Below are 115085 nucleotides of genomic sequence, written 5' to 3'. Positions count from 1 at the left end.
TACTGGGATGAGCCTGCTGAAAATCAAAAATGGCGTCCAGTATTTGAATCATCGTATCCATATTATCGTAGTCATCGCGGCAAAGGATAAAAAGGAGCATATTCATGCGTTAATGCAGCTGATGAAGCTATCAAAATCCGAAGCTGATATGAAAGCTTTGATAAATGGTACCACCATACCAGAGATGAAGCGGATCATTCAACAATATTCTGACGACACAGTAAAGGAGAAGGAGTTCTATTATGGCTGATTTTTATCTGGATGAGAATTTAGTATTCCTGCAAGCAGCAGGTACGCGAGAAGAGATATTACGAGAAATGGCAGAAAACCTTGTTAAAGAGGAACTCGTCAAAACTAGCTTTGTAACTGGAGTAATTGAGAGGGAAAAGGAATATCCGACAGGACTGCCGACCTCATCATCACTATCAGTCGCTATTCCGCATACAGACATTGAACATGTAAAAAAGGATGCAATTAGCATAGCTCTATTAAAGGAACCTGTTGCCTTCCGAGTGATGGGGGAAGCTTCCATGGAGACATCTGTCAGTATCATTTTCATGCTGGCGATGCAGCAATCGCATGCACAGCTGACATTATTAAGAGATTTGATGGACTTTCTCCAAAATGAAACGACGCTGCAGGCGTTGTATGATTCCAAAACAAAAGAAGATGTAGTCAAGCTGATAGATAGGAAGCTTAGCTTGTCTGCCAGTAAAGGAGGTGACAGATAATGGCCAAAAAACAAGTATTGGTTGCCTGTGGTGCTGGTATTGCCACTTCAACTGTCGTGAATAGTGCGATTGAAGAGATGGCGAAAGAGAATAAGATCGATGTTAATCTGATCCAAATTAAAATTGCTGAAGTGAATACCTATGTGGATACGGCAGATTTACTAGTAACCACTGCCATGGTAAAAACAGCCTATCCTTTCCCAGTGATCAATGCACGCTCATTCTTGACAGGAATCGGTTTGGAAGAAACGAAGGAAGAGATCTTAAAAGAACTGAAAAAATGAAAAGTGGGCGTCGGTTCCAATCTAACTGGGATCGACCTCATTTTCAAGAAGTGGGGCTGAATGATGGATACATTTGTGAATTTCTTACAAGGATTTCTTGATTTGGGTGCAACGGTTATACTGCCGGTAGCAATCTTTCTTCTGGGACTTTTATTCGGTCAGAAGCCAGGAAAGGCATTTCGTTCCGGGCTTACAATTGGAGTCGCTTTTGTCGGTATATTCCTCGTCGTCGACTTGCTGACACTGAACCTCGGACCTGCTGCACAGCAGATGGTGGATCGTTTGGGAGTAGATCTTAATGTAATCGATGTTGGATGGCCAGCCACTTCTTCTATAGCCTGGGCATCTGTCGTGGCCGCATTTATTATACCGCTCGGCCTTGTCGTCAATGTCATCATGCTCGTAACGAAGACGACAAAAACCATGAACGTGGATATTTGGAATTATTGGCACTATACATTTATGGCTGCAGTTGTATATACCGTATCTGGAAGTGTAGTACAAGGGCTTATCGCAGCTGTCATTTTTCAGATTGTCTGTTTGAAAGTGGCTGATTGGACGCAGCCGATGGTAGAGGAGTTCTATGAAATGCCAGGTGTGACTGTTGCGACAGGCAGTACGATTTCTTATGCTCCGGGGATACTCATTGTTAAGCTGATTGAGAAGATACCAGGCTTGAATAAGATACATGCCGATCCTGAAACAATTCAAAAGAGATTCGGTATTTTCGGAGACTCGATGGTAATTGGATTATTACTAGGCGCTGCTATAGGTGCATTAGCGGGTTATGGAGTTGGAGATATCATTGAAATCGGAATGGCAATGGCTGCTGTCATGGTTTTGATGCCCCGAATGGTGAAAATTCTAATGGAAGGGCTGATGCCAGTATCAGAGTCTGCCAGGAACTGGCTCAGTAAGCGATTCGGTAACAGTGAAATCAATATCGGGTTGGATGCAGCAGTATTATTGGGGCATCCAGCAGTCATCTCTACCGCTCTGATCTTGACGCCAATTACCGTCCTGTTGGCGGTTATCCTGCCTGGAAATGCCGTTTTGCCTTTTGCGGATTTGGCCACTATACCATTTATCGTTGCTTTTATCGTTGGAGCAGCCAAAGGAAACATTATCCATTCTGTAATAACTGGAACAATTATGATTGCTTTATCTCTGTATATGGCCACAGATATAGCTCCTATTTTCACAGACATGACGACTGCTGCCAATATTGAAATGCCAGAAGGCTCAGCGATGGTATCTAGCATCGATCAGGGAGGAAACTTAGTCAACTGGATTATATGGAAGGTTTTTGCAATATTCAATTAATAAATTAGGAGGAGCTCAACATGCATGCTTTAGTGAAAAAGGAGTTAGGCTTTGGCAACCTTGTTATTGAAAACAAACCGGAGCCTTATCCAGAAGATGATCAAGTGAAAATAAAAGTAACTTATGCAGGCATATGCGGATCTGATATCCACACGTATGAAGGAAGCTACCGAGTAGCTGCTCCTGTCACGTTAGGACATGAATTTGCTGGAGTCGTAGTCAGTGTTGGGAGTAATGTCAGCCATTTGAAGCCAGGAGATCGGGTTACTTCCGAGACCACTTTCTATATTTGCGGGCAATGCAGCTATTGTGAGCAGAAGGATTATAACTTATGCAAGTATCGAAAAGGGCTTGGAACACAGCAGGATGGCGGCTTTGCAACCTATGTAATTGCAAGGGCTGAAAGCATCCACCATATCCCTAATAATGTTGATGATCAGTCAGCAGCAATGACAGAAGCGCTCGCGTGCACGCATCATGCAGTGGCTAAAACAACGATTAAACCGAATGACATTGTGGTCGTGATAGGACCAGGACCTATTGGTCTTTTGACCGCGCAAGTTGCTAAAAGCAAAGGGGCCATGGTAGTTATCACTGGCCTGTCATCTGATACCGTTCGTTTGGAAAAAGCAAAGTCGCTTGGAATTGACTATGTGGTCAATGTACAGGAAGAATCACTGGAAGAGATTATTTCAGGACTGACAGATGGATATGGAGCGGATGTCGTTTTTGAATGTTCAGGAGCGATTCCAGCTGCACGTCAGGGTTTGTCGCTTCTTCGAAAAAAGGGACAGTACGCTCAAGTAGGTTTGTTTACCGAAGCAGCCATTCCGTTTGATATGGAGCAGGTTATTCAAAAGGAATTGAAAATCATTGGCAGCAGAAGCCAAAAGCCTGCTGACTGGGAACCTTCGCTGCATCTGATGGAGAGCGGTGCCGTTGATGCAGCTGCGCTTGTCACCCACATTTTCGATATAACAGAATGGGAGAAGGCTTATCAATTAATCAAATCGGGAGAAGCAATTAAAGTCCTTCTGACACCAAAGAAAGAAAGGTGAAAAACGATGGAAAAAGAAAAACTGATTGAGTTGATCGATTACACACTGCTGTCTCCAGTTGCCAGTAAAGCGGTTATAAAAACATTCTGTCTAGAAGCGATAACTTATGGATTCCGGACAGTCTTCGTAAATCCATGGTATGTCCCCTATGCTTATACAATCCTGTCACCCCATGGCATTAAAGTAGGAGCGCCTATTGGCTTTTCGCTAGGCGGTGCCACTACAAGAGTTAAAGTAGAGGAAACGAAAGCGGCGATTGAAGATGGAGCTTCGGAAATTGATATGCTTGTGAACCTGGGAGCGGTGAAATCCAGAGAATTCAATGCAGTTTATCAGGATATCGATGCTGTGGTAAGAGCTGCTGGAGGATTGACAACGAAGGTAATCATCGAGACCTCATTGTTAAACCAAGCTGAGAAACGAGAAGTGACGGAAATTGTCATGACAGCAGGAGCGGATTTTGTTAAAACAGCTACTGGATTCAACGGCGGAGGTGCGACAGTAGAGGATATTGAACTTTTATCTACCATTTCACAAGGTAAGATAGGTGTAAAAGCTGCTGGAGGCATAAAAACTTATGAAGATGCAGTCAAGATGATTGAGGCAGGAGCCACGCGAATTGGTGCAAGCGGGGCTGTAGCAATAATTCAGAACAGAAAATCAAAAGCCGACTACTAATTTGGAGGTGTAAAGATGGTAGACATGATGCTTGATTTTATGCTCGGGTCCTTAAGGGAAGTAAGCGGCTTCTATTTTGCACATCAATTGATTTTTAATGGCCTAATTATAGGTGGTGTATGCCTCAAGCTGTTCACGAAGAAGAGAACAAAGCAGACTAAAAGGATGGGACATGAATGAAGACACTAAATCTGTATGGAGTTGAAGATATAAGGTTTGAACAATCTCCGCGCCCAACGATCGAAGCGCAAAACGAAGTAATCATAAAAATCACTGCTGCAGGCATTTGCGGTTCCGATCTGTCGCGTTATAAAAAGCTTGGTCCCTATAGAGCTGGTATGACATTCGGTCATGAATTCTCAGGGGTGGTGGAGGAAACGGGAGCGGCTGTCACTAATGTTAAAAGAGGAGATAGAGTAGCAGCCTGTCCAACACATGCATGTGGAAACTGCTACTATTGCAAATGCGGTCAGCCTTCGCAATGTGAAGAATTAATGGTCATCGGATCTAAAGTACCCGGTGCTTTTGCAGAGTATGTGAAGTTACCAGCTGTGCATGTTATACCACTTCCTCCTGAAGTGAATGATGAGACGGCAGCACTTATTGAGCCTGCTGCTGTTGTAGCTCATGGTTTCTATCGGACACAAATCAAACCTGGAGCAACTGTTGCTGTAATGGGAGCGGGAAGTATCGGGCTGCTTGCGATACAATGGGCTAGAATTTTCGGAGCGAAGACAATCATTGCCATAGATATTGATAAAAGAAAATTAGATATTGCTTTGGAAGTTGGAGCCGATCATGTAATTGATAGTTCGGCAGCTGAACCTCATGAAGCGATACTGGCATACACAGATGGAATTGGAGTTGACCTAGCAATTGAATCAGCCGGTTCACCAGTGACATCTGCACAAGTGTTATCACTTCCTAAAAAAGGCGGAGAGATTGTCTATTTGGGTATCCCATATGCTGATATACGAATAGAGCGATTTTATTTTGAGAAAATCGTCAGAAATGAGCTTACGATTCACGGCTCTTGGAATGCTTTATCTGCTCCGTTTCCTGGTAAAGAGTGGACCAACGCTATTCATTACATGAAAACTGGCCAAATAAATGGAGAGAAAATGATAAGTCATCACATACCTTTAAGTGATGGTCCAGCAATTTTTAAGCAGCTTACCAATCGAAGTATTGATGCCGTGAAGGTGCTACTTCATCCATAATATCACTAAGAAGATGTATGGAATTACATCTTCTTTTTTGTGTAATGAGGTCTGAAAATTAAAGATCATGTTTATAAAATGACTTGCCGGGAATACAAAAATCATGAAACACTTCAATACAATTTAGGAGGCATACAACATGTTAGCACAAAATAAAATCGAAACCTTCCAAAATGAAAATGATGTGATCGTAAGAGTAAACGAATTGAAATCCAAAGGAATCCAAGAAAACAAAGTAACAGTAATTACAGACAAGAAACCTGAAACTTCAATTCTCTCAGACAGATTGAGCGTGAATTATAAGGAAGCTAAAGGCTCCTTCGGTGATAAGGTATCTGCTTTGTTTTCCGGAGATGATCCTGAAGAAAAAGCGTTAGAAGATCTTAACTTAAACCAAAAAGAAACTGACCGTTATGTAGATGAATTGAAGAGCGGTAAGATCCTGTTGTTTGTACATCCATCAGCACAGCAGAAATTACAGACAGATAGTTCAGCAACAAATCGTGATACATTGAGAGCAGAAGATAATAACACAACACCAAACAACACAACACCTGGAAATAATACGACACAAACTGGCAATACTGCATTTGCAGATTTAAATAGCGGTAAAACAGGACAACCTAAGGCTTCTCAAACAGAACAGATGGAATTACATGAAGAAGTAGTCGATGTTGATACTAACTCAGTAAAATCTGGGGAGGTTAACATTGATAAACGTACGGTGACAGATCAAGAAGAGTTCGATGTTCCTGTTACTAAACAGGAAGTGAATATTGAGCGTCGTCCAGTCAACAAAGTAAGTGAAAAAGGTAAAACGGCTGAAGCGTATACAGAAAAAGATGAAATCCACGTTCCGGTATTCGAAGAGAAAGTAGATGTGGATAAGAAAGACGTCATCAAAGAAGAGATTGTCGTCAATAAGAAAGATGTAAAAGAGAACGTCCACGTACGTGAAAATGTGAGACGTGAAGAAGCGGAAATAAAAGACAGCACAAAAAAGAATAACGGTCTAAAATAATTAAAAAGCTCACCAGTATAGGCTGGTGAGCTTTTTAATGTCTTAACGATTCAAATCACTCAGACCAGAACTATGCTCGTTTGGCAGCTCTGGCATTTCGGGTACCGGGAAGCCAGCAGGAGGCTGAGATACAGTAAATTCTCCACCGTTTCTGCTAGGTACAGTTCCCTGAATTATTTCAGCAATTCGAGTAGGATCCAGACGGAAATTGAACTGCGTGTTATGATAGCCCATTTCTACGAATTTCCGGCATTCAGGATATTTATTGATATCATAATTTGGTATTGGGAAAATCTTGCCCCAATCGACTCCGAGTGTTTCCAATGCTTTGGCGAAAGCATTTTGATGGGCATTGTCGCGGACGATAAGGAACCCAAGCGTTTCGCGGAATGTTGCATTTGTACTCATCTCGTAAATTCGAGTTTTTTGCAGTACACCTGTCGATTCAAGTACGACATTGTTTAGCAAATCTGCTATAAGATTACCGTGGTTGTAGACCCAAGAGCCGTTCCATGGATTTCCTGCAGCATCGAACGGGATAGATGACTGTGCACCGATTATATAGTGGTGCGGATTAACGTTCGGTGTGTGTTCAATTGGTCCGTCAAGTGGTGCCCCATCAGGCGCGGTGTTACCTGCACCACCTTCACCAGACTCGTCTAGAAGAGCATTAATCGTGCTTTGCACCAATTCGACGTGCGCAATCTCTTCCAAGAAAATACCTCGAAGCAGGTCGCGAAACTGCTTTTCCTTCCCGCGGAAGTTAGAGCCTTGGAAGAAATATTGCATCATGGTACGCATTTCTCCGTAGTGGCCGCCTAAGATTTCCTGCAGTGCTTTTGCTGCGGCGGGGTCGGGCTTGTCTGGCTTTATGATATTGATTAGTTCTTCTTTGTAATAATACATGTATGAGCACCTCAACTTCTTGTCAATTTACTCTTATTGTCCTCTGCCATGTTTCCCATTATTCATTTTCACTTAGGAATATGGTATTGTTTTTCCTTTAATCTGCCTGTTCTCTATGGATATTCCCGAAAAAAAGATGCTATAGTAAAAAGTAATCATACTTTATTTGAAGCTAGGAATGAGGAGCAGAGAAATGCTATATCAACAGGAATTACATTAGCACTATCTGAAGAATATAGATCAAATAGTAGAGAAGTGGTATGCAGCTGCCGATAAAACGAGCGGCGTTTATGCGGTAACAGAACCAGATGCTATTGCACAACTGAAAGCGCAGAATAGAGGATTTCATGAGCAATTCTGTGAAGTTTTGAATCAGGATTCAGATGTGTCTTGTGATGCATTTGAGGATTGGATTGTTTCTATTGCTAAGGATGATCGGCATTTGGATACACCGATCGAAGCAATCATTAATGAGTTTTATCGAAATCAAACTTTATATCTTGATGTACTGCGGGATTTCTGCAGAGAAAAGAAGGTAGATGCCCAGACAGCTTTGAACTATAATGAGAAAATTACCGATTCGTTTAATCAGGTGATCGTCTGGTTCATCCGGGAAAATGCAAAACAATCTCAATTCAAGTTACAGGCACAGCAGGACATGATATTAGAACTGAGTACACCAGTTATTTCTTTGACGCCTACTGTGGCACTTCTGCCGCTTGTTGGAGAAATAGATACACACCGTGCTCAATATATGATGGAAAATGTGCTCCATAGCTGCTCTAAGCTCGGAGTCGATCATCTGTTTATTGACATGTCAGGTGTCTTAGTGATTGATACAATGGTAGCTCATCGGATATTTTCGATTGTCGAATCGTTAAAGCTGCTCGGTGTAGAGACAATTATTTCCGGTATGCGGCCCGAAATTGCGCAAACCTCGACGCAGCTAGGGATTCCATTTAGCGAGCTAAAGACTACGCATTCCTTGAAAAATGCTGTGGAAAAAATCATGCTTACAAAATAAATTAAGTGAAAATAAGAGCTTTATTAAGCTCTTATTTTTTATTTCTTCGACAAAAGTCGACTTTCTTCATAATTTCAGAAGAAAGTAGTACAATAACATACGTATAGTGCATACTATCTACTATCGGAGGGGTTACATATGAGTAAAGTAGCAATAATCACAGGGGCTGGCAGCGGTTTAGGACAAGCAACAGCAGTCCGACTTGCAGAAGAAGGCGTAAATATCGCAGTAGTTGATGTTAGTGAAAAAGGAGCTAACGAAACTGTTGAATTAGTGAAAGAAGCCGGAGCGGAAGCGATTTTCATTCAAGCAGACGTATCCAAAGAAGCAGATGTTAAGAATTATGTAGATAAAACAGTAGAGCATTTCGGTACGATAGATTATTTCTTCAACAACGCTGGTATCTCAGGAAGCGGTAAATACTTCCTTGATTCTGATGTTGCAGAAATTGAACGCATCGTTGGTATCAATTTACTGGGCGCACTTTATGGTGTTCGTTATGTAGCGGAAGTAATGGTGAAAAATGGCGGAGGTTCCATTGTAAATACTTCCTCCAGTGCCGGTGTGATTGGACAGGATTCTGTAGTTACGTATGCAGCGACTAAACATGCAATCGTTGGTTTGACAAAGAGCTTGGTTGCTGAATATGCGAAAGACGGTCTTCGTGTGAATGCAATTGCACCAGGTCCTACAGAAACGAAAATGGTTGCTGAGTTTTATGCAGCAAATCCGAAAATGAAAGAAAACGCAACTGGCGGTATTCCGCAGAAACGTCTTGGAACTCCGGAAGAAGTAGCAGAACTAGTTAACTTCCTTCTTACATCAAAAGCACAATACATCAATGGCGAAGTTATCCGTATTGATGGCGGATTTACAAATACGAAGTGATTATATAATAGAGAGGGGCGTCTTACTTATAGTGAGGCGTCTTTTTTGGTAAAAAAATACTCCGGAGTTGCCAAATGGCAATCCGGAGTATTTCAAGCAATTAACGGGAGTAGAACTCTACGATAAGTGCTTCGTTGATTTCAGCAGGAAGCTCAGAACGCTCAGGGTAACGAGAGTAAGTTCCTTGCAAGCTGCTTGCATCGAACGTCATGTAATCTGGTACGAAGTTGTTCGCTTCAACAGAAGTAGCGATGATATCAAGTTTAAGTGATTTCTCACGAACACCGATAACTTGACCAGGTTTTACGCGGTAGGATGGGATATCTACGCGTTTACCGTCTACAGTGATGTGGCCGTGGCCAACGATCTGACGAGCTTGTCTGCGAGTACGAGCCAAGCCTAGACGATATACAAGGTTATCAAGACGAGATTCAAGAAGAGTCATGAAGTTCTCACCATGGATACCTTTCATTTTACCAGCTTCCTCGAATGCACGACGGAATTGGCGCTCGTTCATGTTGTACATGTAACGAAGTTTTTGTTTCTCTGCTTGCTGCAAGCCGTATTCGGATTGCTTTCTGCGTTGGTTTGGACCGTGTTGTCCTGGTGGGTAAGGGCGTTTGTCAAGCTCTTTACCTGTTCCGCTTAGGGAGATACCAAGACGACGGGATTTTTTCCATAATGGACCTGTATAACGTGCCATGGATAAATTCCACCTTTATTATTTTATTTGCATAAAATAAAAACAGAGTGTGCTCGGTTCACCTGTTGATTATGTTTTCATGTACCATCGCTCCGACAGCAGAGAGTTACACGATACACCTTCTGAAACAAGGAGAAACGAAGATTCGTCTCTTTATACGCCTTGCCAAGAAAGGAACAAAATCAGACAAATGGGAGTTCACATAGGCCGCCATTTATTTTACACAAAGAGTATTATAAGCTTTATGTCTGGTTAAAGTCAAGGCAATTAGGCAATGGAGATATAATGACCGTAATTGTAAGCAAAAAGAACTAGGATATTAATTGAGAATTGAGTCTATTATCTTATATAATAGAATAAAACTACCAAAATGTAGGTGAGATGCAGATGGAGCGGCTAACTGACAGCAATCTTGAACAGGCAAAGCTTTATTTCTATCAGCTCCTAGTATCGAGAGAAAGCTATAGTTATAGAGAGATATTTGCGCTTATGACCGAAAATATGAAGAATCTGCTGCAGGCAGACAGTGTGGCGCTATACATATATGATGAATGGCAGCAGCGATTGGAGCGCGTAAGCTATGCAGGACCGAGACAGAGGGGATTCCGTTTGTCTATCGATTATATTCACCAATATGTTTGTATGCCTGACATGTTAAGGGAATTCCCGCATGTATTGGATAAAGTTTTACCTTTACAGCATCCAAATGAAAGTGTAATCGGATTCCTTTATGTCGGAGGAGGCGGAGAGAAGATTCCTGATTGCAGGGAACTTGCTTGGGAGATCGGGAATTGTGTTACCCACCTTATTCGTACGTACCAAGCGAAAGAAGATGAACAGCACACTGCTCACTTATATGAAGCAACGACAAATTTGCATGCTTCTATCGATATGCATGATGTTCTCAGAGTGCTGATTACCACTTTGCAGCGGACTTATCCGCAATTCGCTTATGCACTTTTGCTCGCTCAGGACTATCATGGAGATACAGATCTGCCAATCAAAAACCTGATTTATGATTATTCTGTCCATGAAGCTAGTACTCGGGCATATATGACCGGTGAAGTACAGATAGAAGAAAGTGCAAAGGGACAGGTAATCAATCGCTATGTACCGCTGAACGGTAAACAAGGTATTTATGGTGTATTGCATGTCTCAATGCCGGCAGCTATGAAATACACGAAAGTGGATCATAGTTTTATTACAAAACTAGCCGATTCAGCAGGAAATGCACTTGAGAATGCCCGACTGTATCAGCACTCTAAAAAACTCATCAGTGATCTTCAGTTAATTAATGAGACATCGAAGAAAATGAATGCGAACCTGCGTCTGTCAGATACAATCACCTTGATGCATCAGCAAATCCGAGATACGTTCGGCGGGGAAGAAATTGGATTCATCTTATATAGAGGAGATCAAGACGCAGGTGACATACTGAACGGCAGTACAGGTTTTTTCTCTGAACCTAATTCCCGTATCTTCTTGGAATGGATTGCGCGGCATTGCCGAGATGCCCAAGGAGAGGCGATGTTTATCAGCAACTTCCAGGAACGTTATCCCGATGTACCGCTTCCTTATCGATCTTTGCTTGTGATTCCGATGGTAAGGTCGGAACAGCTGCAAGGAGTTGTGCTTGCACTGCATCGCAATCCTAGCTTTTTTACTTTTGAATCATTCCGGCTAATCGAATCGCTTGTTCAACATTCGTCATTGTCAATTGTTAACTCTATGCTTCGTGAGAGACTTGAGAATTTGGTGATCACAGATTACCTTACGAATCTATTTTCAAGAAGTTATCTGGACGAAAGGATGCATGCGCATATACGAGAAGATGCTCAAGGCGGCTTCATCCTTATTGACGTGGATGACTTTAAAAAGGTGAATGATACATATGGGCATAATACAGGTGATTATCTTTTGATCCAAGTGGCCAATCTTATTAAAGATTTGCTCGGTCCGTCAGATGTAGCGGCAAGATGGGGCGGGGAGGAACTGGCAATTTACCTGCCGCATGCGTCCTATGAGCAGACAATAATGAAAGCAGAAAGAATTGTTCAAAGTGTTGCAGGTTCAACACGTCCTGCAGTTACAGTTTCATGTGGGGTATCCACTTGGACAGCTGCTGACCGTCCAGCCGTGCATAACCTATTCTCCAGAGCGGATCGTAAACTCTATGATGCAAAACGACTTGGAAAAAATAGATATTGTATTTAAAAAAACAGCTTCCAATAGCGGAAGCTGTTTTTTATTTAGTCAAATGCTTAACGAGTATCTCGATGAATTTTTCCAAGTACTTCTGGTCTGTTTCGTCGAAACGATTTTTGGAAGGACTATCGATATCAAGCACTCCGTAGGATTTGCCGTTAACGACGATAGGAACAACAATCTCGGACTGGCTTGCTGCGTCACATGCGATGTGACCAGGGAATTGATGTACATCGGCTACTAGCTGGGTTTTATTTTCTGCTACAGCAGTTCCGCAAACCCCTTTGCCAATTTTGATACGTACACACGCTGGAAGGCCTTGGAATGGTCCAAGAATTAACTCTTCCTCTTTATGAAGATAAAAACCGACCCAGTTCACATCATCCAAGAACTGATTCAAAAGAGCAGAAGCATTCGCCAGATGAGCGATTTCGTCTTCTTCGCCAGTTAGCAATGCATCTAGCTGTTTAACGAGTAATTCATAGTCCTTTTCACGGGAACCGCTATAAGCTTTTGTTTCGAACATATTATTTCCCCCATATAATTGATTTCTGTAATTCGACAGATGGCGCGAGATTTGGCGAGCGAAAGATGCAGGGATGCATCCTTCGCTGTCGTATACAACAGATAGAGGAGCTGAGAAGATTGAAAAAAAATGACACGAAACAAAAAGTGATGGACGCCGCTTGTCAATTGTTCTACACAAAAGGCTACCATGGGACATCTGTCCGCGATATTGCGGGAAAAGCTTCGGTCAATGTCTCCTTGATTAACTATTATTATAAGAGCAAGCAAGGACTTCTGGAAGCATCCGTCGTGCTGTATTACGAGGAATATCTTGCTGTGCTGGAGAAAACAGCCCAAAAACGAGGGCAGGACTCTTCCAGTACCTATCTGAAACAATTAATTGAAGCAATTATACATTATAAACTCTCGCGGAATCAATTCACGGCTTTCATACAAAGGGAGCTTATGCTAGATTCCGTCTTTGTCAGGGAAATGGCAGTAACGTATCTGGCGAAGGAGAATCATACGCTGAAACAAGCCTTTCGTGATTACTTGGAGTCGAATGGGATAAGGGAACGAGAAGGAGTTTATCTTTACATGCAGCTTTCCGGTATGCTGTCTGCTCCATTCATGATGAACAAAGAGATGAAAGGAATGCTGCTGACAGAAGAATCACGCCGCTATTTTTGCAGTATGTATACATCGAGTATCCACCATTGGATCGATACATTGACAACGGTTTCCTCCGCTGCATTGCGTGCAGTATCAGCCAATTGATGCATCACTCCGGGAAAAACATGGAAAATAACAGAGAAATTTGAAAAAATTTAGCCATATTTGCGGTTTACATGGTATCATATTAGTATTAAAAATAGATAACGATTATTAGGGTATTACTCCTTTTTCCCGAGTATTGGTTAGGAGGCTGGACATTGCCGTACATCATCGGAGGTATTATTTTAATCATCGCCTTAATCATCTTGGGCTTGATTATGAGAAAGCGAGTTTATGATGAAGTGGACCGGCTTGAGAGCTGGAAAATGGATATATCGAACCGCAACGTATCGGAAGAATTAGCGAAAGTGAAAGCGTTGAACCTGTCTGGAGAAACACAGGAAAAATTCGAATCGTGGAAGGAACGCTGGGATCATATCGTAACCAAAGAGCTTCCAGATACAGAAGAGGCTCTTTTTGATGCGGAGGAAGGTGCTGACCGCTATCGTTTCAACAAAGCGAAGCAGCATCTGCAGCGAGTAGAAGCGACACTGTCCCAAGTTGAGGATAAGATTGAAGCTATGTTCCGTGAGCTGGATGAGCTGCTTGCATCAGAAGAAGAAGCACGCAAGCAGGCAGAAGCTTTACAGCCTGCACTTCAGACGCTGAAGCGTACGATTTCGCAGCATCGCCATCAATTCGGAAAAGCCGATGTGCGTTTTGAGACGGCGATTGCTGAGCAAATCACACAGCTGGCTACCTATCATTCACTCATTGAATCTGGCAACTACTTCGAAGCCAACCAGCTCATTACAGATGTGAAGATGAAAACAGAGTCACTGGAAGCAGAGATTGAGGCATTCCCTCAAGCTTACAAGCAGGTGAAGCAAGATCTTCCGTCACAAGTTACGGATCTGCTTGGCGGCATCCGCGAGATGAAACAGGATGGCTACCGAATCCATCATCTTGGTTTTGAAGACGAGCTGAAGGCTGAGAAGGAAAGATTGGACCTTCTTATCAAACAGCTGGAAGCAGGCGATACAGAAGAGACTAATTTAGTTATCCCTGCTTTGGAAAGCCGTATAAAAGAAATGTATCAGCTTCTAGAGAACGAGGCTGTTGCCAAGAATTATGTGGATTCCAAATTCGAGCAATACGTCCATGCTGTCGAGAAGAAAACAGAGTCCTATATCAAGACGAAAGAAGAAGTTGATCTGCTTCGGGAGTCTTATTTCTTTACTGACAATGATGTAGAATTCCATCTGAAGCTTGAGACAAAGATCTCCAGACTTATCAAACAGCTTGAAACGCTGCAACAAGAGATCAATGATGAGCTTGTATCACATGCAAAGCTGAAAGAAGAGCTGGAAACGGGCTTCCGTGAACTGAGTGCTATAGAAGAAGAACACGAGGCAATCCGTGAAAAGATCAAGACATTGCGAAAAGATGAATTGGAAGCAAAAGAGAAAATAGCTGACATGCGGCAAAAGCTATACGATGTAAATCGTAAACTGCAAAAAAGTAATATCCCAGGTGTACAGCAGGAAGTCTGGCAGAAGGTAGAAGAGAGCCAGGAGAAAACTGCCCTCACAATGGAAGTGCTCGAGGCACATCCTCTAGATATGGCTGAGGTCCGCACACATCTGCAGGAAGCAGAGGAAGTTACCAATGCAACGATCGAAAAAATTGAGCATTTACTAGAACAAGCTTATTTGGCAGAAGTAGTGATTCAGTATTCCAATCGTTACCGCAGCCAATATCCGCTGCTTGCAGCCGAAATGGCTGAATCAGAGAAGCTGTTCCGTGAATATCAATATGAACAAGCCTTGGAGCGGGCTGCTCGTGCATTACAAGATATAGAACCAAAAGCGCTGGAACGCTTGGAAAAACATATCAAGGTTCCCAGCTGATAAATAAAGCAATCCCTTGCCACATGCGAGGGATTGCTTTATTTTAGTAGAAGACAGTTTGAACAGTGGGGGACGGATAATGATTTACTTTGATAATAGTGCAACAACGAAGCCGCACCCAGATGTGCTTACCAGTTACACGGAGGCAGCACAAACTTATTTTGCCAATCCTTCTTCTTTACATCGATTGGGCGGCAGTGCTGAACAGCTGTTAACCGCATGCCGGAAACAGGCAGCACAGCTTTTACATGTCGGGGAAAATGAAATTCTTTTCACATCCGGCGGAACAGAAGGAAATAATCTAGCGATAAAAGGAACAGCATTACAGAAAAAACGTATTGGGAATCATATTATTACGACGACCGTAGAACATCCCTCTGTCTTGGAGACTTGTGCGGAACTAGAGAACCAGGGCTTTAAGGTGACATATGTTGATGTGGATAAGTACGGCTATGTGACGGCTGAAAAGATAAAAGCAGCCATAACAGATCAAACCATTCTTGTAAGTGTGATGCATGTGAATAATGAACTTGGTACCATCCAGCCAATTAAGACGATTGGTCAGATGCTAACTGAATTTCCTCATATTACATTCCACGTCGACCACGTCCAAGGAGCCGGTAAAGTGGCACTTGATATCAAGAAAAGTAATATTCATCTTTGTACGCTTTCAGCTCATAAATTTCATGGTATGAAAGGCAGCGGTATTCTGTATAAAGCTGCTGATACTCGTATAGTTGCACAGCTGTCTGGCGGAGGACAGGAACAGGCGCTTCGTTCTGGAACCGAAAATGTACCTGGAATTACGGCTATGGTTAAAGCGCTGCGTTTGGCAATGGAAGAACTGAGAGTTCATCCTGTTAAGCTCTTTGAACTGCGAGAGAGACTTTGGGCTGGCCTTGCGAAAATGGATGATGTGGTACTTCATTCTCCACCTGCTGGTGCTCCGCATATCGTGAATTTTTCTGTACCAGAATTGAAGCCTGAGGTGTTGGTGCATGCTCTTGGAGAAAAGGAAATTTATGTATCGACAAAATCAGCATGCTCTTCCAAAAACAGCGATGCAAGTGCAGTTCTGCTTGCTTGCGGAGTGCCAGACACACAGGCAGAATCCGCTATCCGAGTAAGTTTTTCTTATGATAATACACAGCAAGAAGTGGATTACTTCCTGCAGATTCTGGATAAGACATTAACACATTTAAAGAAAGTGATGAGGTAAGCATATGCAGTATGATCATATATTGATACGTTATGGAGAAATGGCACTGAAAGGAAAGAATCGGAAGCATTTCACCAAACAACTGGAATATAACGTGAAAGACCAAATCAGACCTTACCCGAAAGCGAAAATAGAGCGAACACGTGACCGGATGTATATTCATCTTCACGGAGAGAAACATGAACCGATTGTAGAAGCGTGTCGGAATATTTTCGGTATCCATAGCTTTAGTTTGGCTATTCGAACTGAGAATGAAGAGCTGGCGATCAAACAAGCTGCATTGCAGCTATTGCTTGATAATCCAGCTGGAACATCTTTCAAAATATCATGCCGCCGAACAAATAAGAAATTCCCGATAGACTCACAGGAGATGAACCAGCGCATTGGCGCTTATGTGCTTCAAAATAGTGAAGGCTATCCTGTTGACGTAAGGAAACCAGGTGTCGATATCATGGTAGAAATACGCGAGCGAGCGACATATGTTACAGGCCAAAAAATCAAGGGACCAGGCGGTTTGCCGGCAGGCAGCTCAGGTAAGACGTTATTGATGCTTTCAGGCGGTATTGACAGCCCTGTAGCAGGGTACCTGGCAATGAAGCGCGGTGTGGAGATAGAAGCGATTCATTTCCATTCTCCTCCTTATACAAATGAACGTGCGAAACAGAAAGTGATCGATTTGGCACAAACATTATCAAAATTCGGTGCTAAAGTGAAGATTCATGTTGTTCCATTTACAGATTTACAAGTGAAGGTGCATCAAGAAATACCTTTTGGCTATAGCATGACAGTTATGCGTCGGATGATGATGCGTATTAGTGAACGAATTGCGGAAAAACACGGCATCATGTCACTTACTTCCGGAGAAAGTCTTGGTCAGGTCGCAAGTCAGACGATGGAAAGTATGTTTGCAATTAACGAAGTAACGAACTATCCAATTCTGCGTCCGTTGATTACGATGGACAAGTCTGACATCATCGATATTGCAAAGCAAATTGACACGTATGAGATTTCAACACGTCCATATGATGACTGCTGTACAGTCTTTGTACCGGAAGCACCTAAAACAAAGCCTCGCCGGGAAAAGGTCCACTTGTATGAAGGAACAATCGACTTTTCGGCTGAATTCGAACGAGCTATTGAAGGAACAGAAATCATCACTGCATTGCCAAATGAAGACAACTCACCATTTGCTGATTTATTGTAAGAACTTCCCATATAAATAATCTGTATGTTACTCTCCTTGTCGGCGCATGCTACTTGTACAAGGAGGTGACACACAATGGCTAACAACAACTCAAGCAACCAGCTAGTAGTACCTCAAGCGCAACAAGCACTAGATCAAATGAAATATGAGATCGCACAAGAATTCGGTGTACAGCTTGGCGGAAACGAAACTTCTCGTGCCAACGGATCTGTTGGAGGAGAAATCACTAAACGTCTTGTACGCACAGCACAAGAGCAATTAAGCAAATAATTTCATAAGTATGGCATAAAGGGGCAGCATTCGCTGCTCCTTTTCTGTGTAAAAACATAATGAAATGCTTATCCTATTGCTGAAGGAGGCTGGAGAATATGTGGATAGTCATCAGTTTTGTGGGTGGTGTACTGCTATTGATAGCAGTGGCTCTTGTTGTTAGAGTGACGATACATATTGGTTATGAGCAAAAACAATGGAATATCCGAATTCTGATTTTCGGTATCTGCGTGCATAAACGCCAGTTAAAACAGCAATCATCCATAGAACACACGTCTGCCGATGATATAAAACAGCAGCTATCCAATCTCTTCACTGATCTCCAGAGGATTTGGAGGTCCTTTCCCTATCTGCTAAGGATTACAAAAAGTGCAGAACTGCAGCAATTTCGCTGGCATACAACAATCGGAATGTCTGATGCAGCTACCGCAGGTACAATGGTTGGGTTGGTGTGGACTATAAAAGGAATAGTTAATCAGATAATCCGGTCCAATTTCCAGATCAGACAGCCCTTTGACATCCAGGTACAGCCGATTTTTCAAACTTCCTTCTTTGATACTAGCTTTCAATGCATAGTGTCTATTCGGACCGGGAAAGCTATGCAGGCTATTATATCCAATGCCAGAGGAAGATAGGAGGAGCAGTAATGGCAGATCATCCAATTCAAGGGTTAATGAAGACAGCAATGGAAAATCTGAAAGAAATGATTGATGTCAATACAATTGTTGGCGATCCCGTTGAAACACCTGATGGAAGCATCATCTTAACTGTATCTCGTGTTGGTTTCGGTTTTGCTGCTGGAGGAAGCGAGTTTGATTCAGCTTCTGAAGGTAAAAGTGATCAGAAAGAACTGCCTTTTGGAGGAGGAAGCGGTGGCGGCGTGTCTATCACCCCGATAGCATTTCTCATCGTAGGACACAAAGGTGTCAAGATGATCCACTTGGATGAACAGACACATTTGTATGAAAAGCTTATTGAAGCAGCACCTGCAGCAGTAGAGAAAATTCAAGAAATGCTCAAGCAGAATCCGAAGCAGAAAAAGCAGCAAAAAACGCAACGATTCGATGACGAGACGATATATTGACTAAAAGGCCGCCTGTTGGTGGTTTTTTTAGTTTATAATCCGACATTATTCCGCTATAATTTAAAGATACTGAGCTTGAAACGGGAAAGCGCAAAGAGAGAAGGTTATACTTGAAACAGAAGATAAATCTGCGGACGCAGATGACTGCACTGGTATTCATTGTCGTGATCCTGGCTGTGACGACCACATTCGTCATGATTGGTATTGAGACGAGTAATAATATCAAATCCCAAGAACGGGACCGTGTGCTGCAAACTGCCAAGCTGATAGCAGTGGATCCAGTCGTTGTGAAAGCAACAGATGAAGAGGATTCCGCCACACTGCAGAAGTTTACCACGCAGGCAATGGGGATTACGGATGCAGATTTTGTCGTCGTGATGAATATGGACAGCATTCGGCTGAGTCATCCGGACCCGGATCTAATTGGAAAACGATTTGCCGGCGGAGATGAAACTCCTGCGATACAAGGGAAAGAATTTGTATCCAAAGCAAAGGGGACGCTTGGATTAAGTTTGCGGGCATTTGCCCCGGTCTATAATGAACAAGGAGATCAAATCGGAGTTGTTGCGGTCGGTATAACGATGAATGAGTTAAATGAAATCATTCGTAACAATCGATTGCCATTATATTTAGCTACGATACTTAGTTTATTTATTGGTCTAATTGGAGCTGTCCTGCTGGCGCGTAAAATAAAACAGATCATGCACGGGATGGAACCAGATGAAATTGCAGCACTTTTAAGTGAGCGGAGTGCAATGCTGGAATCAATCAAAGACGGGATGTTAGCTGTTGACACCAATGGGAAAATTCAGATGGTCAACAAAGAAGGAAAAAGATTGCTGCAAGAGATGGGGATAAAAGGAGAACTGAAGAACCGTCATGTCGATGATGTGCTCCCAGTTACTAAACTTCATCAAGTTATAGCATGGAATAAGCCGTTGATTGGACGTCAAGTAGAGCATAACGGGCTTACGCTTGTCATGAATGAAATTCCTATCCAGATCAAAGGGAAAACTGAAGGGGCAATTGCAACATTCCTTGATCGAACTGAATACAACCATCTGAACGAAAAGCTTACAGATACTATGTTGTACGCGGACGCGCTTAGGGCGCAAACGCATGATTTCATGAACAAGCTGCACGTGATTCTTGGTCTGTTGGAATTGGAAGATTACGATCAGCTGGAACGCTATGTGAAAAATGTTGCCGGTAAAGAGAGATCTGCTACCATTGCGATGATTCACCATCTTAAGAACCCAATCCTTGCCGGTTTCCTGCTTGGGAAGAAAAGCTATATGGCGGAAAATGGCGTTCAGCTGGAAGTGGATTGCAGAGATACAATACCGAATACATCTGAAAAAATGAATCAGATGCTAATTACCATATTAGGTAATTTGATGAACAATGCAGTAGATGCTGTTGATCAGCAGCCAGAAAAGCGTGTCCAGCTTTCTATGAAGTATAACGATGGACAGCTCTTCCTAGAGCTGACAGACACAGGAAAAGGGATCAGTAAAGAGCAGCAGGAGAGAATTTTCACACAAGGTTTTTCCACAAAAGGAAACGACCGCGGCTTTGGCCTTTATCAAGTGGAAGACTATGTGCACAAGCTGGGCGGCTATCTTGTCCTTACAAGTGAGCCGGGTGAAGGAACTACCTTCAGTGTCCAGCTGCCGTATGATATACAGGAGGATGTAACAAATGATTAAAGTACTGATCGTGGAAGACGATCCGATGGTTAGCGAATTGAACAAACGCTATGTTAAACAAATGAGTGGATTCGCAGCTGTCGGAGCTGCTCAGAATTATAAGGAAGCCCTTGAATTCATTCAGCAAAATGAAGTCGACCTTCTTCTTTTAGATGTATATATGAAAGGTAAGAACGGAATTGAATTGCTTAAAGAAATTCGTAAACGCGACCAGAAAGTGGATGCTATCATCATTTCTGCGGCAAGCGAGAAACCGATGATACGGGAAGCGCTGCAATACGGAGCTGTCGATTACTTGATTAAGCCTTTCGAATTCGACCGGTTCCAGAATGCGTTAAGTGGCTATCGGAAGCGTCAGCTTATCTTCAGCAACAAAGAAGAGATGACGCAGCAGGAATTAGACAGCCAGCTTCTGCAGCTGCCTGAGCAGGAGCAAATGATGCAACTGCCAAAAGGTCTTACAAGAAGCACACTAAAGGTTGTATGGAACAGTATTCTTACTTTCCGTTACAATTTCTTCACAACAGAAGATATTGCGAAGGAAACCGAAATGTCGCAAGTATCTGTACGAAAATACCTGAAGTTCCTGGAAGATGTACAGCTGCTTGAAGTGGAAATGCATTATGGCAGCATTGGGCGTCCGGTCTTCAAATATCGTGTTAATGCAAATACTTCCCATCATATCAGCCAATATATCTGACAAAAAAGAAGCCTTTTTATAGGCTTCTTTTTTTTAATTTGGCATTGTAATGATGACCTTGCCGTAGGCGTGGTGCTGGTCGAGGTAGGTAAATGCCTCTTTAAATTCTTGGAATGGATATACCTTATCAACTAAAGGACAGAGCTTATCTGCTTGTATTAAACTCTTCAGCTCTACCAAGTCACCGGTATTATGTTTTTTTAAAATGTTGCCTAATCTTTTACCGCTTCCCAACGTGAAGATAGGACCAAGCAGCATCGCCTCAAACATTTGGGAAACAGATCCGCCGACCATCACATAAACACCGTTCTTGGCCAGCAATTTCTTATAAGTAGCAAGATGCTGATAGCCGTTAATAGCCAAAATTGCATCAAAGGAGCCATAGTGCTCGTTTAAATTGGATTTTTCATAATCTAATACATAATCAGCACCCAATAACTTCATATTTTCCCTGTGCTTGTGACTGCAAACAGCAGTGACAGTCGCTCCGAAAGCTTTGGCAATTTGGACAGCAAAAGTTCCGACACCGCCTGATGAACCATAAATCATGATATGGTTTCCAGGCTGTAAATGAACTGCGTCCCGCAATGCTTGCAGTGCAGTTAATGAAGCTAGAGGAACGGCCGCGGCTTGAAGGTGAGAAAGGTTGATCGGTTTCAAGGCAAGTGCCTTTTCTGGAACAGCAACATATTCAGCCAAGGACCCGAATCCATAATTGGACAAATCAGCATATACTGCATCACCTGGTTTGAAGCGTTTTACTTGTTTACCGGCAGCCTTCACGACACCTGAAATATCGCTTCCGGGAATTATATGCTTTGGCTTGAATAACCCGTAAGCAAAACGAGCGAGAAAGGGTTTGCCCTTCAGCAGGACTAAATTAGCTTGGTTAAGTGAGGCAGCATGTACTTTTATAAGCAGCTCATCGTCTTTTGGCACAGGATCAGGGACTTCTTCCACTTTGAGTACAGAAGGAGAACCATAACTCCGTGTCGTTATTGCCTTCATCATCAGCACGCTCCTTTCTTACTGTTTGTCACGCTATTGTATTCCGGTAATATTGCTTACATGCTAGAAACACTGGTCATAATAGGCATGAATACACTATTGATTTGAAAGACAACCTAAGGAAAATCGACCGTCGTTTTTTAATTACAAAAGTTATATTTTATTTAGTTTAGTTAAAAAATAACACAGTTAATTTTGGTTAAATTAGAATAGTCGTATCTACTTAGGGGGTGCATTACTTATGGAAATGAAATCGCATACAAGCGATCCACAATCCAACAACCAAAAGCCATCAGGCTTTAACAAAATTATGGAATGGAAAGTCGGCGTTATGCCGCTTCCGGTGTATATCGTATTAGCAATCATCGTTCTTATTGCTGCATACACCAACCAATTACCTACTGACATGATCGGCGGCTTCGCAGTCATCATGGTACTAGGTGTGCTGCTAGGGGATATCGGTCAGCGCATACCTTACTTTAACAGCATCGGGGGACCAGCAATTCTATCCTTGTTCGTTCCGTCCATGCTTGTATTCTTTGACACATTGAGCTCAACTACTTTGGAAGCTGTAGATCAGCTGATGACATCAGACGGATCCAACTTCCTGTACTTCTACATCGCATGTTTGGTTGTAGGTAGTATTCTTGGTATGAACCGGACAGTCCTTATCCAAGGCTTCATCCGTATGTTCATTCCATTGGTAACTGGTACGATTGCTGCAGTTGGAGTAGGTACTTTAGTCGGCATGCTGTTTGGTTACAGTGCACATCATACATTCTTCTATATTGTTGTTCCAATCATCGCAGGTGGTATCGGTGAAGGTATCCTTCCATTGTCTGCAGGTTATGCAGGTGTTCTTGGAGGAGATGCTTCAACTTATATCTCTCAATTGGTTCCAGCAGCAATTATCGGTAACGTTTGTGCCATCATCATCGCTGGTCTAATGAAAAAACTTGGTGAAAAACGTCCAGAGCTTGCAGGACATGATAAACTAGTTCGCTCCAACAAGGGCGATAAAGTATTGGAAGCTGCAAAAGAAAGCTCAAATAAAGCAATTGATTTCAGTTTGATGGGAGCAGGTCTCCTTGTTGCAATGAGTTTGTTCGTTCTTGGACGAGTTGTAGAGCATTGGATTCACGTTGTGGCTGGCTTCACATTGTCTGGCGCAATCATCATGATCATCGCTGCAACAATCATCAAGTCTGGTAACTTGCTGCCTGCTAAGCTTCAAACTGGTGCGCAGCAGCTGTACAAATTCGTTTCTACAGCATTCACATGGCCTTTGATGGTCGGTTTGGGTATTGTCTTCATTCCGCTTGAGGATGTAGCTAGTGTATTCACAATCGGCTTTGCAGTAACTTGTGCTTCAGTTGTTATTGCAATGGCTACTACTGGTTACTTTGTAGGTAAATTGATGAATATGTATCCTGTTGAAGCTTGTATCGTTACAGCTTGCCACAGTGGTCTTGGCGGTACAGGGGACGTTGCAATCCTTTCTGCTTCCGGTCGTATGGCATTGATGCCTTTCGCGCAGATCTCCACTCGTCTTGGTGGTGCTGCTACAGTTATTGGTGCAACAGCATTGATGCATTTCTTCGGATAATGAGCAAAGCTCAGCTTCGGCTGGGCTTTTTGCTTGCAGCAAAGCCAGTTCTCGCTTCTGTCCGCCGGTTTTGATACAATAAGGCAGATGCAGTGAAATGGAGGAAAAGATACGTGGAACAACAGAATGTAGAGAAAGTTTACCAAGCGCTTGACCAGATGGCCGAGGCATTGGAAACACGTGAAAACATACCTTATCTTGATGCACTTGGTGCAGCAATGGAATATATATTGGATCGCGAAACAGAACTAACAGAACAGCCATTATTAAAACAGCAGCTGGAGAAGCATGCGGCTGTGTTTGACGATCAGAGCTACCAGAAAGAAGAGATTCGAAAAGGTATCCAATTGTCTATCCTAAAAGGTATGAAAGGTGCTACGCAGCAGCAGCACATGCTCACGCCTGACACCGTTGCAATGCTAATTGGATACTTAACGAATAAGTTTATTGGAAAAAATGAAGATTTTCGTATTTTTGACCCAGCTGTAGGTACAGGGAATTTGCTTACAGCAGTTTTGAATCAAGTTGAGCGTGAAGGGCATGCTTACGGCAGTGATGTGGATCCAACTTTGATCCAGCTCGCGGTTATGAATGCCAATATGCAAGAAAGGCAAATTGAATTTTTCCATCAAGACAGCCTGCGCCCATTTCTTTTGGAACCGGTCGATCTTGTCGTAAGTGATTTGCCAGTCGGTTATTATCCTGATGATATCCAAGCGGAGCAATTCGAACTAAAGGCAGAAGAGGGTCATTCTTATTCCCATCATCTGTTCATTGAACAAAGTCTTCATTATACAAAAGAAGGCGGTTACCTGTTATTTGTCGTGCCAAACTTCTTGTTTGAAAGCGATCAAGCTCGCTCTCTGCATACATTCCTGCAGCAGCATGCGCATATCTTAGGGCTACTTCAGTTTCCAGAGAGCATGTTCAAAAATGAATCTCAAGCGAAAAGTGTTTTGATTTTGCAGAAAAAGGGGACGCTAACTACAGCACCGAAGCAGGCATTGCTCGTGCAGCTTCCTTCCTTTAAGAACCCAAATGCAATGGCAAATGTCCTGAAACAGATCAATGATTGGTTCGATAATGAGTTATCTGGTTTAAAAAACTAAAAAAATTAACGAAAACCAAAACAAGTCCTCGACATATCTTGCAATGAGCTTGTCGAGACAGGTAAAATAGGGAAGTACGTAAAAGTTTACAAGGGGCTGAACATGTTGAGTAATATTTTAGCAATCAACGCTGGTAGTTCTTCATTAAAATTCCAGCTAATCCACATGCCTGAGGAAGACGTAAAGGCAGTGGGTCTCGTAGAACGTATCGGACTGAATGATTCCATCTTCACTATCAAATTTAATGGTGAAAAAGATGAAACAACTAAAGATATTGAAAATCATGAAGAAGCAGTAAAAATGTTGCTTGAAAAGCTGACTTCCACAGGCGTTATTTCATCTTTAGACGAAATTGACGGCGTTGGACACCGTGTTGTACACGGCGGAGAAAAATTCAGTGATTCTGTTCTTATCACAGATCAAGTGATGGAAGAGATTGCGGAAGTATCCGAGCTTGCACCATTACACAACCCAGCAAACTTAACAGGAATCCGTGCATTCAAGGAAATTCTGCCGAACATTCCGGCTGTCGCTGTTTTCGATACAGCTTTCCATCAGACAATGCCACCTGAATCTTATCTATATAGTCTTCCATACGAATATTATGAAAAATACGGCATCCGTAAATATGGATTCCATGGAACAAGCCATCAGTATGTTTCCCAGCGTGCTGCTGAATTGATGGATCGCCCAGTTGAACAGCTTCGCTTGATCTCCTGCCACCTAGGTAACGGAGCAAGTATTGCTGCTATCGAAGGCGGAAAATCTGTTGATACATCCATGGGCTTCACACCACTTGCTGGTGTAACTATGGGTACGCGTTCCGGTAACATCGACCCTGCACTTATTCCATTCATCATGCGCAAAACAGGCAAAACTGCTGATGAAGTATTGCATGTTTTGAACAAAGAAAGCGGAATGCTTGCTCTATCTGGTTTCTCCAGTGATTTGCGTGATATCGAAAGCAAATCTGAAGCAGGCGATGAGCGTGCAGAGCTTGCACTTGATGTGTTTGCGGAACGAATTCACAAATACCTTGGATCTTACGCTGCACGTATGAGCGGAGTGGATGCAATCATCTTCACTGCTGGTGTTGGTGAGAATAGTACGGCTGTCCGTGAGCGTGTCCTTAAAGGACTTGAATTCATGGGTGTCTATTATGATCCATCCTTAAATAATGTACGCGGTAAAGAACAATTCCTGACTTACCCACACTCTCCAGTGAAGGTTATTGTTATCCCGACAAACGAAGAAGTTATGATTGCAAGAGACACAGTTCGTCTTGCTGAAACTGTAACAAAATAATTTAGCAGAAAAGCCAGTCCTGAACCTAACGGGACTGGCTTTTTTTGCGTTTTCAAGGGCGGAAACAATGGTATACTTGGGACGAAAGAAAGTCTTGTTACATACGAAATGGAGGCAAGCAGAATGAAGATTGGTGTACCGAAGGAAATAAAGAATAATGAAAACCGTGTTGCGATGGCGCCGTCTGGTGTGACGCTCTTGCATGAAGCAGGGCATGATGTGTTCATCGAGACAGGAGCTGGCTTTGGCTCGGGCTTTACAGATGAACAATATGAACAAGCTGGTGCAGTAATAGTACCGAGCGCAGCAGATGCCTGGAGTAAAGAAATGGTTATGAAAGTCAAAGAGCCGCTTCCGGAAGAATACAATTATTTCTATGAAGGTCTCATTCTTTTCACATATCTGCACCTTGCGGCGGAAGGGTCTTTAACGAATGCCTTGATCGAGAAGAAGGTTGTTGGTATCGCTTATGAAACAGTTCAGCTGGAAGATCGATCCCTTCCGCTTCTTACACCGATGAGTGAAGTCGCCGGACGCATGGCATCCCAAATCGGAGCTCAATTCCTGGAAAAACCTTATGGCGGCAGCGGTATCTTAATGTCTGGTATACCAGGTGTGAAGCGTGGCAAAGTCACAATTATCGGCGGCGGTGTTGTTGGAACGAATGCAGCAAAGATTGCGGTTGGCCTTGGTGCTGACGTAACGATAGTCGACTTGAGTCCGCAGCGTCTGCGAGAGCTTGACGATTTGTTCGGCAGCTCGATCAATACGGTTGTCTCAAATCCGCTTAACATAGCGGAAGCTGTAAAAGAATCCGATCTGGTTATAGGAGCTGTTCTTATACCCGGGGCCAAAGCGCCCAAGCTGGTAACAGAAGAGATGATCGCAAGTATGAAGCCTGGATCTGTCGTCGTTGATGTCGCAATTGACCAGGGGGGCATTTTTGCAACATCCGATAAGATTACGACACATGATAACCCGACGTATACAAAGCATGATGTATTGCATTATGCAGTTGCCAATATGCCGGGTGCAGTTCCACGTACTTCAACAATCGGGCTGACAAATGTGACTGTTCCTTATGCGCTGCAGCTTGCTAACAAAGGATATCAGCAGGCTTGTCTGAACAATCCGTCGTTAGCAAAGGGGATAAACACATTGGATGGCTTTGTAACGTATCAAGCAGTAGCGGAAGCCCATGATTTGACGTTTGAAGCAGCTGACAATCTGCTGCAGAGATAATAAAACGAGCATCTGCCCAAAAGCAGATGCTCGTTTTTATTTTAACCGATAATTTGTAACTCGCGTGGATAAGCAGTAAGAACGTCAGGACCATTCTTTGTGAGGAATATATCATCCTCAATGCGAACGCCGCCGACACCAGGCAAATAAATACCAGGCTCAATTGTGTAGCACATGCCTTCCTGTAATGCTTTTGTATTGTTGCTGGACAATGAAGGGAATTCATGTACACCGATTCCCAAACCGTGTCCAACGCGGTGCGTGAAGTACTCACCATAGCCAGCTTGTTCGATATGGCTGCGGGCAGCTTTATCGATTTCTGAGATAGCAGTCCCTACTTGTGATGCTGCTGTTGCTTTCTCAAGAGCAATTCGCACTGTATCGTGGATATGCTGCTGGTCAGCTGTTACGTGCTTATAAGCAACAGTCCGGGTGATGTCAGAACAGTAGCCTTCAAAGATGACTCCTAAATCAAATAAAACAAGATCTCCAGGTGCGATCTGTTTACCGTCTGGAGTTCCGTGAGGAGAAGCTGTCTTTGCACCGGATAAAACGGTTGTCGCAAATGACATGCTTGTTACACCTTCTTGCTTTAATGCATATTCAAGCTCTGCTGTGATTTGTAGTTCACTCTTTCCAGCTGCAATTGCTTCGATGCCTTTCTTGACACCAAAATCAGCAAGAACTGCCGCTTGTTTCAACAAAGTGTATTCCTTTTTGTCTTTGAAGTTACGTTGATTCTGCAGGAGTTCCGTCGCATTCGGGAAAGCTGTATCTGGCAGGATATGCTGCAGTAATTCCAATCGAAGCACCGACATATGATCCTTCTCAATTCCCATGGAAGCGGGAATACGACCTCGTTCTTTTAGGTAATCCTTGAAAAGCTGCCAAACATCTTCATGGTCGTGGTATGTAAGCATTTCTTCCTTCCATCCGGCCTGTAGGGCATCTTCTTTTTCCATAGCCGGCAAGATGAGCAGTGGTGCATCCTTTTGATCTGCGAATACAGCTACGAGTCGCTCATGTGGATCTGTATAATAATTACTCACATAATACACGTTTTCCATGGAGGTGATGAACACGCTGTCTGCTTGGTCACCTTTTAGCTGTTGTAATAATGTATCGATTCTGTGTTGCATGGTAAAACCTCCTTTTCCACCAGTATAGCAAAAAACGTATTGCGTTTCTTCCGGATACAACTGTGGTAAACTAAATGCGAAAAAATGAAAAGGGGTTGTAAACTTGAAAATCTCATTCCACGGACAAGCTGTTGTACAGATTGTGACAGATAAGCATACGATATTAATCGACCCGTTCATCACTGGAAATGGTACATGTGATTTAAATGCTGACGATGTGCAGCCAGATGTGATTCTGCTTACGCACGGCCACAATGATCATGTCGGAGATACAATTTCGATTGCTAAACGCACAGGTGCACTTGTTGTAGCGCCGAACGAATTGGCAGTCTACTTGGAAGGCAAAGGATTGAACACACATCCAATGGGTATCGGCGGTGCACATGAATTCGAATTTGGACGTGTAAAACTAACGCAGGCATTTCACAGCAGTTCTATAACGGATGAAGACGGCACTCACTACATGGGAATGCCGACTGGAATTCTGTTCACAGCAGAAGGCAAGACCATATATCATGCGGGCGACACTGGTTTATTCTCCGATATGAAACTCATTGGAGATATGAACACTATCGACGTTGCTTTGCTCCCAATTGGTGATAACTTCACGATGGGTCCGGAAGATGCGCTGGTTGCCGCTGAATGGGTGAAAGCAAAACAAGTTATTCCGATTCATTACAACACTTTCCCATTGGTCGAACAAGATGGCGCGGCATTTGCTGAAAAAGTGAAACCTGGTCAAGGTGTTCATCTGGAACCCGGCCAATCTATTACAATCTAAAGAAAACAGCATCCTGTCACAGGGTGCTGTTTTTATCTGTTATAGTAATTGAATTGATTTTTGAATGTAATTTTCCAAGATAACAGCAATTTTTCTTCTTAAATTGAAACCTTCACCTAAAAACTGTACAATAACAATAGATAAAAAAAGACTAGTACAGATGAGGGCATGGTGAAGGAATGTCGACAAAACATGATCAGATCATTAAATATATTGAGAACCTTCCGGTTGGCGGGAAGATATCCGTACGTGCTATCGCCAAGGAATTGAATGTAAGTGAAGGAACGGCATACCGCGCTATCAAGGAGGCGGAGAATAAAGGACTGGTCAGTACAATTGAACGTGTTGGTACGGTAAGAATAGAAACAAAGATCAAAGATAATTTCGATCGCTTATCTTTTGCAGAAATTATCGGTATTGTGGATGGTCAAGTGCTTGGAGGCCGTGACGGCTTACATAAGACGCTTAATAAATTTGTTATCGGCGCGATGGAACTTGATGCTATGATGCGCTATACCCAAAAGGATGCTCTGCTTATCGTCGGTAACCGTATCGAAGCGCATGAACTAGCAATCAAGGAAGGGGCGGCTGTGCTCATCACCGGTGGATTCGACACAGATGACCGTATCAAGCGGCTGGCAGATGAAAAGGAGCTTCCTGTCATCTCCACGAGCTATGATACGTTTACGGTAGCGGAACTGATCAACCGGGCAATTTATGATCAGATGATAAAGAAAGAGATAATCGTTGTAGAGGATATTTACACACCACTGCAGCATACTTATCATCTAGAAGAAACGGATACGCTCGAAAGATGGTATACGTTCAATGCGGAAACTACTCATACACGTTATCCAGTAACTAATGCGGCACAGAAGGTAACCGGAATGGTCACTTCAAAGGATATCATCAATAAAGACAGACAGCTACCTGTTGTGAAAGCGATGACGAAGAATCCGCTTACCGTTCAGAAGCATACAACCCTTGCATATGCTGCTCATATGATGGTTTGGGAAGGTATTGAGATTATTCCAGTTGTCGATCAGCAGCATAAACTGCAGGGATTGATTTCCAGACAAGATGTTTTAAAAGCGCTTCAACAAATCCAGTTGCAGCCGCAAATTGGCGAAACAATCGAAGACCTGGTAACAAGGGAGATCGATTTGCTGGAAGATGAGGCGCCGGACGTTGTTTTCCAAGGGAAAGTGACACCGCAGATGACAAATCAGCTTGGCAGTCTCTCTACCGGAGTTTTAACAACGTTTGTCACGGAAGCAAGCCGACGTTTTGTCCGAAAAATGAAGAAGGGGGATATGGTAGTCGATAACATATCCGTCTATTTCCTGCGTCCCATCCAACTGGACAGCACAATCCTGATTAAGCCGCGAATTCTGGAGGTTGGTCGGAAGCTGGCAAAAATGGACGTGGAAGTGTATAGTAACAAGAAAACGTTAGTTGCAAAAGCGCTGCTTATGGCACAGCTATTGGATCGCTGAGGCACATACATTGAGGGGGATATGATGCACGATAAAATCCTGGAAAGAATCAAAGTATATGAAACAATTATCATTCAGCGCCATGTTCGTCCTGATCCGGATGCGTATGGTTCACAGGTCGGACTGAGTGAAATTATAAAAGCGTCATTCCCAGATAAACAGGTATGGGTTGTAGGTGATGCTGATCCATCGCTAACATTCCTGGCAGAAATGGATACGATAGCTGACAGTGTATTTGAACAGGCGCTTGTCATTATTTGTGATGCTGCTAATCAGCCACGTATATCTGACCAGCGGTATAAGTTAGCCAAAGAAATTATTAAAATCGACCATCATCCTGAAGTTGATCGATATGGCGACTTACAGTGGGTTGTTCCAACAGCCAGTTCTACAAGTGAAATGATTTATGAATTGTATGCAGCGCATCCAGAATTACAGCTGACAACTCGGGGCGCCATGTTGTTATATGCTGGTATTGTCGGTGACACGGGACGTTTTCTTTTCCCGTCAACAAGTGAGAAAACATTCCACTTTGCAGGTGAATTGATAAAGTATCCATTCGATCGGACAGTGCTTTACGAAAAATTATATGCGTCGAGGCTTGATGTCGCTAGACTTCAGGGATATATACTGCAGCAACTAAAGCTGCATGAGACCGGTGTTTGTGCAATCCGGATTACAAAGGATATTCTTGAAACTTACCGAGTGACTTCTTTGGAGACGAGTCAGCTTGTTGGAACAATTGCAAGTATTGAAGGTGTCAAAGCATGGCTCTTTTTCGTCGAAGAGGAAGAACAGATTCGAGTGCGAATCCGTTCGAAAGGTCCTGTAATCAATGGTTTAGCCGGGAAATACAATGGCGGCGGCCATGCTTTTGCTTCTGGTGCTACGGTGTACAGCTGGGATGAAGCTACCAGACTCGAACAGGAATTACAAGATATTTGCCGTCAATTTGAATCAAATTAAGTGTCTGTCTCCACTGTCACTGTCAAGTAGAGGATCTCGGAAATGATCAGCTGCTTGACAGCGACTTTATAACGAAATCCATCCAGCTCATAGACTTTATTTTCAATAGCCCCGAGCAATAACGGGCTGCTTTGCACAGCTCCATTGACACTGCGGCCGATCATATGGCGTGCTTCCTCCTTAATCGCTTCCTTCAGTTCATGCTCAATCAATTTGTCCAGCTTCAGGCTGTCATCAGTTTCGATAGCTATCGTGATCTCATCAATAAGAAGGCCTTCTTGCTGCAGTTCATTCATTTCTTCGTTATTGTCCTTTAATACTTCGATATCCCGTTCCAAGTCGTGTATAGTACCTTCCATTTCTACTTTTTCCTTCACCCATTCCTCAAATAGCGTTCCATACATGAACAGATAAACAAAGTAAGAAATTATGCCGCCAAGGAAAAAACCAACCAAAAAGCGCTGCCATCCAGTCTGCTTATAAATCGGCGGTATGTGCATCAGGATACATCCTCCTGGATGAACCAGCCGATGATCAAGAGTGCAGTTTTTACTCCTCCCATCGCAGCGATGATGATAAGAATTTGTTTAATGACATCAAACGTTGCTCCTTGATAGATGCCTTTTTCAAAATTAGTAATGGCATCGAATGTTCCGCCGATTGCCGCAATGATGGCCCAAATCCGAATACCGCTGGAGATACGCTTGATGGCGGTCAATGGCGGTTCGCCTGTTGCAAAAGCGCCGATACTGCCGATGAAACAGCCCCCGATCATAACGCCGAGTGCGATGAAATAACAATGCATCATTGAAATGATAACTCGTTCTTCCATGCTGAAACTCCTTTACATAGTCTTTTTCTACCCTATGGCAGCAAGGGACAAGTTATGTTAGTCATTTCATTGTCTGCGACATTTCGTATATAATGGAGAGAGTGTAAAAAAGGGCGGTAATGATGTATGGAGTTCTCGCATCTGCAAATCAGAAGCAGCTATAGCTTCTATCAGAGTACAATTAAAATTCCTCAATTAGTGAAGAAAGCCAAGGAAGCAGGTTTTGAAGCCTTGGCGCTGACGGATGACGTGGTAATGTACGGTGTTGTGCCGTTTTACCAGGCTTGTTTAGAGGCAGGCATAAAACCGATTATCGGAATCCATGTTCCGATTGAGGCGGAAGGGCAAATCACGAAAGTTCTCATGCTGGCAGAAAATGATATTGGATATCAGCAGCTAGCAGAATTAAGTACATACCTGCAAACGAATGAAACAAATTATTTGCCGATTTCATCATTGGAAGCATATGCAAATGGAGTCATTGCAATAATTCCAACGCACACCTTGATTCAGCTTCAAATTGATCCATGGCGATCCATATTTGGTGAGCGGCTGTATGCTGGTATCAGTCCGGAAGAATTGCGTTATCTGGATGACCAGACTTTGACTAATTGGCAGCAGCAGTACAATCTCCGATTTGCAGCAACAGGAGATGTGCGCTATGTGCAGGAAGATGATATCGATGCATATCATTGTCTGCTTGCAATAGAAGAAGGAGCTACCTGGGAGCCGTTGGCGCACGATGCGCAGCCGACGCATCATTTGCGTACAGGAGCAGAAATGGAAGGTCTTTCCGATAGTGTTTTGTGGCGGGAAGCATTGGCTGAGGCTGGTTTCATCGCAGAGCGCTGTACGATTCAGTTGCAGCTTGGCGGGCGCCATTTACCTGCATATCCAGTTCCTCAAGAAGAACAAGCTGATGCATATTTGAGTCAAATATGCAGTAAACGGCTTCAGGAGCTGTATGGCGATAGAACGGATGCGCAGGAACGGCTGACATATGAGCTGAATGTAATCAAGGAAATGGGCTTTAGTGATTATTTTCTCATCGTATGGGATTTCGTGCGTTATGCAAAGGAACACGGCATCCGTGTCGGTCCTGGCCGTGGATCGGCCGCTGGTTCGCTCGTTGCTTATGTGCTGGGTATAACAGCGGTGGATCCGTTAGCTTATGGTCTTTTGTTTGAACGTTTTCTCAATCCGGAACGGATATCAATGCCAGATATTGATATTGACTTCTCTGACTACCGCAGGGATGAGGTCATCCGCTATGTGCGAAATAAATATGGTGCAGATCATGTAGCGCAAATTATTACGTTTGGTACCTTTGCAGCCCGCTCTCTTTTGAGAGAGCTGGTCAAGACAATGGAAATACCGCAATCGGATGCCGCCTATCTTCTTAAGATGATTCCAAATAACGCAGCATCTTTGTCTGCAGGCTTAAAGGCTTCCGAGGAACTCACAGCCTATGTTAAGGAATCAGAGCAGCTGAAGAGCTTATTCCGAATTGGCGTTAAGCTGGAAGGCTTGCCGCGCCATGCATCAACGCATGCAGCTGGTATCGTCATTAGTGCCGACCCGCTTGTGAAAACAGTTCCGCTCGCTTCGGGGCACGATGAGGTAGCATTGACTCAATTTGCCATGAAAGAACTGGAGCAGCTTGGACTATTGAAGATGGATTTTCTTGGATTGCGCAACTTGTCCTTGATGGATCATGTTCTGAACAGTTTGCCGAAACAACCTGATATAGAATCTGTTCCGCTGGATGACGAAGCTACTTTTCGCTTATTCCGAGAAGGGCGCACAAATGGTGTGTTCCAATTCGAATCAAGCGGTATGAAGCAAGTACTGCGGCAGCTGAAGCCATCATCATTTGAAGATATTGTAGCTGTCAATGCGTTGTATCGACCAGGTCCGATGAGTTATATTCCGGTCTTCGTTCGTCGTAAACACGGGGAAGAAGCGGTAAGTTATCCGCATGCTAAGCTGGCGCCAATTCTGGAGAAGACATATGGTGTACTTGTCTACCAAGAACAAATCATGCAGATAGCAGCCTCTATGGCTGGCTACAAGCTAGGGGAAGCTGATTTACTGCGTCGAGCAGTTAGTAAAAAAGATGCTGAGCTATTGGAAAAAGAAGAAAGTCGCTTTCTTTCCGGTTGTATAGAAAATGGATACAGCACCGATACTGCCAAGGAAGTATTTTCCTGGATCGTGAAGTTCGCTAACTACGGATTCAACCGCAGTCATGCAGTTGCGTACAGCTACCTGGCATATCAGCTGGCATACTTAAAAGCGCATTTTCCTGCTAACTTTTTTGCTGAATTGATGAGCGGAGTAGCGAATCAGCCAGATAAAATCCGGCAGTATATCCGAGAAGCAGCTGACAGTGGGATTAGAATCCTGGCTCCTTCGATAAACAAAAGTTTCGGTAAATATACAGTAGAAAATAGGAATATAAGAATAGGATTGCTGACAATCAAAGGCATTGGTGCCCAAGTGGTCAGGCAGATTATTGATGCACGGAAGGATGGACCATTCAAGCATCTTTTCGATTTCTGTGTTCGAGTGTCCATCAGTAAATCTGCATTGGAGCAGCTCATTTTAGCTGGGGCTTTCGATAATATTCATGATAACCGAGCTGCAGTATTGGCTACGATAGATAAAGCAATGGAGCAGGCGGAATTGTTCAGGGAATTGTACGATCAGCCATCACTGCTTGGAGAAGTTGAATTCGAAGCTACTTATGAGAAGCAAGAGCCATTTTCACCAATGGCCATCTTGAAGTACGAAAAAGAAGTGCTTGGATTGTATATTTCCAGTCATCCGCTCGCAAGCTATCGGGGTGATCTCCGCAGCAGTGGTTATATAGCAGTTCAGCAGCTCGAGGCACTGCCAGCTAAGAAGCAAGTACGCTTGGCTGCTGTTGTGCTGCAGCAGCGGACGATCCGGACGAAAAAAGGCCAGCCCATGGCATTCCTGACACTTGGAGATGAGACAGGTGAAGTCGAAGCTGTCGTATTTCCTGATTTGCATCGCCAAATCGGTCGATTTCTGGAAGAGGAGACATTGCTCGATCTTGTTGGTAAAATCGAGGAAAGAAACGGTGAAAGGCAGCTTATCCTGCAAGAGGCACAACTTTTCCAGGAAGATAAGCTCGAGCCTAGTAAAGAACGGCTATTCATCCGATATGATACGATCGCTGAAGAGGAAGTTCTAGACATTGTCCGTGAATGTGCCACACAGTATCCTGGAAATGTACCTGTCATCGTTGTACACAAGGAAACGCGGAAAAGTTATCAACTGTCCGGATCGTATCACCTTGAACTAAGCCAGAAAAGTCTGGGTATTTTAAGAAATCATTTTGGCAAAGAAAACGTTGCCGTGTCGGGGCAATGATGATTCAACTTTCTTTACACCATGGTGACATATGCCTATAATGTATAGTCGTCTGTACCGACCGTCATGTTATAAATTACACAAAGGATGATAAAATATGTCCAACTTAAGAGAAGATGCACTGAAAATACACCGTGAAAATAAAGGGAAACTGACAATGAAGTCGAAGATTCCTGTTCGCAATGCAACAGATTTGAGTCTTGCTTATTCCCCTGGTGTAGCAGAGCCTTGTAAAGAAATCCACCAAAACAAAGATGACGTTTATGAATACACGATGAAAGGCAACATGGTTGCGGTTGTTAGTGACGGCTCTGCCGTGCTTGGCCTTGGTAACATCGGTCCGGAAGCTTCCCTGCCTGTAATGGAAGGAAAATCCGTTCTATTCCAAAGCTTCGCAGGTGTTGATAGCTTCCCAATCGTGCTTGATACAAACGATGTCGACGAAATCGTTCGCACGGTAAAATTGATGGCACCAACATTCGGCGGTGTGAACTTGGAGGATATCTCCGCTCCTCGCTGCTTCGAAATCGAAGAGCGTTTGAAAGCAGAAACCGACATTCCAGTATTCCATGATGATCAGCACGGTACTGCAATCGTAACAGTTGCTGGTTTGTTGAATGCATTGAAATTGGTTGGCAAAAGCTTCGATAACATCAAAGTTGTCGCAAACGGAGCTGGCGCTGCTGGTATCGCAATCATCGAATTGCTGCACAGCCTTGGCGTAAACAATGTTATCATGTGTGACTCCAAAGGTATGATCTACGAAGGTCGTCCAGAGGGCATGAACAAAATGAAAGACCGTGTTGCGAAAATCACAAACCGTGATCGTCAGGAAGGTAGCCTTTCCGATGCGATCAAGGATGCTGACGTGTTCATCGGTGTATCTTTGGCAAACCTATTGTCTAAAGACGACGTACGCACAATGGCAAAAGATCCGATCATCTTCGCAATGGCAAACCCAGATCCGGAAATCCTGCCAGATGATGCGAAAGAAGCAGGCGCTCGCGTTATTGGTACAGGCCGTTCTGACTTCCCGAACCAGGTGAACAACGTGCTAGCCTTCCCTGGTATCTTCCGTGGTGCCCTGGATGTTCGCGCAACAGGCATTAACGAAGAAATGAAGATTGCAGCTGCTAGGGCGATTGCAGATCTAATCGACGAAAGTGATTTGAACGAAGACTACGTTATCCCAGCTCCATTCGATCCTCGCGTTGCACCAGCTGTTGCGAAAGCAGTAGCAAAAGCGGCGATGGATACTGGCGTCGACCGTATCACTGTTGATCCAGAAGAAATAGCTGAGAAAACACGTCAGCTAACAATCATCGACGAAGATTGACATATAACCTGCACAGGCAGACGTTTCCATTGTTGGAAATTGTCTGTCTAACGCGGGTTATAAGTATTTACATAGTTGAATTTAACGCGCACGTTCATGGAAATGATGGTACAATAAATAGTTAGATGCGTTTGTTCAAAAGGAGGAATTACCTTGCTTAAAGATTTTTTTAGCAAGAAGAAACATGCTTCCAAGCCAAGTGAAGAGGCGAAGCAGGATATTCCTGAAGGACTCATGCTCAAATGCTCGGACTGTGGAAAGATCTACTACCGAGAAGAGATGAGAAAGCAATTGTATGTGTGTCCGAACTGCGGCCACCATCATCAGTTGCCTTCTGACGAGCGAATTAACAACTTGTTCGACGAAGGTTCATTTATGGAATATGATACAGACTTAAATACCGGCAATCCGCTTGGATTCCCAAGCTATACGCAGAAGCTGGAGAAAGACCAACTGAAGACAGGACTAAAGGAAGCAGTCGTAACCGGTGAAGGTACGATCAACGGCTTCCGTACTGCATTTGCTGTCATGGACTCTCGCTTCCGAATGGCAAGCATGGGTTCTGTTGTAGGGGAAAAGATTTCTCGGGCAATTGAAAAAGCGCGTGAAGCAAACATTCCGTTCATCATTTTCACAGCTTCTGGCGGTGCCAGAATGCAAGAAGGTGCTTTGAGTCTTATGCAGATGGCCAAGACATCTGCTGCTGTCCAGCGTTTTCGTGATGCTGGCGGGCTGATGATTTCTGTCATGACGAATCCTACATATGGAGGAGTTTCTGCAAGTTTTGCGTCACTCGGTGATTATAACTTTGCCGAGCCTGGTGCCTTAATCGGCTTTGCAGGAAGACGTGTTGTTGAAGAAACAATTCGTGAGAAGCTTCCGGATGACTTCCAGACTGCTGAATTCCTATTAGCGCATGGGCAGCTGGATGATGTTATCAATCGCCATGATATGAAAAAATATTTGACCACGATCCTCGATATTCATCAAGCAGGAGGAAACGTATCATGAAACAAGTATTGGAATTCGAGAAGCCAGTCATCGCTCTGCGCGAAAAGATTGCAGAGCTGAAGACATTCACGAAGGAGAGCGACCTAGATTTAACGGAAGAAATCGTTAAGCTGGAGACGCGGCTCGAAAAGCTGGAGAATGATATATACACGAATCTGAAGCCTTGGGATCGCGTACAAATGGCACGACATGCCGAACGTCCGACGACGCTTGATTATGTTGAAAAGCTTTTTACTGATTTCCTAGAGTTCCATGGTGATCGTTATTATGGAGATGATGCTGCAATTGTAGCAGGTATCGCCAAGTACAAAGGTCGCCCGGTAACAATCGTTGGACATCAGCGCGGTAAAACGACGAAAGAAAATATTCGCCGCAATTTCGGCATGCCGCATCCGGAAGGTTTCCGGAAAGCAGCACGTCATATGCAGCAAGCTGCTAAATTTGGACGTCCGATCATTTGCTTTATCGATACAAAGGGTGCATTCCCTGGTCGAGCAGCAGAAGAACGGGGACAAAGTGAAGCAATTGCCCGTAACTTAATGGAAATGTCTGGATTCGAAGTGCCGATTATTTGTATCGTTATCGGTGAAGGCGGCAGCGGAGGCGCATTGGCATTAGGTGTTGGTGATCGTCTGCTTATGTTGGAGAATTCCACGTTCTCTGTCATTTCACCGGAAGGAGCAGCTTCTATCCTGTGGAAAGACGGCGGCAAAGCGAAGGAAGCAGCTGAAAAACTTAAGATTACGGCACCTGACTTGAAAGAGCTTGGTGTCATTGATGATATCATTCCGGAAATCCGGGGCGGGGCTCATCGAGATCTTACTTCCCAAGCTGAGCTTGTGGATCAGGCAATTGCCGAGCATCTCTCACAATTGGAAAAATTGGACAAGCAAGTATTACTGGAACAAAGATGGGAAAAATATAGTAATATTGGTTCTTTTGCTGAATAAGCACTTGAATGATTGACTTCATCTTCCGCTTCTGTAAACGATTTACATAGGCTTTTTTTGCGGAATTCTTTCTCTTACTTTTTTTAATAAGAAAATTATGTGTTTTTATTTGATAATAAGTTGGATAAGGATTATCTTTGAAAGGGTATAAAAGTTCTATAATCGAAATTTGCTTAGAGGTGAGCGCATGAAAAAGATAGGTGTTCTGACAAGCGGAGGAGATTCTCCAGGCATGAATGCGGCAATCCGTTCTGTCGTAAGAAAGGCTATTTATCATGATTTGGAAGTGTATGGTATATATAACGGCTATCAAGGCTTGATTGATGGAAATATCAAACAGCTGGATCTTGGTTCAGTCGGTGATATCATTCAGCGTGGCGGAACAGTACTCCACACGGCCCGCTGTGAAGAGTTCAAGACAGATGAAGGACAGAATAAAGGTATTGAACAGCTGAAGCATTTCGGTATCGAGGGACTTGTAGTCATTGGTGGCGACGGTTCATTCCGAGGAGCAGAGAAGCTGACACAAAAAGGCTACCCATGCATCGGTGTACCAGGAACGATCGATAATGATATTCCAGGTACAGATTTTACTATCGGTTTTGATACCGCACTGAATACAGTTATCGAGGCTATAGATAAAGTGCGCGATACGGCTACTAGCCATGAGCGTACGTATGTAGTCGAAGTAATGGGTCGCCATGCAGGGGATATTGCTCTATGGGCAGGCCTTGCTGACGGTGCTGAAAGTATTCTGATTCCTGAACAGCCGACAGATTTCAATGACGTAATCGAGCGTCTAAAACGCGGTCAGGAACGCGGGAAGAAACATAGTATCATCATCGTTGCAGAAGGAGTCGGCAGTGGTTTTGAGTTCGGCAAACGTATCGAGGAAGCAACGAATATGGATACACGAGTAACTATTTTGGGACATGTGCAAAGGGGCGGATCGCCTACAGCAAATGATCGTGTGCTTGCAAGCCGTCTAGGCGCACACGCAGTTGATCTTTTGCTTGGAGGCAAATCCGGACGCATGGTAGGAATTCAAAATAACAAACTTGTGGATCACGACATTCTGGAAATTTTAGACCAGAGACATGAAATCGACCTGGACATGTATAAGCTATCCCAGGAATTATCGATCTAATAGATGTTGCACTACTGAAGGAGGATTCTCATAATGAGAAAAACAAAAATCGTATGTACAATTGGACCAGCTTCTGAGTCCGTAGAAACACTAGTTCAGCTTATCGAGGAAGGCATGAATGTTGCGCGCCTTAACTTCTCTCACGGTGACTTCGAGGAGCACGGCGCTCGCATCAAGAACATCCGTGAAGCATCAAAACGCACAGGTAAAACGGTCGCTATCCTTTTGGATACAAAAGGTCCTGAGATTCGTACTGGCGTCCTGCAAGGCGGAGAAGCTAACATTGATAAAGGCGACGAGATCTTTGTCAGCATGACTGAGCTGGAAGGTTCCAAAGAGAGATTCTCCGTAACGTATCCTGGCTTGATCAATGATGTTCACGTCGGCTCGAAGTTTCTATTGGATGATGGCTTGATCGAATTGGAAGTACTAGACATCGATAAAGCGAATAATGAAATCAAAACAAAAGCATTGAACTCCGGTTTGCTTAAAAACAAAAAAGGTGTCAATGTGCCAGGTGTCAGCGTAAACCTTCCAGGTATTACAGATAAGGATGCAAGCGACATCGAGTTCGGTATCGAACAAGGCATTGATTTTATCGCTGCTTCCTTCGTTAGACGCCCATCTGATGTATTGGAAATCCGTGAATTGCTTGAGAAGCATGAAGCTGGTCATATCCAAATCATCCCGAAAATTGAAAACCAGGAAGGCTTCGATAACCTGGATTCCATTTTGCAGGTGAGTGACGGCCTAATGGTTGCACGTGGTGACCTTGGTGTTGAAATCCCGGCAGAAGATGTGCCTCTAGCACAAAAAGAAATGATCAAACAATGTAACATTGCTGGTAAACCAGTTATCACTGCTACACAGATGCTTGACAGCATGCAGCGTAACCCGCGTCCGACACGTGCAGAGGCATCTGACGTAGCGAATGCGATTTTCGATGGTACAGATGCAATCATGCTTTCTGGTGAAACAGCTGCTGGTAACTATCCTGTCGAAGCTGTTCGTACGATGAACAATATCGCTCGCAAAGCAGAGACTGCACTTGATCATAAAGCGATTCTTGATGAGCGCTCTAAAGCAAGTGATATGACAATCACAGATGCAATCAGCCAGTCTGTTGGACATACTGCTATCAACTTGAGTGTCAGTGCAATCGTTACAGCTACTTCAAGTGGCTATACTGCTAAGATGATTTCCAAGTATCGTCCGAAAGCTCCTATCGTAGCAGTTACATTCGATGAAGCGACAAACCGCAGACTTGCTCTTGTATGGGGTGTACAAGCAATTACAGGTGAACGCGTAGAATCTACGGATGATATGCTGGATCTTGCAGTAGATACAGGTCTATCTACAGACTTGTTCAAGCGCGGAGACCGTATCATCATCGCTGCTGGTGTACCTGTAGGAGAAACTGGTACAACTAACTTGATGAAAGTACATGTTATCGGTGATATCCTTGCTAAAGGACAAGGCATCGGAAAAGGCAGTGTCTACGGCAAAGCTGTTGTTGCAAAGGATGCTGATGAAGCACAGCGTCTACTTCAGCCAGGAGATATCCTTGTAACGTACGGAACTGATAAAGACATGATGCCAGCGATCGAAAAAGCTGGAGGTCTTATTGTAGAAGAAGGCGGTTTGACATCCCACGCAGCGGTTGTCGGCTTAAGCCTTGGTATCCCAGTCGTAGTTGGTGTAGCGGAAGCAACAACAAAAATTTCCAATGGTGCACTAGTAACAGTTGATGCAGCCAAAGGAGATATTTACGACGGCCATGCAAGTGTTCTATAAGATATAAAAAACTAGGAGAGGGTATGAGACCCTCTCCTTTTTTCATTTTATAAGGCTGTGGTACACTTGAATTATTCTGAACTAATGGAGCGTTGTGTATGAAAAAAGCGTTACTTTTCCTTTTTATCTTGTTCCCAGCAATTGAAATAACATTTTTCATCTGGGCGGGTATGGAAATAGGTTTTCTTTGGCTTTTCCTTCTTATCGTCGCAACAGGTCTGCTTGGAGTAGCATTAGCGCGCCGCGAAGGAATCCAGACATATAGGAGAGCTAGAGAACAAATGCAGAATGGACAGCCGCCAACTGATGAACTACTTAACGGTACTTGCATTCTGATTGGCGGATTCCTTTTACTGCTTCCCGGCTTTTTCAGTGATTTGATAGGTCTATTGTTTTTACTGCCGTTTACTCGTAAAAGACTTCGTTACTGGGTACAGGCGCTGCTCATGCGGCTTATAGCAAAAAATACGATTCGCGTTTACCGCCGCTAAGTCTGTTTGCCAGACTTGATATATTGCCAGAGGATACGCAGAACACCTGTATGGTAAAGCGTATGCAGGACAACTAATAATACCGGGCCGGCTAGCAGGCCGATAAAGCCTAAGAGCTGGAATCCGGCAAAGACAGCAATCAATGTAGCTAGCGGATTGAGCCCAATCTGGACAGACAATAGATTGGGTTCCATTAGCTGCCGCTGCAGTACGATTACAAGATAAAGCACAGCCAGTCCAATCGTTAAAGAAAACTTTCCGGTTAGAAAGCTGTATAGAATCCAAGGAACGAAGACAATCCCTGTTCCGAGATAAGGTACGATATCAATAAGTGAAATGAAGAAAGCTGTAGCAATCGGATGCTCGATGCGCAGCACAGCAAAGCCGATACACATGATCACGAATGTTAGGCTTAACAGCAGTGCCTGTGCTCTCAGGAATCCGAAACATGCTCTTTTTAAGCCTTTGCCTACTTGTTTGGCAGAGGAGAGCAATAATGAAGGTAGAAATCGATTTAGAAATGCAGAGATCTTTTCCCAGTCCTTACAGATGAAAAAAGTGCCTAGCAAGGCGAAGATACAAACGCTTATATAAAGAGGTGCCTTGCCGAGCAGTATAGGAACAGCTTCCAGTGCAGCTTGAATTCCTTCTCCAAGTGTTGCAGACAGATGCTGAATGACAGTTTGCAAATTCTCATCCAATGCTTCTTGCTGACCGGGATTTAACTCCTGCTGAAAAGACATCAACCGCTCATAATATGGCATGATATAAAGTTCCACCAGCTTTTGTACATAACCTACAAAATCAGTAAAATGTACAGGGACGGTCTTAGCTAGATAAGCTGCACCTTGGGCAATTTCATTTACTGCCAACGCAAGACCAGCAAGACAGAAACCTAAAAATATCAATAATATCAAGACAACGGCAGCCGTCCTGTTCAAGGCTGTCTTTTGCTCAATCAATCGGACAGCAGGATTCATCAGAATTGCGAGGATGACCGAGATGATAAATGGATATACATAAGGAGCGGCCAGCAGAATGAGTGCAATACTACCCGCAATCGATCCAAGGACAATGCATAATCGCAGCATTTGGTGAAGTGTTGTCATTTGCATAAGCTCACATCCTTTTAGTAATGAAGAAAGTTTGGAGGAAAAATTTTGTTAAACACATCCACATTATTTTTAGTAATCATACTTATTTTAGGAATCGTCGGAAAGAACCAATCCATTACGATCGCTGCATATGTCTTGCTTGGCATTAAGGTACTGCAGTTAGATGACAAGGTGTTCCCATTTTTGGCTTCCAAAGGTTTAAGTATCGGAATCACCGTACTTACGATTGCGGTACTTGTCCCAATTGCTAGTGGAGAAATTGGCTTCAAAGATTTATATGCAAGTGTGAAATCATATTATGCCTGGGTAGCATTAGCGGCAGGTATTCTTGTAGCTATTTTAGGAAAATACGGTGTGAATCTTATGTCCACAGATCCTCAAGTGACAGTTGCCCTTGTAGTAGGTACAATCCTTGCTGTTGTGCTGTTAAATGGTGTTGCAGTTGGACCGCTGATAGGTGCAGGAATTGCTTATATGATATTCCAGATTGTTGGACTATTTACTAAATAACGAAAAATTGATATTATTCTAATAATAAAGAAAACAAAAAAATTAAAACGTTTTCATTTCACAAACAGTTATATTATGTTTATAATGAAAGTGCTTCACTCAAATATCTAGCAACTTGAATTTTTTATTACACATGTTATGGGTTTGACTTTTACTAAAGGGGAGAGATTAACATGGCAGTAGTTAAGGGGCTTGAAGGTGTTGTAGCAGCAGAATCAAAGATTAGCTCAATTATTGACGATCAACTGACTTATGCTGGCTATAGCATTGACGATCTTGCTAGTAATTCCAGTTTCGAGGAAGTAATTTATTTGTTATGGCATGATGAGCTGCCGACGGAGGAGCAGCTTGCACAGCTAAAAGGGGAATTGGCTGCGCAGGCAAAGCTGCCGGAACCGGTTATTGACCACTTGAAATCCTGTGATTTGAAAGCGGTTCATCCGATGGCGGCACTTCGCACTGCTGTTTCACTGCTTGGGTTGTACGATGAAGATGCAGAAGTGAATACACCAGAAGCAAACGCGAAGAAGGCAATTCGTCTTCAAGCACAAATTGCAACGCTAGTTGCAGCTTTTTCTCGTATTCGTTCCGGTCAGGAACCAGTAGCACCGCGGGAGGATTACAGCTATGCTGCGAATTTCCTGTATATGTTCAATGAGCAAGAGCCGAAAGACATTGAGGTTGAAGCGATGAATAAGGCGCTTGTGCTTCATGCTGACCATGAATTGAATGCATCTACATTTACTGCACGTGTCTGTGTTGGTACATTATCTGATATGTATTCTGGTCTTACAGCAGCAATCGGTGCATTGAAAGGTCCTCTGCATGGAGGAGCTAACGAGGCAGTAATGGAAATGTTGTTCGACATTGGCGAAATTGACAATGTAGAACCATATCTTGAAAAGAAATTTGCAAACAAAGAAAAAATTATGGGTATGGGACACCGTGTTTATAAAGCAGGTGATCCGCGTGCGAAATTCCTGAAAGAAATGTCACGTGAATTAACAGAGATATCCGGTCAGACAAAATGGTATGAAATGAGCGTAAAAGTAGAAGACATCGTCAAACGGGAGAAAAATCTTCCTGCAAACGTCGATTTCTATTCCGCTACTTGTTATTACAGCTTAGGAATCGATCATGATCTTTATACACCAATCTTCACAGTGAGCCGTTTCTCAGGATGGATAGCACATATCCTGGAACAGTACGCAGACAACCGTCTAATTCGTCCGCGGGCAGAATATGTCGGTGAAACACATCGTACTTATACACCAGTAGAAGAAAGAGTCTAATAATTTTACAACCATAAAGTCTAAAATTTGCTAAACTGATAGAGTATCAGATTTTATTTAGGAGGAATCGAACATGGCTGAAGCAAACAAAATCACAGTAACAAACGGAGAGCTGCAAGTACCGGACCGTCCGGTCATCCCTTTCATCGAAGGAGATGGAACAGGTCCTGATATTTGGGCTGCCGCAAGCCGTGTACTCGAGGCTGCTGTAGATAAGGCTTACAAAGGCGAGAAGTCAATTGAATGGAAAGAAGTTTATGCAGGTCAGAAAGCATTCGATAAGACAGGCGAATGGCTTCCGGAAGAAACACTAGATGTTATCCGCGAATACAAGATTGCAATCAAAGGTCCATTGACAACGCCGGTTGGCGGCGGTATCCGTTCATTGAACGTAGCGCTAAGACAAGAGCTTGATTTGTTTACTTGCTTACGTCCGGTCCGCTACTTCAAAGGTGTTCCTTCACCAGTGAAGAAGCCAGAGGATACGGATATGGTGATTTTCCGTGAGAATACGGAAGATATCTATGCTGGTATCGAATGGCAGAAGGGCTCACCGGAAGTGAAAAAAGTCATCGATTTCCTTGAGAATGAAATGGGAGTACATAATATTCGCTTCCCGGAAACGTCTGGTATCGGCATCAAGCCTGTATCGGAAGAAGGAACGCAGCGACTGGTGCGCGCAGCAATTGACTACGCAATCCAAGAAAACAGAAAAAGTGTGACACTAGTTCATAAAGGTAACATCATGAAATTCACCGAAGGCGCCTTCAAAAACTGGGGTTACGAACTTGCTGAAGCTGAATACGGAGATAAAGTATTCACATGGCAGCAGTATGATAAGATTGCCGAAGAACAAGGCCGTGAAGCTGCTGATAAAGCGCAGCAGGAAGCTGAAGCTGCTGGCAAGATTGTCATCAAAGATGCGATTGCAGATATCTTCCTTCAGCAGATTTTGACTCGTCCAGCAGAATTTGATGTAGTGGCGACGATGAACTTGAACGGAGATTACATTTCTGATGCACTTGCTGCGCAAGTTGGTGGTATCGGTATAGCTCCAGGAGCGAACATAAACTATGAAACAGGTCATGCGATCTTTGAAGCTACTCATGGTACTGCACCGAAGTATGCTGGCTTGGATAAAGTGAATCCATCTTCTGTTATCCTATCTGGAGTGCTTTTGCTTGAGCACCTTGGTTGGAGAGAAGCAGCAAATTTAATCACAAAAGCTATGGACAAGACAATTGCTTCCAAAGTTGTCACATATGATTTTGCCCGCTTGATGGACGGTGCCACAGAAGTGAAAGCGTCCGAATTCGGTGATGAACTGATTAAAAATATGGACTAATGTGTCGAAGGAGGAAACATCATGGCAATCAAACGCAGAAAAGTATCCGTAATCGGTAGTGGTTTTACAGGAGCAACAACAGCATTCCTGATCGCGCAGAAAGAACTTGCGGATGTCGTGTTAGTCGACATTCCAGACATGGAGAATCCAACCAAGGGTAAAGCTTTGGATATGCTTGAGGCATCTCCAGTTCAGGGCTTTGATGCACATGTGAAAGGCACGTCAGATTATGCTGACACGAAGGATTCCGATGTGGTTGTTATCACTGCGGGTATCGCTCGTAAGCCTGGAATGAGCCGCGATGATCTTGTGAATACAAACAGCAAGATCATGAAATCTGTTACTGAACAGGTTGTGAAGTATTCTCCGGACAGCATCATTGTTGTATTGACCAACCCGGTTGATGCAATGACATATACAGTATATAAAACATCCGGATTCCCGCGGAACCGTGTAATTGGTCAGTCTGGTGTCCTTGATACAGCTCGTTTCCGTACATTCGTTGCGGAAGAGCTTAACCTTTCCATCAAGGATATCACTGGCTTCGTTCTTGGCGGACATGGAGACGACATGGTTCCGCTTATCCGTTATTCCTATGCAGGCGGAATTCCGCTTGAGACGTTGATTCCGGAAGATCGCCTCAATGCAATTGTGGAACGTACACGTAAAGGCGGCGGTGAAATCGTCAACCTTCTAGGAAACGGAAGTGCGTATTACGCGCCGGCAGCATCACTGCTCGTGATGGTGGAAGCTATCCTGAAGGATCAGCGTCGTGTTCTTCCGGCTATTGCTTATCTGGAAGGCGAATATGGCTACAACGATCTATTCCTAGGCGTACCGACGATCATCGGCGGCAGCGGCTTGGAGGATATCATCCAGCTTGAGCTGACAGATGACGAAAAATCACAGCTTGATAAATCTGTCGAATCTGTACGTAAAGTCATGACTGTATTGCAATAAAATAAGAAAACCTATCCTAAAATTAGGATAGGTTTTTTTATATTTACAAACTCTTAACAGAGAAAGCGAATTCGTATGGTTCACTTTACAGTTGGAAAACGGTATGATGTTGCATAGAGGGGGCTAGTATCCATGGCACAAAAAGTACTTATTGTTGATGATGAAGAATCCATCGTAACGTTACTGCAATATAATATAGAAAGAGCTGGGTTCGAAACGGAAACAGCCTTCGATGGCTTGTCTGGACTGCAGAAAGCTTTGCAGAATACATATGATATGATCGTTCTTGATCTAATGCTTCCGGAGCTGGATGGAACGGAAGTATGCAAGCAGCTAAGACAAAAGCAGATTGATACGCCAATTCTCATGCTGACGGCACGAGATGAGGAACTGGACAAGGTTCTTGGTCTCGAGCTTGGTGCAGATGATTATCTGACAAAACCTTTCAGTCCGAAAGAAGTTGTTGCGCGGATCAAAGCTATATTACGACGCACGAATAAAAGTGATAACTATATGGAAAGCGGCGAAATCAAAATTGCAGGCTTGTCCATTTTCCCTGATCAATATGAAGCATCTATTAACGGAGAATCCTTGAGCTTCACTCGCAAAGAATTCGAACTTTTACTGTATTTATCCAAAAACAAAGGTCGCGTGATGTCCCGAGATCAGCTTCTTAGCTCCGTCTGGAACTATGATTTCGTTGGTGACACACGTATCGTGGATGTACACATCAGTCATTTACGTGAAAAAATTGAACCGGATTCCAAACATCCTGTCTATATCAAAACGATCCGCGGTTTGGGCTATAAAATGGAGGAGCCGCAATAATGCGTCGCAGTTCTTATGGGATTGCCGTCTATGGATCGCTTATCCTGCTGATCTTTGCGGCAATCGGTTTTATCCTTATGCAAATCACTTCTGAGTGGTTTATTCTTTGGAGCGCTCTGATGATCGGCGCAGCATTGATCATTTCGGTATTATATCGACTGCAGGAACGCTATATCAAGCCTGTTTCCATGACTGCAGAAGTAGCTGAGGAACTGGTGAAAGGTAACTATAAGGCAAGGAATTACGAAAACTTTTATGGAGATGCCGGCCGCCTGATCCGCTCAGTGAACCAGATTGCGCGCAATCTGCATGAACTAGAGCTCTTGGAGAAGATGCAGGAAGATCAGTTGGAAACGGTAATAGACAATATGGAAAGCGGCTTGATGCTTGTCGATGAACGCGGATATGTACACCTCGTTAACAGGAAGTTCCTTTCCGTATTCGGAGGCAAGGACAAGGATTATATCGGTCATGTATATCATGATACGATTTCGCAAACCAATATCCATCATGTTGTTTCCGAGGCCTTTCTTTACGAAGAGAAGGTTCGTGATGCTTTCACACTGCAGCGTGAAAAAGAAAAGCGCTTTTTCGAGATTGTCGCTGCACCTATTTTCAATGACTCCTACGATTTGAAGGGTGCTGTACTCGTTTTCTACGAGATTACAGAACTAAAGCGTGTGGAGGAGATGCGAAAGGATTTTGTGGCCAATGTGTCGCACGAACTAAAAACGCCGCTCACGTCTATACGTGGTTTTTCCGAAACATTGCTGGAAGAAGGGGCATTGGATGATAAGGAGCTCACAGAGCGCTTTATAACGATAATCAATAATGAGAGTCAACGGCTCCAGGCATTGGTTAAGGATTTACTTGAGCTTTCCCGTTTAGAGAAAGATGAACTTCAAGTAAGAATGGAACGGCTTGATTTTCGCTATATGGTCGATGCGATTATGCCGATGATTGAGCAGCATGCATCTAACAAGCAAATCGAGGTGGAGCTTGAGCTTCCTGACAGTGTCATCATGCGCGGAGACGAGGACAGGTTAAAACAGCTCGTTATCAACTTGATGAACAATGCCGTCAACTATACACCACCAAGCGGAAAGGTGAAACTGAAAGTAACACAATCGAATGATGCAGTTTTTGCTGAGATATCCGACACTGGTATGGGAATTCCGGAAGATTCACTTGATCGTATTTTCGAACGTTTTTACCGTGTTGATAAGGCTCGCAGCCGGAATACCGGCGGAACCGGACTTGGTCTTGCGATTGTCAAGCACGTGGTCGAGGCCCATGGCGGAACGATATCGGTAAGTAGTGAAGTGAATAAAGGAACCACATTTTCAATCCGTTTGCCAAAGGCTCTTGGTTAAGATCGTCCAGCTGGACGATCTTTTTTGTTTCGGCAAGGAAACATGGTAAACTAATTAAAAGAGACAGGAACGATGATAAAGGAGTTTGGTGTATGACGAAAAAATTAGTATTGATTGATGGAAACAGCATCGCTTATCGTGCGTTTTTTGCACTTCCGCTGCTGAATAATGATAAAGGAATCCACACAAATGCAATCTATGGATTCACTACAATGCTATTCCGTATTTTAGAAAATGAGAAACCAACACATTTGCTAGTCGCCTTTGATGCAGGGAAGACGACTTTCCGTCATGAAACGTATAAAGAATACAAGGGTGGCCGTCAGAAAACGCCATCCGAATTATCGGAACAATTCCCGCTGCTGCGCGAGTTACTGGATGCATTTTCAATTAAGCATTATCAGCTGAATCAATATGAAGCGGATGACATTATCGGTACATTGACCAAACAAGCAGAAACGGATGATTTCGAGATTAAAGTTATTTCCGGGGATAAGGATTTATTACAGCTTGTTAGTGATAAGACGACTATTCAGCTCACAAGAAAAGGTATTAGTGAAATAGATTCCTATACACCGGACTTCCTATTGGAAAACATGGAAGTTACACCTGATCAAATTATTGATATGAAAGCACTTATGGGCGATAGCTCCGATAATATACCAGGTGTTCCTGGTGTTGGCCAAAAGACTGCTGTCAAACTGCTGAAGCAATTCCAAACGCTGGATCGTATTTACGAACAGCTGGATGACGTATCCGGAAAAAGCATTAAGCAGAAGCTGACGGATAATAAAGAATCAGCGTTCATGAGCCGGGAGCTGGCAACAATTGAAACGAAAGCGCCAATTGAAGTAAGTCTTGAAGAAATTAATTATGATGGCTTTCAGCCTGCAGCTGTAAGTACGATATTCAAAGATCTTGGCTTCCAGTCGTTGCTGGGCAGGCTTGGTGAAGAAGGTGCACCGGAAGAAGTATCTCAAGAGCTTACACCGCTCGATGTTACAATCGTGGATAACATTACCGAGGACTTATTCACCGGAGAAGATGCACTTGTTGTCGAGATGCTGACTGATAACTACCATACAGCTCAAATTGAAGGATTCGGCCTCGCCAATGCAAACGGAGCATTTTTCATACCGTCAGATGTCGCGTACGAGTCAGATGTGTTCAAAGCATGGGCAGAAGATAGTACGAAAGCAAAATGGGTTTTTGATGTAAAACGATCTGTCGTAGCATTGCTGCATCATGGGATTACGATGGAAAATGCTGATTTTGACCTATTATTGGCGTCTTACTTGATCAATCCATCTGAGAATCATCATGATATCCCAGCCATTGGACATCGATTAGGTAAAAACAATGTCTTATATGATGAAGAAGTATACGGAAAAGGCGCGAAGATGAAGATTCCGGATTTAGAAGCCTTTAGTGATCATCTTGCCAGAAAGGCGATGGTCATATATCAGCTTAAGCCAGAAGCAGAAGCTAAGCTTTCGGAAAACGAGCAGCTTGATTTATTCCGTAACCTGGAGATGCCTCTTGCCAGCATCCTTGGAGAAATGGAGTATCTAGGTGTGCAGGTAGATGTGGAACGCATCAAGGAAATGAAGGAAGAACTTGGCGGAAGATTATCGGAAATCGAGCAGAAGGTATACGAGCTTGCGGGCGAAGAATTCAATCTGAATTCACCTAAACAGCTTGGACCGATTCTTTTCGAAAAGCTGGGCTTACCGGTCATCAAGAAAACGAAAACAGGCTATTCCACATCAGCAGATGTATTGGAACAGCTTGCTGATCAGCACGAGATCATTCAGCAGCTGCTTTTATACCGTCAATTAGGGAAACTGCAGTCTACTTATATAGAAGGACTTTTGAAAGTGGTGGATAATGACACAAATAAAATCCATACACGATTCAATCAGGCATTAACACAAACAGGTCGATTGAGCTCGACGGAGCCGAATTTACAGAACATCCCGATCCGGCTTGAAGAAGGTCGTAAAATCAGACAAGCCTTTGTACCGTCAAAAGAGGATTCAGTTATTTTTGCTGCTGATTATTCTCAAATTGAGCTTCGGGTTTTAGCACATATCGCCCAAGATGAAAAATTGATCGAGGCATTCAATGAAGATATGGATATTCACAGCCGGACGGCAATGGACGTTTTCCATGTTGAAGAGAAGGACATTACCAGCAACATGCGTCGCCAAGCGAAGGCAGTCAACTTTGGTATCGTCTACGGTATCAGTGATTATGGTTTATCCCAAAGTCTCGGTATCACACGTAAGGATGCCCAGCAGTTTATCGATCGTTATCTGAAGAGCTTCCCTGGTGTAAAAACATATATGGAAGATATCGTCCAGGATGCTAAACAGAAAGGCTTTGTCACGACGCTAATGAATCGCAGGCGCTATCTTCCGGATCTGACCAGCCGAAACTTTAACATGAGAAGCTTTGCTGAACGGACAGCGATGAACACGCCGATTCAGGGCAGTGCAGCTGACATTATCAAAAAAGCGATGATTGATTTGGCAGAACGCCTGGAAACAGAACAAATGGAAGCGAAGCTTTTGCTTTCGGTGCACGATGAACTGATTCTGGAAGCACCAGAATCTGAACTAGAGAAATTAAAAGAAATAGTACCTGATGTTATGGAACACGCTGTGGAGCTGGATGTTCCCCTGAAAGTGGAATATGCATACGGCAAAACATGGTACGATGCGAAATAAGTAAGGAAAGAAGGACAAGGAATGCCGGAATTACCTGAGGTAGAAACAGCAAGAAGGACATTGGAACAGCTCGTCGTCGGCAAGACGATTGAAGACATCACTGTCCGCTGGCATAAAATCATTAAATTTGATGAAGGTGTGGAATCCTTCATCAATCGGCTGAAAGGACAGACATTCCGTTCGATTGGCCGAAAAGGAAAGTTTCTTCTGTTTTATTTGGATGGAGATGTACTTGTGTCCCATTTGCGGATGGAAGGAAAGTTCTCCGTCAAGCCTGATACAGAACCATCTGATAAGCATACCCATGTCATCTTCCAGCTGACAAATGGCGAACAGCTGCGTTATAACGATGTCCGCAAGTTCGGCACAATGCACCTGTTCACTGAAGGTCAAGAAAATGATACACCGCCGCTTACCTTAGTTGGACCGGAGCCTTTTGATGAAGCATTCACTTTGGATTATTTCAAAGACAAGGTACAGCGAAGCAGCAGAATGATCAAGAATATTTTACTGGATCAAACTGTTGTTGCAGGTTTGGGCAATATTTATGTTGATGAGACATTATTTAAAGCTGGGGTTCATCCAGAGCGACGAGGTAGTTCGATGGAGGACATGGAATTGGTTCGTATTCAGCAGGCTGCGGCCGAGACATTACTGGAAGCGGTTGAAAAGGGCGGCAGCACTATCCGCAGCTACGTGAACAGCCAAGGGAAGATCGGCACGTTCCAACAGCAGCTGCTCGTATATGGCCAGAACGGAACACCATGCCCGAATTGTGGCAGGGAAATCAGCAAAATCAAAGTAGGCGGGAGAGGCACACACATCTGTACTTTCTGTCAGAAGTAAAGGAGGAGTCAATGGTGGGTATTGTAATTGGACTGACCGGCGGCATTGCATCCGGAAAAAGTACAGTGAGCGACTTGTTCAAAGAATATAATATCCCGGTTGTTGATGCGGATATCGTCGCCCGTGAAGTAGTCGAGCCTGGTGAGCCTGCTTTGGCTGGCATTGTCGACGCATTTGGCAGTGATATCTTACTTCCTGACGGGTCGCTTGACAGGCAGAAGCTAGGTGGGATCATCTTTCAGGATCAAGAGAAACGAGAGATTTTGAATGGTATCGTCCATCCTGTTGTCAGGGAAAGGATGACAGCTGATCGAGATCGTCTTAAAACTGGACATCCAGCAGTTGTCCTTGATATACCACTATTATTTGAAGGTAGCCAATTGCATCTAGTTGATAAGGTGGTTGTTGTAAATGTAGATCCGCGAATTCAGCTGGAAAGACTGATGCAGCGAAATAAACTAACCGAGCAGGAAGCGTTGGACCGAATCAACAGCCAAATGTCTCTGGCGGACAAAGCATCTAGAGCGGATGCAGTCATTGATAATAATGGCAGCAGGGATGAAACGAGAGTGCAGCTAGAGAAGCTTTTGCTAAAATGGAACATTAAAGAAGAAGCCTAATAAAAAGGGCTTCTTTTTTATTACCATTATTCCTTTAATATGTTATACTAATATCAATAAATCATTATATAGTGTGACACATTAGAGGAGGCAGTATAATGACAACACGTATCGCGATTAATGGATTTGGCAGAATTGGACGATTGGTTTGCAGACGAGCAATGGAAATGCCTGATTTGGAAATTGTGGCAGTGAACGCTTCTTATCCGGCAGAGACGCTGGCTCATCTTCTCCGTTATGACAGCGTGCATGGTAACTTGGATGCTGATATTTCCGCAGAAGCTGGCACAATTGTTTATGCAGGAAAAAAGATTCGTGTCATAGGGGAACGGAATCCAGCACAGCTTCCATGGAAGGAACTTGACGTTGATGTCGTCATCGAAGCAACCGGGAAGTTCTGTTCTCAGGAAACGGCATCTCTGCACTTGGATGCAGGTGCAAAAAAGGTTGTCATTACAGCTCCTGGAAAAAATGTGGACGCAACAATTGTAATGGGTGTAAATGATCGGATATATGAAAGTGATGTGCATCATATCGTTTCCAACGCTTCCTGTACGACAAACTGCTTGGCCCCTGTCGTTAAAGTACTGGATGAACGGTTTACAATCAAAAACGGTCTGATGACCACGGTTCATAGCTTCACGAATGACCAGAAAAATATCGACAATCCTCATAAAGATTTGCGCAGAGCCAGAGGCTGTACACAATCGATCATTCCAACGACAACTGGAGCGGCCAAAGCACTTGCGGAAGTATTGCCGCATCTAAAGGGGAAGCTGCACGGCATGGCATTGCGTGTTCCGACTCCCAATGTATCGCTTGTTGATCTCGTAGTCGATGTGGAAGAATCCGTTACAGCTGAGCAAGTCAATGATGCATTCCGAACAGCGGCTGAAACAGATATGCGAGGCATTGTCTCCTATAGTGAAGAGCCATTGGTCAGCATCGATTATACGACCACAGCACAGTCGGCTACTATTGATGGGTTATCCACTATTGTTATGGAAGGAAAAAAGATTAAGGTCATTGCTTGGTATGATAATGAATGGGGTTATTCCTGTCGAGTCGTAGATTTGGCTCAGCTTGTCGGCAGCAGCCTTCTAAAGGCGGATAGGGCAGAAGTCATTTAAGGGAAACTTCCCCCTTTGATCTAATTTTGAACGTATGCTTGCCAAACAGGTACAAACACTATATACTACTTTTTGCATGCATTCTTTGCAGCATACAAGCAAATGCTCAAAACTGTTTTCCTGAAGGATTTATGCAGCAAGTGACTGCTTAAAGGGTTAGGACCTCTTAGGACTAACTTTCCCCCGTGGCAATTCACGCATCTATTTTTTAGGTAAATATTCAAAGGGGGAAGTACATTGGATACAATGGGAAGACATGTTATAGCGGAATTATGGGATTGTAACACAGAAAAACTGAACGACATGCAGCTGATCGAGCAAATCTTTGTTGACGCGGCATTGAAATCAGGAGCTGAAGTACGGGAGGTTGCCTTCCACAAATTTGCGCCGCATGGCGTGAGCGGAGTGGTTATCATCTCTGAATCACATCTGACAATCCACAGTTTTCCGGAACATGGCTACGCTAGCATTGATGTATACACATGCGGTAACATCATTGACCCGAACGTAGCAACCGATTATATCATTGATGCGCTTGAAGCTAAAACCTGTGAAAAAGCAGAGCTTCCGCGGGGCATGGGTCCTGTGGCAGTACAGCCGAAATCACATTAATACCTGAATAACCACCCCTGTTCCTTTTAGGAACAGGGTTTTTTAATGTTGTATCTCAAATCGGAAAAATGGCAAGCCTACATAAGGATAGATAGCTTATGGTCGCATTTTAGTTTCACTTCAGATATAATAGCAGGTACTAATAGTTACTGCTAGAAAGAAGGTATCTTTTTGAATAGACGTGTCGTAGTTACTGGATATGGTGCTGTTACGCCGCTTGGCTCGGATGTAGACACATTCTGGAATAATATTAAAGCTGGGGAATCCGGCATCAAACAGTTGGATCCGGAGAAGTTTGCCGGAATAGCTTCACAAATCGGCGGAATTGCTAGCGGATTTGATCCGGAGCAGTATTTGGACAAAAAAGAAATTGAACGCTATGACTTGTATAGTCAATTTGCTTACGGTGCCTCTTTGCAAGCAATGGAGCAAGCAAATCTGTCAGTGGATACCGTAAATCCTGAACGTGTGGGAATTTATATCGGTTCCGGTATTGGCGGGGTAAATACAATATTGGACAATCATGCTACGATGCTTGAGAAAGGCCCTCGGCGCGTTTCACCATTTATGGTGCCGATGATGATCAGCAACATGGCAGCAGGAATTGTCTCCATTAAGACAGGATTCAGCGGACCTAGCTTCGCGCCTGTGTCTGCTTGTGCAACTGGAAACCATGCGATTGGGGAAGCATTCCTAAATATTAAGCATGGTTACGCAGATGCCATTCTTGCTGGTGGAGCGGAAGCATCGATTACGCCTTTCGCTTATGCTGGATTTACAAAAATGCGTGCAATGAGTACACAAAATGATACACCTCAAACTGCTAGCTCGCCATTCGATGCAAATCGAGATGGGTTTGTCATGTCAGAGGGTGCGGGTATTCTTGTACTGGAAGAGCTGGAACATGCGCAAAAACGAGGCGCAAACATCCTTGGTGAAATTGTGGGATACGGATCGACAACAGATGCGCACCATATTACATCACCTAACTATCTTGGTCCAGCACGCGCAATGAAGCTTGCGATGCAAATGGCTGATTTAGAGCTTGGGGACGTGGATTACATAAATGCACACGCTACAAGCACCCCTGAAGGAGATAAAACAGAAACAAAAGCGATCAAGGAAGTATTCGGAGACAAAGCTAGTGACTTGCTGATCAGTTCAACGAAATCGATGACAGGTCATCTGTTCGGTGCTGCTGGAGCTGTAGAAGCAATTATCACATTAAAAGCCCTGCAAGATGGCATTGTACCTCCAACGATCAATTATCGAGATGCTGATCCTGACTGCGATTTGTCTTATGTACCGAACGAAGCGGTGGAAAAGGATTTGACAGTTGCTTTGTCGAATGGCTTCGGTTTCGGCGGACACAATGCGGTGCTTGCACTGCAAAAATGGAAAGGGTAGCCCTCGGCTGCCTTTTTTTGTTGGGTCTAAGAACGCTTCGATTTTTCGCTTGAATCATGGTAGAATAAGAAAAAGACGATGCAAAAGTGTCGCAAATGCGCGAAGCCTGTCGAGGTTCGCGAAAGTAATGGGGTGGATCGGCATGAGATGTCCAAACTGCCAATATAAAAGCACAAAAGTACTAGACTCCCGTCCCATCGAGGAAGGGCGTTCCATCCGGCGACGCAGAGAATGCGAAGACTGCGCTTTTCGCTTCACAACGTTCGAACGTATTGAAGCAACACCGTTGATTGTTGTTAAAAAAGAAGGAACGCGGGAAGAATTCAGTAAAGAGAAGCTTTTGCGCGGGTTGATCAAGGCGTGTGAGAAACGTCCGGTCGCGCTTGAGCAGATTGAACATATTGTAGCGGAAGTGGAAAAAGAACTGCGTAACAGCGGAACATCTGAAGTACAAAGCAATGATATCGGTGAAATGGTCATGGAACGGCTGTCAGAAGTGGATGAAGTGGCGTATGTTCGTTTCGCATCTGTTTACCGTCAATTCAAGGATATCAGTGTTTTCCTGGAAGAATTGAAGGACTTGATTAAAACCGATAAGAAAGAGTAATAGTTTGCAAGAAGGAAAGGACAGATAGTATGAACAGTCAGCATATCGGGAAACTTCTGCCAGCTGATGGTTACCAGCTCCGAATGAGAGCAGTGCTTCCGGAAGCATATTCGGCAGCGCTGACGCATCTGTATCAGCCGCTACTCGGCATTCGAGCAGTGACCTTATATCAGACGCTGGTCAATGATTATTTCCTGCATCATGGCAAATGTGAACCGCAGACACATCATATGCTTATGACGCTGCTGGACATGCCGATGGATCAATTGTATGAAGCAAGACTCCAGCTGGAAGCGATAGGACTCATCCGGACGTATCAAAATCTTGGGGAACAGAACGTGTACACATATGATTTGTATGCACCATTTTCACCAGATGCATTTTTCCAAGATGATATGCTGTCCCAGCTGCTGTATCACCAATTAGGCGAAAGCAGATTCAAGCAGATGAAAGATCTCTTGATTAAAGAGGAGGATTTTCCTGAAACGATGGAAGAAGTTACAGCATCGTTTGAGGCTGTCTTTTCAACTGTGAATTTGACAAAGCATGCTGTTCAGCCGAGAAAGGCAGCAGCTAGGCCGGTTGCAGATGTAAAGAGAGGGCCTTCCATTGAAACTGAAGTGGTCGATTTCGACTGGCTGCGTCAATCATTGAAACAGCGGATGCTCGATCCGGAAGTGATTCTTACACCTCGCAACCAAAAGTTGCTTGAGTCGATGACTGTTTTGTACAGCCTAACTTCGGCTGATATTGATAAAGCACTGCTTTGGGCTGTTTCTGATGAACACGAGCTGAATCCGGCAGAATTTAAATCTGCTTGCCATGACCTATTTTTAGCACGTCCAAAAACTGCTGATACGAAGGTTATGGAGCTTGTCCAAAAGGAATCCAAAACGGAGATGGACAAACAGGAAATAGACAAACAGGCTACTACTAAGCAAGAACAGCTTATTCAGATCCTAGAGACAATATCACCAAAACAGCTGTTAGAGGATATTTCCGGAAACGGGACAGCAGCAGCTTCCGACTTGAAGGTCATCCGTGACGTTATGTCGGAACAAGGCATGGCACCTGGCATTATGAATGTGCTAGTCTATTATGTGCTGCTCAAATCCGATATGAAGCTGTCGAAAGCATATATGGAGAAGATTGCAGCCCATTGGGCTCGGAAAAAGGTAAGTACAGTAAGAGAAGCGATGGAGCTTGCTAAAAGCAGTAACCAGCCGTGGAATACAGCAAACAGCACAAACCAGTCCGCAGCAAGAAGAAAAACTTCAGGCCGTGCGGAGGTTGTGCCGGAATGGTTCGATCAAAAAGGCAAAGTGGAAGCTCCAAGTACTGCAGCTGTGCCTGATGCAGATGTAGCGGAATTGCTTAAACAGTTCAATGAAAATAAGCGGCATGTTTGACTGATAGCAGGAAGGGGGTGCACGTATGGAACCCATTCAAGCATCCTTGCGGAAATGGATGCAGGAAAACAGTAATTTTAAAGAGAATTTTGAGCGCATGCAGCAGCAAGTGAGGCAGGATCCAGAAGTCAAAGCGGTCTTGGAAGCAAATCCGCAACTGACGGAACAGGATATCCAGCGGAATATGATGCGTCTTTTCGAATATACAACACAATCAAAGCAATGCCATGATTGTCCATCACTTGGAGAATGCCGGAATATCCTTAATGGTTATACTCCGACGATTGAAGTAGATGGTAATGTCATCCGTCTTGCATATGATAAGTGCCATAGCCGACTTCAGCAGGAAGAACGGGAGAAGCAGCAATCACGAATCAACAGCCTGTACATGCCGAAGGATATATTGGAGGCGTCGACAGAAATGCTTGATCATGGTGATTCTGAGCGCCAGCAAGCGATTTTGAAGACATTACAGTTCCTTCAGCAGACAGGAGACACCATCCCAGAAAAAGGGCTGTATTTCTATGGACCGTTCGGCGTAGGGAAAACGTATTTCCTCGGTGCTATTGCTAACTATTTAGCCGAAAGAAATATATCCAGCATGCTTATCTACATGCCGGAGTTTGTAAGAGAAATGAAAGCTTCTATGAAAGATGACTCAGTCAATGAAAAAGTGGAACTGTTCAAGAAGACACCAGTACTCATGCTCGACGATATGGGCGCCGAATCCCAATCGGCTTGGTTCAGAGATGAGATACTCGGTTCCATTCTTCATTATCGTATGATGGAAAGGCTGCCGGTCTTCTTTACATCCAACTATTCGATTGCCCAGCTGGAACAGCAGATTGCCACTACCAATCGCGGAGATGTGGAACGTGTGAAAGCAGGCCGGATCATGGAGCGCATTAAGCGTGTTGCCAACGAGGTGCCGTTGTTCGGGAAAAATAGAAGGAACAATTGACTTAAAAGACAAGCCAGATACTGGCTTGTCTTTTTTTTGGGCTCATAATTCCATTCTCTGCCCAATATAATGTAACAGTTGATAGTGGCGAGGGTGGTTGATATTGCGTAAAGTGTTTATCAAATCAAAAAAAGAGATGGATACATTCTGTTCGTGTCTGGCAATAGTGGATGGAACGAAACAGGTGTATGTGGATGAAGATGACCGCTGGGGCTATGAAGCAACAATTCATGATGGCTATCACCGGCGAATTGCAATCGCCTTAGTAGAAACATTTCTTCATCACCGAGAGACAGAATGGATCGAGCAAATTGTGAAAGAAGTTTATTATTATAAGGACGAGGAAGCGATCAAGCGGATAGCAGAATTGACACAAACGATTCTCGTCGGAGATATGTATGAAGAAGAAAAAGAACCCAGCTTGCCCCGTCAGCAAATTACACAGGTTTTTCAGGACATTGCTGCCAAGCACATCAGGATTTTCTACGACGCTGTCATCCAATTTCGCAGCACTGCGTACAGGGAAGCATTGATGGATGTAGTCGGTCATGCGATAGATGAATATAAGCGTGAAGAAGAGTATCAGCTGTATGTGGAATCTCTGCGGGAATATGTTGGTAAAAAGCCGATAGGAACTGACGAAATCCATGTGATACAAGGGCGTGACTTCGCCTTTTACAAAGAAGATGGAACGAGCTATACCGCTGAGGAGATTACATCGCTTGCTGTTGAAGAACCGCTCTTTTTAGCTGGTATAGGGAAACAGGAAAAAAATCTTACACCTTTGATTGCCATGTCGCCTCGTCAAATCTATTTGTATGGTGACTACCCATCAGAACCAAAGACACTGACTGTCATTAATATTTTTCAGGAAAGAGCCGCATACCTTCCCTTACATCAATTTCCTTTCTCCCGTTATTAGCATGTCCTTGCATTTTCCCGAATCAGCGCTTATACTTACCTTATATGAAGAAGCGACAATAAAGGACATGATAGTAAAATCCGTTTGCGTTTAAGAGAGGGGAGCCTAGGCTGGAAGCTTCCTGCATACGCTTTGCTGTTACCACCTTTTAACGCTCTGTCGGGGGACGAAAGAAAACCGGCAGCGTGTGATCGACGTTACAGATCCTTGAGCCGGTATATATACCGGGAATTAGGGTGGAACCACGAGACAAACGCTCGTCCCTTTGCACAAACTTTGTGCAAAGGGACGGGCTTTTTATATTTTAGGAGGAAAGAACAATGGCAGATGTATTAGAAATCATTTTCCCAGATGGAGCAAAGAAAGAGTTTCCTGCTGGAACAACTGGCGAGGATATCGCAGGATCCATTTCATCAGGTTTGAAGAAGCAGGCTATCGCAGTCAATATCGACGGCGTCGCATATGATCTGCGCACACCGCTTCCGAATGGCGGTGCAATTGAAATCGTCACACTTAAGCAGGAACAAGGCGTGGAAATCATGCGTCACTCTGCTGCGCACTTACTTGCACAAGCAGTAAAACGCCTATATGGTAACGTACAGTTCGGAGTAGGACCGGTAATCGAGAACGGCTTCTTCTATGATATGGATCTAGAGGCTTCAATCACACCGGAAGATCTACCGAAGATCGAGAAAGAAATGCAGCGAATCGTTGATGCCAACCTTCCGATTGTCCGTAAAGTTGTCAGCCGTGAGGAAGCAAAAGCGATGTTCTCTGACATTGGCGATAAGCTGAAATTAGAATTGATCGATGCGATTCCGGAAGATCAAGATGTAACAATCTATGAGCAAGGTGAATTCTTCGACCTTTGCCGTGGTATCCACGTACCATCTACAGGCAAAATTAAAGTGTTCAAGCTGCTTAGCATTTCCGGTGCTTACTGGAGAGGCGACAGCAAAAACCAAATGCTTCAGCGTATTTATGGTACTGCTTTCGAGAAAAAAGGCGAGCTGGATCACCACTTGAAAATGCTAGAAGAAGCAAAAGAGCGTGACCACCGTAAACTAGGAAAAGAGCTGGAATTGTTCACTGTTTCCCAAAAAGTCGGACAAGGTCTGCCGCTTTGGCTGCCAAAAGGTGCAACAATCCGCCGTACAATCGAACGCTACATCGTCGACTTGGAAGAAAAGCTTGGCTATGATCACGTTTATACTCCTGTACTGGGAAGTGTAGAGCTTTATAAAACAAGCGGACACTGGGATCATTATAAAGATGATATGTTCCCGACAATGGAAATGGATAATGAAGACCTTGTACTTCGCCCGATGAACTGTCCGCACCATATGATGGTATACAAAAATGAATTGCATAGCTACCGGAGCCTTCCTATCCGTATCGCGGAACTAGGAACAATGCACCGTCACGAAATGTCTGGTGCCCTTGCAGGCTTGCAGCGTGTTCGCGCAATGACATTGAATGATGCGCATATCTTCGCACGTCCAGATCAATTGAAAGATGAGTTCATTCGTGTAGTAAATCTCGTACAAGCTGTGTACAAAGACTTCGGTATCGATGACTATTCCTTCCGTCTTTCTTACCGTGATCCTGAAGACAAAGAAAAATATGTCGACAATGATGCAATGTGGGAAAAAGCGCAAGCAATGCTGAAAGAAACAATGGAAGATCTTGAACTTGATTATGTAGAAGCAGAAGGCGAAGCAGCATTCTACGGTCCGAAACTAGACGTTCAGGTGAAGACAGCTCTTGGTAAAGATGAAACATTATCTACTGTTCAGTTGGACTTCCACTTGCCAGAACGCTTTGACCTGACTTACATCGGCGAAGATGGTAAAGAACATCGTCCAGTCGTTATCCACCGTGGTGTAGTATCGACAATGGAACGTTTTGTTGCCTTCTTGATTGAAGAATACAAAGGTGCCTTCCCGACATGGCTTGCACCAGTCCAAGCGAAAATCATTCCAGTTTCTCCGGAAGCGCATATGGATTATGCACGCCAAGTGGAGGATACACTTCGTATGGAGGGTATTCGTGTACAAGTGGATGAGCGCGATGAAAAGATGGGCTACAAGATCCGTGAAGCACAAGTACAGAAGATTCCATACCAAATCGTTGTCGGCGACCAGGAAGTAACTGACCAAGCCGTCAACATCCGCCGTTACGGAGAAAAACAATCCGAAACGAAAGATTTGAAAGCTTTCACTGCAGAAATCAAAGAAGAAGTAGCGAAACGCGTATTGCGTAAATAACATAAAAAAATCCTTCCATCACTAAAGTGGTGGAAGGATTTTTTGTGTATTTTTATGATAGATAAGACTACAGGAAGCTACTAAATTTAAACACTGGTGCTTGCTTTGATGAGAGTGAAGATACTCACTTTTTAGGAAATAGAAATGAAATAATAATTAATAGTAGTGCAATTATCATGGCGAAAAATATCCACATATCTATATATTCGGGGTTTATCACTGTAAACTGTTTTAAGAGAATTGCCGGAATCAAACTGCCGAAAAGAATAAATGTTGCAACAGTTTGGATTGTATTTCTTACATTATTCATTTGTTTAACCTTTCTAATCAGCAGTTCTTTGCTGCCTGATCACTTAATTCTGTGCTGCTTCATAATTCCCTCCACAATAGGATAAAACACAGCAAGTAAAATGATTATAAATGTCCAGGCATGCCCATCATCTATCCAGCCTAGAGCAATTAAACTGAATTCCACATCAATGATACAAAGAACAAGAATAATTAGGTTCTTTAACTTATTCAGCATCTTACGATTAACACGGTAAAATGCAGCCGCATTTTTGTCATTCAACCGTTTCGGATAATTGTACACGTGAGGGAATCTTTCTAATATGTGCAAGAGAATAAACATAATGATACTGATAGCAGGGAGCACGAGCATACTTTCTTTTGCCGCCCAGTCATCTACTTTCCCGGTTAAATCCATGTGGAGAGGTACTTGTTCGGGTAGCTGCTTCCAGATAATGATTATGAAGATTACTGTAGCAACATAGCCGCCAACCCCGATGATATCCCAGATTTTCTCTTCGCGTGTTTTCGGTATATTGAGTTTTTTTCTCATCTGTTTATCACCTCATAGTTTACATACGAAATCGTCAGGGAATAAGTTTCAGCTGGATTATTTTAAATCGACGGTTGTCAGCATCGAAAGAATGTGTTACATTAATTGAGCAGGATTACTGGGCTTCAATATGATTGACAGCATTAATCAGCTATGATAAGATTGTAAAAGTGAAATAAATATGTGATCTGAGACAAGCAGAAGTACCCACTTCTCACCTGATTGACGCCGCTTGGCAGTTGGCAGGTACGAAAACAGTGTTCTAGGACAAATGTGGGTGCCGTATGCGTACCGGCATTTTTTTTATGCTTTTTTACAACCATGTTTAACTGATAAGCGGCGGATATCTTGTCCCCGATCATAAGTTTCCCAAAATATCCTGGAGGTGGATGATTATTAGCAAAGATACGAATATCAATGAGAAAATTCGCGCACGTGAGGTTCGACTCATTGATTCAAACGGTGACCAGCTTGGCGTAAAATCCCGTCAAGAAGCATTAGAAATCGCACAAACAAGAAATCTTGATTTGGTGCTTGTGGCTGCAAACGCAAAACCACCCGTGTGCCGGATTATGGATTATGGTAAATTCCGCTTCGAGCAACAGAAGAAAGAAAAAGAAGCGCGTAAGAACCAGAAAATAATCAACGTAAAAGAAGTTCGTTTGAGCCCGGGTATCGAGGATCATGACTTCCATACGAAACTTCGCAACGCGCGTAAGTTTCTTGAAAAAGGCGATAAAGTAAAGGCTTCTGTTCGTTTCCGCGGACGTGCCATTACGCATAAAGAATTAGGCCAAGAAGTTCTCGAAAAGCTAGCTGGAGAGTGCAAGGATGTTGCAACGGTTGAAATGAAACCGAAAATGGAAGGCCGCAGCATGTTCCTAATGCTTGCTCCGATAGCTGAGAAACAGTAAGCCGAAGGATATAAGGAGGAAATACGATGCCAAAAATGAAAACCCACAAAGGGTCCGCTAAACGTTTCAAGAAAACAGGTACTGGAAAAGTAGCTCGTAACCACGGTTACACAAGCCACTTGGCTGCTAATAAATCTACTAAACAGAAACGTAAACTTCGTAAAGATGCACTTGTTTCTGCTGGTGATCTTAAACGTATCAAACAAATGCTACCTAAATAATAAAATTAAAGATTTTTTGTCCTATAGGAGGGAATACTATGCCACGTGTAAAAGGTGGAACAGTAACGCGTCAGCGTCGTAAACGCGTTCTTAAGTTAGCTAAAGGTTATTATGGTGCGAAACACGCACTATTCAAAGTTGCAAAACAACAAGTAATTAAATCCGGTCAGTACGCATACCGTGACCGCAGACAGAAAAAACGTGACTTCCGTAAACTTTGGATCGCACGTATCAATGCTGCTGCACGTATGAACGAACTTTCTTACAGCCGTTTGATGCACGGTCTTAAACTTGCTGGTATCGAAGTAAACCGCAAAATGCTTTCAGAGCTTGCAATCTCTGACGAAAAAGCATTCGCGCAACTTGCTACTAAAGCAAAAGACGCATTGAAATAAGCCAAAAAGCCGCTATCCTTTGATAGCGGCTTTTTGTATAGAAAGGGGTAGGAATATGGAGCTGCTCATTAGTCTGTATCTGCTGGTTGTCAATATCCTGCTGTTCAGCTGGATGGGAATAGATAAGCAAAGAGCAAAGAAGCACGCGTGGCGTATAAGTGAACGAAGGCTGTGGATTACAGCAATCATTGGTGGCGCACTGGGCGGTTGGCTCGGGATGCAGGCATTCCGACATAAAACGAAGCATACCGCGTTTGTTATCGGCTTTCCTTGTCTTGTCGTCATGCATGTCCTATTAATTCTTTATTTACTGTAAGATAAATGCTGTGTGCTTGTCATAAAGGCTCGTCTCCTGTCATATATATTAGAGACATCTAAGAGGGAGTGAGCAGCAATGGACCAGGTTGGCGTGAGTATGTTGACGGTCGTCGCAACAGGGGGATTGTTTGCACCGCTTTTGTTCGTCCTCCTATACCTGCTTCGACCAGCTTTATTTCTGCCTGTCGTTTTTCTATGTATTTCAGGTGGAATCCTGTTCGGTGCTGTAGCTGGTACGATTTTGTCCATTATCGGTATTACCGCATCCAGTATGCTGTTCTATGGTATCGCGCAGCGTTTTCCTCGATCGGCAAATAGGATTCTCATGCTGAAACAAAAGCTGATTGGCAGGCACACGAGCTTTACAACGGGCCAAGTCGCCTTGATGCGGCTCGTACCTTTTATTCACTTCCACATATTAAGCGTTTGCTTGATGGAAAATAACCGCAGCTGGAGATCATATGGGAAGGCCTCGATTCTATCGAGTATTCCGCTTGCCGCTGCATATTCTTTTGCAGGCACATGGCTGCGCTACTTGCCTCCAGCAGCGATAGCAGGCGTCTTGATAGTCCTGCTGGCCTGTATTTATCTGATGCGGAAAAAGGAATTTACAATCAAATGGGAGGAATTTTTTAAAGAAAGTGCATAAAACACTGGCGCTTCTATAAGCTCCAGTGCTTTATCATATTTCTGTGAGGACGAGCTCTTTTATCGGATGCTTCCATTCAATAGAAGCATAAGGGAAATGGCTTAGAATGCACTCTTCCATCTTATAAAGATCATTTCGGGAAAATCCGGATAATCGATCCGGCTGTACAGCATTCATAACAACTTTGGTAACTTCAAATCTGTCTTCCTTTGGCTGCAAATACTTCTTACCAATCATACGATAGCCTCGATAGCTTAGTGAAAAATGGTGATCATACTGTTCACGGTATTCCACTTCCTCTGCATCGAGGTGTGACATATCATTGGCAGGGTTCTTCCTTGCTTTCATGACGGTGTAGAACAAAAGAATCGCTGCACCTGCAAGCAACAGGAGAAAAAGAATCTTCATAGCGAGCAGGCCTCCTTTACTTTTTGTATAGATACGATTACGCTAAAGAAGAAGTTTCATCCGTTTTACTATACCCTCACTACATAAGAATAACGCAAGAAGGAGTCTTATATATGGATTACGAATATCTATTCAATAAACAGCGCGAGCTGGATACCTACATCGAAGACAATCTTGAATCAGCAAATCGTGACGATCTTTTCCGTAAAAAAATACTAGCGCTTCAGGTAGAAATTGGAGAATTGGCTAATGAGACACGCTGTTTCAAATTCTGGAGCAAAAAAGGCCCGAGCGAACAAAGTGTCATACTAGAGGAATATGTAGATGGCCTGCACTTCATTTTGTCAGTCGGACTTGATAAAGGTCTTACATATACGTCTAGTCCGCTAACTGATAACGGAAGCGATCAAACAGATTCATTCTTGGAACTCTACCGTAGCATTGGTGCCTTTTATAGCGAACCAGTACAGGAAACGTATGTCACGCTTTTCCAAAGCTTCCTGCAGCTAGGTCAGCAGCTAGGGTTCACGGAAGATTCGATTTTAGAGGCTTATCAGCAGAAAAACGAAGTGAATCATACAAGACAGGATGAAGGATATTAAACGGAGGAGGAATACATAATGAATGAAAAATTAAATATGCTGAAAAGTTTGACTGATGCACCAGGTGTTTCGGGTGATGAAGCAGGTGTCCGCAAGGTAATGCGGGAGCTTATCTCTCCATTTTCCGATGAGATTACAACTGATAATCTCGGCAGTTTGATTGCCATCCAAAAAGGCAGTAAGACGGATGGTCCGAAAGTGATGGTTGCCGGTCACCTTGATGAAATCGGCTTTATGGTGACACGCATCGATGCGAATGGCTATCTTTATTTCCAGACACTTGGAGGCTGGTGGAGTCAAGTTATGCTTGCGCAGCGTGTGACCGTCCATACAAGGAAGGGTGAACTTGTCGGCATTATCGGCTCCAAGCCACCGCATCTATTATCACTGGAAAAACGGAAAAAACCTGCTTCTATAGAAGAAATGTTCATCGATATTGGTGCAAGCAGCAAGGAAGAAGCGGAAGAATTCGGCGTACGTCCTGGTGACTCGGTTGTACCTTATTTCGAATTCACGAAAATGAAGAACGAAAAACTGCTTTTGGCGAAAGCATGGGATAACCGGATTGGCTGTGCCGTAGCAATCGATATTATGAAGAACTTGCATGATACCGATAAGGAAGCAACTGTTTATGGTGTTGGTACGGTTCAAGAAGAAGTTAGAAGAAGGGGTGCCACTACTTCTGCCAATAAAATTGGACCAGACATTGCTTTTGCAGTCGATACAGGTATCGCAGGTGACACACCTGGCATTAGCGACAGAGAAGCAACAGGTAAACTAGGTGCTGGACCGCAGATCGTATTATATGATGCTGCCCATATCGCTCATAAAGGTCTGTGTGATCTTGTGATTGAAACAGCAGAGGAACTGAATATTCCTTACCAGTATGATACGATCAAAGGCGGAGCAACAGATGCGGGCAGCATTCATCTGACGGGTAATGGGGTCCCTGCTTTGACAATCGGAATTCCAACGCGCTATATCCATACACATGCGGCCATGCTGCATGAAGATGATTATGATAATACAGTTAAATTATTGACTGCAGTTATTCAGAAATTGGACAAAGAAACAGTCGAGAAAATTACGTATAGCTAAATAAAAAAACCAGCTTCCAAGCGGAAGCTGGTTTTTTATGCTAGGTAGCTGCCCATTATCTTTTGGACATAATTCGTTGTTTCATTGAATGGCGGGATGCCGTTATATTTATCGACATTGCCCGGGCCAGCATTGTATGCTGCCAAAGCCAGGCTAGTGTTGCCGTTGTAACGATCCAGCATCTGTTTCAAATATTTCGTGCCTGCCATTACGTTCTGCTCCGGATCGAAGCTGTTCGTCACGCCAAGCCCAGCTGCTGTAGCCGGCATAAGCTGCATAAGACCTTGTGCACCTACACCACTTTCAGCTAATGGATCGAAGTTTGATTCCATCTGAATAACAGAACGAATGAGCTTTTCGTCAACGCCGTATCTAGAAGCAGCATCAGAGATGATACCATCTACCGTCTTATTACCAGAACTCTTGGGAGCACTATCTGTAACAGATTGAATAGAAGGTGTGCTTTGAGTTTGTGTCATGGAACTAAGCGTTACATAAGGGTTTAGTCTAGCCGGAGAACCGGCTGTCATCGTCTGCTGTAGCAGATTGCTGAAAGACTGACTGGAACTTGTGGTCCCTGAAAAGGCTGCCCGTTGCTGATAAGTAGCGAGCATCGTCGGACTAAGTGTGGAAAGCAGATAAGATGTATCCAAAAAACATATCTCCTGTCACATATTGTTAGTCCAATTGTAGCTCAAAAGAACCAGGGGTACAAGACCTATTTCACCGGTGTTTTATCCTTGTGTTTGGACGCCCTTAGCTAGTGTATCGACCATTTCCTGCTTATCTTGGTCGCTGGCGTTTTTCCAGATCAGTTCGAATAAAACTCCCAGTCCAGGCAGAAGAACTTCTCTACCATCGATGGAATCTGTAATTGTAGCTTGCAGCTGTTCTTCATTGTTGTCCTTGATGTTGGCCAAGATAGCACGGCGGATATCTAAATCCATGCATGAGCACCTCTTTTCTTTTTTTATAGTTTGACCGCTGTTCGTAAAACTATGTATGATAGAGGATATGTCAAGAAAGAGGAAGTGAACGTGCGTTGATTACATCAACTCAAAATGCTCAAGTGAAACAGTGGCAGAAATTGAAACGAAAAAAGGAACGGACAAAATCAAATACCTTCTTGGTAGAAGGATTCCATCTTGTAGAAGAAGCCATTAAAGCTGGCTGGACGATTGAACAGCTCATATTGCGCGAGGAAACAGAACATCCGGAATGGGCGTCGGAATTGGAGCCAATACGTGTATCGGACCATGTTTTCAAAGCAATCACGGAGACGGAAACACCGCAAGGAATTGCAGCAGTTGTACAGATGCAGGACAAGAAGCTGAAGCGTCATAATCGTATCCTTATGCTGGATGCTGTCCAGGATCCAGGTAACTTGGGAACAATCATCCGCACGGCAGATGCAGCTGGGTTTGACGCTGTCTACTTGGGTGAAGGCTCAGCTGATCGGTATAATGACAAGGTTATCCGCGCAACACAAGGCTCTATCTTCCATTTACCTGTTTTAACTGCCGATCTGGAACTTTTATTGCCGGAACTGCAAGAAAACGGGTATACCGTATGGGCAGCAGCATTAGAAGGTGCTGTCGATTATCGCGATTTGACTGCACCGAAAAAAACAGCACTGCTCGTTGGTAATGAAGGAGCAGGAATCGACAAACGGCTGATTGCCCAGAGCGATATGGCTGTAAAGATTCCTATTTTCGGAAAAGCAGAATCACTAAATGTGAGTATTGCTACAGGTATTTTGCTGTATCACACGGTAAATAGGTAAAAGCGGGTTGCAAGAAGTCCCGGGATTTTCTATAATGAAACAAGATTAATATTGAGATGCGTGGAAAGAGTCAGTAATCCCTGCAGATCGTAACAACAGGAAGGCGTGCCTGTAGACTGAGAGCATGCCGGTTGCGGCAGTGGATGAACCTTCACTCTGGAGCAGGCACCGGGACCTTGTCGATGACAAGTAAAGGTGTATCCGGATTGCTAAATCCGTTATCAAGCTTCAAGTTGGGTATACATGTATACCAACAAGGGTGGTACCGCGAATGAAAGCTCGTCCCTTTTCGGAGGGAGGGGCTTTTTTTATGCTCAAAAATCATAGGAGGCAAAAGCATGAGAGAAAAGCTCGAAGCATTACAAGCAGAAGCCATCGAGAAAGTACAGCAAGCAGATAACCTGCAAAGCTTGCAGGATGTACGTGTCGCTTATTTAGGGAAAAAAGGTCCAATCACCGAAGTACTTCGCGGAATGGGAAAACTTTCTCCTGAAGAGCGCCCGGTTATTGGTGAATTGGCAAACAAAGTGCGTGAGGCAATTGCGACTGCTTTGGATAACAAAAAGAATTTGCTGGAAGAAGCAGCACTCAATGAACAGCTGCAAAAAGAAGCGATCGATGTCACATTGCCAGGACGACCTGTCAAAGCAGGCGGCCCTCATCTTCTGACTAGCATCATCGAAGAAGTGGAAGACCTTTTCCTAGGCATGGGATTTGAAATTAAAGAAGGCCCGGAAGTGGAAACGGATTATTTCAACTTTGAAGCATTGAACTTGCCACAAGATCACCCTGCGCGGGATATGCAGGACAGCTTCTATGTTACAGATCACTTGCTTTTACGTACGCAGACTTCCCCAGTCCAAGCTCGTACAATGCGTGAATACGACGGCAATAAAGCAATTAAAATGATCTGCCCAGGTATTGTGTACCGCCGTGACACAGATGATGCAACGCATTCACATCAGTTCACTCAAATTGAGGGTCTGCTAGTCGACAAGAATGTCCGCATGAGTGACTTAAAAGGTGTTCTGCTTGAATTCTCTCGCAAACTGTTCGGAGCCGACCGTGAAATCCGTCTGCGTCCAAGCTTCTTCCCGTTCACAGAGCCATCTGTTGAGGTCGATGTAACATGTAAGGTTTGTGACGGTAAAGGCTGTAACGTATGTAAGCATACTGGATGGATCGAAATCCTTGGTGCTGGTATGGTGCATTCCAACGTCCTTCGTATGAGCGGCTATGATCCAGAAGAATATTCTGGCTTCGCATTCGGTATGGGTGTTGAGCGGATTGCGATGCTCAAATACGGCGTCGATGATATCCGTCACTTCTATACAAATGATGTACGATTCCTATCGCAATACCATAAGGCATAACGGGAGGCAAAAACGATGTATGTATCTTTGAATTGGCTGAAGCAATATGTAGACATAGATAATATTACGCCGGAGGAGCTAGCTGAAAGAATCACGCGCTCCGGAATTGAAGTAGAAAGTATTGAACGTGTAGCACCAGAAAGCACGAATGTTGTTGTCGGCTACGTAGAGAGCTGTGAACAGCATCCGAATGCAGACAAATTAAATCTTTGCCAAATCAATGTTGGCACTGAAACATATCAAATTATCTGCGGTGCACCGAATATTGCCCAAGGACAAAAGATTGCTGCGGCTCTGCCGGGAGCACGTCTTCCAGGCGGCGTGAAAATCAAAAAAGCAAAGCTTCGCGGAGTTGAATCGCATGGCATGGTCTGCTCTTTGCAAGAACTGGGCATCGATGAAAAATTCGTGCCGAAGGATGTTACAGATGGAATTTTCGTTTTCCCAGAAGACACAAAAGTTGGTACGCCAGTTGCAGAATTGCTTAACTTGGATGATGTTATCTTAGAACTTGGTTTGACACCAAACCGTGCGGATGCAATGAGCATGCTGGGTGTTGCTTATGAAGTGGCAGCTATCCTTAACAAGCAAGTGAAGCAGCCTGAGGAAACATATCAAACAAGCGATAGCAAAGCAGCTGACCTAGTTTCTGTGAAAGTGGAAGACGCTGAGCTTAACCCATATTACGGTGCGTTTGTCATTGAAGACGTAACTATTGCGCCATCACCGCTTTGGATGCGCAATTACTTAATGGCAGCAGGCATTCGCCCAATCAACAACGTTGTTGATATTACAAACTATGTGCTGCTTGTTTACGGACAACCGCTGCACGCATTTGATTATGACAAAGTGGCAACGAAGGAAATCGTCGTACGTTCTGCTAAAGAGGGCGAGAAAATCCAAACATTGGATGATCAGGAGCGCACTTTAAAAGGCGATGAAATTGTTATTACAAACGGTAATGAGCCAATTGCGCTTGCAGGTGTGATGGGCGGAGCTAACTCTGAGGTTTCTGATGATACGAAGAATGTATTGCTAGAAGCAGCTTTCTTCGATGCACGTGCCATTCGCCGTTCCAGCAAGCATCATAACTTGCGCAGCGAAGCGAGTGCGCGCTACGAAAAAGGCATCGATCCGAATCGTGTGCAGCGAGCTGGAGCATATGCAGCACGTCTTCTTGCGGAGTATGCTGGCGGTAAGGTTGCACAAGGTGTTGTTGCATTCGACGAGCTGAATCGTGAAGAGAAGCAAGTCAAGATCGATACAGCGAGTGTGAACAACCGTTTAGGTACAACGATTTCTGATGAAGAAATCGCGTCTATCCTGACAAAATTGCAGTTCGGCTTTGAACAAGATAATAGTCAGTTCACTATCTCTGTACCAACTAGACGTGGAGATATTAGCTTGTTCGAAGATATGCTGGAAGAAATCGCTCGTATTTACGGCTACGATAATATTCCTTACACATTGCCTGAAGGAGAAGCCTTTGCTGGTAAATTAACGACGAAGCAACACTTGAAACGTCAGCTGAAACAGTACTTGCAAGGTGCTGGACTGATGGAAACTATCACATACTCGCTAACAAGCAAAGAACGCACAGAGATGCTTGTAAGTCCAGATGTGTTGGAGCAGGAAGTATTCCCGGTTAAATTAAAAATGCCGATGAGTGAAGAACACAGCCATTTGCGCCTTAGCATCATTCCTGAACTTGTAGACACACTTTCTTATAATGTGGCTCGTAAGCAAGAGAACCTAGGCTACTTTGAATTCGGTCGTGTATTCTTATCCAAAGAAGAACAGATTACGGAGCAGCCAACCGAAACGGCACGTCTAGCTGGAGCTTTGACTGGTTCTTGGATGGAACAGCCATGGCAGCAAGAGAAAAAGTCAGTCGATTTTTATGTAGCTAAAGGAATCGTAGAGGGGATCTTTGGCCAGCTTGATCTTGAACCGGTATTCCAGCAGGCACAAGTTGATGGCTACCATCCAGGACGTACGGCGACTGTATCTCTTCATGGTAAGGTTCTCGGTGTAGTCGGCCAGCTTCACCCGACAGTTCAAAAAGCATTCGATCTTAAAGAAACATATGTGTTTGATTTGGACATCGCTTATTTAATGGATCAATACGAAGAAGTGCCAAGCTTCCGTACTATTCCGCGTCATCCTTCTGTTACGAGAGATATCGCGCTAGTTGTGGATGAAGCTGCACACGCAGGTGATATCCAGCGTACAATCCAAGAAGCTGGCGGAGAGCTTGTTCAGCAGGTTCAGATCTTTGATGTGTATCAAGGAGAACACATGGAAGCAGGCAAGAAGTCGATTGCCTACACAGTGCTTTACCAGGATCCGACACGCACACTGACAGATGAAGAAGTAGAAGCATCTTATAACAACATCATCGAAAATGTGAAAGCGAAGCATGATGCAGAATTAAGAAGTTAAGTTAAAGGATAATGAAGCCTATAAAGCTTCATTATCCTTTTTTCTTTATCATTTGAAGGAGGCACAAAATGGATTATATCTCATACATACGAAGTAAAGTAGGAAACGAGAAAGTGATCATGGTTGTAGCAGGAGCATTTGTTCAAAACGAGGCAGGAGAACTATTATTGCAAAAAAGAAGAGACACAGGTGAATGGGGATTGCCCGGGGGCTTTATGGAAATGGGAGAGAGTACAGCGGAAACAGCCAGACGTGAGGTTTTTGAAGAAACGGGCCTTCAACTTGGAGAACTGCAGCTGTTCCGCGTGTACTCTGGACCTGAATATGACAAGACGTTTGCCAATGGTGATCAAGTAGCACTCGTTCAAGTTTTGTACAAATGCAGGGAATTCACTGGCGAACTGATTAGATCTAATAACGAATCTGCTGATAATGCATTTTTCCAGCTGAAAGCATTACCTAAGGAGTTGTTCCAGGAGCATGTATCACTTATTCAGGATTTTCAGCAAGCGTTGAAATAGATGAATGGTAAAGAAACGATGGTTTGTTTTCAAGAACAAATAACAAAGTTGAAAGATACAGGAAAATCACAAGTGTCGCTGCGCTATTATCGGGAATTATAACGTTAAAAGGCATAAATCCTGTCTATACTGGTAATAAGCGAGGAGATAAAAGATGGCGAGACAGCAAACAGGTAGATGCGAGCTCTGTGGCAGGGACGAGGTCACCTTGACAGAGCATCATCTAATCCCGAAGGAAATGGGCGGCACATTTCTGGATACAGCGATGATATGTATATCATGCCATAAGCAAATTCATGCTTTATATACAAATGAGGAGCTTGCTGCAAGGTTGCCTAGTATCGAAGCCTTGCGGGCGGATGAAAAGCTGTCTAAATATATCAAATGGATCCGCAAACAGCCTGCGGGCAGGCTTGTGCGGACAAGAAAATCAAACAGCCGCCGCGGATACAGACGTTAAACAAACTTCTCCGCTTTTGCACTATTAGCGAAATGCATCTTCGTAAACACAGGTAGTGCTTGGCGTCCGTGTGTACGGATAAGGCGACCAGCTGCTTGATCGACAGCAGCGCTTGCTCCTTTTGGAATCGTGAAACCTGCTTGCTTAGATAGTTTATCCATCTCCTTAACAAAGCTTGCCCTGGAAATGATCGATGCAGCAGCAACTGCAAGTGAATGGCTCTCCGCCTTTGTCATAAAGCTTACATTTTGCTGAAGCTTCTCACCTTCTGTTGCAAGGTGCTTGATATACGTTGATGGCAGCTGGAACTGGTCAATTAAGATTCCATCCGGCTTGGTCGGGGCAATCTTGGCCAGCAGCTTCTGGATGGCATGATGATGCAGCATCGTTTTCATCTTTCCTTGGGACCAGCCGCGCTGCTGGAGCTGATTGTATCTTTCGTTACGCATCACAAGCAGGGAATAAGGAAGCTCCACGTGCATAAGATCCTTGGCAATACGTTGGATTGCATCATCCTTCAAAAGCTTAGAGTCTTTGACACCGAGTTCTTTCAAAAGAGCGAACTGGCTTTGATCTACATATACACTCGCCACCGTAATCGGGCCGAAGAAATCACCAGTGCCAGCTTCATCCGAGCCGATATGGGAAGAAGTAAACAAAGCTGGATTAGGTGCATATCTGTGATCATTAACACTTGGTTTCAAGCCTGCGGGTCCTTTAGGAGCAGGATGTTTGTGATCTTTGATACCCGGTTTCGGTCCAGCAGGTGCAGTTCCCCATTTGCCAGCCTCTGATTCCGGCGCTTTCCCTTGGAAAAGTACCTTTCCGGATTTATATGCGGTGATGGAACAGCCTGGTGTCTTCGCTGAAAAAATTGCTCCCGGAGGGGCAGGTTTCTCAGCTCGGCTGTATGTTGCTTTCATCTGCTGGATTGTGTCCAACGGCAATTGCAAAACGATTTGTCCCACGTTCATCTCTCCAATCTGACAATTAGTATAGCATGCCGCACGTCTATACAGAATAGTTTCCTAAATCGACACCTTCATGTTACTATAAAGACTAGTATTATAAGAGAAGTGAGGGGAGATAACGTGTCCCAATCTGATAAAACACGTGTTACGGTTGAGATACATAACCGGTCCTATACAATTGTCGGACAAGAGCCAGCTCATCGCATGCGAATGGTGGCAAGCCTTGTCGACCAGAAGATGTCGGAGATCCATCAAGCGAATCCGAATCTTGATACCGCGAAACTGGCCGTATTGACGGCTGTGAATACAACTAACGATTATTTAAAACTGAAAGAAGAGTACGCACAATTGCTAGGCTCTATTACAAGGAAAGAGGCTAGAAAGGATAATGATTGATTTACTTATTATCGCCATGCTCCTGTTCGGCGTATTTGTCGGCCTAAAGCGCGGCTTCATCATGCAGCTGTTCCATTTAGCAAGCTTTGTCGTATCATTCATTGTTGCAGCTATATATTATGATCAGCTTGCACCGAAGCTTGAACTTTGGATTCCGTATCCTGATATATCTTCTGATAGTGCTTGGTCTGATATATTTGGAGCAGTACCGCTCGATCAGGTTTTCTACAATGCAATCGCGTTCGCAATTTTGTTCTTTGCGACGAAAATCATCCTGCATATCATCGGATCCATGCTTGATTTTATAGCAGACTTGCCGATTTTGCGCTCAGTGAATAAGTTACTTGGCGGCGTTCTTGGCTTTGTTGAAATTTATCTGCTTGTATTCGTGATATTGTATCTATCGGTATTGCTGCCGATCACACCGGTGCAAGAAGCGCTGGACAGGTCAATACTCGCAGCATGGATCGTGGAACATACACCATATATTTCAGGTGAGATCAAGGATCTATGGCTGAATCATGTTGCAAATAAATTACCCACAGAATTGATGGGATGAAATGCTTAACCCTTGCGGCATCGTGCGCAAGGGTTTTCTACCTTGTTTTGAAAGGATGAGAGGTATGAGTATCAATAAAAAGGACGTAGTCAAACTGCTTGAGACAATTGCAATTTATCTTGAGCTAAAAGGGGAAAATACATTCAAAGTGTCCGCGTACCGGAAAGCTGCAGCGGCACTGGAAGCAAATGACCAATCCATAGATGAAATTGAGGACTTTACGAAGCTGAATGGGATCGGTAAGGGAACGGCGGCGGTTATCGAGGAATACATCAAAGACGAACAGTCTGATACATTACGTCAGCTGCAGGAGGAAGTACCAGAAGGACTGGTGCCGTTACTTGATTTGCCTGGTCTTGGCGGAAAAAAGCTGGCCAAACTATATCAGGAGCTTGGTGTTATAGATGCGGCTAGCTTGAAAGAAGCAGTCGAATCAGGTAAAGTCGCATCGTTGAGCGGGTTTGGTAAGAAATCTGCTGAAAAGATTCTCGATGGACTTGCAAATGTTGGATCCAGACCAGAGCGTATTCCTATCGCAATGATGCTGCCACTGGCGGAAAGAATCGAGTCCTTCCTGGAATCATTAGAAGGAATCGAACAGTACGCTCGTGCAGGCAGTTTGCGTCGGATGCAGGAAACAGTGAAGGATTTGGATTTCATCATTGCAACCAATGATCCTAAAACTGTCCAAGAGCAGCTGCTAACAATCGACAATCTAAAAGAAGTTATCGCTAAGGGCGACACGAAAGTATCTGTTACGTTAGAAGAAGGTTATGACATCAACGTAGACTTCCGATTGATCGAACCAGCAGCATTTGCAACAACGCTCCACCATTTTACTGGTTCTGCAGACCATAATGTGGCTTTGCGTCAGCTGGCGAAAAAACGTGGTGAGCGCATTAGTGAATACGGTGTTGAAAATGTAGAAACAGGGGAATTAATAACCTTCAAATCTGAAAAAGAATTTTTCGGACACTTTGGTTTGTCTTTTATTCCGCCTGAAGTTAGAGAAGCGCAAGGTGAACTAGAGAGCTTCAAGCATCAAATGCCGCTCGTACAGCTATCAGATATCCAAGGCGATTTGCATATGCACTCAACTTGGAGTGATGGTGCCCAGTCGATCGAGCAGATGGCCAAACAGGCAATAGAGCTTGGCTACTCTTATATAGCAATCACCGATCACTCTAAATATCTTAAAGTAGCTAATGGACTAGATGAGAAACGACTGCGCAAACAACGGGAAGAAATAGAGCGTATTAATGCGTTGTACCCAGACTTTCATATATTCGCTGGTGTTGAAATGGATATCCTGCCAGATGCTCGTTTGGATTTTGACGATGACTTCTTGCAAGAGATGGATTACGTCATTGGTGCAATTCACTCCAGCTTCTCGCAATCAGCTGATCAAATCAAAGAACGTTTGACTGCTGCACTCGAGCATCCGAACGTCAATGTGATCGCTCATCCAACCGGCCGACTTATCGGAAGGAGAGCCGGCTATGCGGCCGATCCTGACTGGCTCCTTGAAAAAGCAGCCGAGACAGGTACGGTGATTGAGCTGAACGCCAACCCTAACCGATTGGATCTGTCATGGACATATTTGAAGAAGGCCCAGGAGCTTGGAGTGAAGATTGCTGTTAATACCGATGCGCATAGTTATGCAACGCTATCATTCATGGAAGTCGGTGTAGCGATGGCACGTAAAGGCTGGTTAAAACCAGAGACGGTCATCAACACATATTCTAAGCAACAATTAATGGAGCTTTTTCAGCGCAGCTAACAGCTTAAAAAGTGGGGGGAAAACATGAATAAACGAATATTCCGCGTACTGGAATTCGATAAAATCATACAGAAGCTAAGTGAACAAGCAGCATCTTCACTTGGAAAAAAAAGAGTGATGAAAATACAGCCAGCGACGGAGCTTGCGGAAGTGGAACAGCTCCAGGCAGAAACAGATGAAGCAGCTTCTGTCATTCGTCTTCGCGGTGGTATACCGCTAGGTGGCATCTATGACATTCATGCTAGCGTCAAGCGTGCAGTTATCGGTGGTATCTTAAACGCCAATGAATGCCTAGATATTGCAAGCACCATTTACGGCGGAAAAAACTTGAAGCATTTCATCGAAGAGCTGGAAGAACCAGAGATGCCGATCATCCGCAGTCTTGTTGATCAACTTGTATCATTGAGTGATTTGGAGCGTCATATCAAGAATGCAATAGATGATCATGGCCGAGTGATGGATGGAGCTTCAGAACGACTCCGCGGCATCCGTTCCCGCATCCGCACAAACGAAAGCCGGGTACGGGAAAAGCTTGAATCTTATACCAGGTCTAAAAGCAAGATGCTTTCAGATTCCATCATAACAATTCGAAATGAACGCTATGTGCTTCCAGTAAAACAAGAATACCGCGGGGCAATCGGCGGTATCGTCCATGATCAGTCTTCCTCTGGACAGACTTTATTTATGGAACCGCAGGCTGTTGTAGATTTAAACAACCAGCTGCAGGAAGCAAGAGCACAAGAAAAAGCGGAAGTTGAACGTATCCTGAAGGAAATCAGTATGCGAGTTGCGGAAGATGAAGCAGTTTTACTGGCGAATATCGAGATTCTTGGTCAGATTGATTTCATTTCAGCACGTGCCAAACTAGGTGCAGTTATGCACTGCTCTATGCCGAAAATGAATGACAAAGGTATTATTCATTTGAAACAGGCAAGACATCCGCTGATTGATCCTGAGCAGGTTGTAGCAAATGATATCGATCTTGGAGAAGATTACTCTACTATAGTCATCACTGGTCCGAATACCGGTGGTAAAACCGTTACAATCAAGACAATTGGTTTGTTTACGCTTATGGCTCAGTCAGGTCTTCAAGTGCCGGCGCTTGATGGCGGTGAGATGGCAGTCTTCACGGAAGTGTTCGCCGACATCGGTGATGAACAATCCATTGAACAGAGCTTGAGTACATTTAGCTCACACATGGTTAACATCGTAGATATTTTGAAGCAAGTTGATCATGAATCGCTTGTACTATTTGATGAACTTGGTGCCGGAACAGATCCTCAGGAGGGTGCGGCACTGGCAATGAGCATACTCGATGAAACGATTAAACGCGGTGCAACTGTTGTTGCGACGACGCACTATCCTGAGCTGAAGGCATACGGCTATAACCGCGACCGCGTCGTGAATGCGAGCGTGGAGTTTGACGTGGAAACACTAAGACCAACATATCGTTTGTTGATCGGTGTACCGGGCCGCAGTAACGCATTTGAGATTTCCAGGCGTCTCGGCTTGAAGGAATCCATCATTGATAGTGCCAAGGAATTAATCGGAACTGATTCGAAGAGTGTTGAAAACATGATTGCATCTCTTGAAACTTCCCGCAGAGAAGCAGAGCATGATTATGAATCAGCCCGAGCACAGCTTGAAGAAGCTGAGACACTGAAACGTGATTTAGAGAAGCAGTGGCAGGAATTTGATAGCAAGCGTGAGCGTTTGTATCAAAAGGCAGAAGAAAAGGCTGCCAAGGCTGTTGAGCAGGCCAGGGAAGAAGCAGAAGAAATTGTTGCTTCTCTTCGAACAATGAAAAATCAAGCCAGTGTCAAAGAGCATGAAATTATCGACGCCCGTAAACGACTGGAAGGTGCTTCACCAGAGCTTGCGAAAAAAGGTGCTAAGGCGGCACCGCAAACGAAGGAAAACAAACAGCTCATGCCTGGAGACGAAGTGCTTCTTTTAACTTTGGGACAAAAAGGAACAGTTGTCGAGAAGGTCAGTGACAAAGAATATATGCTTCAAATTGGAATTATGAAAATAAAAGCGAAACGAAAAGACATCGAGTTCGTAAAGAGACAGGACGTATTAAAAGAAAAGCCGGTTGCAACAGTCAAAGGCTCCGCCTATCATGTGAGCACGGAACTGGATTTACGCGGAGAACGCTACGAGGATGCACTGCGCCGCGTTGAGAAATATGTGGATGATGCGCTGCTGGCTGGATATCCGCACGTATCGATCATCCACGGTAAAGGAACAGGTGCCCTGCGTACAGGCGTGCAGGAATTAGCCAAACGCCACCGTGCAGTGAAAAATTATCGTTCTGGCGGCATGAATGAAGGCGGAACCGGTGTAACCGTGCTTGAATTTCAGTAAACAGCGGGGAGTACGGGGTTATGGAGTCATTTTGGGAAAATACGATTGTCCTGACAGCCGCACGCTATAGCGTAGCGGTACTGAGTATCATCGTGTTTATGGCTATTTTTGAGCTGGTGACTTCCTATAAGAACTGGGAAGAAATCCGCCGGGGAAATTTGTCTGTTGCGATGGCAACAGGCGGTAAGATGTTTGGAATAGCGAACGTGCTTCGCTTCTCCTATGAACATAATGATGGTATTCTCCAGAGCATCATGTGGAGCTCCATTGGTTTTGTTATGCTGCTAATCGGCTATTTTATTTTCGAATTCCTTACGCCGACGTACAAAATCGATACGGAGATCGCTAATGATAACCGGGCGGTCGGATTTATTTCGCTTGTTATTTCAGTGGGATTATCTTATGTTATAGGAGCAAGTATTTAGCGCAATGTTTAGGAATGAACGCTTCTAAGCAAACTAGTAGCGTTACGGACTTCAGCAGTGCTATACTCGATGAAAGCTTTTATTTAGGAGGAATTTATTATGGCAATTGTAAATGCTACTGATTCAAACTTTAATACAGAAACAAGCCAAGGACTTGTCCTTGCTGACTTTTGGGCAACTTGGTGCGGACCTTGTAAAATGATCGCGCCAGTATTGGAAGAAATCGACGGCGAAATGAGCGATAAAGTTAAAATCGTAAAACTTGACGTAGATGAGAACCAAGCTACTGCTGGTAAATTCGGCGTAATGAGCATCCCAACATTGCTTCTTTTCAAAGATGGCGAAGTTGTAGATCAAGTAATTGGCTACCAGCCAAAAGAAGCTCTTGTTGAGCTTGTTAACAAACACGCGTAAGCATTAGACATGAGATCCCTTGTTACATTCTTGTAGCAAGGGTTCCTTTATGTAAAGCACTAGAAAAAGGGGAAAGCGCATGAACAAGACGATAACTGATAAACTCGCTGTTCTGCCGCCGCAGCCTGGCTGTTATTTGATGAAGGATAAAAATGGGACGGTCATTTATGTTGGAAAGTCCAAGCTCCTCCGCAACCGGGTCAGGTCCTATTTCACCGGTGCGCATGACCGCAAGACACAGCGGCTCGTCGCGGAAATCGTGGATTTCGAATATATTGTTACCTCCTCCGAAATTGAAGCACTCATCCTTGAAATGAATTTAATCAAAAAATATGATCCAAAATATAATATCCTCTTGAAGGATGATAAGACATATCCATATTTGAAAATTACAGCAGAAGAACAGCCGCGTTTGCTGGTGACACGAAAAGTGAAAAAAGATAAAGGCAAGTACTTCGGACCATATCCGAACGTAATCGCAGCCCGGGAGACAAAGAAGCTGCTGGATAGACTGTACCCGCTGCGCAAATGTAATACGATGCCAGACCGTGTCTGCTTGTATTACCACATGCACCAATGTCTTGGTCCTTGTGTCTATCCTGTTTCTCAGGAGACGAACCGGAATATCGTACAGAATATCACGACATTCCTAAACGGCGGACACCATCAGATCAAGAAGGACTTACGTCAGAAGATGCAAGAAGCTTCTGAAGAACTCGATTTTGAGCGTGCGAAGGAGCTGCGTGACCAAATTCAGCATATTGAATCTGTCATGGAGCAGCAGAAGATGACATTGACGGATCAAACAGACCGAGATGTATTCGGCTTTGCCTATGACAAAGGCTGGATGTGTGTACAAGTATTCTTCATCCGCCAAGGTAAATTGATCGAACGTGATGTGAGTATGTTCCCATTCTTCGATGAACCAGAGGAAACATTCCTTACATTTGTCGGACGTTTCTATCTGCACCAAAACCATTTGCTGCCAAAGCAAGTGCTCGTTCCGATTGGTACAAACGTAGAGGGATTACAGCAGCTTTTGGAAACGGATGTAGCCATTCCATACCGCGGCCGAAAGAAAGAGCTTGTAGAGCTTGCTGGAAAGAATGCAAAGATAGCCATTAAAGAAAAATTCTCACTTATAGAGCGTGATGAGGACCGGACAATAAAGGCGGTCGAATCGCTTGGAGAGAAGCTCAATATAGCAACACCGCACCGTATTGAGGCATTCGATAACTCCAACATCCAAGGTAGTGATCCGGTATCTGCAATGATTGTCTTTACCGATGGCCGTCCGGATAAGAAGGAGTATCGAAAGTACAAGATACGTGATGTAAAAGGCCCCGATGATTACGATACGATGCGAGAAGTCATTCGCAGGCGTTATAAACGGGTGCTGCAGGACAATTTGCCGCTGCCTGACCTAATTGTCATTGACGGTGCAAAAGGGCAGATGAGCGCAGCAATCGAAGTACTGGAAGACGAATTGGGGCTTGATATACCAGTTTGCGGCCTTGCTAAGGATGATAAGCACCGTACAAGTGAATTGCTGTACGGGACACCGCCACAAGTTGTCGATTTTGAACGGAATGCTCAAGATTTCTATTTGGTGCAGCGTATTCAAGACGAAGTACACCGATTCGCAATCAGCTTCCACCGCCAACTGCGCGGTAAGAGCGCAATTAAATCGAAGCTGGACGATATTCCGGGTGTTGGCGAGAAACGCAGAAGATTGCTCATGCGTCACTTTAAATCAGTGACAGCTATTCAAGAAGCAAGCGTTGAAGAAATTGCCAAGCTAGGAATCCCGGCACCAACAGCACAAGTTATTTTGAACCATTTGAATAATCCTGAAGAAGTTACTGAAGAACAGGAAGAAGGAGACCAGGCCTAAGACAGGCCTGGTTTTTTTGAGTACTAATTTAAAGAACATAGCTGATGTTTTAATTTTCATGATCTATGTTATACTCTAATTAACATAAATTCCCAATGAAGTTCGATTGATTCAATCTCTAAGAGAGGTGAAATAGTATGAGTAACTATGAAGTATTACTTAATGCATTACCTACTTTAAATGAATACATATATTTGTGTTCAAGTGTGGGATGGGAGAATTTCATGAATTTTGACGTTGCAGAGACTTCTATCCGTAATTCCGTATTCTCTGTAATTGTTAAAGAAAATCACAATATCATCGGAATGGGTAGGGTTGTAGGGGATGGTGCTGTTTATTTCTATATTCAGGACATAGTTGTTCATCCTGAACACCAAGGAAAAGGCATTGGTGAAAACATTATGAGTGCTTTAATGACATACCTTCAAGAAAATGCACCGGATAAAGCATTTATAGGATTATTTGCTTCAAAAGGAAAAGAAGCATTCTATGAAAGATATGATTTTAAAGATTATTCCCCTAATATGACAGGGATGTTCAAAGTTATTACTCATGTTTAATAATTACATAGATAACAGTGTAATCTGGTTCAAATAATATTAGACCTAATGAAAAAGAGGAGATAAATGAGAGAAGGAAAATATATTGCTATGCGCGTATCATACCATCGCCAGCTTGTACAGGCTGTTGTGAAGGAACGATGGATAAAAACGACAGGCGAATTGTTAGCACTTCGTTTGATGGAGCTGTTTCCTTATACAGATCTGCGGCGCATGATAGCGGATCACTCAATGACAGATGAATTGGATTTAGCTGATTGGAATACACATTGGATGGAAATCGCAGGAGCCGTGTATCATCTGAGAAGAAGTGAGCTTCCTGAAAAGAGATTGATTTATTGGTGCAGTCTCAATTTCTTTTTACAACATCCAGAGTGGGGTAGTCAGAATGAGGTTTTATCAAAAGAATATCTTGAGTTCGATCGTGAGTTCAGGGAATATGAGCGTGCTCGTTTTTATGTGTTGTTCTTTTATTATAAATGGGCATCTGGACAGAAGTACTTGAATAAGTAATCCTCGATATGGCAATTTGACGTTTTCTATACTAAAAGAATCGGACCAATAAAGATTGTCTAGATATTCCCAAAGTTCACTAAATGTTGAGTCGGGTTAATTGTTTTCTGACTTCATAAAGGAACATAGAATACTGTAGACATGGAAGGTTAGTTTGATTTGAGTTTATAACTTGGAAAATCACAAGGAGTGAAATGATGGGGTTTTATGGCTTACTTTTTTTAGGTGTAGCTGTAGGAGCTATAGTTTGTGCTATAGCATGTGTATTTAATAAGCAAACCAAATATCATATTCCTTTAGTAATACCTAGTATTTGTTTTGGTATCTTAATCATAGCGGCAGGATTATTAGTGGGGGCTTGGAATGGCATAAGTATCTCCATTATCGGACTTGGGACTATGGCGTTCACTATCCTGCCAGCGGTCAGCATAATGGTTAATCGATATCAAAGTAAGAAGGGATAACATTGCTAGCGCAAAGCAATGCAGATTTGGTTCAAAGCGGATGGAAGTGAGTGTGGCTAATGAGTTACAAGAAATTTTTCAAAGGTCCTGCTACTATAAGCACCTTGTGTGCATTATTGTCTTTAACACTCGGTACACTTAATTTGCTGCTTATCAAGTTCACCCCCGAATTATGGAAACAACTGAACTTCTTAGAAGGCTTTGTTATTAATACTGTAGTATTTGGCACACTGATTAGTTTTATTTTTTCCTTCTTTGCGCCTGATAAAGAAGTGAGGATAACTCTTATCTTATCTACTTTAGTAATGGGTCTTACATTATGCCCCATTACTGTTGTAACAGGTATTTTTTAAGATGAAATTAAAAAATGACGTGTGAAATCCACACGTCATTTCTTCTATGATATTTTGAATCCATTAATCTTCCTTAGCAAAATAAACATTAAACTGTACATGTTCCTTTTTCGGTACGTTTTCGTCCACGCATTCACAAGCGAGCTCCTTGATCTGCTCGATGCTTGCAGCTAGGAAGCCTGCTTCCATTCGGTATTCTTGTCCGACTCCGACATTCCATCTATGTACGACTGGTGCCCCAGAGAGTTCAAATGTCATTTCATGTCGTTTCTGTTTGATAAGGCTCAGGTTGCCCCAGCCCATCTGGATGAAAAAGTCTTCAACTTGTTCCATGGATGTTGGGTTTACTTTCCGTGCCAGTTTTTTACCCATCACGTAAAGGATGGAGGAAGCATTCTCACCTAATAAGTCTGGTAAACTGACAAAACGCAATATATCATGGCCGGCTCCATGAGTGATGAGCTGTTCCATATAATCCTTGTCGAATTCTTGCATTTTCTTTTGCATGCATGTCTTCCTTTCCAGCTTGTTGCAATTACAAAGTATCTTTACTCACTTTACCATGAAAACCGGGTAAACTGCCAATGTCTTTTGGCTGAATTGACAATGTTTATGAAACTGACAAAATTCGTCGTGAATCGTAAGAATTATATAAAATAAAAAAAGAGATTAGTAAATTTTTTAAAGCGTTTTCTTGACGCCTAAATTTGATAGTTATACAATAATATTGTTAATAACGGATTCGGTTTTCATTCGGTTTTATTTTTAATCGAATATGAAAACGCAATCATTCTGTTAATTCAGAGAGCTATTGAGGGGGTACGTATGAACGAGAATCGAGAGTTTTTCTACCGCAGGCTTCATTCGTTGTTAGGAGTGCTTCCAATTGGAATCTTCCTTATTCAGCATTTGGTCATTAACCACTTTGCTGCGTACGGAAGCGGCAGCTTCAATACTGCTGCTGGTTTCATGCACAATCTTCCATTCCGCTTTGTGCTTGAATGGGTCGTCATCTACATACCGATCTTGTATCATGCCATTCTCGGTGTGTACATCGTACTGACAGGTAAGAACAATACAAGAAGATATGGATACTTCCGGAACCTGATGTTTCTGCTGCAGCGGATCACTGGTATCGTGACACTGATTTTCATCGCATGGCATGTCTATCAAACTCGCGTTATTACAATCTTCACGCAGGAAACAATCGATTTTGACTTTATGGAAGCCATTCTGACTCAGCCATTTTTCTTCTGGTTCTACTTGATTGGCGTCATTTCCACAACGTTCCACTTCGCGAACGGACTATGGAGCTTCCTGGTTACTTGGGGAATCACAGTATCTCCGCGTTCCCAGCGAATCGCGACATATGCGACGCTGCTTGTGTTCCTTGGCGTAACGTATTTGGGGGTACGCTCACTGCTTGCATTCGGCATGGGTGTATAAGAAAGCGGCTTTAAGAGAGGGGACTTAAAGATATGAGTAAACGAAATATAGTTGTTGTCGGCGGGGGTCTTGCAGGCTTGATGGCAACCATCAAAGCAGCAGAAGCCGGCGTTCATGTAGATTTGTTATCCATTGTTCCGGTAAAACGTTCCCACTCCGTTTGTGCACAGGGAGGCATTAACGGCGCGGTAAATACGAAGGGTGAAGGAGACTCCACCTGGGAGCATTTCGATGATACGGTTTATGGAGGGGACTTCCTAGCCAATCAAGGACCCGTAAAAGGAATGTGTGATGCAGCACCAAGTATCATCCATATGCTCGACCGGATGGGTGTCATGTTTAACCGTACACCAGAAGGACTGCTTGATTTCCGACGTTTTGGGGGTACGCAATATCACCGGACAGCGTATGCCGGTGCAACGACTGGTCAGCAGCTGCTTTATGCTCTTGATGAGCAAGTGCGGCGCTATGAGACTGCAGGTCTGGTCACAAAATATGAGGGCTGGGAATTCGTGCATGCCATCATTGATGAAGAAGGTGTCGGACGCGGTATCCTGACACAGAACATCCAATCCCATGAATTGCGCGCGTTGCGGGCAGATGCTGTCATCATGGCGACAGGCGGTCCTGGTATCATCTTCGGAAAATCGACGAACTCGATCATCAACACAGGTTCTGCTGCTGGAGCTTTGTATGAGCAAGGTGCAATTTATGCGAATGGAGAGTTCATTCAGATTCATCCTACTGCCATACCTGGTGACGATAAACTCCGTCTCATGAGTGAATCAGCACGCGGAGAAGGCGGCCGTGTCTGGACGTATAAAGATGGAGAGCCTTGGTACTTCCTTGAAGAAAAATATCCGGCATACGGAAACTTGGTGCCACGTGATATTGCAACTCGTGAAATCTTTGATGTGTGTGTGAACCAGAAGCTCGGCATCAATGGCGAAAACATGGTTTACCTTGATTTGTCTCATAAGGATCCAAAAGAATTGGATGTCAAACTGGGCGGTATCATTGAGATTTATGAAAAATTCGCAGGTGACGATCCGCGTAAGGTTCCAATGAAAATCTTCCCGGCAGTTCATTACTCTATGGGCGGTCTTTGGATCAGTGATGATCAGATGACAAATATTCCAGGAATCTTTGCAGCTGGGGAATGCGATTACTCCCAGCATGGTGCAAACCGTCTTGGTGCGAACTCCCTTCTGTCAGCAATTTACGGCGGAATGGTTGCCGGCCCGAATGCAATCAAATATATAGACGGACTGGATAAGCATGCTGATGATATTTCCAGCAAACTATTCGATGATGCACTTGCAAAAGAGCAAGCAAACTTCGATAAGATGATTAAGATGGACGGAAAAGAAAATGCGTACAAGCTGCATCGTGAGCTAGGTGAGTGGATGACAGATAACGTGACAGTGGTTCGTGAAAACAGCAAATTGCTTAAAACGGATGACAAATTGCAAGAGCTGCAAGAACGCTGGAACCATATCAACATTCATGATACATCGCTTTGGAGCAACCAAGGCGTCATGTTCACACGCCAGCTGAAGAACATGCTGCATTTGGCTCGTGTAATGACAATAGGCGCTTACATGCGGAATGAAAGCCGCGGCGCCCATTACAAACCAGAGTTCCCAGAGCGGAACGATGCAGAATTCCTTAAGACTACTATGGCTAGATATGATGAAACAACAAACTCACCAGATATCTACTACGAAGAAGTCGACACTTCCTATATCAAGCCGAGAAAACGTGACTATAGCGCCGCGAAAGCGAAGGAGGCAAAAGCATAATGGAAGCGACGAAAACGAAGCAAGAGACGATTACAATCATTGTGACGCGTCAAAATGATCCGAGTAGCGCCCCTTATGAAGAAACCTTCCATGTACCATACCGGGAGAATATGAACGTCATCTCTGCTTTGATGGAGATCCGGAGAAACCCGGTGAATGCGGAAGGTAAGGAAACGACACCAATCTATTGGGATATGAACTGTCTGGAAGAAGTCTGCGGAGCATGTTCCATGGTTATTAACGGTACACCAAGGCAGTCTTGTGCAGCACTTATCGATAAACTGGAGCAGCCAATCCGCCTTGAGCCGATGGCCACGTTCCCGATTATCCGTGACTTGGCAGTGGACCGTTCCCAAATGTTCGACAGCTTGAAAAAAGTCAAAGCTTGGGTGCCGATTGATGGTACGTATGATCTCGGACCTGGTCCACGTATGCCAGAGAAGAAAAGACAATGGGCATATGAGCTTTCCAAATGCATGACTTGCGGCGTGTGCTTGGAAGCATGCCCGAATGTAAACGATAAATCTGACTTCATTGGCCCAGCTCCGATTTCCCAAGTACGTTTGTTCAACTCGCATCCAACTGGTGCAATGAATAAAGCGGAACGCCTGGAAGCATTGATGGGTGAAGGCGGCATCGGCAGCTGCGGTAACTCACAGAACTGCGTCCAGGTCTGCCCGAAAGGTATTCCATTGACAACGTCCATCGCCGAGTTGAACCGTGCAACGAATATCCAGTCGTTCAAGAACTTCTTTGGAAGTGACACGAACTACTAAAATAGAAGCCACCAGATCATTATCTGGTGGCTTTGCTTATGTCTGTAACCCCCGTACATAGATTCCAACCATCTGCTCCAGTGATTTCTCCAAATTAACATCAAGTTTAAATCCTGCGTGCTTATTTAAATCAATGAATCCGTGCAGCATACTGCGGAATCCGCGAATTGCATGAATCTTTTCTGTTTCATCTAATGAAAATGCTGTTAAACCATCTGCTATAAGCTTTACAAGCTTTTCACTAACTTTCCCGGTTCCGCCAGGGAGGGAGGAGGCATACAGGCCAGGATGAGAAGAACCAAAATGCACATATGCCTTTGCTAATGACAATAGCGGCTGTGCATCCTTTTCTGTGTCCTTCAGAGCTTCATACAGTTGTTTTTGAGCAGCTTCTGCCATTGCATACTTGATTTCGTCTAAGTTTTTAAAATGGTTATACAAGGAGGGCGGCTTAATTGTTAGGGAGCGTGCAATATTCGCCATCGTGACTGCTTCGTATCCTTGCTGTTCCGCTAATGAAAGTGCGGTGTCGATAATCATTGCTTTCGAAAGCTGCATTCTAGGCATGTTTTTTGGCTCCTTTTTCAGCACGCAGAATAGCTTGCTTCATAGGCAACAACGGTTCATGAAGCAGATCTCCATGTCCGACAGCTAAGGTCTTAGGCTTTAAGTCTGCTAGTTTTTTAGCCGATTGAATCGAGATTTCTTTACTCCACGTGGCCCAGGCTGGGAATGGAAACTGCCATCTTAAATCACCGGATACAGCTATGCCACCTCGTAGCTGAAACGCGTCTCCGACAAGAAGTGCACCATCTCGATGGTCGAATAATGCCAGCATACCTGGAGAGTGCCCAGGCGCTGAGATTACTTCAAGTGATCCGACAAAATCACCTTCGCTCAAGAACCTATCTGGCTTAGTCTTGATATTTTTTGGATAACCACCCTTGATAGGATGGCCAGCTTCCATTTTCGTTCCGTTTTGAAGTATATCCGATTCCATCTGTGATAACATGACCTCTGCATTAGGTAAAGCATTTTTTAAGCTGTCTAAAGCTCCAATATGATCTGAATGGGCATGTGTTAAAACGATTTTAGTTATCGGTTTACCGATTGTACGGGCTGCTGAAAGAATAGAAGATGTTGAGGAAGCTAGAGCTGCATCCACCAATGTTAATCCGTCATTTTCTTCAATCAGATAACAGTTCACCGGAAATAGTCGTGGCATAAAAGTTAGTTGATATAGATTGTTTTGTTTTTGTATACGCATATAATCACACTCCAAACTAATGGTATTAGTTAGACTATAAACTAATGATATTAGTTTTACAAGGATTTATTTTCCATCGTAGGTCGATAATCGGTCTTTTCTTTTTTTATTTCAAATGTTTACCATATTATGTACACTTAAAAAAGGAATTTACCAAAGAAGAGAGGCTGATTATCATGCGGACAGTTAGCTGGAAACGATTCTGTTTAGCTTTGCTGCTAAGTTTTGCTTGTTTCTTCTTCATCGATCTTTTTACCGTTAAAACCAACCATGTGAGCGGGAATGGGAATTTAGGATTGCCTTTTTATCCATTCGCTTGTTTTTTTCTTTTGATGGTCATGTATTACTTGTTTGCGACGTACCTCAACAGACTGAAAGAGCACCCTCTGTTGCTACATCTAACTACTATAGTTTTTACTAGTATTTGTATAATGGTTTGCTTTTCTTTTGCGAGAGAAAAGTTCTTGCTTCGAGTGGCGGAGCTGCAGCAGGAGATGGCGGTGAGTACAACATTTATACACGATTATGGCTGGCTGGACATCCATTTGAATAACTTATACTTCAACGTATACACGTACATAGCAGCTGTATCTCTTGCTTTGCTGCTGGCTGGGGTATATTGCATGATAAGGAGGAGAGTAGGATGAAGAGACAGATTATCGCTCTTGGCGGTGGTGGATTTTCAATGGAACCGGACAACTTGGCTCTTGATCGGTATATAATTTCTCAAAGCGGTAAAACAGAACCGCGAGTTTGTTTCATTCCAATCGCAAGCGGAGATAATCCGGATTAATCTCTTTTACGAAGCTTTTCATCAACTTCCGTGCAAGCCTATCCATTTGTCATTGTTTGAACCCGAATTTGAGGACTTGCGTACATTTATATTGGAGCAGGATATCCTCTATGTCGGGGGAGGAAGTACCCGCAATATGCTAGTACTGTGGCGTGAATGGGGGCTTGATAACATTTTAGCTGAAGCTTATCGGAATGGTGTCATCTTGGCAGGACTAAGCGCGGGAGCCAATTGCTGGTTTGAGGAGGGGCTGACGGATCCTTTGAACGGTCCATTATATGCAATAGATGGGCTTGGTTTCTTAACAGGCAGTGTTTGTCCTCATTTTGATGGCGAGTCGAAGCGAAGACCGAGTTACCTTAAGGCTGTCGGAGAAGGTAGTATGAAAGAAGGGTATGGGGTGGATGATGGCGCTGCTCTACATTTCGTGGATGAACAGCTAAATCGTGCCGTCTGTTCTCGGAAAGATGCTGCTGTGTATAAAATAAACAGGCAAGAAGACGGCGCTTTTGAAGAAGCGATTCCGGCTGCTTACCTGAAGTAGATAGCAGTTACATTTCAACAATAAACCAGTGAATATGCGAAGCAGTTTCAGAGACCAGCTGCTTTTTCATCAATTCGGCATCTTCCATCGTATCAAATAGCTTACACATCGAACTGCCTGTTTCTTTCAGGCAGCGAATGTCATCCTTCTCTTCACGCATGATCACATACGCCAATATTCATCCCTCACTTATAGTTTTGTATCTAAGATGTGTTTAAAAGATTATATATCGAAGATGACGTGTTGTATAGAAGAATTTTGTAAAATATTGAAAAAATAAAGTAAAATTATACTAGATAAAAATAACCTTACAACATTTCTGCTGTAAGGTTATTTTTGTTTAACGGAAAAATGGAAGATCTGTTGCTCCGACTAGACGGGCATAAATGAACAACTGCCCTTTGTGATGCAATTCATGATCATACATAGCTTGAAGATAAAGTTCTTTCTTACCTTGCATACCTGGCATCTTAGCTTCATTATCTAATGCCAGTTCTTCGTCAGTAATAGTGTCAAAGGCTTGAGCTGTTTGATCTGTAAATTGTTTGACAGCCTGCTTAAGATCATCCATCGTATGTACTTCAGGTAAAGTTGGAGGGGTCATAGCCTCCGTTTTCACCATATTGACGAACACACCGTTCCAGGCGGTTACATGAAGTACCAGGTCACGAAGCGTCATCGCATTTTCCCATGGTTTAAAATCTAGATGGCCATCTTCGATTTGATCGATCAGTTGAATTAATACGTTGCGGTGTTGCAGCCAGCTTTCTTTCCAATATGCAGTTTTACTCATGTAGCATGCTCCTTTTGGATGGTTTCTTCTACACTATAAACAATCAGGATGGGTGTTGTCATTTTTGAAAGACTGAGTGAATTGGATAAGGTGCTGCTGGATCATCCACTTGATGCTCATAATAACAGTGTGTATTTTTGGGACCATATTGTTCTGTATATGGCATCTCCAAGCTTTCAAACAGCTTTTCATCTGATGGTTCCAATTTCTTCACAAGTACTTCATAGCCTTCCCCGTCAGAAGGAAAAACATCAGCGGATCCGCTGCCTGTTGAGAGAGCTGTTTCTAATATGTGAATCAATTCTCGAAGCCCTTCTTCATTTCCGACTATATATGCTGGATTATGATGCCCGCTTTGTGCATATATCTGCACATGTTTTGTCCCTTCCATATTAATCTCCTCTCTTATTCACAAGCATAATCATCCTTATCCCGGTCAAACTTGAGCTGATAGGCAGGGTGAGTGCTTGGAACGCCATCTGGGTACGTTTTTCTCAATTCGGTGCAATTGGCGAATTGCGTTGAATCATTTGATGAACTTTTGACTGGAGTATCGGAGGAATCCTGGCTGGTGGCACAGCCATTGAATCCACGGTCTGTCACATAGCCATTTTGCTGCCAAACTGCTTCATCATCGTTTTTAGCAGATGCTTCAGCTTCCTCGAAAGTATCAAGATATCTTGTGTTCGGTGGGTACACATAAGCTACACGTGCCAATCCTTCTTCTAGCAATGTCTGCTGGACGCTTACTCCATCAGCATATACATAAGCAAGCAGTCGGCCGTACTTGTCCGTTCTTCCACCAACATCGAATTCCAGCTCCAGTTTCTCCGCATCTGTCACTAGTTCTTCATTTCGTTTGGAAGCATCCTTTCCGTATGGTTGAACACACTTGTTCGGTGCTTTTGTCTCAGGGGTATCAACGAGCAAGTAGCGTACCGTTTCTTCCTGTCCATTGTAGTTTACCTTGATCGTGTCTCCATCGACTATTCGAATTAAAGAAACTTCGACTTTATCTGTCGTTCCGGATGTTGTAGTAGCTTTTCTATCTGTCTCTGACTCTTGATTTACCGTGCTGACTGTTCCGCATGCGCTTATCAAAAACAAGGCAACAATCAGCCAAGTCGTAATATGTATTATTTTTCTCATGCTGTTAAAAGCTCCTTCTAGCTGTGTTAGTTAACTCTAATGATACGAAGGAAGGAGTCAGCTTTCAAGAGCAGAAAGCAGTGCATCGGGAGGAAACACTGCATTCTAACACGATTGAGGTAGTTATGGGATACATAAGGAGGGGTAAAATAAAAGCGGGCATTTAGACTAGTAGGAGGTATTGATAATGGATCTTAAAGGAAATACAGTTTTAATAACGGGCGGTGCATCTGGTATAGGTTTTGCATTTGCAGAAAGATTCCTGCAAGCAGGCAGTCAGGTAATAGTGTGCGGAAGAAGAGAAAGTAAATTACAAGAAGCGAAAGACAAGCATCCGGAACTCATAACCCGCGTATGCGATGTGTCAGTTGAGGAAGAGCGGATCGATTTGCTTGAATGGGTTAAGAAGGAGCATCCAGAGGTCAATGTGTTCGTCAATAATGCAGGAATCCAACAGCGCTTTAATGTATTAGAAGCAGATCCAGTGAGTGACTGGGCGTATTACAACAAAGAGATATCTGCCAATATCGAGGCACCGTTCCATCTTTCTATGTTGTTTGCACCGTTCTTTGCTTCCAGCGGTAAAAAAACGGCGATTATGAATGTCACATCAGGACTTGCGTTTACGCCAATGGCCATAGCACCAATCTATTCGGCAACGAAAGCAGCTTTGCATTCATTCACGATGAGTCTTCGTTTGCAGCTTGCTGAAACGGAAGTAGAAGTGATTGAAGTTGCTCCGCCCGCGGTCAACACGGATCTTGGAGGAGTGGGTATCCATACATTCGGAGAACCAGTCGATGAGTTTGCTGAAGGTATTTTTAAAGGGCTGGCAGAAGGCAAGAAAGAGATAGGTACGGTTCATCAGCGAAAGCACTGCGAATGTCACGTGATGAGATAGATGAAGCGGTAAAGAATATATACAGCAGAGTGAAGTGAAGAGGGAAAGAGCTGATCGGTATAGATCAGCTCTTTTTGCTAGTGTCCAATTTTCCATATCCTAGCTGATTCAATGCATTTTTAAGATTCGATATTGTAGTAATTGAGTTGAACTCTAAGCCGAGTGATACCATCGTCTGTGCGATCTCTGGACGGATCCCCGTGATAATCGTTTTAATACCGCTTATTCTAAGTGTCTGAACAATTTGCAGGATTTGATTGGCTACCATAGTATCAATCATTAATACACCGGAAACATCTAAGACAAGCTGATCTAACTCCAAGGCATTTCCTTGGGTCAATGCAGTCTCCATGATCAATTTGGCTCGATGAGTATCTATCTCGCCGACGATAGGAATAACAGCTAATCCTTCATAAATGGGAACAACCGGCACAGATAATTCTTCGAGTGCACTATAAGCAATGCTAACCATCTTCTTATTATGTTTTTCGAACTGTCTTCCGATTTCGAAGCTGACTACCTCGAGCATTGGATCGATGATCTTAGAAACATCCAGCATGGTAATAGCTGCGAAATGCCGCTCCTCCAACTCAACCGTGAAGATGTCCCATATAACACTGCGAAAACTGGAAACGTATTGCAACGTAGCGGTCAAGGAAACATTCATCTCAGTAGCAGCTTTTCCAGCCCATGAACCCCAAGCTAAGAAACTCTTTTCTACTTCTGCCTTATTTTCCTCAGCAAAGAGGATTGCCCCAATATTGGATACCAGTCTTGAATTGAATTTGGATAACTGATCTTTCGGGAGAGATAAAATACGAAGCTCTTTATTTAATGTCGAATCGAGGTTTAGAAGTACAGACTCGGCAATAATGTCTTGGTTCTTCTGTATCTTCTCCCCTATATATCTCAATTCGTCTTTCATAGTGATGTCCCCTTTTAGTGTGTATGCTACTTTAAGAATAATATATGAGTGAGTGTAATGGAAGTTTAAAGTGGTATAAGAAATACTTCATTTTTAGAGGAAAACAAGATCCTTAAATAAATTTATTTGAAATTGACCATATTAACCAGCTTTTTCCCACTTATTTATTACTAAAATGAGCGTATTTGAGTCACCTCTCAAATACGCTCATTTTAGACTTTAGATTAATACCTACTAAAAAGCTTTCCGTCGATAAATGAAGCTAGTAACACCCCAGGAAGTACAGTAAAATGCTATGCCAAGAAGAAGGGCACTTGTATAAAAAATCGGCACGGATAGATTCAGAAGGAAATTTGTGACTGACGTCAGTCTCTCCCCTAAGTAAGAAACTATAGGAGGAACTATACCTGCTAAGACTAAGAAGCTAGTTAATGCAGTTGGGGCACTATAACCTGGTTTTATGATATAAGACATTGGTAGGTATAACGATAACAGTAATAAGGCTAGACTGCTGCTTATGGCGATATCTGTAGTTGAGAAAGGTCTATTGAAAACATACATTAAGATACTCGTTACACCGGTTGCCAAAATGATAAACACAATTGTCCCGAGAAAGCGGGATGCAATTATTTCGTTGCGTGTGTAAGGCAGCGAATTCATTAAAATGTTTGTCTCTGGCTTTTCATCGTAAGCAATCGTATTAACTGGAATGATAATGCTGGCAAGTAGAAATATAAAAGCGGGATCTTGTCTGCCCAATAGGACAAAAAATAATACTAATAATATATACATTAACAGTTGTCTTTTTTGGATGATAAAATCACGTCTGATTAAATTAAACATGCTGCACACCGCCTTTCAAATGAAACATAATATCTTCAAGTGTGGCCCGCTCTATAACAACACTGTCTCCAAAAGTACTTTCTACAGTAACAACATCTTCCGTTAATGCTTCAAAGCCCGTTGATAATCGGTTTATATGCACGAAAGCCTTCTCTGTGTCTCGATCCAGAAACTCTGTTCTTCCTTTAACGAGTGCATAATTTTCCGTTATGTCATGTATGGAGTCATTAAAAACTAATTCTCCACGATTTATGAAGGCTATGTAATCTGCGATGCGATTAAGATCTGTGGTGATATGAGTGGAGAAGAAGATGGTACGATTGCCGTCTAGCATTAATTCCTGTAAGACCCCAAGCAGCTCGCGTCTGAAAATAGGGTCCAAGCCTGCCGTCGGTTCATCCATGATGATCAGTTCTGCATGGTGGGACAAAGCAATCGCCAAGGAAGCTTTCATTTGCATGCCCTTGGAGAATTTCTTAATTGATTTATTTAGAGGGAGCTCAAATTGTTCCACATATTGAGAGAATAGTGCATTATCCCAATGTTTGTACGCTGGTGCGACAATGCGTTTAATATCTTTTAAATTTAGATTCTCAAAGAAGACATTAGCATCGTAAACAAACCCAATTCGTTCCTTGATTGCTTTCTCATGTGTCTTATAGTCCATGCCAAAAACCTTCACTTCACCAGCATCTGGTTGTAACAGATTCATCATCATCTTTATCGTCGTCGATTTACCAGCTCCATTAGCACCAATAAATCCATGCACAAAGCCCCGCTGTATTTGTAGATCGATATTTTTAACAGAGAAATCTTTAAATCTCTTCGTCACGTTATTAAATTCGACTACGTTTTCCATTCCTTTCACTCCTCGTATAAGATATTCAATAATTGCTGCAAATCATCAAGTGATAAACCAATTTCCCGGCTGTTCATAATGACAGCACTTAGCTGCTCTTCAATCACTTTTAGTTTTTTCTCTTTGATAAACTCTAAATCTTGTTCTGCAACAAATGAGCCTTTGCCAACAATAGAGTAAATAAATCCTGCTTTTTCTAATTCCTCATAAGCTCGTTTCGTTGTTATAACGCTGATTTGTAAATCCTGTGCGAGTTTACGCATGGAAGGAATAGCTGCACCTTCTGGCAGTTCACCCGATAAGATGGACGATTTAATTTGATTTGTAATCTGCTCATAAATCGGCTCCTTTGAATTGTTGGAAATAATAATCTGCATGTGATCCCTCTTATTCTATTTTTTAAAGATAAGTCTCCCGACAATTTCTGTGATTGCCACGATGAGCAGTGCAATGATTTGAACAGTCATAACCATGTTGAAGAATGGGTACGAGTATGGCGTAATCCATTCCGTGAAAAGTGATGAATCCAATATGCTTCTGAACGTTCTGGGGATGAAGTTGCTACTATCGTTTATGTTCGGTTCTAAGGAGGTCCCATCGACCAGTATAAAAATCACTTGTACAAGTAGGAAAATACCAAGGTAAGTTATCCAGCGTCGTATTGGAGTTAAAGTTGGGGCTTTTTCCGTGCAATTCATCTTAAGCAACCCTCCTTGTAGTATTGGATAAATACAGAAACATTGTATATATGTTATGTATACAATATATACAAATGAACGGAAGTTTGCAACCATCTTTGTTAAAATAAGGAGATTGAATGCGCGATTATACGTCCAATTGGTTTTTAAAAAAGGCAGAATATTTTACAGATAGGAGATTTAGTTTTCTTTATAATGGAATTGAGAGATAAAGTAAAAATATATGGAGTTTATGTTGGAGTATTGGAAGTGAGGAGATTAATTTGTTAATTAGAGAGATAAGTATTGATGATGCAGAAAATCTTATAAATCTAGTAAAAGAAGTTGAAAGCAAATCTGATTTTATGCTTATGGAAGCTGGAGAAAGAAAAACCACCCCAGAACAACAACAAAGACAGCTAGAACGATTAGAACAACAAAACAATTCAACTATTTTCGTAGCCGAAGAAAAAGAAAAATTAGTTGGGTATTTAATTGCTATCGGCGGAACTGTTAAGAGAACAAAACATAGCGCTTATCTTGTTATAGGGGTTTTACAAGAATATAGAGGAAAAGGGATAGGTACAAAATTGTTTAATAACGTGATTAAGTGGGCTCCAAAGCATAACGTATCGAGACTAGAACTATCGGTTGTAACCAAAAACAAGGCTGGTCTAGCGCTATATAAGAAAAATGGATTTGATATAGAAGGCACGAAAAGGAACTTGCTTAATATTAATGGAGAAACTTTTGATGAGTATTTTATGTCGAAGCTATTGTAGACTTTATCCATTTTCGCGAAAACGAGTGGGCAATTAAGCTTCAAAATCACATGCGAGTTATTTGATGTGGTCAAAGGTACAAAAAGGAATTGTGGAATTAAAGAAAGGCTATTCAATATCAAAAGGGTACAGCAGAAGTTGAATATATGGAAAAGGGAGCTGTAATTCAGTACCTCATTAAATAGTGTCTTTTAACGAAAAAACAGACCTACCAATGTAGATCTGCCTTGCTCGAATAAGTGCCAAAGTTACAACTTATCATCCAATTCAATCATGCCTTCCATTAGAGCACTTTAGAAAAGGTATCAGTTCTTTTAATACCTACTACTTTTCCAATCATTATAAAAGTCTATAAGTGTGGAATGTATTGCGTGTAAAGCCATTAAGATTAAATACAGCTTCATAAAGGTGGCAATTTCTCCAGTAAAATAGGCAATAATCGCAATAATTACTAACCAGAAGTACAACATAATTTTATTCGTATTCATAAGAAACCCTCCATTATCTTCCTATATTTTAGCGTAAGGTAGGGTTTTTTCATACAAATTCTTAAACCTCATCGAATAATCACATGGTATACAGAAATGAATAAATTACCAAACAGCATTAAACTTGCCTGTAATAAGAAAATCCTATACTTGTAAAAAGAGCTCATAATTAGTTATGAGCTCTTTTTACAGTGATTCCAAAGCCTCCTTGTACTTGTTGAACTCTTCTTCCTCCATATCTCCATTAGTCTGATCAGTATGTTCTTATGGTTAGCAGTCCAAGAGAATAACATTGCGCTTTCTTGTCCCATGGAGTCGTAGTATTCCTTCATTTCATAGAGATCAGCTTTATTTTCATAGCTGATAATACGAGCATTACAATCGCTGCAGACTTGAGGGACTTATTTAGTCTCTTGCCAGTTGTAGTAAGTATCTTTATCCAGTACATCTATTATCTTACCATTTACATTAATAGTATCTTCATCTAACCAGTTTACTTCAGGTGTCTCGCTATCGGAGTGTATCTCCCAATATACGGTCTCTTCCTCTAAATGGTTTTGATTTGAAGCATTTGAGGAAACGCTAACTGCTTGCTGTATAGGGGTTGTTGCGTTACCATTTTCATCAATTAATCTTATCTCTGCAACATAGTTATTGTTAGGTGATTCAATGGTTGAAACAACTTGTCCTTTTCCATTTAGATCATTTAGATTTACATCAATAAGGTTATATAAAATGATTCCTCCGATAAGTAAGATCACAACAACAGGTAAAACTATAGCTAATAAACAGAAGTTAAGTTTTTTCATAATTTTCTCCTATCAGAAATATTCAATTGTTGTCTTCCGACTTACACAATTTACCTTATGAGTGTGTTTTTAGTGTGCTCCATATGAAAGTATGTCCATTTTTATATCTAACCAAATAAACGAAGAATCTAGTATATCGTCTTAGGCAAAAAACAGACCTACAACAGTAGATCTGTTTTTTAGATTGATTTAAAAAATACATCATACCGCTTATGATGTACATCCACCATTCTAGGCTATTTCAAAGATAACATTAACCCCAAAAAGTTATACTCAACGTTCATCACTACATAATAATTCTACTCATCAAAACGAAAAAATAATAGCAGCAAACAAATGTAGCTGTTATCTCATAATATTTCACACTTGTTTTAAAAAGTTATAACTAATATCTTATTTTACTTATACCGATCAAAAAAATAGATTTCTAGGATCATTATTTGCAATACATTTACTTAAGGTTCGAACATAACATTAATAACTTTACCGCGACATAGTAGCTATCTGTGAGTCTACTATGTTCTGTTCTAGGTTGAGATAAGTAAGCTTTCTCAAAGCTCACGACTATTAGTTCTTTTAGTGATAGGGAGGAATTATTTTCAATAACAAGAACAATGTCTTTATTTACGTGAGTGTCTTTTTCACTAATTAAATTATTCCTATATTCCTATTAATTACTACAGAGTTGTTTTATTCTATGTAGTCCGGAAGAACAGCTTGGCATTTTCTTTGTCCATTAAGTCATAGCCTCCCTTCATTAGATTGATACCCCTCATGTTTAACCACACAAAGTCTAAAACAACTTCAAACGGCTATATTACAATAAGTTGCCTTAAGATACGAAAAGTCTTATCTAATTAAATCCACCACTCGGTAACTTTTCCAACAACAATCGTTAACAATTAACGGAATCCGTTCACCCTCTGTCTCTGGTTTACATAAGCTACATGGACTAAATAAATACCTGACGCAGCAACCCTGAAGAGAGCAAGGAGGGGTTAAGATTTGAAGGATAATGACTACAGGCCAAAACAATTACTCACCAAACGAGAAAAAGAAGTCTTTGAACTATTGGTTCAGGATAAGACGACCAAGGAAATCGCTCAAGAACTATTCATTTCAGAAAAAACAGTGCGGAACCACATATCGAATACGATGCAGAAACTGGGAGTAAAGGGACGGTCTCAGGCTGTAGTGGAGCTCCTTCGTATGGGGGAACTGAAGCTCTGACAGGCATGGCTCGCCTGTCGACTGACATAGCTGTTTTAAGCGAATAGAGAGTAGTGGCTTGCTGTGACGGCTATTAAAACCGACTGTGGTGGTCGGTTTTTTTGTTTATACATAAAACATAAACATTAGCTGAATATTAACGCAAAATTGTGTAAATCGCTTACAATGTAACTACTAGATACATAAACGAAGGAGATTGTCATGAATAACTATATAGAAAGAATCAGCTATAAAGAAGTACTCGCACCTACTGAAACATCTGCGGAGTCACCTGTGGATTTAATTGATGAAACGATGCAGCTTCATAAAGAGAAAATGATTGCTCAGATGAAAAACGCGGATCTAGATGTTCTTTTTGTTTATGGTGACCGTGAACATGGTACCAATTTTGGTTATCTTACAGGTTTTGAACCGCGGTTCGAGGAAGCTCTTTTGGTCTTGCACAGCAATGGAAGTGCTTACCTGTTGTTAGGTAATGAATCTCTCCGAATGAAACAATACAGCCGTATTGAAGCAGAAGCAATCCAAGTTCCATACTTCTCTCTTCCTAATCAGCCGATGCAGACAGAAAAAACATTTGCAGAACTTATTGCATCTGCAGGAGTAAAAGAAGGTATGCGTGTTGGTATAGCAGGGTGGAAAATGTTTACGAGTTCTTATGAAGACAATCAACAGCTGTTTGATACGCCGTATTTCATCGTTAACGCTGTGAAAGAGCTTGTAGGAAATACGGGTAGTGTTTTAAATGCCACTTCATTATTCATTCATCCAGGTACGGGTGCTCGTACTTTAATGAATGCAAATGAAATCGCTCATTATGAATTTGGAGCTTCACTCGCATCATCCCGAATACTACGAGTACTGGATAAATTAGAACCTGGAAAAACAGAGATGGAGCTCGCGGATGGACTAGCTGCATACGGACAGCCGAATAATGTCCAGACGATTTGCGCTACGGGTGATCGTTTTACAAACGCAGTAGTCGCACCAAGAGCAAAGAAAGTTGAGCTTGGTGATAAATTTTCAGTCACTGTAGGTTACAGGGGAGGTCTTACCAACCGTTCAGCATATGTTGTATCATCTGCTGAAGAGCTGCCGGCGGATGTATCTGATTATATTGATGCAGTTGCTAAACCTTATTACGCAGCCAGTGTTGCTTGGTATGAGAATGTTAGATTAGGTATGACTGGCGGAGAAATGTATGAACTAATTGAATCTGTCCTGCCAAAATCTAAATATGGCTGGAAGTTAAATCCGGGCCATCTGACAGCGGGTGAAGAATGGATGTCTTCTCCTATCTACCCTAATTCAGAAATCCAACTTGCTAGCGGCATGATGCTCCAACTCGATATTATCCCTAGTATTCCAGGGTATGGCGGAGCGAATGCGGAAGATGGGATTGCACTGGCGGACGAAGAACTGCGTGCAGAGTTGTCTGCTCACTATCCGGAATTATGGGGAAGAATTCAAACACGAAGAGAATTTATGATCAATACGCTTGGTATTCAGCTTCATCCGGAAGTGCTTCCGATGTCCACAATCAACGGTTATTACCGTCCTTATTTATTGAATAAAGAGTATGCTTTTACAGTGAATGAAAATTAATTAAACTGTTCTTCTAGGGTAAATGCATAGTCTACATTATCAGGCCGATTGGCCATACTTTTTATTACTCTGAATTGGGATGTGAAGGTTAGTATCTCATTCTGTCGAATAAGACGAAAGAAGGCATTTCTATTGGACTATCTACATCAAACAATTCTTCAAGTTTGGAGAGAAGATATTAGAAAAGATTATGAGCAAAAATACTTGTTAAAAGAAGATACATTAAAAAATGCTTTTTATTTTCATCTTAGACGACACTTAGGAGAGGAGTACTTGCATCAAAACAACTTGCGTATTTATACGGAGTATTACATTAAGCCTGATCTTTTAGTTGTTCAAATTGACCCTGAAAAAGCAGATTACAGTTATTTAGGGGACAGTGTTATAAAAGTTTTGGCTTCTATAGAGATGAAATACAAAAGTGCTTATGCTAATGACAAGGTCTTTACGGATGACGTTCTGAAAGTTATTCGGTACATAAACGATTGGGGTCAAGAAACCAAACATTATCTAGCTGTAGTACAAGAAAAATATTATGAATCACATAAAGTGAAAAATTGGATCACAGATATACAAGCAGGAAAACTTAAAAACCAAGTAACCGAGCTATTGGCTTATTGGGACTACGATACCGATGAAACTGTCTGGAGAACAGTAGAACATTAGGTTTGTAGGGATGTTACGTTCTATTAAAAATGTGTTTCTACAGTTAATTTAAAAAAACCGTTCTTAAGCGATTAAGGACGGTTTGAATTTTTAGAGGGTTTTGCCCATTGAAATAGATGCAGTATTGTATCCAAGCTTTTTATATAACTTATATGCTCCGGAATTATTTCCAAAAACACTTAATCCTAACGAAGTAATTCCTTGATTTTTCATATCTGACTCTAACTGCTGTAGAACAGAAGTCGCATATCCTTTCTTTCTAAAGTCCTCATAAACAAGGATATGAAATACAAAAACTTTTTTACTGTCAGGTTGTATGTTATACCAAATGACCCCGATATTTTTCTCCTCTTCAATGGAATATATATTGTACACTGATTGACCGTCAGATTCCTGTTTGTCAGGCAATATATTGTCCATAAATTGCCTTGATTCTTCCAAAGCTAATTCCGATGGTAAAAGAAAGTTATGGGATAGATCCTTCGCATAGTCAGGAATAAAATCTTCTATGTATTTATCAAATTCGTCCTCAGTTATTTTCCTTAATTCTGTCCGCATAATTTCACTCCTTCTAATAGGTCTTCAGTTATTTTACCATTTAAATGGAACTTTTTCTGTTTTAAATACAATAGTTGTTAAGGTTAGGTATATATTAGTAATATATAATCCTTCAACAGCCGATAAGTTACATATCACATTTTAATTGCATGGAATAAAGTAAATGAGTTTATGTTATTCTGTAAAAACAGGCAAAGATTATGTTGGAAATTAATCTTATTTTAGTTTTAAGGAGTGAAGATCTAATGGATATAATAACGATTGATAACAGTATAGGGACTAATATTTTTATAGGCGTAATTATTGTACTTTTAGCAGCAGTAGTGATTGCCTTAATAGCCATCCGGAAGAAAAAGCGGGATGAAGATCAAAATCATACGCAGTCAAAAGATAACGCACAAACTAAGAGTAAATCAGATAGTGATGGGAATTTATACATACATACGCCATTAATGGGCGCAGATTCAGAAAGTGATAGCAATAATAAGCGATATCATGATACCGATTTAAGTTCCCAGTCTTACGATTCCGGTCCGAGCAGCCCTTCCTATGATGGTGGTGGAGGTTCAGATGGCGGAGGCGGTGGAGGAGAATAGAAATAATCCCTTCTTTGTTCTTTACATTTAAGATTCCATTATAAATTTTCAGTGTTCAATAAGCGAATTACTTTGTCGTCTTTAGAAATATTTTCACACTAATTTTCAAGCCTGCTAGGTCTTCTTATTAGCTGATCAAATCACTGAAGTTTATTATTGGTACACCATTTCATTCATTTTGATATGGGGGAGATTCTTTAATGTTAATTGGTATTTACACGTAACTTAACTTTAATAACTACCGATTTTTATATTTTGATAGTATCAGAAATTAAAAACACCGTTTAAGTCATAACTTAAACGGTGTTTTTAATTACGCGTATACCTACGTTAGCCTAAGATAAAGGAAGTTTACTCTTAGGCTATGGTTTTTGTATAACCTTTTACTTTTTCAATAATATCTCTTTCAAGTCTTTCTGTTTTTGTTTCTAGTCTTTTTCCGATGAAGAAGACATCAATTAATGCCCAAAAACCAAAACCACCTAAAGTCAAGGTCATAGCAATACCCATACCAGCATCACCTAAATAGTACCTATGTCCTCCGATAGCACCAGTAAACCACCAAAGTAAGTACATGATTACTTTGTTTTTGGATTTTTTATCCAGTTCACTCTGTACAATTGATAATTGCTCTGCTGTTAAATCTTTCTTCATTAAAAGGTTATCCACCAAAAGACCTCCAAATAAGACAATGTAATAGTTCTTAATAACTATATCATAAAAAAGAAATAGTTGGGTTATTCGACAAAATTAGACAAATAATAATATTATTATTAGTTTCATCGATCTATTTAATAAAGAAAATATGTAAAATAGTTACTGGAAGAATATTTTTGATTATAGGTTTATATGGCATGAGGAATTGTAGCCTTCGTATCTTTCTTTTTAGATTATTAAATTTTTGGTGACTGTAATTAATCAGCTGAAATTATGAGTCTTTAGTTTAGCTCTTGCAGGTATCCCTCCCAATCTGTCGAATCTGTACAGAAAAGGAGGGTTTTCCATGGAAATTGTGAAAAGTCCGTCTGTCGCTCCTGTCATTGCGTCGCTGCCGAGTTTGCAGCAGCAGATCTACAGAGATGTTCGAGAAGCATTTGTTCTTGTTACTGAAGCAGGGCAATATTATATGGCTGATGAAGATGATGAGATTGTGATGATGCCGTTCGCTGAGAAACATCACTTAACGCTCACGGAAATAGCTTCCCATTATAGCGGAGCGGAGTGCAGCATTGCGCAATTTCAAGCAACACACTTGGGTAGCTCTCCGCCGGCGGATTTTGAGAAGTGGGCAATGAAGAAGGGGAATACGGTTGTCAGCAGATATGATGAAGTACAGAAGTGCATTATGGTTAGTGTTAATGGCTGCAAAGAAATACCTTATCATGAATTACCAGTTTCCTCCTTTTCGGAGTTATTTCGATCGTATACATTCAGTTCTTTGTTCAAGTAAATAGCTAGCAGAAAGCCGACTCTGATGAGTCGGTTTTTTTATTTGTTCGACTATTGCGAGGGCGAATTACATGCAGTACAGCGTTTTTAACGGTATCATTAAGGATAGGATAGAAAAGTCAGATATCGATCGACACCTTGTAGGGGGATGTACATGCATGATTATATGGTAACGAATCAATTCATTTTTCTCTTCGCGCTGCTGCTTATTGTGAGTGTAGTGGTGACGAAGTTTTCGACGAGGCTGGGAGTCCCGGCACTTGTCTTGTTCATCGCGGTCGGAATGATTGTCGGAAGCGATGGATTCGGTCTTGTTTATTTTGATAATGCACATTTAGCGGAAGCAATCGGTATCTTCGCATTGATTGTCATTTTGTTTGAAGGTGGACTTCATGCGAATTGGCATTCGATGAAGCCAGCGATCGCTCCGGCGATCACGATGGCGACGATAGGGGTGCTGCTGACAGCGGCAATCGTCGCCGTAGCTGCTCATTATATCTTCGATTTGACGTGGCTGGAATCTGTTTTGATCGGATCAATCGTCGGTTCGACGGATGCTGCTGCTGTGTTCTCTGTTTTGAAAGGGCAGAACGTCAAAGAGAAGCTTGCTGCTACACTGGAAGCTGAATCGGGTACAAATGATCCGATGGCTATGTTCTTGACGATCACTTGTATTGAATTGATTAGCGGGCACGGCTCAGGTGTTCTTTCGATGATTGGCAGCTTTATTTGGGAAATGGGAGCAGGCGCAGCGATGGGACTGCTCATTGGTTTCGTAGCTGTGACAGCAATTAATCGAATCAACTTGGATACGAGTGGTCTTTATCCGCTGTTTGCGCTCTCTTTCGCTTTGGTAAGTTACGGGTTAACTTCTATTATTCATGCTTCTGGATTATTGGCGGTCTATGTCAGCGCCCTTTATATTGGGAATGCTGAAATCACGTACCGCCGTTCGATCATACGTTTCAATGAGGGCTTTGGCTGGCTTATGCAGATTTGTATGTTTGTGTTGCTTGGGTTGTTCGTCTTTCCTTCCGAGCTGTTCACACCGAGTCTAATGATCAAAGGCTTTTTGCTATCACTTGTATTAATCTTCCTGGCCCGTCCATTAGCAACCTTCCTATCGATGCTCCCTTTCAAGTATACAGCCAAAGAAAAAGTGTTCATTTCCTGGGCAGGTTTGAAAGGTGCTGTACCGATTGTGCTTGCACTTTTCCCGCTTATTGCTGGTATCGAAAATGCCCAGCTAATCTTTAATGCTGTTTTCTTTGTCGTCCTTTTATCAACTGTTCTGCAAGGATCGACGGTCACGTCACTTGCTGCGAAACTTAAATTGGTGGAACCGCCGACGACGAATGAAATTGAGACGCTTGAATTGATCAGTATAGGACGGAATAATCTCGAGATGGTAGAATATAAACCAACGGAACTGAATGAGATATCCGGCAAACGGCTGGAGGATCTTAGCTTCCCTGAGACAACTTTGATCAATGCCATACTCCGTAGCGGCGAGATTATTTCGCCGAACGGACAGACAGTTATCAAAGCAGGCGACACATTGTATATCATGGTTGCCTTACAATATAAGAAACAACTCGCAAAATATTTGCGCAGGAATAAACTAACGAAATAATAGCAGGAGGAATGAATGGTGCAAGACACACTGACAGCTGAAAGAATTGCAGCGATTGAGAAGGAGCTGCGACATATTGCCGCAATCATCAAGCAAAAAGGACGGGAGATCCTCCTGCAGTATCCGATTACGGCACCGCAGTTCGTCGCACTGCAATGGCTGGCGGACAAAGGAGATATGACAACTGGCGACCTTTCCCAAACAATCAGGCTTGCTATAAGTACGACGACTGATATCGTTGACAGGCTGGAGAAGAATGAGCTTGTGAAACGAGTACGTGACGAGAAGGATCGGCGTATTGTACGGGTGCATATCCTGGAAAAGGGAGAGTTGATCATCTCGGAAGTGATCAAAATGCGTCAAGCATATCTACAAGAGCTGCTGGAAACTTTTTCTCTGGAAGAGGCAGACCAGCTGCAGTTGCTCTTACATAAATTACACGGTAAAATGAATGATTACGAACAGCTAGAGGCTAAAACAGAGAAGAAAAAGAGGAGATAAACGTGGATTATCCGATTGGTGTCATTGATTCAGGAGTAGGCGGCTTAACCGTTGCAAGGGAGCTGATGCGTCAGCTGCCAAAGGAAAACCTCATCTATGTCGGGGATACACTACGCTGTCCATACGGTCCAAGACCAGAAGAAGAAGTGGTGGAATTTACATGGGACATGGTGAATTTCCTCCTGGAAAAGAACATCAAGATGCTCGTCATCGCCTGCAATACAGCGACTGCTTTTACATTGGAAGAGCTGAAGCAGAAACTTGATATACCGGTTGTCGGTGTTATCGAACCAGGTGCTCGTGCAGCAATCAAAACAACTAAAACAAATCATATTGGAGTACTTGGTACAGAAGGCACGATCCGCAGCCATGCGTACCGTAAAGCGCTGAAAAATATCAATAGTGAACTCGAAATTGAAGGGCTTGCATGTCCGACATTCGTTCCGATGGTAGAAAAAGGTGTTGTCTCAGGACCGTTGGCTCGTCAGGTCGTCCAAGATGCACTGACACCCTTGAAGGATTGGAAAGAGATGGACACACTCATTCTGGGGTGCACGCATTACCCGATCATTAAACCGGTTATTGAAGAAGTGATCGGTGATTCGGTGGAAGTAATCAGTTCAGGAGACGAGACAGCGCGTGAGGTAAGCGCAATTCTCGGTTTCAAAAGAAAGCTCTATGAAGGAGAGCGTCCTGTTAACCATCAATTCTATGCTTCAGGAGATACACATCTTTTCATGAAGATCGCGAATATGTGGCTGCAGCGGCCAGTTAATGAAGTCGGGAGGATTCAGCTCGGCAGCAAACAATCTATTTAAATAAATATGGTCTAAAACCTTTGATGGCTCGTATACATGATAGTACAAACCATCAAGGGGGAAGAAGTGCGTATGAATAAAAAGATTGCAGGTCTTTTCACTAGTGTAATAGGCCTTTCCATTTTATTGGCCGGATGCTCCTTAAAAGGAGAACAAGCTGTCGACGAAGTGGACGTGCCGCAGGATACAACTTATGTGGACGAGCTGGAGAAAAACGCGCTTGATCCTGGCGCAGCCGAAGGAGAAACACCTGCTGAAGGAGAGGCGCCAGCAGAAGGTGAGGAAGAACAGCCTGAAGAGGGTGCTAAAGAAGGTGAATCCGCTACCGCAAAACGTCAGTTGTTCCTGATGGATGCCAATGGAATGGTCGTACCGATGACATTCGAACTGCCGCAGACAAATGAAGTAGCCAAAGAAACATTGGAATACCTCGTAAAGGACGGTCCTGTAACGGACATGCTTCCTAACGGCTTCCAAGCAGTATTGCCGGCAGGAACCACAATCAATGGTATTGATGCGCAGGAAGATGGCACGCTGATCGTTGACTTCTCGAAGGAATTCAACGAATACGAAGCAGCCAGCGAGAAGAAAATTCTTGAATCCATCACGTACACATTGACACAGTTTGAGAATGTAAAAAATGTATCCATCCGTGTAGAAGGACAAGACCTGGCGAAAATGCCGGTCGATGGTACGCCTATCGGGAAAAGCTATTCCCGAGCTGATGGTATCAACTTGATGGATAATGGCATCACTACTGTGAACAGCCAGTCTGTCACGCTATACTTCCCAGCAGAAGCAGTAGACGGCACACCATATGAAGTGCCAGTAACAGAGCGTATGAACAGCAATGCGGAGAACGACTACGTAGAGATCGTCAATGCACTGATTGACGGACCAGCCATGGACAGCAATCTGTCTAACGTCTTCAATACAGGCTCTGCACTCGCTGCTGAGCCAACTCTGAAAGATGGCGTCCTTAACCTGGAATTCAATACAGAAGTATTGAGCAATGTGGATGAAGCGGCCATCACAGATCAGCTTATGGAGACTCTTGTTATGAGCTTGACAGAGCTTGAAGAAGTCGAAGCTGTATCCGTTAAAGTAGAAGGCGTGGAAGAAGTGTTCAACGAGCACGGTGAAGCTTACGCTGAGCCTGTCTCAAGAGAACAGTACGTTCCAGCTGAAAAATTGTAAATCAGAAAGCCCGATTATTTGATCGGGCTTTTTTGGTGCAGGGAAAAGGAGGGTTATTGTTGAATTTACCTAAGGCAGATAGAATGGAATTTTTGCAAAGGCTAATTGCAGAGAGCTATACTAGAAAGAAGCTTTTCTTCTTACATAATTTTTAATTTAGTATCAAAAAGGGTACAGATAGGCAGACACGTTCATTGGAGGGGTAAACATGAATAAAATTATCATCGCAACAAAAAATGCTGGAAAACTGAAGGAATTTAAAGCCTTTTTCGGAGAATACGATATAACGGCTTACGGACTAGACGAACTAGCAGAGCAATTCGATGATATCGAGGAAACAGGTACAACATTCGAGGAAAACGCCGCGCTCAAGGCAGAAACGATGGCAGGGCACCTGCAAGTTCCTGTGCTTGCAGATGATTCAGGATTAGAAATTGATGCACTTGAAGGCCGCCCAGGCGTTTATTCGGCCCGTTATGCGGGTGAAGAAAAAAGTGATCAAGCAAATATGGATAAAGTGCTGGAAGAGTTGAAAGATGTTTCTAAAGAAGAGCGCACTGCTCGATTCGTTTGTGTACTGGCAGTATCGCAGCCTGGAAAAGAAACATTCTATGCTAGAGGTCATGTGGAAGGTACGATCACGGAAGAACCGAGCGGCGAACATGGCTTTGGCTATGATCCTGTTTTTCAGCCGGAAGGCTATGATAAAACAATGGCGGAGCTTAAACCGGAAGAGAAAAATCAGATCAGCCACAGAAAACAGGCGATGGTTCATTTGGAAAAATGGTTGAATGACCAAGCGAAGTGAGGTTAGAGGATGAAGATACTGATAACGAGTGACAGTCACGGATTGACAGCAGAAGTAAACAAGCTAAAGCAGCGACATGAAGACGAAGTTGCGGCATATATTCACTGTGGTGATTCAGAGCTGCCATTTGATGCGCCAGAAATGGAAGGCTATTATCGTGTCGCTGGAAACTGTGATTATGACGGAGCTTATCCAGAAGTGGAGGAGCTGACAGCATCGGAGCTGCCGATCCTTATCACACATGGTCATCTATATGGAGTGAAATCGAGTCTCCGTCCTTTAGAGAAGCTTGCAGCAGAAAAAGATGCGAAGATCGTTTGCTACGGCCATTCACATGTGGCGAGAGCAGACGTGATCGACGGCAGGCTGTATATCAATCCAGGCAGCATTCGCTTGCCAAAGCAGTCGCCATATCCGACTTATTGCATTCTGTCCTACGAAGATAGAATTGCCACGGTTCGATATTATACGTTGGGTGGCGAAGAAGTACCAGAACTGGAGAAATCCGTCACATTCAAGTAAGCTCGGACAAAAAATTGTAACGTTTCTATTGCCGAATCACCTCACACATACGTTATACTAGTGTTTGAATGAATTGAGGTGATTTAGTATGAATGAAGCCGATTTCGGTTACAAACCAAATCATAAAAAACGCAATTATCGTCCGCTTGTTATTTGGCTGACCATCATCATTGATGGATTGGTTGTCGTATTGAGCGGCTTACCGCCTGTCGAAGGCTTCGACCTATTCGACGTACACATCCTGCCAATGCTGAACGCTATCTTTAACAGTTTTACGTTCGTCTTCCTGCTGTTGGCATTGATCTTCATCATGAAGAAGAATATTATCTGGCATAAGCGCTTTATCTATTCGGCCTTTGTCACAACAGCATTATTCCTGATTTCTTATGTGTCTTATCACTATCTTTCAGGAGATACGAGTTTCGGAGGCGAAGGCATCATCCGTCCAATCTATTTCTTTATCCTAATCACGCACATCGTGCTGGCAGCAGTTATCGTACCGCTAGCCCTTGCATCGATTACACGCGCATGGAATATGGACGTGCCAAGACACCGGAAAATCGCCCGCTGGACAATGCCACTATGGCTTTATGTCAGCCTTACAGGCGTTATCGTCTACTTGATGATTCGCCCGTATTATTAAGGAGAATTGCTCCGGGGAACCGGAGCAATTTCTTAATTTCAAAAAAACTGTTGACTATATGTTATATATCATGTAGAATAAATCTTGTCCTTAAGAGAGGGCAGCATACATAAAAGAAACATGCGGGTGTAGTTTAGTGGTAAAACCTCAGCCTTCCAAGCTGATGTCGAGGGTTCGATTCCCTTCACCCGCTCCATGTCCCAATAGCTCAGCTGGATAGAGCAACAGCCTTCTAAGCTGTGGGTCGGGGGTTCGAATCCCTCTTGGGACGCTAAAGAGAAAAGCGCTAAAAACCTGGAAGACAAAGGTTTTAGCGCTTTTTCTATTGTTGAAGAATCCTTGGAGCAGATTAGTTAAACAACCGAGAGTATATACTTTCCTACATGTATCTTTGCTTAAAAATAAAAGTGGTCATTTTATGTTTTTAGTATAGGTAACAGAATAAAAAAGGCGCTAGAATTCCTAATATAAAGGATTCTAGTGCCTTTTTTACGTTCTAGCTTTATTTTGAATTAAGTCCTTTTATTAATATTGCTGAATAACTTAAATAAAAGACTGTAGTTCAAAACTATAAGAAGGTGCAGGGTAAGTATGTTCCAACAGATAGCCAGTCATCTTACATTGAATCACATTACGCAGATTCTCGAACAATCAACTCTGGCTCTAGGATCACGCGCTGCTGCTCGTGGCTTTCGTTTGTCATTTGCTGGTGTAAAAGCTTTGCGGCTTCTACACCTGTAAGTCTGGGAAATGAAGAGACCGTTGTTAACGGGGGATGATAGACATCTGATTCAGGAATATTATCAAATCCTACAATATCTATGTCCTGCCCGGGATTAAAACCTTCCTGTCTTAACCCTTGCATTACTCCGGAGGCCACTAAGTCATTAAAACAAAAAATAGCTGTTGGAGGATCTGGATTACGAAGAACTTGTAATACAGCCTCTAACCCACCTTCTCGGGTAGGAGGACTGTCTACAACTAAGTGATTGTCGATGACCAATCCTCCGTTTTCATGGGCATACTGATATCCGTCCATACGTTCGATCCAGGTCGAGGATGTTCGAATTCCTCCTAAAAACGCTATTCGTTTATGTCCCTTATCTATTAAGTGATTAGTAGCCATAAGGGATCCTTTCCTATAATTTATGCCAACATAGTCACTTTTTACTTCCGGTAGTTCTCTGACAGCAAGAACCATTGGTGTGTTCATTTGGTTTAACTGATTAGCTGTTTCTGCATTACTCCCGGAGACAGGATCGAGTATTAAGCCACCGACTCTATGTTCTAACATGGTAGAAAGGAGATGGTCTTGCTTGGCAAGAGAATCAAAAGACGTTCCTAATAACACCGTATATCCAACTTCTTCAAGTGTTTCGTG

Annotated in this window: 121 protein-coding genes, 2 tRNA genes, 2 pseudogenes and 1 other annotated feature (2 of these 126 cut by a window edge); of the genes and pseudogenes, 96 read left to right on the top strand and 29 right to left on the bottom strand. The window is 43.0% G+C overall.

The features are described 5' to 3' along the window. The 9 genes from GZ22_RS10615 to GZ22_RS18025 form a co-directional block, all read left to right on the top strand. Window positions 1-250, top strand: the final stretch of a protein-coding gene (locus tag GZ22_RS10615) for a BglG family transcription antiterminator (RefSeq protein ID WP_038562277.1). The gene continues 1835 nt to the left of window position 1, outside the view; the window shows 250 of its 2085 coding nt (coding positions 1836-2085); its start codon lies beyond the left edge, outside the window; the stop codon is at window positions 248-250. Continuing rightward, window positions 243-731: a PTS sugar transporter subunit IIA gene (locus tag GZ22_RS10610; RefSeq protein ID WP_038562274.1), complete on the top strand. Its 489-nt coding sequence runs from the start codon at window positions 243-245 to the stop codon at window positions 729-731. The genes GZ22_RS10615 and GZ22_RS10610 overlap by 8 nt, the downstream gene beginning before the upstream one ends. Further along, window positions 731-1015 carry a PTS sugar transporter subunit IIB gene (locus GZ22_RS10605; protein ID WP_038562271.1) on the top strand — a complete coding sequence of 95 codons (285 nt, stop codon included), beginning with the start codon at window positions 731-733 and terminating at the stop codon, window positions 1013-1015. The genes GZ22_RS10610 and GZ22_RS10605 overlap by 1 nt, the downstream gene beginning before the upstream one ends. Window positions 1016-1078: 63 nt before the next feature. Further along, entirely contained in the window at window positions 1079-2338 is a 1260-nt protein-coding gene (locus GZ22_RS10600; protein ID WP_038565897.1) for a galactitol-specific PTS transporter subunit IIC, read from the top strand. Between the two features lie 20 nt (window positions 2339-2358). Beyond that, window positions 2359-3396, top strand: a complete 1038-nt coding sequence (locus GZ22_RS10595; RefSeq protein ID WP_038562268.1) for a zinc-binding dehydrogenase — start codon at window positions 2359-2361, stop codon at window positions 3394-3396. 6 nt (window positions 3397-3402) lie between these two features. Next, window positions 3403-4074, top strand: coding sequence for a deoxyribose-phosphate aldolase (deoC, locus tag GZ22_RS10590; RefSeq protein WP_038562265.1), 672 nt, complete (start codon window positions 3403-3405; stop codon window positions 4072-4074). 15 nt (window positions 4075-4089) lie between these two features. Further along, window positions 4090-4254, top strand: a complete 165-nt coding sequence (locus GZ22_RS18615; protein WP_164072071.1) for a hypothetical protein — start codon at window positions 4090-4092, stop codon at window positions 4252-4254. Then, window positions 4251-5294 (top strand): galactitol-1-phosphate 5-dehydrogenase, encoded by a 1044-nt coding sequence (locus GZ22_RS10585; protein WP_038562262.1) that lies wholly within the window; start codon window positions 4251-4253, stop codon window positions 5292-5294. Before GZ22_RS18615 ends, GZ22_RS10585 begins: the two co-directional genes overlap by 4 nt. Before the next feature lie 139 nt (window positions 5295-5433). Further along, window positions 5434-6315: a DUF2382 domain-containing protein gene (locus tag GZ22_RS18025; protein ID WP_051748197.1), complete on the top strand. Its 882-nt coding sequence runs from the start codon at window positions 5434-5436 to the stop codon at window positions 6313-6315. A gap of 42 nt (window positions 6316-6357) precedes the next feature. Here the strand turns inward: GZ22_RS18025 and GZ22_RS10575 are convergent, their stop codons facing one another. Further along, a complete protein-coding gene (locus GZ22_RS10575; protein ID WP_038562259.1) occupies window positions 6358-7221 on the bottom strand; it encodes a manganese catalase family protein in 864 nt (287 codons plus the stop codon). Window positions 7222-7606: 385 nt separating this feature from the next. On the opposite strand from GZ22_RS10575, the gene GZ22_RS10570 reads away from it, so the two are divergent. Both GZ22_RS10570 and GZ22_RS10565 read left to right on the top strand, forming a co-directional pair. Further along, on the top strand, window positions 7607-8245 hold the full coding sequence (locus tag GZ22_RS10570; protein WP_123921904.1) for an STAS domain-containing protein: 639 nt from the start codon (window positions 7607-7609) through the stop codon (window positions 8243-8245). A 138-nt stretch (window positions 8246-8383) separates the two neighbouring features. After that, a complete protein-coding gene (locus tag GZ22_RS10565; RefSeq protein WP_038562257.1) occupies window positions 8384-9133 on the top strand; it encodes an SDR family NAD(P)-dependent oxidoreductase in 750 nt (249 codons plus the stop codon). Window positions 9134-9233: 100 nt separating this feature from the next. On the opposite strand, the gene rpsD is transcribed toward GZ22_RS10565, so the two are convergent. Then, on the bottom strand, window positions 9234-9836 hold the full coding sequence (gene rpsD, locus GZ22_RS10560; protein WP_038562254.1) for a 30S ribosomal protein S4: 603 nt from the start codon (window positions 9834-9836) through the stop codon (window positions 9234-9236). A gap of 387 nt (window positions 9837-10223) precedes the next feature. Between rpsD and GZ22_RS10555 the strand changes: the two genes are divergently transcribed. After that, window positions 10224-12050 (top strand): sensor domain-containing diguanylate cyclase, encoded by a 1827-nt coding sequence (locus tag GZ22_RS10555; protein ID WP_051748192.1) that lies wholly within the window; start codon window positions 10224-10226, stop codon window positions 12048-12050. Between the two features lie 31 nt (window positions 12051-12081). Here the strand turns inward: GZ22_RS10555 and GZ22_RS10550 are convergent, their stop codons facing one another. Continuing rightward, window positions 12082-12567: a GAF domain-containing protein gene (locus GZ22_RS10550; protein ID WP_038562252.1), complete on the bottom strand. Its 486-nt coding sequence runs from the start codon at window positions 12565-12567 to the stop codon at window positions 12082-12084. A gap of 119 nt (window positions 12568-12686) precedes the next feature. On the opposite strand from GZ22_RS10550, the gene refZ reads away from it, so the two are divergent. From refZ to GZ22_RS10505, 9 genes are all read left to right on the top strand, one after another. Continuing rightward, window positions 12687-13325, top strand: coding sequence for a forespore capture DNA-binding protein RefZ (gene refZ, locus GZ22_RS10545; protein ID WP_051748191.1), 639 nt, complete (start codon window positions 12687-12689; stop codon window positions 13323-13325). 155 nt (window positions 13326-13480) lie between these two features. Beyond that, a complete protein-coding gene (gene ezrA, locus GZ22_RS10540) occupies window positions 13481-15172 on the top strand; it encodes a septation ring formation regulator EzrA (protein ID WP_038562249.1) in 1692 nt (563 codons plus the stop codon). A 79-nt stretch (window positions 15173-15251) separates the two neighbouring features. Continuing rightward, entirely contained in the window at window positions 15252-16391 is a 1140-nt protein-coding gene (locus GZ22_RS10535; RefSeq protein ID WP_038562247.1) for a cysteine desulfurase family protein, read from the top strand. 4 nt (window positions 16392-16395) lie between these two features. Continuing rightward, window positions 16396-17595, top strand: a complete 1200-nt coding sequence (gene thiI, locus GZ22_RS10530; protein ID WP_038562244.1) for a tRNA uracil 4-sulfurtransferase ThiI — start codon at window positions 16396-16398, stop codon at window positions 17593-17595. Window positions 17596-17670: 75 nt separating this feature from the next. Next, the gene (locus GZ22_RS10525) at window positions 17671-17865 is read left to right on the top strand and encodes an alpha/beta-type small acid-soluble spore protein (RefSeq protein ID WP_038562242.1); all 195 of its coding nucleotides are present in this window, start codon (window positions 17671-17673) and stop codon (window positions 17863-17865) included. A 98-nt stretch (window positions 17866-17963) separates the two neighbouring features. Continuing rightward, the gene (locus GZ22_RS10520; RefSeq protein WP_038562238.1) at window positions 17964-18500 is read left to right on the top strand and encodes a DUF2953 domain-containing protein; all 537 of its coding nucleotides are present in this window, start codon (window positions 17964-17966) and stop codon (window positions 18498-18500) included. Window positions 18501-18511: 11 nt separating this feature from the next. Then, the gene (ytfJ, locus tag GZ22_RS10515; protein ID WP_038562235.1) at window positions 18512-18949 is read left to right on the top strand and encodes a GerW family sporulation protein; all 438 of its coding nucleotides are present in this window, start codon (window positions 18512-18514) and stop codon (window positions 18947-18949) included. Between the two features lie 110 nt (window positions 18950-19059). After that, window positions 19060-20658, top strand: coding sequence for a DcuS/MalK family sensor histidine kinase (gene dcuS, locus GZ22_RS10510; protein WP_038562233.1), 1599 nt, complete (start codon window positions 19060-19062; stop codon window positions 20656-20658). Continuing rightward, window positions 20651-21358 carry a response regulator gene (locus GZ22_RS10505; RefSeq protein WP_038562230.1) on the top strand — a complete coding sequence of 236 codons (708 nt, stop codon included), beginning with the start codon at window positions 20651-20653 and terminating at the stop codon, window positions 21356-21358. The genes dcuS and GZ22_RS10505 overlap by 8 nt, the downstream gene beginning before the upstream one ends. Window positions 21359-21391: 33 nt before the next feature. Here GZ22_RS10505 and GZ22_RS10500 read toward each other — a convergent pair whose 3' ends face one another. Next, window positions 21392-22369 carry an NAD(P)-dependent alcohol dehydrogenase gene (locus tag GZ22_RS10500; RefSeq protein WP_342666723.1) on the bottom strand — a complete coding sequence of 326 codons (978 nt, stop codon included), beginning with the start codon at window positions 22367-22369 and terminating at the stop codon, window positions 21392-21394. Window positions 22370-22607: 238 nt separating this feature from the next. Between GZ22_RS10500 and GZ22_RS10495 the strand changes: the two genes are divergently transcribed. The 4 genes from GZ22_RS10495 (at window position 22608) to ald (ending at window position 27628) form a co-directional block, all read left to right on the top strand. Then, a complete protein-coding gene (locus tag GZ22_RS10495; RefSeq protein ID WP_038562227.1) occupies window positions 22608-23972 on the top strand; it encodes a 2-hydroxycarboxylate transporter family protein in 1365 nt (454 codons plus the stop codon). A gap of 113 nt (window positions 23973-24085) precedes the next feature. Beyond that, window positions 24086-25081: a class I SAM-dependent methyltransferase gene (locus tag GZ22_RS10490; RefSeq protein WP_038562224.1), complete on the top strand. Its 996-nt coding sequence runs from the start codon at window positions 24086-24088 to the stop codon at window positions 25079-25081. Window positions 25082-25186: 105 nt separating this feature from the next. Continuing rightward, window positions 25187-26386 (top strand): acetate kinase, encoded by a 1200-nt coding sequence (locus GZ22_RS10485; protein ID WP_038565887.1) that lies wholly within the window; start codon window positions 25187-25189, stop codon window positions 26384-26386. A 123-nt stretch (window positions 26387-26509) separates the two neighbouring features. Then, complete coding sequence (gene ald, locus GZ22_RS10480) at window positions 26510-27628, top strand: alanine dehydrogenase (RefSeq protein WP_038562222.1); 1119 nt, start codon at window positions 26510-26512, stop codon at window positions 27626-27628. A 41-nt stretch (window positions 27629-27669) separates the two neighbouring features. Here the strand turns inward: ald and GZ22_RS10475 are convergent, their stop codons facing one another. Continuing rightward, complete coding sequence (locus GZ22_RS10475) at window positions 27670-28767, bottom strand: M24 family metallopeptidase (RefSeq protein ID WP_038562219.1); 1098 nt, start codon at window positions 28765-28767, stop codon at window positions 27670-27672. 103 nt (window positions 28768-28870) lie between these two features. On the opposite strand from GZ22_RS10475, the gene GZ22_RS10470 reads away from it, so the two are divergent. The 3 genes from GZ22_RS10470 to GZ22_RS10460 all read left to right on the top strand — a co-directional run bounded on the left by GZ22_RS10470 (window position 28871) and on the right by GZ22_RS10460 (window position 32010). Beyond that, window positions 28871-29548: a metal-dependent hydrolase gene (locus tag GZ22_RS10470; protein ID WP_038562216.1), complete on the top strand. Its 678-nt coding sequence runs from the start codon at window positions 28871-28873 to the stop codon at window positions 29546-29548. Between the two features lie 179 nt (window positions 29549-29727). Beyond that, entirely contained in the window at window positions 29728-31044 is a 1317-nt protein-coding gene (locus GZ22_RS10465; protein WP_038562213.1) for a DRTGG domain-containing protein, read from the top strand. Window positions 31045-31068: 24 nt separating this feature from the next. Beyond that, entirely contained in the window at window positions 31069-32010 is a 942-nt protein-coding gene (locus tag GZ22_RS10460) for a DHH family phosphoesterase (RefSeq protein WP_038562210.1), read from the top strand. Here the strand turns inward: GZ22_RS10460 and ytrI are convergent. Then, complete coding sequence (ytrI, locus tag GZ22_RS10455; RefSeq protein ID WP_038562207.1) at window positions 32007-32510, bottom strand: sporulation membrane protein YtrI; 504 nt, start codon at window positions 32508-32510, stop codon at window positions 32007-32009. The two genes, GZ22_RS10460 and ytrI, sit on opposite strands and share 4 nt — an antisense overlap. Continuing rightward, entirely contained in the window at window positions 32510-32842 is a 333-nt protein-coding gene (ytrH, locus tag GZ22_RS10450) for a sporulation membrane protein YtrH (protein WP_038562204.1), read from the bottom strand. Before ytrH ends, ytrI begins: the two co-directional genes overlap by 1 nt. Before the next feature lie 126 nt (window positions 32843-32968). Here ytrH and dnaE point away from each other — a divergent pair, with 126 nt between their 5' ends. The 7 genes from dnaE to GZ22_RS10415 all read left to right on the top strand — a co-directional run bounded on the left by dnaE (window position 32969) and on the right by GZ22_RS10415 (window position 42970). Continuing rightward, window positions 32969-36241: a DNA polymerase III subunit alpha gene (gene dnaE / locus GZ22_RS10445; RefSeq protein ID WP_038562202.1), complete on the top strand. Its 3273-nt coding sequence runs from the start codon at window positions 32969-32971 to the stop codon at window positions 36239-36241. A 97-nt stretch (window positions 36242-36338) separates the two neighbouring features. Further along, window positions 36339-37577, top strand: a complete 1239-nt coding sequence (gene ystJ / locus GZ22_RS10440) for an NADP-dependent malic enzyme (protein WP_038562200.1) — start codon at window positions 36339-36341, stop codon at window positions 37575-37577. Between the two features lie 153 nt (window positions 37578-37730). Further along, on the top strand, window positions 37731-38588 hold the full coding sequence (accD, locus tag GZ22_RS10435) for an acetyl-CoA carboxylase, carboxyltransferase subunit beta (RefSeq protein WP_038562198.1): 858 nt from the start codon (window positions 37731-37733) through the stop codon (window positions 38586-38588). Further along, window positions 38585-39538 (top strand): acetyl-CoA carboxylase carboxyl transferase subunit alpha, encoded by a 954-nt coding sequence (gene accA / locus GZ22_RS10430; RefSeq protein WP_038562196.1) that lies wholly within the window; start codon window positions 38585-38587, stop codon window positions 39536-39538. The genes accD and accA overlap by 4 nt, the downstream gene beginning before the upstream one ends. Before the next feature lie 187 nt (window positions 39539-39725). After that, window positions 39726-40685: a 6-phosphofructokinase gene (gene pfkA, locus GZ22_RS10425; RefSeq protein ID WP_038562193.1), complete on the top strand. Its 960-nt coding sequence runs from the start codon at window positions 39726-39728 to the stop codon at window positions 40683-40685. A 33-nt stretch (window positions 40686-40718) separates the two neighbouring features. Then, a complete protein-coding gene (gene pyk, locus GZ22_RS10420; RefSeq protein ID WP_038562190.1) occupies window positions 40719-42479 on the top strand; it encodes a pyruvate kinase in 1761 nt (586 codons plus the stop codon). 98 nt (window positions 42480-42577) lie between these two features. Next, window positions 42578-42970, top strand: coding sequence for an FxsA family protein (locus GZ22_RS10415; protein ID WP_038562187.1), 393 nt, complete (start codon window positions 42578-42580; stop codon window positions 42968-42970). Here GZ22_RS10415 and ytvI read toward each other — a convergent pair. Continuing rightward, window positions 42967-44085 (bottom strand): sporulation integral membrane protein YtvI, encoded by a 1119-nt coding sequence (gene ytvI / locus GZ22_RS10410; protein WP_038562185.1) that lies wholly within the window; start codon window positions 44083-44085, stop codon window positions 42967-42969. The genes GZ22_RS10415 and ytvI overlap by 4 nt on opposite strands. 45 nt (window positions 44086-44130) lie before the next feature. On the opposite strand from ytvI, the gene GZ22_RS10405 reads away from it, so the two are divergent. The 17 genes from GZ22_RS10405 to thrS all read left to right on the top strand — a co-directional run bounded on the left by GZ22_RS10405 (window position 44131) and on the right by thrS (window position 63903). Next, window positions 44131-44595, top strand: a complete 465-nt coding sequence (locus tag GZ22_RS10405; RefSeq protein WP_038562181.1) for a DUF441 domain-containing protein — start codon at window positions 44131-44133, stop codon at window positions 44593-44595. Between the two features lie 173 nt (window positions 44596-44768). Then, entirely contained in the window at window positions 44769-45887 is a 1119-nt protein-coding gene (gene citZ, locus GZ22_RS10400; protein WP_038562178.1) for a citrate synthase, read from the top strand. A 73-nt stretch (window positions 45888-45960) separates the two neighbouring features. Continuing rightward, the gene (gene icd / locus GZ22_RS10395) at window positions 45961-47232 is read left to right on the top strand and encodes an NADP-dependent isocitrate dehydrogenase (RefSeq protein ID WP_038562174.1); all 1272 of its coding nucleotides are present in this window, start codon (window positions 45961-45963) and stop codon (window positions 47230-47232) included. A gap of 21 nt (window positions 47233-47253) precedes the next feature. Beyond that, window positions 47254-48192, top strand: coding sequence for a malate dehydrogenase (mdh, locus tag GZ22_RS10390; RefSeq protein WP_038562171.1), 939 nt, complete (start codon window positions 47254-47256; stop codon window positions 48190-48192). Window positions 48193-48324: 132 nt separating this feature from the next. Beyond that, window positions 48325-49020 carry a response regulator transcription factor gene (locus tag GZ22_RS10385; RefSeq protein WP_038562167.1) on the top strand — a complete coding sequence of 232 codons (696 nt, stop codon included), beginning with the start codon at window positions 48325-48327 and terminating at the stop codon, window positions 49018-49020. Beyond that, complete coding sequence (gene pnpS, locus GZ22_RS10380; protein ID WP_051748188.1) at window positions 49020-50393, top strand: two-component system histidine kinase PnpS; 1374 nt, start codon at window positions 49020-49022, stop codon at window positions 50391-50393. Before GZ22_RS10385 ends, pnpS begins: the two co-directional genes overlap by 1 nt. Before the next feature lie 92 nt (window positions 50394-50485). Beyond that, entirely contained in the window at window positions 50486-53122 is a 2637-nt protein-coding gene (gene polA, locus GZ22_RS10375; protein ID WP_038562164.1) for a DNA polymerase I, read from the top strand. 21 nt (window positions 53123-53143) lie between these two features. Next, a complete protein-coding gene (gene mutM / locus GZ22_RS10370) occupies window positions 53144-53968 on the top strand; it encodes a DNA-formamidopyrimidine glycosylase (protein ID WP_038562161.1) in 825 nt (274 codons plus the stop codon). Between the two features lie 14 nt (window positions 53969-53982). Beyond that, window positions 53983-54588 (top strand): dephospho-CoA kinase, encoded by a 606-nt coding sequence (coaE, locus tag GZ22_RS10365; protein ID WP_038565882.1) that lies wholly within the window; start codon window positions 53983-53985, stop codon window positions 54586-54588. A 98-nt stretch (window positions 54589-54686) separates the two neighbouring features. After that, window positions 54687-55718 (top strand): glyceraldehyde-3-phosphate dehydrogenase, encoded by a 1032-nt coding sequence (locus GZ22_RS10360; RefSeq protein ID WP_038562158.1) that lies wholly within the window; start codon window positions 54687-54689, stop codon window positions 55716-55718. A gap of 237 nt (window positions 55719-55955) precedes the next feature. Then, window positions 55956-56330, top strand: a complete 375-nt coding sequence (gene speD, locus GZ22_RS10355; protein ID WP_038562156.1) for an adenosylmethionine decarboxylase — start codon at window positions 55956-55958, stop codon at window positions 56328-56330. A 171-nt stretch (window positions 56331-56501) separates the two neighbouring features. Further along, on the top strand, window positions 56502-57737 hold the full coding sequence (gene fabF, locus GZ22_RS10350; protein WP_038562153.1) for a beta-ketoacyl-ACP synthase II: 1236 nt from the start codon (window positions 56502-56504) through the stop codon (window positions 57735-57737). Between the two features lie 142 nt (window positions 57738-57879). After that, a complete protein-coding gene (gene nrdR / locus GZ22_RS10345) occupies window positions 57880-58344 on the top strand; it encodes a transcriptional regulator NrdR (protein ID WP_038562151.1) in 465 nt (154 codons plus the stop codon). Window positions 58345-58373: 29 nt separating this feature from the next. Then, window positions 58374-59753: a replication initiation and membrane attachment family protein gene (locus GZ22_RS10340; RefSeq protein ID WP_038562149.1), complete on the top strand. Its 1380-nt coding sequence runs from the start codon at window positions 58374-58376 to the stop codon at window positions 59751-59753. Window positions 59754-59778: 25 nt separating this feature from the next. After that, a complete protein-coding gene (dnaI, locus tag GZ22_RS10335; protein ID WP_038562147.1) occupies window positions 59779-60714 on the top strand; it encodes a primosomal protein DnaI in 936 nt (311 codons plus the stop codon). Between the two features lie 112 nt (window positions 60715-60826). Then, entirely contained in the window at window positions 60827-61636 is an 810-nt protein-coding gene (gene ytxC / locus GZ22_RS10330) for a sporulation protein YtxC (protein ID WP_245609725.1), read from the top strand. A gap of 320 nt (window positions 61637-61956) precedes the next feature. Further along, window positions 61957-63903, top strand: a complete 1947-nt coding sequence (gene thrS / locus GZ22_RS10325; protein WP_038562142.1) for a threonine--tRNA ligase — start codon at window positions 61957-61959, stop codon at window positions 63901-63903. Between the two features lie 349 nt (window positions 63904-64252). Here the strand turns inward: thrS and GZ22_RS10315 are convergent, their stop codons facing one another. Next, window positions 64253-64744 carry a DUF1648 domain-containing protein gene (locus GZ22_RS10315; protein ID WP_038562134.1) on the bottom strand — a complete coding sequence of 164 codons (492 nt, stop codon included), beginning with the start codon at window positions 64742-64744 and terminating at the stop codon, window positions 64253-64255. Between the two features lie 189 nt (window positions 64745-64933). After that, window positions 64934-65054: a sequence feature (ribosomal protein L20 leader region), on the top strand. A 79-nt stretch (window positions 65055-65133) separates the two neighbouring features. Between GZ22_RS10315 and infC the strand changes: the two genes are divergently transcribed. The 5 genes from infC (at window position 65134) to GZ22_RS10290 (ending at window position 67241) form a co-directional block, all read left to right on the top strand. Then, on the top strand, window positions 65134-65658 hold the full coding sequence (infC, locus tag GZ22_RS10310) for a translation initiation factor IF-3 (protein WP_038562130.1): 525 nt from the start codon (window positions 65134-65136) through the stop codon (window positions 65656-65658). Between the two features lie 26 nt (window positions 65659-65684). Beyond that, window positions 65685-65879 (top strand): 50S ribosomal protein L35, encoded by a 195-nt coding sequence (rpmI, locus tag GZ22_RS10305; protein ID WP_038562127.1) that lies wholly within the window; start codon window positions 65685-65687, stop codon window positions 65877-65879. 38 nt (window positions 65880-65917) lie between these two features. After that, window positions 65918-66274, top strand: a complete 357-nt coding sequence (gene rplT / locus GZ22_RS10300; RefSeq protein ID WP_038562125.1) for a 50S ribosomal protein L20 — start codon at window positions 65918-65920, stop codon at window positions 66272-66274. Window positions 66275-66329: 55 nt separating this feature from the next. Further along, complete coding sequence (locus GZ22_RS10295) at window positions 66330-66590, top strand: DUF1294 domain-containing protein (protein ID WP_404819793.1); 261 nt, start codon at window positions 66330-66332, stop codon at window positions 66588-66590. A gap of 78 nt (window positions 66591-66668) precedes the next feature. Beyond that, window positions 66669-67241: a TVP38/TMEM64 family protein gene (locus tag GZ22_RS10290; RefSeq protein ID WP_038562122.1), complete on the top strand. Its 573-nt coding sequence runs from the start codon at window positions 66669-66671 to the stop codon at window positions 67239-67241. Between the two features lie 33 nt (window positions 67242-67274). On the opposite strand, the gene GZ22_RS18020 is transcribed toward GZ22_RS10290, so the two are convergent. Then, entirely contained in the window at window positions 67275-67649 is a 375-nt protein-coding gene (locus tag GZ22_RS18020) for a hypothetical protein (RefSeq protein WP_051748185.1), read from the bottom strand. Window positions 67650-67762: 113 nt separating this feature from the next. On the opposite strand from GZ22_RS18020, the gene GZ22_RS10280 reads away from it, so the two are divergent. Together GZ22_RS10280 and GZ22_RS10275 are read left to right on the top strand one after the other, a co-directional pair. Next, window positions 67763-68251 (top strand): dUTP diphosphatase, encoded by a 489-nt coding sequence (locus tag GZ22_RS10280; RefSeq protein WP_038562119.1) that lies wholly within the window; start codon window positions 67763-67765, stop codon window positions 68249-68251. Window positions 68252-68269: 18 nt separating this feature from the next. After that, complete coding sequence (locus GZ22_RS10275) at window positions 68270-69349, top strand: M42 family metallopeptidase (RefSeq protein ID WP_038562117.1); 1080 nt, start codon at window positions 68270-68272, stop codon at window positions 69347-69349. Between the two features lie 35 nt (window positions 69350-69384). On the opposite strand, the gene GZ22_RS10270 is transcribed toward GZ22_RS10275, so the two are convergent. Together GZ22_RS10270 and sspI are read right to left on the bottom strand one after the other, a co-directional pair. Then, window positions 69385-70002 (bottom strand): lytic transglycosylase domain-containing protein, encoded by a 618-nt coding sequence (locus tag GZ22_RS10270; RefSeq protein ID WP_281176647.1) that lies wholly within the window; start codon window positions 70000-70002, stop codon window positions 69385-69387. An 81-nt stretch (window positions 70003-70083) separates the two neighbouring features. Continuing rightward, entirely contained in the window at window positions 70084-70296 is a 213-nt protein-coding gene (gene sspI, locus GZ22_RS10265) for a small acid-soluble spore protein SspI (RefSeq protein ID WP_038562113.1), read from the bottom strand. A gap of 95 nt (window positions 70297-70391) precedes the next feature. Here sspI and GZ22_RS10260 point away from each other — a divergent pair, with 95 nt between their 5' ends. The 5 genes from GZ22_RS10260 to GZ22_RS10240 all read left to right on the top strand — a co-directional run bounded on the left by GZ22_RS10260 (window position 70392) and on the right by GZ22_RS10240 (window position 75928). Beyond that, window positions 70392-71132 carry a TrmH family RNA methyltransferase gene (locus tag GZ22_RS10260; RefSeq protein WP_038562110.1) on the top strand — a complete coding sequence of 247 codons (741 nt, stop codon included), beginning with the start codon at window positions 70392-70394 and terminating at the stop codon, window positions 71130-71132. A gap of 338 nt (window positions 71133-71470) precedes the next feature. Then, window positions 71471-72505 carry a phenylalanine--tRNA ligase subunit alpha gene (pheS, locus tag GZ22_RS10255; RefSeq protein ID WP_038562108.1) on the top strand — a complete coding sequence of 345 codons (1035 nt, stop codon included), beginning with the start codon at window positions 71471-71473 and terminating at the stop codon, window positions 72503-72505. 15 nt (window positions 72506-72520) lie between these two features. After that, a complete protein-coding gene (gene pheT, locus GZ22_RS10250; RefSeq protein ID WP_038562104.1) occupies window positions 72521-74947 on the top strand; it encodes a phenylalanine--tRNA ligase subunit beta in 2427 nt (808 codons plus the stop codon). Between the two features lie 68 nt (window positions 74948-75015). Further along, entirely contained in the window at window positions 75016-75468 is a 453-nt protein-coding gene (locus tag GZ22_RS10245) for an NUDIX hydrolase (RefSeq protein ID WP_038562101.1), read from the top strand. Between the two features lie 154 nt (window positions 75469-75622). Continuing rightward, window positions 75623-75928 (top strand): HNH endonuclease, encoded by a 306-nt coding sequence (locus tag GZ22_RS10240; RefSeq protein ID WP_038562098.1) that lies wholly within the window; start codon window positions 75623-75625, stop codon window positions 75926-75928. On the opposite strand, the gene rnhC is transcribed toward GZ22_RS10240, so the two are convergent. After that, a complete protein-coding gene (rnhC, locus tag GZ22_RS10235) occupies window positions 75925-76902 on the bottom strand; it encodes a ribonuclease HIII (protein WP_038562096.1) in 978 nt (325 codons plus the stop codon). The two genes, GZ22_RS10240 and rnhC, sit on opposite strands and share 4 nt — an antisense overlap. Window positions 76903-77019: 117 nt before the next feature. Between rnhC and zapA the strand changes: the two genes are divergently transcribed. The 11 genes from zapA (at window position 77020) to GZ22_RS10180 (ending at window position 86624) form a co-directional block, all read left to right on the top strand. Beyond that, on the top strand, window positions 77020-77295 hold the full coding sequence (gene zapA, locus GZ22_RS10230; RefSeq protein WP_038562093.1) for a cell division protein ZapA: 276 nt from the start codon (window positions 77020-77022) through the stop codon (window positions 77293-77295). Then, on the top strand, window positions 77288-77854 hold the full coding sequence (locus GZ22_RS10225; RefSeq protein ID WP_038562091.1) for a CvpA family protein: 567 nt from the start codon (window positions 77288-77290) through the stop codon (window positions 77852-77854). Before zapA ends, GZ22_RS10225 begins: the two co-directional genes overlap by 8 nt. Before the next feature lie 64 nt (window positions 77855-77918). Continuing rightward, a complete protein-coding gene (gene polX / locus GZ22_RS10220) occupies window positions 77919-79634 on the top strand; it encodes a DNA polymerase/3'-5' exonuclease PolX (protein ID WP_038562089.1) in 1716 nt (571 codons plus the stop codon). A 24-nt stretch (window positions 79635-79658) separates the two neighbouring features. Continuing rightward, window positions 79659-82001 (top strand): endonuclease MutS2, encoded by a 2343-nt coding sequence (locus tag GZ22_RS10215; RefSeq protein ID WP_038562087.1) that lies wholly within the window; start codon window positions 79659-79661, stop codon window positions 81999-82001. 20 nt (window positions 82002-82021) lie between these two features. Further along, entirely contained in the window at window positions 82022-82426 is a 405-nt protein-coding gene (locus GZ22_RS10210; RefSeq protein ID WP_038562084.1) for a DUF350 domain-containing protein, read from the top strand. A gap of 99 nt (window positions 82427-82525) precedes the next feature. After that, window positions 82526-82840, top strand: a complete 315-nt coding sequence (gene trxA, locus GZ22_RS10205; protein ID WP_038562082.1) for a thioredoxin — start codon at window positions 82526-82528, stop codon at window positions 82838-82840. A 79-nt stretch (window positions 82841-82919) separates the two neighbouring features. After that, entirely contained in the window at window positions 82920-84734 is a 1815-nt protein-coding gene (gene uvrC, locus GZ22_RS10200) for an excinuclease ABC subunit UvrC (RefSeq protein WP_038562079.1), read from the top strand. Window positions 84735-84871: 137 nt separating this feature from the next. After that, the gene (locus tag GZ22_RS10195; protein ID WP_038562076.1) at window positions 84872-85294 is read left to right on the top strand and encodes a GNAT family N-acetyltransferase; all 423 of its coding nucleotides are present in this window, start codon (window positions 84872-84874) and stop codon (window positions 85292-85294) included. Between the two features lie 66 nt (window positions 85295-85360). After that, complete coding sequence (locus tag GZ22_RS10190) at window positions 85361-85807, top strand: YxiJ family protein (protein ID WP_038562073.1); 447 nt, start codon at window positions 85361-85363, stop codon at window positions 85805-85807. Between the two features lie 194 nt (window positions 85808-86001). Then, window positions 86002-86271: a YesK family protein gene (locus GZ22_RS10185; RefSeq protein ID WP_123921903.1), complete on the top strand. Its 270-nt coding sequence runs from the start codon at window positions 86002-86004 to the stop codon at window positions 86269-86271. A 59-nt stretch (window positions 86272-86330) separates the two neighbouring features. Then, window positions 86331-86624 carry a hypothetical protein gene (locus GZ22_RS10180; RefSeq protein ID WP_038562067.1) on the top strand — a complete coding sequence of 98 codons (294 nt, stop codon included), beginning with the start codon at window positions 86331-86333 and terminating at the stop codon, window positions 86622-86624. Window positions 86625-86687: 63 nt separating this feature from the next. Here GZ22_RS10180 and GZ22_RS10175 read toward each other — a convergent pair whose 3' ends face one another. Next, window positions 86688-87131 (bottom strand): YslB family protein, encoded by a 444-nt coding sequence (locus GZ22_RS10175; protein ID WP_038562064.1) that lies wholly within the window; start codon window positions 87129-87131, stop codon window positions 86688-86690. A 318-nt stretch (window positions 87132-87449) separates the two neighbouring features. Here GZ22_RS10175 and GZ22_RS10170 point away from each other — a divergent pair, with 318 nt between their 5' ends. Genes GZ22_RS10170 through sdhB form a run of 3 tightly spaced genes read left to right on the top strand, consistent with a single transcriptional unit; the run spans window position 87450 to window position 90648 of the window. Then, window positions 87450-88070 (top strand): succinate dehydrogenase cytochrome b558 subunit, encoded by a 621-nt coding sequence (locus GZ22_RS10170; RefSeq protein WP_038562061.1) that lies wholly within the window; start codon window positions 87450-87452, stop codon window positions 88068-88070. Window positions 88071-88102: 32 nt separating this feature from the next. Next, window positions 88103-89872 (top strand): succinate dehydrogenase flavoprotein subunit, encoded by a 1770-nt coding sequence (sdhA, locus tag GZ22_RS10165; protein ID WP_038562058.1) that lies wholly within the window; start codon window positions 88103-88105, stop codon window positions 89870-89872. Continuing rightward, on the top strand, window positions 89872-90648 hold the full coding sequence (sdhB, locus tag GZ22_RS10160; RefSeq protein WP_038562055.1) for a succinate dehydrogenase iron-sulfur subunit: 777 nt from the start codon (window positions 89872-89874) through the stop codon (window positions 90646-90648). Before sdhA ends, sdhB begins: the two co-directional genes overlap by 1 nt. 36 nt (window positions 90649-90684) lie before the next feature. Here the strand turns inward: sdhB and GZ22_RS10155 are convergent, their stop codons facing one another. Both GZ22_RS10155 and GZ22_RS10150 read right to left on the bottom strand, forming a co-directional pair. Then, window positions 90685-91215: a TetR/AcrR family transcriptional regulator gene (locus tag GZ22_RS10155; protein WP_038562052.1), complete on the bottom strand. Its 531-nt coding sequence runs from the start codon at window positions 91213-91215 to the stop codon at window positions 90685-90687. Then, window positions 91208-91915, bottom strand: coding sequence for an MBL fold metallo-hydrolase (locus tag GZ22_RS10150; protein WP_038562049.1), 708 nt, complete (start codon window positions 91913-91915; stop codon window positions 91208-91210). The genes GZ22_RS10155 and GZ22_RS10150 overlap by 8 nt, the downstream gene beginning before the upstream one ends. A 464-nt stretch (window positions 91916-92379) precedes the next feature. On the opposite strand from GZ22_RS10150, the gene GZ22_RS18465 reads away from it, so the two are divergent. Together GZ22_RS18465 and GZ22_RS10140 are read left to right on the top strand one after the other, a co-directional pair. Further along, the gene (locus GZ22_RS18465; protein ID WP_123921902.1) at window positions 92380-92562 is read left to right on the top strand and encodes a hypothetical protein; all 183 of its coding nucleotides are present in this window, start codon (window positions 92380-92382) and stop codon (window positions 92560-92562) included. Next, window positions 92559-93252: pseudogene (locus tag GZ22_RS10140) on the top strand (Type 1 glutamine amidotransferase-like domain-containing protein). Before GZ22_RS18465 ends, GZ22_RS10140 begins: the two are co-directional and overlap by 4 nt. A 7-nt stretch (window positions 93253-93259) precedes the next feature. On the opposite strand, the gene GZ22_RS18610 reads toward GZ22_RS10140, so the two are convergent. The 4 genes from GZ22_RS18610 to GZ22_RS10125 all read right to left on the bottom strand — a co-directional run bounded on the left by GZ22_RS18610 (window position 93260) and on the right by GZ22_RS10125 (window position 95194). Then, window positions 93260-93427 carry a hypothetical protein gene (locus tag GZ22_RS18610; RefSeq protein WP_164072069.1) on the bottom strand — a complete coding sequence of 56 codons (168 nt, stop codon included), beginning with the start codon at window positions 93425-93427 and terminating at the stop codon, window positions 93260-93262. A 165-nt stretch (window positions 93428-93592) separates the two neighbouring features. Further along, a complete protein-coding gene (locus GZ22_RS10135) occupies window positions 93593-94045 on the bottom strand; it encodes a DinB family protein (protein WP_038562043.1) in 453 nt (150 codons plus the stop codon). 58 nt (window positions 94046-94103) lie between these two features. Beyond that, on the bottom strand, window positions 94104-94436 hold the full coding sequence (locus tag GZ22_RS10130; RefSeq protein ID WP_051748184.1) for a hypothetical protein: 333 nt from the start codon (window positions 94434-94436) through the stop codon (window positions 94104-94106). A gap of 14 nt (window positions 94437-94450) precedes the next feature. Continuing rightward, window positions 94451-95194, bottom strand: coding sequence for a thermonuclease family protein (locus tag GZ22_RS10125; RefSeq protein ID WP_038562040.1), 744 nt, complete (start codon window positions 95192-95194; stop codon window positions 94451-94453). A 187-nt stretch (window positions 95195-95381) separates the two neighbouring features. On the opposite strand from GZ22_RS10125, the pseudogene GZ22_RS10120 reads away from it, so the two are divergent. Then, window positions 95382-96133, top strand: a pseudogene (locus GZ22_RS10120) (SDR family oxidoreductase). Between the two features lie 26 nt (window positions 96134-96159). Here the strand turns inward: GZ22_RS10120 and GZ22_RS10115 are convergent. From GZ22_RS10115 to GZ22_RS10095, 5 genes are all read right to left on the bottom strand, one after another. Further along, entirely contained in the window at window positions 96160-97020 is an 861-nt protein-coding gene (locus GZ22_RS10115; protein ID WP_038562037.1) for an STAS domain-containing protein, read from the bottom strand. A gap of 234 nt (window positions 97021-97254) precedes the next feature. Beyond that, window positions 97255-97863 (bottom strand): ABC-2 transporter permease, encoded by a 609-nt coding sequence (locus GZ22_RS10110; protein ID WP_038562035.1) that lies wholly within the window; start codon window positions 97861-97863, stop codon window positions 97255-97257. After that, window positions 97856-98722, bottom strand: coding sequence for an ABC transporter ATP-binding protein (locus GZ22_RS10105; protein WP_038562032.1), 867 nt, complete (start codon window positions 98720-98722; stop codon window positions 97856-97858). The genes GZ22_RS10110 and GZ22_RS10105 overlap by 8 nt, the downstream gene beginning before the upstream one ends. Before the next feature lie 5 nt (window positions 98723-98727). Next, window positions 98728-99099, bottom strand: a complete 372-nt coding sequence (locus GZ22_RS10100) for a GntR family transcriptional regulator (protein ID WP_038562030.1) — start codon at window positions 99097-99099, stop codon at window positions 98728-98730. Window positions 99100-99114: 15 nt separating this feature from the next. Then, window positions 99115-99420 (bottom strand): YfzA family protein, encoded by a 306-nt coding sequence (locus tag GZ22_RS10095; RefSeq protein WP_038562027.1) that lies wholly within the window; start codon window positions 99418-99420, stop codon window positions 99115-99117. A gap of 263 nt (window positions 99421-99683) precedes the next feature. On the opposite strand from GZ22_RS10095, the gene GZ22_RS10090 reads away from it, so the two are divergent. Then, on the top strand, window positions 99684-100181 hold the full coding sequence (locus GZ22_RS10090) for a GNAT family N-acetyltransferase (RefSeq protein WP_038562025.1): 498 nt from the start codon (window positions 99684-99686) through the stop codon (window positions 100179-100181). Window positions 100182-101070: 889 nt separating this feature from the next. Here the strand turns inward: GZ22_RS10090 and GZ22_RS10085 are convergent. Next, window positions 101071-101478, bottom strand: coding sequence for a DUF5412 family protein (locus GZ22_RS10085; protein WP_038562022.1), 408 nt, complete (start codon window positions 101476-101478; stop codon window positions 101071-101073). Window positions 101479-102483: 1005 nt separating this feature from the next. Here GZ22_RS10085 and GZ22_RS10080 point away from each other — a divergent pair. From GZ22_RS10080 to GZ22_RS10070, 3 genes are all read left to right on the top strand, one after another. Beyond that, complete coding sequence (locus GZ22_RS10080) at window positions 102484-102708, top strand: helix-turn-helix domain-containing protein (protein ID WP_038562019.1); 225 nt, start codon at window positions 102484-102486, stop codon at window positions 102706-102708. Window positions 102709-102909: 201 nt separating this feature from the next. Further along, window positions 102910-104313, top strand: a complete 1404-nt coding sequence (locus GZ22_RS10075; RefSeq protein WP_051748182.1) for a M24 family metallopeptidase — start codon at window positions 102910-102912, stop codon at window positions 104311-104313. A 132-nt stretch (window positions 104314-104445) separates the two neighbouring features. Next, window positions 104446-104979 (top strand): hypothetical protein, encoded by a 534-nt coding sequence (locus GZ22_RS10070; protein ID WP_038562017.1) that lies wholly within the window; start codon window positions 104446-104448, stop codon window positions 104977-104979. A gap of 90 nt (window positions 104980-105069) precedes the next feature. Here the strand turns inward: GZ22_RS10070 and GZ22_RS10065 are convergent, their stop codons facing one another. Next, a complete protein-coding gene (locus GZ22_RS10065; RefSeq protein ID WP_038562014.1) occupies window positions 105070-105537 on the bottom strand; it encodes a GNAT family N-acetyltransferase in 468 nt (155 codons plus the stop codon). Window positions 105538-105782: 245 nt separating this feature from the next. On the opposite strand from GZ22_RS10065, the gene GZ22_RS10060 reads away from it, so the two are divergent. Continuing rightward, the gene (locus tag GZ22_RS10060; protein WP_038561999.1) at window positions 105783-106133 is read left to right on the top strand and encodes a hypothetical protein; all 351 of its coding nucleotides are present in this window, start codon (window positions 105783-105785) and stop codon (window positions 106131-106133) included. A 357-nt stretch (window positions 106134-106490) separates the two neighbouring features. On the opposite strand, the gene GZ22_RS10055 is transcribed toward GZ22_RS10060, so the two are convergent. After that, window positions 106491-106802 (bottom strand): TM2 domain-containing protein, encoded by a 312-nt coding sequence (locus GZ22_RS10055; RefSeq protein ID WP_051748181.1) that lies wholly within the window; start codon window positions 106800-106802, stop codon window positions 106491-106493. A 334-nt stretch (window positions 106803-107136) separates the two neighbouring features. Here GZ22_RS10055 and GZ22_RS10050 point away from each other — a divergent pair, with 334 nt between their 5' ends. From GZ22_RS10050 to GZ22_RS10005, 10 genes are all read left to right on the top strand, one after another. Then, entirely contained in the window at window positions 107137-107583 is a 447-nt protein-coding gene (locus GZ22_RS10050; RefSeq protein ID WP_038561979.1) for a hypothetical protein, read from the top strand. 153 nt (window positions 107584-107736) lie between these two features. Beyond that, the gene (locus GZ22_RS10045) at window positions 107737-109215 is read left to right on the top strand and encodes a potassium/proton antiporter (RefSeq protein WP_038561960.1); all 1479 of its coding nucleotides are present in this window, start codon (window positions 107737-107739) and stop codon (window positions 109213-109215) included. 15 nt (window positions 109216-109230) lie between these two features. After that, complete coding sequence (locus GZ22_RS10040; protein WP_038561940.1) at window positions 109231-109716, top strand: MarR family winged helix-turn-helix transcriptional regulator; 486 nt, start codon at window positions 109231-109233, stop codon at window positions 109714-109716. 2 nt (window positions 109717-109718) lie between these two features. Then, a complete protein-coding gene (gene racE, locus GZ22_RS10035) occupies window positions 109719-110534 on the top strand; it encodes a glutamate racemase (RefSeq protein ID WP_038561937.1) in 816 nt (271 codons plus the stop codon). A 72-nt stretch (window positions 110535-110606) separates the two neighbouring features. Continuing rightward, a complete protein-coding gene (locus tag GZ22_RS10030) occupies window positions 110607-111731 on the top strand; it encodes a GerMN domain-containing protein (RefSeq protein WP_038561934.1) in 1125 nt (374 codons plus the stop codon). A gap of 208 nt (window positions 111732-111939) precedes the next feature. Then, window positions 111940-112539 carry an XTP/dITP diphosphatase gene (locus tag GZ22_RS10025; RefSeq protein ID WP_038561931.1) on the top strand — a complete coding sequence of 200 codons (600 nt, stop codon included), beginning with the start codon at window positions 111940-111942 and terminating at the stop codon, window positions 112537-112539. A 9-nt stretch (window positions 112540-112548) separates the two neighbouring features. After that, window positions 112549-113061 carry a metallophosphoesterase family protein gene (locus tag GZ22_RS10020; protein WP_038561928.1) on the top strand — a complete coding sequence of 171 codons (513 nt, stop codon included), beginning with the start codon at window positions 112549-112551 and terminating at the stop codon, window positions 113059-113061. Between the two features lie 88 nt (window positions 113062-113149). Then, window positions 113150-113704 (top strand): DUF420 domain-containing protein, encoded by a 555-nt coding sequence (locus GZ22_RS10015; RefSeq protein ID WP_038561925.1) that lies wholly within the window; start codon window positions 113150-113152, stop codon window positions 113702-113704. Window positions 113705-113826: 122 nt separating this feature from the next. Continuing rightward, window positions 113827-113900 (top strand) — tRNA-Gly (locus GZ22_RS10010). 1 nt (window position 113901) lies between these two features. Beyond that, window positions 113902-113975 (top strand) — tRNA-Arg (locus tag GZ22_RS10005). A 360-nt stretch (window positions 113976-114335) separates the two neighbouring features. On the opposite strand, the gene GZ22_RS10000 is transcribed toward GZ22_RS10005, so the two are convergent. After that, window positions 114336-115085: the 3' portion of a LacI family DNA-binding transcriptional regulator gene (locus GZ22_RS10000; protein ID WP_038561922.1), read on the bottom strand. The gene runs 264 nt beyond the window's last position; 750 of the gene's 1014 nt are visible here — the last part of the coding sequence; its start codon lies beyond the right edge, outside the window; its stop codon occupies window positions 114336-114338.

It is taken from the genome of Terribacillus saccharophilus (assembly GCF_000725365.1).
GTDB classification, from domain to species: domain Bacteria; phylum Bacillota; class Bacilli; order Bacillales; family Amphibacillaceae; genus Terribacillus; species Terribacillus saccharophilus.
The sequence above is the reverse complement of the archived record's forward strand: the minus strand, read 5'-3'. Positions and strand labels throughout refer to the sequence as shown.

Excerpts from the sequence above, each read along its gene's own strand:
- GZ22_RS10610 (WP_038562274.1), top strand. The coding sequence starts at position 243 with ATGGCTGATTTTTATCTGGATGAGAATTTAGTATTCCTGCAAGCAGCA.
- GZ22_RS10605 (WP_038562271.1), top strand. The coding sequence starts at position 731 with ATGGCCAAAAAACAAGTATTGGTTGCCTGTGGTGCTGGTATTGCCACT.
- GZ22_RS10600 (WP_038565897.1), top strand. The coding sequence starts at position 1,079 with ATGGATACATTTGTGAATTTCTTACAAGGATTTCTTGATTTGGGTGCA.
- GZ22_RS10595 (WP_038562268.1), top strand. The coding sequence starts at position 2,359 with ATGCATGCTTTAGTGAAAAAGGAGTTAGGCTTTGGCAACCTTGTTATT.
- deoC (WP_038562265.1), top strand. The coding sequence starts at position 3,403 with ATGGAAAAAGAAAAACTGATTGAGTTGATCGATTACACACTGCTGTCT.
- GZ22_RS18615 (WP_164072071.1), top strand. The coding sequence starts at position 4,090 with ATGGTAGACATGATGCTTGATTTTATGCTCGGGTCCTTAAGGGAAGTA.
- GZ22_RS10585 (WP_038562262.1), top strand. The coding sequence starts at position 4,251 with ATGAAGACACTAAATCTGTATGGAGTTGAAGATATAAGGTTTGAACAA.
- GZ22_RS18025 (WP_051748197.1), top strand. The coding sequence starts at position 5,434 with ATGTTAGCACAAAATAAAATCGAAACCTTCCAAAATGAAAATGATGTG.
- GZ22_RS10575 (WP_038562259.1), bottom strand. The coding sequence starts at position 7,221 with ATGTATTATTACAAAGAAGAACTAATCAATATCATAAAGCCAGACAAG.
- GZ22_RS10565 (WP_038562257.1), top strand. The coding sequence starts at position 8,384 with ATGAGTAAAGTAGCAATAATCACAGGGGCTGGCAGCGGTTTAGGACAA.
- rpsD (WP_038562254.1), bottom strand. The coding sequence starts at position 9,836 with ATGGCACGTTATACAGGTCCATTATGGAAAAAATCCCGTCGTCTTGGT.
- GZ22_RS10555 (WP_051748192.1), top strand. The coding sequence starts at position 10,224 with ATGGAGCGGCTAACTGACAGCAATCTTGAACAGGCAAAGCTTTATTTC.
- GZ22_RS10550 (WP_038562252.1), bottom strand. The coding sequence starts at position 12,567 with ATGTTCGAAACAAAAGCTTATAGCGGTTCCCGTGAAAAGGACTATGAA.
- GZ22_RS10535 (WP_038562247.1), top strand. The coding sequence starts at position 15,252 with ATGATTTACTTTGATAATAGTGCAACAACGAAGCCGCACCCAGATGTG.
- thiI (WP_038562244.1), top strand. The coding sequence starts at position 16,396 with ATGCAGTATGATCATATATTGATACGTTATGGAGAAATGGCACTGAAA.
- GZ22_RS10525 (WP_038562242.1), top strand. The coding sequence starts at position 17,671 with ATGGCTAACAACAACTCAAGCAACCAGCTAGTAGTACCTCAAGCGCAA.
- GZ22_RS10520 (WP_038562238.1), top strand. The coding sequence starts at position 17,964 with ATGTGGATAGTCATCAGTTTTGTGGGTGGTGTACTGCTATTGATAGCA.
- ytfJ (WP_038562235.1), top strand. The coding sequence starts at position 18,512 with ATGGCAGATCATCCAATTCAAGGGTTAATGAAGACAGCAATGGAAAAT.
- GZ22_RS10505 (WP_038562230.1), top strand. The coding sequence starts at position 20,651 with ATGATTAAAGTACTGATCGTGGAAGACGATCCGATGGTTAGCGAATTG.
- GZ22_RS10500 (WP_342666723.1), bottom strand. The coding sequence starts at position 22,369 with ATGATGAAGGCAATAACGACACGGAGTTATGGTTCTCCTTCTGTACTC.
- GZ22_RS10495 (WP_038562227.1), top strand. The coding sequence starts at position 22,608 with ATGGAAATGAAATCGCATACAAGCGATCCACAATCCAACAACCAAAAG.
- ald (WP_038562222.1), top strand. The coding sequence starts at position 26,510 with ATGAAGATTGGTGTACCGAAGGAAATAAAGAATAATGAAAACCGTGTT.
- GZ22_RS10475 (WP_038562219.1), bottom strand. The coding sequence starts at position 28,767 with ATGCAACACAGAATCGATACATTATTACAACAGCTAAAAGGTGACCAA.
- GZ22_RS10465 (WP_038562213.1), top strand. The coding sequence starts at position 29,728 with ATGTCGACAAAACATGATCAGATCATTAAATATATTGAGAACCTTCCG.
- GZ22_RS10460 (WP_038562210.1), top strand. The coding sequence starts at position 31,069 with ATGCACGATAAAATCCTGGAAAGAATCAAAGTATATGAAACAATTATC.
- ytrI (WP_038562207.1), bottom strand. The coding sequence starts at position 32,510 with ATGCACATACCGCCGATTTATAAGCAGACTGGATGGCAGCGCTTTTTG.
- ytrH (WP_038562204.1), bottom strand. The coding sequence starts at position 32,842 with ATGGAAGAACGAGTTATCATTTCAATGATGCATTGTTATTTCATCGCA.
- dnaE (WP_038562202.1), top strand. The coding sequence starts at position 32,969 with ATGGAGTTCTCGCATCTGCAAATCAGAAGCAGCTATAGCTTCTATCAG.
- ystJ (WP_038562200.1), top strand. The coding sequence starts at position 36,339 with ATGTCCAACTTAAGAGAAGATGCACTGAAAATACACCGTGAAAATAAA.
- accA (WP_038562196.1), top strand. The coding sequence starts at position 38,585 with ATGAAACAAGTATTGGAATTCGAGAAGCCAGTCATCGCTCTGCGCGAA.
- pfkA (WP_038562193.1), top strand. The coding sequence starts at position 39,726 with ATGAAAAAGATAGGTGTTCTGACAAGCGGAGGAGATTCTCCAGGCATG.
- pyk (WP_038562190.1), top strand. The coding sequence starts at position 40,719 with ATGAGAAAAACAAAAATCGTATGTACAATTGGACCAGCTTCTGAGTCC.
- GZ22_RS10415 (WP_038562187.1), top strand. The coding sequence starts at position 42,578 with ATGAAAAAAGCGTTACTTTTCCTTTTTATCTTGTTCCCAGCAATTGAA.
- ytvI (WP_038562185.1), bottom strand. The coding sequence starts at position 44,085 with ATGCAAATGACAACACTTCACCAAATGCTGCGATTATGCATTGTCCTT.
- citZ (WP_038562178.1), top strand. The coding sequence starts at position 44,769 with ATGGCAGTAGTTAAGGGGCTTGAAGGTGTTGTAGCAGCAGAATCAAAG.
- icd (WP_038562174.1), top strand. The coding sequence starts at position 45,961 with ATGGCTGAAGCAAACAAAATCACAGTAACAAACGGAGAGCTGCAAGTA.
- mdh (WP_038562171.1), top strand. The coding sequence starts at position 47,254 with ATGGCAATCAAACGCAGAAAAGTATCCGTAATCGGTAGTGGTTTTACA.
- GZ22_RS10385 (WP_038562167.1), top strand. The coding sequence starts at position 48,325 with ATGGCACAAAAAGTACTTATTGTTGATGATGAAGAATCCATCGTAACG.
- pnpS (WP_051748188.1), top strand. The coding sequence starts at position 49,020 with ATGCGTCGCAGTTCTTATGGGATTGCCGTCTATGGATCGCTTATCCTG.
- polA (WP_038562164.1), top strand. The coding sequence starts at position 50,486 with ATGACGAAAAAATTAGTATTGATTGATGGAAACAGCATCGCTTATCGT.
- mutM (WP_038562161.1), top strand. The coding sequence starts at position 53,144 with ATGCCGGAATTACCTGAGGTAGAAACAGCAAGAAGGACATTGGAACAG.
- GZ22_RS10360 (WP_038562158.1), top strand. The coding sequence starts at position 54,687 with ATGACAACACGTATCGCGATTAATGGATTTGGCAGAATTGGACGATTG.
- nrdR (WP_038562151.1), top strand. The coding sequence starts at position 57,880 with ATGAGATGTCCAAACTGCCAATATAAAAGCACAAAAGTACTAGACTCC.
- GZ22_RS10340 (WP_038562149.1), top strand. The coding sequence starts at position 58,374 with ATGAACAGTCAGCATATCGGGAAACTTCTGCCAGCTGATGGTTACCAG.
- dnaI (WP_038562147.1), top strand. The coding sequence starts at position 59,779 with ATGGAACCCATTCAAGCATCCTTGCGGAAATGGATGCAGGAAAACAGT.
- thrS (WP_038562142.1), top strand. The coding sequence starts at position 61,957 with ATGGCAGATGTATTAGAAATCATTTTCCCAGATGGAGCAAAGAAAGAG.
- GZ22_RS10315 (WP_038562134.1), bottom strand. The coding sequence starts at position 64,744 with ATGAGAAAAAAACTCAATATACCGAAAACACGCGAAGAGAAAATCTGG.
- infC (WP_038562130.1), top strand. The coding sequence starts at position 65,134 with ATGATTATTAGCAAAGATACGAATATCAATGAGAAAATTCGCGCACGT.
- rpmI (WP_038562127.1), top strand. The coding sequence starts at position 65,685 with ATGCCAAAAATGAAAACCCACAAAGGGTCCGCTAAACGTTTCAAGAAA.
- rplT (WP_038562125.1), top strand. The coding sequence starts at position 65,918 with ATGCCACGTGTAAAAGGTGGAACAGTAACGCGTCAGCGTCGTAAACGC.
- GZ22_RS10295 (WP_404819793.1), top strand. The coding sequence starts at position 66,330 with ATGGAGCTGCTCATTAGTCTGTATCTGCTGGTTGTCAATATCCTGCTG.
- GZ22_RS10290 (WP_038562122.1), top strand. The coding sequence starts at position 66,669 with ATGGACCAGGTTGGCGTGAGTATGTTGACGGTCGTCGCAACAGGGGGA.
- GZ22_RS18020 (WP_051748185.1), bottom strand. The coding sequence starts at position 67,649 with ATGAAGATTCTTTTTCTCCTGTTGCTTGCAGGTGCAGCGATTCTTTTG.
- GZ22_RS10280 (WP_038562119.1), top strand. The coding sequence starts at position 67,763 with ATGGATTACGAATATCTATTCAATAAACAGCGCGAGCTGGATACCTAC.
- GZ22_RS10275 (WP_038562117.1), top strand. The coding sequence starts at position 68,270 with ATGAATGAAAAATTAAATATGCTGAAAAGTTTGACTGATGCACCAGGT.
- sspI (WP_038562113.1), bottom strand. The coding sequence starts at position 70,296 with ATGGATTTAGATATCCGCCGTGCTATCTTGGCCAACATCAAGGACAAC.
- pheS (WP_038562108.1), top strand. The coding sequence starts at position 71,471 with ATGAGAGAAAAGCTCGAAGCATTACAAGCAGAAGCCATCGAGAAAGTA.
- pheT (WP_038562104.1), top strand. The coding sequence starts at position 72,521 with ATGTATGTATCTTTGAATTGGCTGAAGCAATATGTAGACATAGATAAT.
- GZ22_RS10245 (WP_038562101.1), top strand. The coding sequence starts at position 75,016 with ATGGATTATATCTCATACATACGAAGTAAAGTAGGAAACGAGAAAGTG.
- GZ22_RS10240 (WP_038562098.1), top strand. The coding sequence starts at position 75,623 with ATGGCGAGACAGCAAACAGGTAGATGCGAGCTCTGTGGCAGGGACGAG.
- rnhC (WP_038562096.1), bottom strand. The coding sequence starts at position 76,902 with ATGAACGTGGGACAAATCGTTTTGCAATTGCCGTTGGACACAATCCAG.
- GZ22_RS10225 (WP_038562091.1), top strand. The coding sequence starts at position 77,288 with ATGATTGATTTACTTATTATCGCCATGCTCCTGTTCGGCGTATTTGTC.
- polX (WP_038562089.1), top strand. The coding sequence starts at position 77,919 with ATGAGTATCAATAAAAAGGACGTAGTCAAACTGCTTGAGACAATTGCA.
- GZ22_RS10215 (WP_038562087.1), top strand. The coding sequence starts at position 79,659 with ATGAATAAACGAATATTCCGCGTACTGGAATTCGATAAAATCATACAG.
- GZ22_RS10210 (WP_038562084.1), top strand. The coding sequence starts at position 82,022 with ATGGAGTCATTTTGGGAAAATACGATTGTCCTGACAGCCGCACGCTAT.
- trxA (WP_038562082.1), top strand. The coding sequence starts at position 82,526 with ATGGCAATTGTAAATGCTACTGATTCAAACTTTAATACAGAAACAAGC.
- uvrC (WP_038562079.1), top strand. The coding sequence starts at position 82,920 with ATGAACAAGACGATAACTGATAAACTCGCTGTTCTGCCGCCGCAGCCT.
- GZ22_RS10195 (WP_038562076.1), top strand. The coding sequence starts at position 84,872 with ATGAGTAACTATGAAGTATTACTTAATGCATTACCTACTTTAAATGAA.
- GZ22_RS10190 (WP_038562073.1), top strand. The coding sequence starts at position 85,361 with ATGAGAGAAGGAAAATATATTGCTATGCGCGTATCATACCATCGCCAG.
- GZ22_RS10185 (WP_123921903.1), top strand. The coding sequence starts at position 86,002 with ATGATGGGGTTTTATGGCTTACTTTTTTTAGGTGTAGCTGTAGGAGCT.
- GZ22_RS10180 (WP_038562067.1), top strand. The coding sequence starts at position 86,331 with ATGAGTTACAAGAAATTTTTCAAAGGTCCTGCTACTATAAGCACCTTG.
- GZ22_RS10175 (WP_038562064.1), bottom strand. The coding sequence starts at position 87,131 with ATGCAAAAGAAAATGCAAGAATTCGACAAGGATTATATGGAACAGCTC.
- GZ22_RS10170 (WP_038562061.1), top strand. The coding sequence starts at position 87,450 with ATGAACGAGAATCGAGAGTTTTTCTACCGCAGGCTTCATTCGTTGTTA.
- sdhA (WP_038562058.1), top strand. The coding sequence starts at position 88,103 with ATGAGTAAACGAAATATAGTTGTTGTCGGCGGGGGTCTTGCAGGCTTG.
- sdhB (WP_038562055.1), top strand. The coding sequence starts at position 89,872 with ATGGAAGCGACGAAAACGAAGCAAGAGACGATTACAATCATTGTGACG.
- GZ22_RS10155 (WP_038562052.1), bottom strand. The coding sequence starts at position 91,215 with ATGCCTAGAATGCAGCTTTCGAAAGCAATGATTATCGACACCGCACTT.
- GZ22_RS10150 (WP_038562049.1), bottom strand. The coding sequence starts at position 91,915 with ATGCGTATACAAAAACAAAACAATCTATATCAACTAACTTTTATGCCA.
- GZ22_RS10135 (WP_038562043.1), bottom strand. The coding sequence starts at position 94,045 with ATGAGTAAAACTGCATATTGGAAAGAAAGCTGGCTGCAACACCGCAAC.
- GZ22_RS10130 (WP_051748184.1), bottom strand. The coding sequence starts at position 94,436 with ATGGAAGGGACAAAACATGTGCAGATATATGCACAAAGCGGGCATCAT.
- GZ22_RS10125 (WP_038562040.1), bottom strand. The coding sequence starts at position 95,194 with ATGAGAAAAATAATACATATTACGACTTGGCTGATTGTTGCCTTGTTT.
- GZ22_RS10115 (WP_038562037.1), bottom strand. The coding sequence starts at position 97,020 with ATGAAAGACGAATTGAGATATATAGGGGAGAAGATACAGAAGAACCAA.
- GZ22_RS10110 (WP_038562035.1), bottom strand. The coding sequence starts at position 97,863 with ATGTTTAATTTAATCAGACGTGATTTTATCATCCAAAAAAGACAACTG.
- GZ22_RS10105 (WP_038562032.1), bottom strand. The coding sequence starts at position 98,722 with ATGGAAAACGTAGTCGAATTTAATAACGTGACGAAGAGATTTAAAGAT.
- GZ22_RS10100 (WP_038562030.1), bottom strand. The coding sequence starts at position 99,099 with ATGCAGATTATTATTTCCAACAATTCAAAGGAGCCGATTTATGAGCAG.
- GZ22_RS10095 (WP_038562027.1), bottom strand. The coding sequence starts at position 99,420 with ATGAATTGCACGGAAAAAGCCCCAACTTTAACTCCAATACGACGCTGG.
- GZ22_RS10085 (WP_038562022.1), bottom strand. The coding sequence starts at position 101,478 with ATGAAAAAACTTAACTTCTGTTTATTAGCTATAGTTTTACCTGTTGTT.
- GZ22_RS10075 (WP_051748182.1), top strand. The coding sequence starts at position 102,910 with ATGAATAACTATATAGAAAGAATCAGCTATAAAGAAGTACTCGCACCT.
- GZ22_RS10065 (WP_038562014.1), bottom strand. The coding sequence starts at position 105,537 with ATGCGGACAGAATTAAGGAAAATAACTGAGGACGAATTTGATAAATAC.
- GZ22_RS10060 (WP_038561999.1), top strand. The coding sequence starts at position 105,783 with ATGGATATAATAACGATTGATAACAGTATAGGGACTAATATTTTTATA.
- GZ22_RS10050 (WP_038561979.1), top strand. The coding sequence starts at position 107,137 with ATGGAAATTGTGAAAAGTCCGTCTGTCGCTCCTGTCATTGCGTCGCTG.
- GZ22_RS10045 (WP_038561960.1), top strand. The coding sequence starts at position 107,737 with ATGCATGATTATATGGTAACGAATCAATTCATTTTTCTCTTCGCGCTG.
- GZ22_RS10040 (WP_038561940.1), top strand. The coding sequence starts at position 109,231 with ATGGTGCAAGACACACTGACAGCTGAAAGAATTGCAGCGATTGAGAAG.
- GZ22_RS10030 (WP_038561934.1), top strand. The coding sequence starts at position 110,607 with ATGAATAAAAAGATTGCAGGTCTTTTCACTAGTGTAATAGGCCTTTCC.
- GZ22_RS10025 (WP_038561931.1), top strand. The coding sequence starts at position 111,940 with ATGAATAAAATTATCATCGCAACAAAAAATGCTGGAAAACTGAAGGAA.
- GZ22_RS10020 (WP_038561928.1), top strand. The coding sequence starts at position 112,549 with ATGAAGATACTGATAACGAGTGACAGTCACGGATTGACAGCAGAAGTA.
- GZ22_RS10015 (WP_038561925.1), top strand. The coding sequence starts at position 113,150 with ATGAATGAAGCCGATTTCGGTTACAAACCAAATCATAAAAAACGCAAT.